94 protein-coding genes, 2 tRNA genes and 4 rRNA genes (2 of these 100 cut by a window edge) are annotated in these 115,343 nt (G+C 59.4%); 51 read left to right on the top strand and 49 right to left on the bottom strand.

All coding sequences use genetic code 11. The features are described from left to right. The 4 genes from JIO00_RS00260 to JIO00_RS00275 form a co-directional block, all read right to left on the bottom strand. Positions 1-40, bottom strand: partial view of an endonuclease/exonuclease/phosphatase family protein gene (locus tag JIO00_RS00260; RefSeq protein WP_010465613.1) — the start only. It extends 836 nt beyond the left edge of the window; the window shows 40 of its 876 coding nt (coding positions 1-40); it begins with the start codon at positions 38-40; its stop codon lies beyond the left edge, outside the window. A 14-nt stretch (positions 41-54) separates the two neighbouring features. Beyond that, on the bottom strand, positions 55-696 hold the full coding sequence (locus tag JIO00_RS00265) for a thiol:disulfide interchange protein DsbA/DsbL (RefSeq protein WP_200667370.1): 642 nt from the start codon (positions 694-696) through the stop codon (positions 55-57). A 200-nt stretch (positions 697-896) separates the two neighbouring features. Continuing rightward, positions 897-1,508, bottom strand: coding sequence for a c-type cytochrome (locus JIO00_RS00270; RefSeq protein WP_010465618.1), 612 nt, complete (start codon positions 1,506-1,508; stop codon positions 897-899). A gap of 46 nt (positions 1,509-1,554) precedes the next feature. After that, entirely contained in the window at positions 1,555-1,845 is a 291-nt protein-coding gene (locus JIO00_RS00275) for a c-type cytochrome (protein WP_010465620.1), read from the bottom strand. 191 nt (positions 1,846-2,036) lie between these two features. Here JIO00_RS00275 and yihA point away from each other — a divergent pair, with 191 nt between their 5' ends. After that, positions 2,037-2,681, top strand: coding sequence for a ribosome biogenesis GTP-binding protein YihA/YsxC (yihA, locus tag JIO00_RS00280; protein WP_010465622.1), 645 nt, complete (start codon positions 2,037-2,039; stop codon positions 2,679-2,681). Between the two features lie 284 nt (positions 2,682-2,965). On the opposite strand, the gene polA is transcribed toward yihA, so the two are convergent. Beyond that, positions 2,966-5,737, bottom strand: coding sequence for a DNA polymerase I (gene polA, locus JIO00_RS00285; protein WP_200667371.1), 2,772 nt, complete (start codon positions 5,735-5,737; stop codon positions 2,966-2,968). Positions 5,738-5,811: 74 nt separating this feature from the next. Here polA and JIO00_RS00290 point away from each other — a divergent pair, with 74 nt between their 5' ends. Together JIO00_RS00290 and JIO00_RS00295 are read left to right on the top strand one after the other, a co-directional pair. Beyond that, positions 5,812-6,102 carry a DUF2782 domain-containing protein gene (locus JIO00_RS00290; protein ID WP_010465626.1) on the top strand — a complete coding sequence of 97 codons (291 nt, stop codon included), beginning with the start codon at positions 5,812-5,814 and terminating at the stop codon, positions 6,100-6,102. 58 nt (positions 6,103-6,160) lie between these two features. After that, on the top strand, positions 6,161-7,111 hold the full coding sequence (locus tag JIO00_RS00295; RefSeq protein WP_200667372.1) for a homoserine kinase: 951 nt from the start codon (positions 6,161-6,163) through the stop codon (positions 7,109-7,111). Between the two features lie 115 nt (positions 7,112-7,226). Here JIO00_RS00295 and JIO00_RS00300 read toward each other — a convergent pair whose 3' ends face one another. Further along, on the bottom strand, positions 7,227-8,147 hold the full coding sequence (locus JIO00_RS00300) for a zinc ABC transporter substrate-binding protein ZnuA (RefSeq protein ID WP_010465630.1): 921 nt from the start codon (positions 8,145-8,147) through the stop codon (positions 7,227-7,229). Positions 8,148-8,213: 66 nt separating this feature from the next. Between JIO00_RS00300 and zur the strand changes: the two genes are divergently transcribed. From zur to JIO00_RS00320, 4 genes are read left to right on the top strand one after another with little or no spacing between them, the layout of a single operon-like run. Next, on the top strand, positions 8,214-8,696 hold the full coding sequence (gene zur, locus JIO00_RS00305) for a zinc uptake transcriptional repressor Zur (protein WP_010465632.1): 483 nt from the start codon (positions 8,214-8,216) through the stop codon (positions 8,694-8,696). Next, positions 8,696-9,481: a zinc ABC transporter ATP-binding protein ZnuC gene (gene znuC, locus JIO00_RS00310; protein WP_172791981.1), complete on the top strand. Its 786-nt coding sequence runs from the start codon at positions 8,696-8,698 to the stop codon at positions 9,479-9,481. The genes zur and znuC overlap by 1 nt, the downstream gene beginning before the upstream one ends. Next, positions 9,474-10,262 carry a zinc ABC transporter permease subunit ZnuB gene (znuB, locus tag JIO00_RS00315; RefSeq protein WP_010465635.1) on the top strand — a complete coding sequence of 263 codons (789 nt, stop codon included), beginning with the start codon at positions 9,474-9,476 and terminating at the stop codon, positions 10,260-10,262. Before znuC ends, znuB begins: the two co-directional genes overlap by 8 nt. Positions 10,263-10,299: 37 nt before the next feature. Beyond that, the gene (locus tag JIO00_RS00320) at positions 10,300-11,016 is read left to right on the top strand and encodes a PA5502 family lipoprotein (protein WP_169858120.1); all 717 of its coding nucleotides are present in this window, start codon (positions 10,300-10,302) and stop codon (positions 11,014-11,016) included. A gap of 122 nt (positions 11,017-11,138) precedes the next feature. Here the strand turns inward: JIO00_RS00320 and katE are convergent, their stop codons facing one another. Then, positions 11,139-13,277, bottom strand: coding sequence for a catalase HPII (gene katE, locus JIO00_RS00325; RefSeq protein WP_200667373.1), 2,139 nt, complete (start codon positions 13,275-13,277; stop codon positions 11,139-11,141). A gap of 260 nt (positions 13,278-13,537) precedes the next feature. Here katE and JIO00_RS00330 point away from each other — a divergent pair, with 260 nt between their 5' ends. From JIO00_RS00330 to JIO00_RS00340, 3 genes are all read left to right on the top strand, one after another. After that, the gene (locus JIO00_RS00330) at positions 13,538-14,545 is read left to right on the top strand and encodes a methionine ABC transporter ATP-binding protein (protein WP_200667374.1); all 1,008 of its coding nucleotides are present in this window, start codon (positions 13,538-13,540) and stop codon (positions 14,543-14,545) included. Then, on the top strand, positions 14,545-15,219 hold the full coding sequence (locus tag JIO00_RS00335; RefSeq protein WP_010465643.1) for a methionine ABC transporter permease: 675 nt from the start codon (positions 14,545-14,547) through the stop codon (positions 15,217-15,219). Before JIO00_RS00330 ends, JIO00_RS00335 begins: the two co-directional genes overlap by 1 nt. Before the next feature lie 91 nt (positions 15,220-15,310). Beyond that, positions 15,311-16,081 (top strand): MetQ/NlpA family ABC transporter substrate-binding protein, encoded by a 771-nt coding sequence (locus JIO00_RS00340; protein WP_154502443.1) that lies wholly within the window; start codon positions 15,311-15,313, stop codon positions 16,079-16,081. Positions 16,082-16,233: 152 nt separating this feature from the next. Here JIO00_RS00340 and JIO00_RS00345 read toward each other — a convergent pair whose 3' ends face one another. From JIO00_RS00345 to JIO00_RS00365, 5 genes are read right to left on the bottom strand one after another with little or no spacing between them, the layout of a single operon-like run. Next, positions 16,234-16,869 carry an SCO family protein gene (locus JIO00_RS00345; protein WP_154913660.1) on the bottom strand — a complete coding sequence of 212 codons (636 nt, stop codon included), beginning with the start codon at positions 16,867-16,869 and terminating at the stop codon, positions 16,234-16,236. Next, positions 16,866-17,765 carry a heme o synthase gene (gene cyoE, locus JIO00_RS00350; RefSeq protein ID WP_083375341.1) on the bottom strand — a complete coding sequence of 300 codons (900 nt, stop codon included), beginning with the start codon at positions 17,763-17,765 and terminating at the stop codon, positions 16,866-16,868. The genes JIO00_RS00345 and cyoE overlap by 4 nt, the downstream gene beginning before the upstream one ends. Then, positions 17,753-18,832, bottom strand: coding sequence for a COX15/CtaA family protein (locus JIO00_RS00355; RefSeq protein ID WP_200667375.1), 1,080 nt, complete (start codon positions 18,830-18,832; stop codon positions 17,753-17,755). Before JIO00_RS00355 ends, cyoE begins: the two co-directional genes overlap by 13 nt. A gap of 10 nt (positions 18,833-18,842) precedes the next feature. Then, positions 18,843-19,436, bottom strand: coding sequence for a hypothetical protein (locus JIO00_RS00360; RefSeq protein WP_042932974.1), 594 nt, complete (start codon positions 19,434-19,436; stop codon positions 18,843-18,845). After that, positions 19,402-20,142, bottom strand: coding sequence for an SURF1 family protein (locus tag JIO00_RS00365; RefSeq protein ID WP_083375340.1), 741 nt, complete (start codon positions 20,140-20,142; stop codon positions 19,402-19,404). Before JIO00_RS00365 ends, JIO00_RS00360 begins: the two co-directional genes overlap by 35 nt. A 70-nt stretch (positions 20,143-20,212) precedes the next feature. Between JIO00_RS00365 and JIO00_RS00370 the strand changes: the two genes are divergently transcribed. Further along, entirely contained in the window at positions 20,213-20,416 is a 204-nt protein-coding gene (locus tag JIO00_RS00370; protein ID WP_010465658.1) for a twin transmembrane helix small protein, read from the top strand. Positions 20,417-20,420: 4 nt separating this feature from the next. Here JIO00_RS00370 and JIO00_RS00375 read toward each other — a convergent pair whose 3' ends face one another. From JIO00_RS00375 to coxB, 4 genes are all read right to left on the bottom strand, one after another. Continuing rightward, on the bottom strand, positions 20,421-21,308 hold the full coding sequence (locus JIO00_RS00375; protein WP_010465659.1) for a cytochrome c oxidase subunit 3: 888 nt from the start codon (positions 21,306-21,308) through the stop codon (positions 20,421-20,423). A 25-nt stretch (positions 21,309-21,333) separates the two neighbouring features. Further along, the gene (locus tag JIO00_RS00380) at positions 21,334-21,885 is read right to left on the bottom strand and encodes a cytochrome c oxidase assembly protein (RefSeq protein WP_010465661.1); all 552 of its coding nucleotides are present in this window, start codon (positions 21,883-21,885) and stop codon (positions 21,334-21,336) included. A gap of 126 nt (positions 21,886-22,011) precedes the next feature. Continuing rightward, positions 22,012-23,598: a cytochrome c oxidase subunit I gene (ctaD, locus tag JIO00_RS00385; protein ID WP_010465663.1), complete on the bottom strand. Its 1,587-nt coding sequence runs from the start codon at positions 23,596-23,598 to the stop codon at positions 22,012-22,014. Positions 23,599-23,680: 82 nt separating this feature from the next. Next, entirely contained in the window at positions 23,681-24,808 is a 1,128-nt protein-coding gene (coxB, locus tag JIO00_RS00390; RefSeq protein ID WP_010465665.1) for a cytochrome c oxidase subunit II, read from the bottom strand. A gap of 372 nt (positions 24,809-25,180) precedes the next feature. Between coxB and JIO00_RS00395 the strand changes: the two genes are divergently transcribed. After that, positions 25,181-25,831 carry a hypothetical protein gene (locus JIO00_RS00395; protein WP_010465667.1) on the top strand — a complete coding sequence of 217 codons (651 nt, stop codon included), beginning with the start codon at positions 25,181-25,183 and terminating at the stop codon, positions 25,829-25,831. 124 nt (positions 25,832-25,955) lie between these two features. Here JIO00_RS00395 and JIO00_RS00400 read toward each other — a convergent pair whose 3' ends face one another. From JIO00_RS00400 to JIO00_RS00410, 3 genes are all read right to left on the bottom strand, one after another. After that, on the bottom strand, positions 25,956-27,482 hold the full coding sequence (locus JIO00_RS00400) for a SulP family inorganic anion transporter (protein WP_010465670.1): 1,527 nt from the start codon (positions 27,480-27,482) through the stop codon (positions 25,956-25,958). Between the two features lie 84 nt (positions 27,483-27,566). Continuing rightward, complete coding sequence (locus JIO00_RS00405) at positions 27,567-28,298, bottom strand: carbonic anhydrase (protein WP_010465672.1); 732 nt, start codon at positions 28,296-28,298, stop codon at positions 27,567-27,569. 243 nt (positions 28,299-28,541) lie between these two features. Further along, positions 28,542-29,600: a PA0069 family radical SAM protein gene (locus JIO00_RS00410; RefSeq protein WP_010465674.1), complete on the bottom strand. Its 1,059-nt coding sequence runs from the start codon at positions 29,598-29,600 to the stop codon at positions 28,542-28,544. Between the two features lie 208 nt (positions 29,601-29,808). Between JIO00_RS00410 and JIO00_RS00415 the strand changes: the two genes are divergently transcribed. The 4 genes from JIO00_RS00415 to JIO00_RS00430 all read left to right on the top strand — a co-directional run bounded on the left by JIO00_RS00415 (position 29,809) and on the right by JIO00_RS00430 (position 31,882). Next, entirely contained in the window at positions 29,809-30,111 is a 303-nt protein-coding gene (locus JIO00_RS00415) for a hypothetical protein (protein ID WP_010465676.1), read from the top strand. 137 nt (positions 30,112-30,248) lie between these two features. Further along, complete coding sequence (locus JIO00_RS00420) at positions 30,249-30,500, top strand: hypothetical protein (RefSeq protein ID WP_077748821.1); 252 nt, start codon at positions 30,249-30,251, stop codon at positions 30,498-30,500. Positions 30,501-30,689: 189 nt separating this feature from the next. Continuing rightward, the gene (locus JIO00_RS00425; RefSeq protein ID WP_010465681.1) at positions 30,690-30,995 is read left to right on the top strand and encodes a hypothetical protein; all 306 of its coding nucleotides are present in this window, start codon (positions 30,690-30,692) and stop codon (positions 30,993-30,995) included. Between the two features lie 239 nt (positions 30,996-31,234). After that, the gene (locus tag JIO00_RS00430) at positions 31,235-31,882 is read left to right on the top strand and encodes a phosphatase domain-containing protein (RefSeq protein WP_154913650.1); all 648 of its coding nucleotides are present in this window, start codon (positions 31,235-31,237) and stop codon (positions 31,880-31,882) included. Between the two features lie 3 nt (positions 31,883-31,885). Here JIO00_RS00430 and JIO00_RS00435 read toward each other — a convergent pair whose 3' ends face one another. From JIO00_RS00435 to prlC, 3 genes are all read right to left on the bottom strand, one after another. Further along, positions 31,886-33,934, bottom strand: a complete 2,049-nt coding sequence (locus JIO00_RS00435; RefSeq protein ID WP_010465683.1) for a M3 family metallopeptidase — start codon at positions 33,932-33,934, stop codon at positions 31,886-31,888. A gap of 112 nt (positions 33,935-34,046) precedes the next feature. Next, positions 34,047-34,334: a YheV family putative zinc ribbon protein gene (locus JIO00_RS00440; protein WP_010465685.1), complete on the bottom strand. Its 288-nt coding sequence runs from the start codon at positions 34,332-34,334 to the stop codon at positions 34,047-34,049. After that, on the bottom strand, positions 34,331-36,409 hold the full coding sequence (prlC, locus tag JIO00_RS00445; protein WP_172962171.1) for an oligopeptidase A: 2,079 nt from the start codon (positions 36,407-36,409) through the stop codon (positions 34,331-34,333). The genes JIO00_RS00440 and prlC overlap by 4 nt, the downstream gene beginning before the upstream one ends. A 62-nt stretch (positions 36,410-36,471) precedes the next feature. On the opposite strand from prlC, the gene JIO00_RS00450 reads away from it, so the two are divergent. Together JIO00_RS00450 and JIO00_RS00455 are read left to right on the top strand one after the other, a co-directional pair. Beyond that, on the top strand, positions 36,472-37,017 hold the full coding sequence (locus JIO00_RS00450; RefSeq protein ID WP_010465689.1) for a gamma carbonic anhydrase family protein: 546 nt from the start codon (positions 36,472-36,474) through the stop codon (positions 37,015-37,017). Between the two features lie 26 nt (positions 37,018-37,043). After that, a complete protein-coding gene (locus JIO00_RS00455) occupies positions 37,044-37,694 on the top strand; it encodes an HAD family hydrolase (protein WP_077748820.1) in 651 nt (216 codons plus the stop codon). 99 nt (positions 37,695-37,793) lie between these two features. Here the strand turns inward: JIO00_RS00455 and JIO00_RS00460 are convergent, their stop codons facing one another. Then, positions 37,794-38,870 (bottom strand): aminopeptidase, encoded by a 1,077-nt coding sequence (locus JIO00_RS00460; protein WP_200667376.1) that lies wholly within the window; start codon positions 38,868-38,870, stop codon positions 37,794-37,796. A 60-nt stretch (positions 38,871-38,930) separates the two neighbouring features. Here JIO00_RS00460 and JIO00_RS00465 point away from each other — a divergent pair, with 60 nt between their 5' ends. Both JIO00_RS00465 and JIO00_RS00470 read left to right on the top strand, forming a co-directional pair. Next, a complete protein-coding gene (locus JIO00_RS00465) occupies positions 38,931-39,353 on the top strand; it encodes a PA0061/PA0062 family lipoprotein (protein WP_077748817.1) in 423 nt (140 codons plus the stop codon). A 40-nt stretch (positions 39,354-39,393) separates the two neighbouring features. Continuing rightward, positions 39,394-39,816, top strand: coding sequence for a PA0061/PA0062 family lipoprotein (locus tag JIO00_RS00470; RefSeq protein ID WP_200667378.1), 423 nt, complete (start codon positions 39,394-39,396; stop codon positions 39,814-39,816). A gap of 6 nt (positions 39,817-39,822) precedes the next feature. Here JIO00_RS00470 and JIO00_RS00475 read toward each other — a convergent pair whose 3' ends face one another. Then, positions 39,823-40,056: a DUF1161 domain-containing protein gene (locus JIO00_RS00475; RefSeq protein WP_010465702.1), complete on the bottom strand. Its 234-nt coding sequence runs from the start codon at positions 40,054-40,056 to the stop codon at positions 39,823-39,825. A gap of 193 nt (positions 40,057-40,249) precedes the next feature. Then, a complete protein-coding gene (locus JIO00_RS00480) occupies positions 40,250-40,681 on the bottom strand; it encodes an OsmC family protein (protein ID WP_008152515.1) in 432 nt (143 codons plus the stop codon). A gap of 242 nt (positions 40,682-40,923) precedes the next feature. On the opposite strand from JIO00_RS00480, the gene JIO00_RS00485 reads away from it, so the two are divergent. Then, positions 40,924-41,925 carry an LLM class flavin-dependent oxidoreductase gene (locus JIO00_RS00485; protein ID WP_010465706.1) on the top strand — a complete coding sequence of 334 codons (1,002 nt, stop codon included), beginning with the start codon at positions 40,924-40,926 and terminating at the stop codon, positions 41,923-41,925. A gap of 64 nt (positions 41,926-41,989) precedes the next feature. Here the strand turns inward: JIO00_RS00485 and JIO00_RS00490 are convergent, their stop codons facing one another. Beyond that, entirely contained in the window at positions 41,990-42,214 is a 225-nt protein-coding gene (locus JIO00_RS00490) for a DUF1161 domain-containing protein (RefSeq protein ID WP_010465708.1), read from the bottom strand. Between the two features lie 123 nt (positions 42,215-42,337). Next, positions 42,338-42,553 (bottom strand): dodecin, encoded by a 216-nt coding sequence (locus JIO00_RS00495; protein ID WP_010465710.1) that lies wholly within the window; start codon positions 42,551-42,553, stop codon positions 42,338-42,340. Between the two features lie 156 nt (positions 42,554-42,709). On the opposite strand from JIO00_RS00495, the gene JIO00_RS00500 reads away from it, so the two are divergent. Beyond that, the gene (locus JIO00_RS00500; RefSeq protein WP_010465712.1) at positions 42,710-43,036 is read left to right on the top strand and encodes a DUF883 family protein; all 327 of its coding nucleotides are present in this window, start codon (positions 42,710-42,712) and stop codon (positions 43,034-43,036) included. On the opposite strand, the gene JIO00_RS00505 is transcribed toward JIO00_RS00500, so the two are convergent. Continuing rightward, positions 43,009-43,926, bottom strand: a complete 918-nt coding sequence (locus tag JIO00_RS00505; RefSeq protein WP_010465714.1) for a LysR family transcriptional regulator — start codon at positions 43,924-43,926, stop codon at positions 43,009-43,011. The two genes, JIO00_RS00500 and JIO00_RS00505, sit on opposite strands and share 28 nt — an antisense overlap. A gap of 112 nt (positions 43,927-44,038) precedes the next feature. Between JIO00_RS00505 and trpB the strand changes: the two genes are divergently transcribed. The 3 genes from trpB to JIO00_RS00520 all read left to right on the top strand — a co-directional run bounded on the left by trpB (position 44,039) and on the right by JIO00_RS00520 (position 46,648). Then, entirely contained in the window at positions 44,039-45,259 is a 1,221-nt protein-coding gene (gene trpB / locus JIO00_RS00510; protein ID WP_010465716.1) for a tryptophan synthase subunit beta, read from the top strand. Further along, positions 45,259-46,071: a tryptophan synthase subunit alpha gene (gene trpA, locus JIO00_RS00515; protein ID WP_010465718.1), complete on the top strand. Its 813-nt coding sequence runs from the start codon at positions 45,259-45,261 to the stop codon at positions 46,069-46,071. The genes trpB and trpA overlap by 1 nt, the downstream gene beginning before the upstream one ends. A 121-nt stretch (positions 46,072-46,192) precedes the next feature. Then, positions 46,193-46,648, top strand: a complete 456-nt coding sequence (locus JIO00_RS00520; RefSeq protein WP_083375334.1) for an anti-virulence regulator CigR family protein — start codon at positions 46,193-46,195, stop codon at positions 46,646-46,648. A 52-nt stretch (positions 46,649-46,700) separates the two neighbouring features. On the opposite strand, the gene JIO00_RS00525 is transcribed toward JIO00_RS00520, so the two are convergent. The 11 genes from JIO00_RS00525 to JIO00_RS00575 form a co-directional block, all read right to left on the bottom strand. Beyond that, the gene (locus tag JIO00_RS00525) at positions 46,701-48,662 is read right to left on the bottom strand and encodes a DUF7844 domain-containing protein (protein ID WP_145306374.1); all 1,962 of its coding nucleotides are present in this window, start codon (positions 48,660-48,662) and stop codon (positions 46,701-46,703) included. Further along, complete coding sequence (locus JIO00_RS00530) at positions 48,659-48,979, bottom strand: DUF2388 domain-containing protein (protein WP_010465724.1); 321 nt, start codon at positions 48,977-48,979, stop codon at positions 48,659-48,661. The genes JIO00_RS00525 and JIO00_RS00530 overlap by 4 nt, the downstream gene beginning before the upstream one ends. 28 nt (positions 48,980-49,007) lie before the next feature. Continuing rightward, positions 49,008-49,325 carry a DUF2388 domain-containing protein gene (locus tag JIO00_RS00535; RefSeq protein WP_010465727.1) on the bottom strand — a complete coding sequence of 106 codons (318 nt, stop codon included), beginning with the start codon at positions 49,323-49,325 and terminating at the stop codon, positions 49,008-49,010. Positions 49,326-49,431: 106 nt separating this feature from the next. After that, positions 49,432-49,749, bottom strand: coding sequence for a DUF2388 domain-containing protein (locus JIO00_RS00540; protein WP_010465729.1), 318 nt, complete (start codon positions 49,747-49,749; stop codon positions 49,432-49,434). A gap of 144 nt (positions 49,750-49,893) precedes the next feature. After that, on the bottom strand, positions 49,894-50,103 hold the full coding sequence (locus JIO00_RS00545) for a DUF1127 domain-containing protein (protein ID WP_010465731.1): 210 nt from the start codon (positions 50,101-50,103) through the stop codon (positions 49,894-49,896). A gap of 260 nt (positions 50,104-50,363) precedes the next feature. Then, on the bottom strand, positions 50,364-50,516 hold the full coding sequence (locus tag JIO00_RS00550; RefSeq protein ID WP_370694728.1) for a DUF1127 domain-containing protein: 153 nt from the start codon (positions 50,514-50,516) through the stop codon (positions 50,364-50,366). Positions 50,517-50,898: 382 nt separating this feature from the next. Then, positions 50,899-52,392, bottom strand: coding sequence for an acetyl-CoA hydrolase/transferase family protein (locus tag JIO00_RS00555; protein ID WP_010465734.1), 1,494 nt, complete (start codon positions 52,390-52,392; stop codon positions 50,899-50,901). Between the two features lie 180 nt (positions 52,393-52,572). Next, a complete protein-coding gene (locus JIO00_RS00560; RefSeq protein WP_200667380.1) occupies positions 52,573-54,009 on the bottom strand; it encodes an NAD(P)(+) transhydrogenase (Re/Si-specific) subunit beta in 1,437 nt (478 codons plus the stop codon). Continuing rightward, positions 54,009-54,329, bottom strand: a complete 321-nt coding sequence (locus tag JIO00_RS00565) for an NAD(P) transhydrogenase subunit alpha (RefSeq protein ID WP_003187417.1) — start codon at positions 54,327-54,329, stop codon at positions 54,009-54,011. Before JIO00_RS00565 ends, JIO00_RS00560 begins: the two co-directional genes overlap by 1 nt. A gap of 15 nt (positions 54,330-54,344) precedes the next feature. Further along, positions 54,345-55,466 (bottom strand): Re/Si-specific NAD(P)(+) transhydrogenase subunit alpha, encoded by a 1,122-nt coding sequence (locus JIO00_RS00570; protein ID WP_010465739.1) that lies wholly within the window; start codon positions 55,464-55,466, stop codon positions 54,345-54,347. Positions 55,467-55,901: 435 nt separating this feature from the next. Beyond that, positions 55,902-56,801: a LysR family transcriptional regulator gene (locus JIO00_RS00575; RefSeq protein WP_200667382.1), complete on the bottom strand. Its 900-nt coding sequence runs from the start codon at positions 56,799-56,801 to the stop codon at positions 55,902-55,904. Between the two features lie 157 nt (positions 56,802-56,958). Here JIO00_RS00575 and JIO00_RS00580 point away from each other — a divergent pair, with 157 nt between their 5' ends. From JIO00_RS00580 to JIO00_RS00625, 10 genes are all read left to right on the top strand, one after another. Next, positions 56,959-58,140 carry an acyl-CoA dehydrogenase gene (locus JIO00_RS00580; RefSeq protein ID WP_077748813.1) on the top strand — a complete coding sequence of 394 codons (1,182 nt, stop codon included), beginning with the start codon at positions 56,959-56,961 and terminating at the stop codon, positions 58,138-58,140. Between the two features lie 13 nt (positions 58,141-58,153). After that, positions 58,154-59,374 carry a CaiB/BaiF CoA transferase family protein gene (locus JIO00_RS00585; protein WP_010465742.1) on the top strand — a complete coding sequence of 407 codons (1,221 nt, stop codon included), beginning with the start codon at positions 58,154-58,156 and terminating at the stop codon, positions 59,372-59,374. Positions 59,375-59,401: 27 nt separating this feature from the next. Continuing rightward, positions 59,402-59,722 carry a hypothetical protein gene (locus JIO00_RS00590; RefSeq protein WP_200667384.1) on the top strand — a complete coding sequence of 107 codons (321 nt, stop codon included), beginning with the start codon at positions 59,402-59,404 and terminating at the stop codon, positions 59,720-59,722. 292 nt (positions 59,723-60,014) lie between these two features. After that, positions 60,015-61,553: ribosomal RNA gene (locus tag JIO00_RS00595) — 16S ribosomal RNA — on the top strand. A 123-nt stretch (positions 61,554-61,676) separates the two neighbouring features. Then, positions 61,677-61,753 (top strand) — tRNA-Ile (locus JIO00_RS00600). A 10-nt stretch (positions 61,754-61,763) separates the two neighbouring features. Further along, positions 61,764-61,839: transfer RNA gene (locus JIO00_RS00605), tRNA-Ala, on the top strand. Between the two features lie 240 nt (positions 61,840-62,079). Then, positions 62,080-64,971 (top strand): 23S ribosomal RNA (locus JIO00_RS00610). Positions 64,972-65,129: 158 nt separating this feature from the next. Further along, positions 65,130-65,245, top strand: a 5S ribosomal RNA gene (rrf, locus tag JIO00_RS00615). Positions 65,246-65,352: 107 nt separating this feature from the next. Continuing rightward, positions 65,353-65,468: ribosomal RNA gene (gene rrf, locus JIO00_RS00620) — 5S ribosomal RNA — on the top strand. The 16S, 23S and 5S rRNA genes sit together here with 2 tRNA genes alongside, the layout of an rRNA operon. A 344-nt stretch (positions 65,469-65,812) precedes the next feature. Further along, entirely contained in the window at positions 65,813-67,693 is a 1,881-nt protein-coding gene (locus tag JIO00_RS00625) for a methyl-accepting chemotaxis protein (protein WP_200667386.1), read from the top strand. 126 nt (positions 67,694-67,819) lie between these two features. Here JIO00_RS00625 and JIO00_RS00630 read toward each other — a convergent pair whose 3' ends face one another. From JIO00_RS00630 to JIO00_RS00650, 5 genes are all read right to left on the bottom strand, one after another. Next, entirely contained in the window at positions 67,820-68,287 is a 468-nt protein-coding gene (locus JIO00_RS00630) for an SRPBCC family protein (protein ID WP_102594826.1), read from the bottom strand. Between the two features lie 27 nt (positions 68,288-68,314). Continuing rightward, positions 68,315-71,725 carry a non-ribosomal peptide synthetase gene (locus tag JIO00_RS00635; RefSeq protein ID WP_200667388.1) on the bottom strand — a complete coding sequence of 1,137 codons (3,411 nt, stop codon included), beginning with the start codon at positions 71,723-71,725 and terminating at the stop codon, positions 68,315-68,317. Positions 71,726-71,738: 13 nt separating this feature from the next. After that, complete coding sequence (locus JIO00_RS00640; protein WP_169857443.1) at positions 71,739-72,668, bottom strand: diiron oxygenase; 930 nt, start codon at positions 72,666-72,668, stop codon at positions 71,739-71,741. Next, positions 72,665-73,441: a DUF3050 domain-containing protein gene (locus JIO00_RS00645; protein WP_077750431.1), complete on the bottom strand. Its 777-nt coding sequence runs from the start codon at positions 73,439-73,441 to the stop codon at positions 72,665-72,667. Before JIO00_RS00645 ends, JIO00_RS00640 begins: the two co-directional genes overlap by 4 nt. 698 nt (positions 73,442-74,139) lie before the next feature. Further along, complete coding sequence (locus tag JIO00_RS00650; protein WP_077750430.1) at positions 74,140-74,850, bottom strand: GntR family transcriptional regulator; 711 nt, start codon at positions 74,848-74,850, stop codon at positions 74,140-74,142. A gap of 220 nt (positions 74,851-75,070) precedes the next feature. On the opposite strand from JIO00_RS00650, the gene lapG reads away from it, so the two are divergent. Beyond that, on the top strand, positions 75,071-75,763 hold the full coding sequence (lapG, locus tag JIO00_RS00655; protein WP_010464935.1) for a cysteine protease LapG: 693 nt from the start codon (positions 75,071-75,073) through the stop codon (positions 75,761-75,763). 14 nt (positions 75,764-75,777) lie between these two features. Next, positions 75,778-77,724: a cyclic di-GMP receptor LapD gene (gene lapD / locus JIO00_RS00660; RefSeq protein ID WP_200667390.1), complete on the top strand. Its 1,947-nt coding sequence runs from the start codon at positions 75,778-75,780 to the stop codon at positions 77,722-77,724. 137 nt (positions 77,725-77,861) lie between these two features. Here the strand turns inward: lapD and JIO00_RS00665 are convergent, their stop codons facing one another. After that, positions 77,862-78,200 (bottom strand): tryptophan synthase subunit beta, encoded by a 339-nt coding sequence (locus tag JIO00_RS00665; protein ID WP_102594831.1) that lies wholly within the window; start codon positions 78,198-78,200, stop codon positions 77,862-77,864. A 148-nt stretch (positions 78,201-78,348) separates the two neighbouring features. Next, a complete protein-coding gene (locus tag JIO00_RS00670; protein WP_200667398.1) occupies positions 78,349-92,490 on the bottom strand; it encodes a retention module-containing protein in 14,142 nt (4,713 codons plus the stop codon). Positions 92,491-92,848: 358 nt separating this feature from the next. Here JIO00_RS00670 and JIO00_RS00675 point away from each other — a divergent pair, with 358 nt between their 5' ends. The 7 genes from JIO00_RS00675 (at position 92,849) to JIO00_RS00705 (ending at position 103,432) form a co-directional block, all read left to right on the top strand. After that, positions 92,849-94,201, top strand: coding sequence for a TolC family outer membrane protein (locus JIO00_RS00675; RefSeq protein ID WP_200667399.1), 1,353 nt, complete (start codon positions 92,849-92,851; stop codon positions 94,199-94,201). 36 nt (positions 94,202-94,237) lie between these two features. Beyond that, the gene (locus tag JIO00_RS00680; RefSeq protein ID WP_010464926.1) at positions 94,238-96,394 is read left to right on the top strand and encodes a type I secretion system permease/ATPase; all 2,157 of its coding nucleotides are present in this window, start codon (positions 94,238-94,240) and stop codon (positions 96,392-96,394) included. After that, positions 96,384-97,751, top strand: a complete 1,368-nt coding sequence (locus JIO00_RS00685; protein ID WP_145309058.1) for an HlyD family type I secretion periplasmic adaptor subunit — start codon at positions 96,384-96,386, stop codon at positions 97,749-97,751. The genes JIO00_RS00680 and JIO00_RS00685 overlap by 11 nt, the downstream gene beginning before the upstream one ends. A 438-nt stretch (positions 97,752-98,189) precedes the next feature. Then, entirely contained in the window at positions 98,190-99,110 is a 921-nt protein-coding gene (locus JIO00_RS00690; RefSeq protein WP_010464924.1) for a LysR family transcriptional regulator, read from the top strand. Between the two features lie 220 nt (positions 99,111-99,330). After that, a complete protein-coding gene (locus tag JIO00_RS00695; protein ID WP_010464923.1) occupies positions 99,331-100,866 on the top strand; it encodes an MFS transporter in 1,536 nt (511 codons plus the stop codon). A gap of 26 nt (positions 100,867-100,892) precedes the next feature. Next, on the top strand, positions 100,893-101,960 hold the full coding sequence (locus JIO00_RS00700) for an HlyD family secretion protein (RefSeq protein WP_010464922.1): 1,068 nt from the start codon (positions 100,893-100,895) through the stop codon (positions 101,958-101,960). Next, entirely contained in the window at positions 101,957-103,432 is a 1,476-nt protein-coding gene (locus tag JIO00_RS00705) for an efflux transporter outer membrane subunit (protein ID WP_200667400.1), read from the top strand. Before JIO00_RS00700 ends, JIO00_RS00705 begins: the two co-directional genes overlap by 4 nt. Here the strand turns inward: JIO00_RS00705 and JIO00_RS00710 are convergent. Next, entirely contained in the window at positions 103,413-104,102 is a 690-nt protein-coding gene (locus tag JIO00_RS00710; protein WP_010464920.1) for an NYN domain-containing protein, read from the bottom strand. The two genes, JIO00_RS00705 and JIO00_RS00710, sit on opposite strands and share 20 nt — an antisense overlap. A 497-nt stretch (positions 104,103-104,599) precedes the next feature. Here JIO00_RS00710 and JIO00_RS00715 point away from each other — a divergent pair, with 497 nt between their 5' ends. Genes JIO00_RS00715 through JIO00_RS00730 form a run of 4 tightly spaced genes read left to right on the top strand, consistent with a single transcriptional unit; the run spans position 104,600 to position 109,305 of the window. Then, on the top strand, positions 104,600-105,382 hold the full coding sequence (locus JIO00_RS00715; RefSeq protein ID WP_010464919.1) for an efflux RND transporter periplasmic adaptor subunit: 783 nt from the start codon (positions 104,600-104,602) through the stop codon (positions 105,380-105,382). Further along, on the top strand, positions 105,379-106,698 hold the full coding sequence (locus JIO00_RS00720) for an efflux RND transporter periplasmic adaptor subunit (RefSeq protein WP_102594837.1): 1,320 nt from the start codon (positions 105,379-105,381) through the stop codon (positions 106,696-106,698). Before JIO00_RS00715 ends, JIO00_RS00720 begins: the two co-directional genes overlap by 4 nt. Then, complete coding sequence (locus JIO00_RS00725) at positions 106,699-108,795, top strand: HlyD family efflux transporter periplasmic adaptor subunit (RefSeq protein WP_083375319.1); 2,097 nt, start codon at positions 106,699-106,701, stop codon at positions 108,793-108,795. Between the two features lie 12 nt (positions 108,796-108,807). After that, on the top strand, positions 108,808-109,305 hold the full coding sequence (locus JIO00_RS00730; protein ID WP_200667401.1) for a GNAT family N-acetyltransferase: 498 nt from the start codon (positions 108,808-108,810) through the stop codon (positions 109,303-109,305). Positions 109,306-109,427: 122 nt separating this feature from the next. Here the strand turns inward: JIO00_RS00730 and JIO00_RS00735 are convergent, their stop codons facing one another. Together JIO00_RS00735 and JIO00_RS00740 are read right to left on the bottom strand one after the other, a co-directional pair. Then, positions 109,428-109,739 carry a DUF6916 family protein gene (locus tag JIO00_RS00735; protein WP_010464915.1) on the bottom strand — a complete coding sequence of 104 codons (312 nt, stop codon included), beginning with the start codon at positions 109,737-109,739 and terminating at the stop codon, positions 109,428-109,430. A 50-nt stretch (positions 109,740-109,789) separates the two neighbouring features. Next, entirely contained in the window at positions 109,790-110,377 is a 588-nt protein-coding gene (locus JIO00_RS00740; protein WP_200667402.1) for a phage tail protein, read from the bottom strand. A 241-nt stretch (positions 110,378-110,618) separates the two neighbouring features. On the opposite strand from JIO00_RS00740, the gene JIO00_RS00745 reads away from it, so the two are divergent. The 3 genes from JIO00_RS00745 to JIO00_RS00755 form a co-directional block, all read left to right on the top strand. Continuing rightward, positions 110,619-112,190: a glycosyltransferase family 39 protein gene (locus JIO00_RS00745; protein WP_154913449.1), complete on the top strand. Its 1,572-nt coding sequence runs from the start codon at positions 110,619-110,621 to the stop codon at positions 112,188-112,190. A gap of 126 nt (positions 112,191-112,316) precedes the next feature. Then, positions 112,317-113,153, top strand: coding sequence for a sulfotransferase family protein (locus tag JIO00_RS00750; protein WP_010464912.1), 837 nt, complete (start codon positions 112,317-112,319; stop codon positions 113,151-113,153). 51 nt (positions 113,154-113,204) lie between these two features. Next, positions 113,205-115,343, top strand: partial view of an Ig-like domain-containing protein gene (locus JIO00_RS00755; protein ID WP_234452920.1) — the beginning only. Its footprint extends 4,380 nt past the window's final position; 2,139 of the gene's 6,519 nt are visible here — the first part of the coding sequence; it begins with the start codon at positions 113,205-113,207; its stop codon lies beyond the right edge, outside the window.

Consider the following 115,343-nt stretch of genomic DNA (forward strand, 5'->3'; position numbering starts at 1 on the left):
CATGCAGGCCAACGACACGTTCAGTTCCCCAGCGGCGCATGGCGGGCCCCGCGCTTAGTTGGCGACGGCCTTGGTTGCCGCTCGCTCTTTGGCTACCAGTTGGTCGGCCAGTTTCAGCGCTTGTTCGGCGCCGCCGGCAGAACCGATGTCAAAGCGATACTTGCCGTTGACGATCATGGTAGGCACGCCGGTGATTTCATATTTCTTGGCCAGTTCTTTGGCTTTGTTGATCTGGCCCTTGATGGCGAAGGAGTCGAAGGTGGCCAGGAACTTGTCCTTGTCTACGCCTTGAGTGGCCAGGAAGTCGGCCATGTCGTCTTTGTCGGTCAGTTTCTTGTGTTCTTTCTGGATTGCGTTGAATACCGCAGCGTGAACCTTGTTCTCTACGCCCATCGCTTCAAGGGTCAGGAACATCTGGCCGTGTGCGTCCCATGGGCCGCCGAACATGGCAGGGATACGGACGAAGTTCACGTCGGAAGGCAGTTTCTCGACCCAAGGGTTGATCACCGGTTCAAAAGCGTAGCAATGCGGGCAGCCGTACCAGAACAGCTCCACGACTTCGATCTTGCCAGGCACGGCGACCGGAACCGTATTGGTCAGTTCGACATAAGGGGCGGCGGGTGCTTCGGCGGCTTGGGCAGTCATGCCGAACAGGCTGGCAGCGACGAGTGCGGCGCTGATGATCAGATTACGCATGCTTTACTCCTGGACAATTTGGGTCGCCTCGCGCGACCTGTTTTCAGACAGGTCCTGGCGGGCTTGAGTTCTGTAGTGTAACGGCAGCGGCCACAAAAAAGGGCGGCCTGAGCCACCCTTTTTATACTTGCTGCGACGGATTAATAGAGCGTTAACGTTGCAGGAGATGTACTTCCCGCGGCACGCCCGGTTCGCCGGTCTTAGTGCAGGCCTTGAATGTAGCTGGACACCGCAGCGATATCTTCGTCGCTGAGCTTTTTGGCAATGCTTTGCATTGGTTTGGTATCGCCATCGTTGGCACGACCGCCTTCTTCCTTGCGGAAGTCGGTCAATTGCTTGGCAACGTATTGAGCGTGCTGACCACCCAGATGCGGGAAGCCGGCAGCCGCGTTGCCCTTGCCATCCGGAGAGTGGCAGCCGGTGCAGGCTGGCAGGCCCTTGGCCAGGTCGCCACCGCGGAACAAGGCCTCACCGCGAGCCACGACTTTCGGGTCGGCGGCGCCAACGCTGCCTTTCTGGCTGGCGAAGTAAGCGGCGATATCAGCCAGGTCCTGATCGCTCAGGTTGGTCAGCAGGCCGGTCATTTCCAGAACGGTGCGTTTGCCGGACTTGATGTCGTGCAGCTGCTTGTTCAGATAACGCTCGCCCTGGCCTGCCAGTTTCGGAAAGTTAGGCGCCATGCTGTTGCCATCCGGGCCATGACAGGCGCCACATACTGCGGCTTTCGCCTGACCAGCAGTTGCATCACCTGCAGCATGGGCTACGCCGGAGATCCCCACGGTCAACAGCAGACTCACGATCAATTTGTTCATCAGCTAATCCAACTACGGCTAAGGGTTAAAGAGTTATGGACCGGGATCACTCGCTCATCCACTGGATGATTGCCTGGTAATCCTCGGCACTGCAGTCCATGCACAAACCACGCGGCGGCATCGCCTTGAAACCCTGGGTCACGTGTTGCACCAGCGTCCCCATACCTTTCGCCAACCTCGGCGTCCAAGCTTCCTGGTCGCCCTTTTTGGGCGCCATGGGTAGTTGGCCGGAATGACAGGCACCACAAACACGGTTGTACACAGCTTCCGGATCCTGTGTAGCCTGAGCGCTGTAAAGCGGCATCAAGACACCGGCAGCTAGCAGCCATTTCGTCATAAAACGACCTTTTCAGGGTTGAGAGCGTTCTGCGTTCTAATGCGCAATCAAGGTCAATCGCTCTCGTGAACTTCATCCTACGCTGGGACAAAGCGCACACAAAATCTGCGGCATTATATACTGGCGTCACTGAAACGGAAACGACACCGCTTGCCGCGTCCATTCCCGGCGCCGCCCACATCGGAAATCCCATGCAACTCAAGAACCCCATCCTCGGCCTGTGCCAACAGTCCACCTTCATGCTCAGCGCTGCCAAAGTCGATCAATGTCCCGACGACGAAGGCTTTGAAGTGGCCTTCGCCGGGCGTTCCAACGCCGGCAAATCCAGCGCGCTGAACACCCTGACGCACGCCAGCCTGGCGCGAACCTCGAAAACTCCGGGTCGCACGCAGCTCTTGAACTTCTTCAAGCTAGACGATGATCGTCGTCTGGTCGACCTTCCGGGTTACGGTTACGCGAAAGTGCCTATCCCGTTGAAGCTGCACTGGCAGCGTCACCTGGAAGCTTATCTGGGTGGTCGCGAAAGTCTGAAAGGCCTGATTCTGATGATGGACATCCGTCATCCAATGACCGATTTCGACCTGTTGATGCTCGACTGGGCCGTCGCCAGTGGCATGCCGATGCACATTTTGCTGACTAAAGCTGACAAGCTGACCTATGGCGCGGCGAAAAACGTGCTGCTCAAGGTTCAGGCAGACATCCGCAAAGGATGGGGCGATGCGATTAGCATCCAGCTGTTCTCGGCGCCAAAGCGCATGGGTCTGGAAGACGCCTACACTGTATTGGCAGGCTGGATGGAGCTGGCGGACAAAGGCTCCGAGGTTGCGGAGCAATAAATCGCAGGCAAAAAAAACCCCGGACTTCTTATGGGGAGGGGGAAGTTCCGGGGTTCAAGTTCCGGACCGCTAGGGCGGGGTCCAGATATCTGCCAACACTTAACACAACATAGGAGCATCGAAGGGCTTCACCAGCCATTCAGTAACTCTGAGTGGCAGTTCACAGGTTTAGTTCCGGAGCTTCAGAAACCATTTGTAATAAGTGTGATTTCTTTCCGAAATAAGGGCTCTTGACCCATCTGCCGCGGCACTATGCCGCAGCAGAAAACGCTCTTTCAGACGGCTCAGTGAGCCTCATCCCAGTTATTGCCTACGCCAACCTCGACCAGAAGCGGTACATCCAGCTTCACGGCGTCGCTCATGTGCACGCGAATTTCATCGCGGACCTGGTCGACCAGATCTTCACGCACCTCAAGCACCAATTCATCGTGCACCTGCAGGATGACTTTGGCGTCGAGGCCCGAGGAGGTCAGCCAGTTATCCACCGCCACCATGGCTTTTTTGATGATGTCCGCCGCCGTACCCTGCATCGGGGCGTTGATCGCCGTGCGTTCTGCGCCTTTGCGCAGGGCCGGGTTTTTCGCGTTGATTTCCGGCAGGTACAGGCGTCGGCCGAAGATCGTTTCGACAAAACCTTGCTCGGCCGCCTGGGTGCGGGTGCGTTCCATGTACGCCAGAACACCCGGATAGCGGGCGAAATAACGGTCGATGTATGCCTGGGATTGCTTGCGATCAACGCCGATCTGCTTGGCCAGGCCAAACGCGCTCATGCCGTAGATCAAACCGAAGTTGATCGCCTTGGCGCTGCGACGTTGATCGGTGGTGACGTCGGCCAGTTCCACGCCGAACACTTCGGCGGCGGTGGCCTTGTGCACGTCCAGGTCATTGCGGAAGGCGTGCAGCAAACCTTCGTCCTTGGCCAGGTGCGCCATGATCCGCAGCTCGATTTGCGAATAGTCCGCCGCCAGCAGCTTGTAGCCCTTTGGCGCGACGAACGCCTGACGAATCCGCCGCCCTTCGGCCGTGCGGATTGGAATGTTCTGCAAGTTCGGATCGCTGGACGACAAGCGCCCGGTCGCCGCGACAGCTTGATGATAGGACGTGTGAATCCGCCCGGTGCGCGGGTTGATCTGTTCCGGCAGGCGATCGGTGTAAGTGCTTTTCAGCTTGCTCATCGAGCGGTACTGCATCAGCACTTTGGGCAACGGGTAATCCTGCTCGGCCAGTTCCGCCAGGACGGCTTCGGCGGTGGACGCCTGGCCCTTGGCGGTTTTGCTGAGGATCGGCAACCCGAGTTTTTCGTACAGGATCACGCCCAATTGCTTCGGCGAGCCCAAGTTGAATTCTTCACCGGCGATGGCGAATGCCTCACGCTCCAGCGCGACCATTTTGTCGCCGAGCTCGACGCTTTGGATGCCCAGCAGGTTGGCATCGACCAACGCGCCCTGGCGTTCGATTCGCGCCAGTACCGGCACCAACGGCATTTCGATTTCGCTCAGGACTTTGCTCAGGCTCGGAATGGCATTGAGCTTTTCCTGCAAGGTCTGGTGCAGGCGCAGCGTCACGTCGGCGTCTTCGGCGGCGTAAGGTCCGGCCAGTTCCAGCGAGATCTGGTCAAACGTCAACTGCTTGGCACCCTTGCCGGCGATGTCCTGAAAACTCGTAGTGGTGTGGTTCAGGTACTTGAGCGCCAGGCTGTCCATGTCGTGGCGGGTCGCGGTGGAATCCAGCACGTAAGATTCGAGCATGGTGTCGAACGCGATGCCTTGCACGGTGATACCGCAATTCTGGTCGCCACCGATGGCGCAGTTGGCGAGGATGTTCATGTCGAACTTGGCGTGCTGGCCGACCTTGAGTTTGTTCGGATCTTCCAGAATCGGTTTCAGCGCGCGCAGCACGGTGTCGCGATCAAGCTGATCCGGCACACCCATGTAGGAATGGGTCAGCGGGATGTAGGCTGCTTCGTTGGCCTGTACAGCAAACGACAGGCCGACAAGCTGCGCCTGCTGCGCATCGATGCCGGTGGTTTCGGTATCAAAGGCGATCAATTTGGCGTCGTTGAGCTTCTTCAGCCACAGGTCGAAATCGGCCTGGGTGAGGATCGTGGTGTACTTGAGCTCGGTCTCGACTGCGGCTTCTTCGGCCAGCGGAGCGGTGACTTCCTGCCCCGAACGCTTGGCATCACGCTGGTTTTCTTCAAACCAGCTCTTGAATTCCAGCAGGGTGTAGAGCTCGGCGAGTTTGTCGTGATCCGGCCGGCCCATTTGCAGGTCGTCGAGCCCGATGTCCAGCGGCACGTCGATCTTGATGGTTGCCAATTGATAGGAGAGGAATGCCATCTCCTTATGCTCTTCGAGCTTGGCCGGCAGGGTCTTGGCGCCGCGAATCGGCAGGGTCGGGACGATGTCGAGCTGTGCGTACAGCTCGGTCAGACCGCCGTTCACACCCACCAACAGGCCGGAAGCGGTTTTAGGACCAATGCCTGGAACGCCCGGAATGTTGTCGGAAGAATCGCCCATCAGTGCCAGATAATCGATGATCTGCTCGGGAGCGACGCCGAATTTCTCCTTCACGCCCTCCACGTCCAGCGCGCTACCGGTCATGGTGTTGACCAAGGTAATGTGGCCGTCGACCAGTTGCGCCATGTCCTTGTCGCCGGTGGAGATCACCACTGGTCGGTCAGCTGCTGCGCTGCTGCGGGCCAAAGTGCCGATCACGTCATCGGCCTCGACGCCTTCGACGCACAATAACGGGAAGCCCAGCGCGATCACGCTCTGATGCAGTGGCTCAATCTGTACGCGCATGTCGTCGGGCATGCTCGGACGGTTAGCTTTGTACTCGGCGAACATTTCGTCACGGAATGTCCCGCCCTTGGCGTCGAACACCACGGCGAACGGACTGTCCGGGTACTGCTTGCGCAGACTCTTGAGCATGTTCAACACGCCTTTGACCGCTCCGGTCGGCAAACCCTTGGAAGTGGTCAGCGGCGGCAGGGCGTGAAAGGCGCGATACAGGTAAGAAGAACCGTCCACCAGGACGAGGGGGGCTTGGCTCATGAGCAGGATCAACCTTTTCGGCGGGTCCGGCGCTAGAATAGCGGGACCGTTGACGACAAAGGGACAAGGTTATCATGCGCACACTAAATCGCCTGTTGCTGGCTGGCTTGTTTGCAACCGTTCCCCTGGCCGTCATGGCGGCGGATGATGCGCCGACACCGGAGCCGGAAGTCACGATCCGCACGGAAGGGGACAAAACGATTCAGGAGTACCGCCAAAACGGTTTCCTGTACGCGATCAAGGTCACGCCGAAGGTCGGACCGCCGTATTTCCTGGTGCGTGCGGATGGGACAGATGCAAACTTCATCCGCTCGGATCAGCCGGATATGCTGATTCCGTCGTGGAAGATTTTTGAATGGAAGTAGTTTCTTAATTTCAATCGGCGCTGGCTCATGCAGCGGCGCCCGTACTGGCAGTTTAAACATGTCTGTGTTCACCCCGCTGGCTCGGCCCGAGCTGGAAACCTTTCTCGCCCCATACGGGCTCGGCCGCCTGCTTGATTTCCAGGGAATTGCCGCCGGTAGTGAAAACACCAATTTCTTCATCAGCCTGGAGCAGGGCGAGTTTGTCCTGACCCTGGTCGAGCGCGGTCCGGTTCAGGAGATGCCGTTCTTCATCGAACTGCTCGATGTGCTGCACGAGGCCGACTTGCCGGTGCCTTACGCACTGCGCACCACCGACGGCGTGGCCTTGCGCGAACTGGCCGGTAAGCCTGCGCTGTTGCAACCACGCCTGGCCGGCAAGCACATCAAGGAAGCCAACGCGCAGCATTGCGCCCAAGTCGGCGAGTTGCTGGGCCATCTGCATCTGGCGACCCAAGCCAACATGGTCAAGCGCAAAACCGATCGTGGCCTGGACTGGATGCTGGAGGAGGGCACGCAGTTGCTCTCCCACCTGAATGCCGAGCAGAGTGATTTGTTGCAGCGGGCGCTGGACGAAATCACTCTGCAGAAGACGAAAATTCTGGCGTTGCCACGGGCCAACATCCACGCGGATCTGTTCCGCGACAACGCGATGTTCGAAGGCACGCACCTGACCGGGTTGATCGACTTCTACAACGCGTGCTCGGGGCCGATGCTCTACGACGTTGCAATTGCCTTGAATGACTGGTGTTCGGATGACGACGGGCTGATCGACGGGCCGCGGGCGCGGGCGTTGCTCGGGGCCTATGCCGCGTTGCGTCCGTTCACTGCCGCAGAGGCTGAACTGTGGCCGACCATGTTGCGCGTGGCGTGTGTGCGGTTCTGGTTGTCACGGTTGATTGCCGCGGAGTCGTTTGCCGGGCAGGACGTGTTGATTCACGATCCGATGGAGTTTCAGCAGCGGTTGGCGCAGCGCCAGAAGGTCAGTACGCCGCTACCGTTCGCCCTTTAACAGCTTCGCGGCAAGCCTCGCTCCTACAGGTTTGTGTCGTGCACATTATCTGTGAACGGCACAAATTCCGTAGGAGCGAGGCTTGCCCGCGGATGGGGCGTCGCAGATCCCGCTGTTACAACGACTCCAGACACCCCGCCAAATCATTCCCCAACTTCTCCAGCACCTGCTCATACCCCTGCGCAGTCGCCGGCGTGTACCCGCCCAACGCATCCAGCTCCGCCAATTTCACCGGCAGGCCTGCCACCAGGGTTTCCGCCAGGCGCGGACGCAACGGCGGTTCACTGAACACACAGGTCTTGCCGACTTCCTGCAACCGCGTGCGCATCGCTGCGACGTGCTGGGCGCCCGGCTGGACTTCGGCGGCGACGCTGAATACGCCTGCGTGCTTGAGGCCGTAGGCGTCTTCAAAGTAGTCGAAGGCCTCGTGGAATACGAAGTACGGTTTGCCTGCGATGCCGGCCAGACGCGCTTTCAAGCGAAGATCCATTGCATCCAGACGCTCATCGAACGCCTTGAGGTTGCTCTGATAACGCGTGGCGTTGGCCGGATCGGTTGCACTCAAGTCAGCAGCCATTTTTGTGGCGATCACGCGAGCGTTTACCGGAGACAACCACAAATGCGCGTCCAGGCTGCCGGGGCGATGATCGTGGTCATGCTCATCGGCTTCTTCCGCGTGCGAATGGTTGTCTTCGCCGAAGTGGCGAAGTTTCAGTCCCGGCAGATCCTGCACAGCGACGCTCGGCAGCGTTCGACCGTTCAGCACGCGAGGAAGGAACCCTTCCATGTCCGGACCGATCCAGTAAACCAGATCCACCGATTGCACCTTCCGTACGTCGGAAGGACGCAAGGCATAGTTATGCGGTGAAGCGCCCGGTGGTAGCAGCACTTCCGGGATTGCCACGCCGTCCTGCACCGCAGCGGCAATCAGCTGTAGCGGCTTGATGCTGGTGAGGACTTTGACGTCGGCTTGAGCTGAGCCAATGAACAGAAAACTTGCGGCAAATGTGACAAAGATAGAAAAAAGTCGGGACACGATGACCACTCGAAGAGGCGAGAACGGGTAACATAATAACGTCTCTCACAAAACTCGTCGCCGCTCATGCCTAAAACACCGATTGCCAGCCGTCCCCACGACCACTCTCATTGCGTACATAGCGCACTGACTGAGGCCGATGCCTTGTGCGCACGTCAAGGCCTGCGCCTGACCGCCTTGCGTCGGCGGGTGCTGGAGCTGGTGTGGCAAAGTCACAAGCCGTTGGGTGCCTACGACATTCTTGCGGTACTCAGTGAGCAGGATGGCCGCCGCGCTGCGCCGCCTACCGTGTACCGTGCGCTGGATTTCCTGTTGGAAAACGGCCTTGTCCACCGCATCTCCTCGCTCAACGCCTTCGTCGGCTGCAATCACCCGGAGCATGCCCACCAGGGTCAATTCCTGATCTGCCGCGAATGTCACGCCGCCATTGAGCTCGAACAGAAATCCATCAGCGACGCGATCATCAGCAGCGCCAAGGATGTCGGTTTCGTCGTCGAAGGCCAGACCGTTGAAGTGGTCGGTCTCTGCTCGGGTTGCCAGGGGGCTTGATGAGCAATGCGCTGATTCGCCTCGAGCAGGTTGTCGTCACCTTTGCCGGGCAAAACGTGCTGGATAACATCGAGCTGAGCGTCGAGCCGGGGCAGATCGTCACCCTGATCGGCCCGAATGGCGCGGGCAAGACCACGCTGGTGCGCGCGGTGCTCGGTCTGTTGAAGCCGGACAGCGGCAGCGTCTGGCGCAAGTCGAAACTGCGGGTCGGTTACATGCCGCAAAAACTTCACGTCGATCCGACGCTGCCGTTGTCGGTACTGCGCTTTTTGCGTCTGGTGCCTGGCGTGGACCGTGCCAGGGCCTTGGCGGCACTCAAGGAAGTCGGCGCCGAGCAGGTGATCGACAGCCCGGTGCAAAGTGTTTCCGGTGGCGAAATGCAGCGCGTGCTGCTGGCTCGAGCCCTGCTGCGTGAGCCGGAACTGCTGGTGCTCGACGAACCGGTGCAAGGCGTCGATGTGGCCGGCCAAGCCGAGCTCTACAGCCTGATCACGCGGCTGCGCGACCGTCACGGCTGCGGGGTATTGATGGTCTCCCACGATTTGCACCTGGTCATGAGCACCACCGACCAGGTGGTCTGTCTGAATCGTCATGTCTGCTGCTCCGGGCACCCGGAACAAGTCAGCGGCGATCCGGCTTTCGTCGAGCTGTTCGGCAAAAACGCACAAAGCCTGGCGATTTATCACCACCACCACGACCACGCCCATGACCTGCATGGTTCGGTGGTCAACGCGGCCCCGACGGCCCAACCCCATGTCCATGGAGATAGCTGCAAGCATGGCTGATTTTCTGCTCTACGCCCTGCTTGCAGGTCTGGCTTTGGCGCTGGTCGCAGGACCGCTGGGTTCGTTCGTGGTCTGGCGGCGCATGGCCTATTTCGGCGACACCTTGTCCCACGCGGCCTTGCTCGGCGTGGCATTGGGCTTTCTGCTGGATGTCAGTCCTACCGTTGCCGTCACCGTCGGTTGCTTGCTGTTGGCGGTGCTGCTGGTGACGTTGCAACAGCGTCAGCCGCTGGCGTCCGACACGCTTTTGGGAATTCTCGCACCAAGCACGCTCTCTCTGGGCCTGGTCGTACTAAGCTTCATGCACGAAGTGCGGATCGACCTGATGGCGTATCTGTTCGGTGACTTGCTGGCGATCAGCCCGACCGACTTGGCCTGGATACTCGGTGGCAGCGCCGGTGTTCTCGCGTTGCTGGTGACGTTGTGGCGGCCATTGTTGGCGATCACGGTGCATGAAGAACTGGCCCGGGTGGAAGGTTTGCCCGTGCCGGCGCTGCGCCTGGCCTTGATGTTGCTGATCGCGGTGGTGATCGCTGTGGCGATGAAAATCGTCGGTGTGTTGCTGATTACTTCGCTGTTGATCATCCCGGCGGCTGCGGCACAACGTCACGCTCGCTCGCCAGAACAGATGGCGCTGGGCGCGAGCCTGCTGGGCATGCTCGCAGTCTGTGGCGGGCTGGCGTTGTCGTGGTTCAAAGACACCCCGGCGGGCCCGTCGATTGTTGTGACGGCCGCCGCACTGTTTCTGCTGAGTTTTGTCCTGCCCCGTCGAGGGGTGTAGACTTGCTCGTTTTTTGCGCAAATAGAGAGTCGCAGGAATGAAGCTGTCAGCCTCCCGTTATCTGCTCCTTGTCGCATTTTCGCTGCTACTGGGCGCTTGCCAAAGCACGCCATCGGCCACCACTGCGGCGACCGATGCCCGGGCCACGGCCATCGCGCAGCTGGAACAAAACCTGGCCAGCAGCGAGCTGGCCACCGCCGAAGACCAGTTGGCGACCTTGCAGGCCCAGTCGCCAGACGATCCGTCCCTTGTGCAATATCAGCGGCAATTGGCCGAAGCCTATCTGCGTCGCAGCCAAATCGTGCTGCAAAAGGGCGATGTGAATGCGGCCGCTACGGCGCTGGCCCGGGCCCGGGCATTAATGCCAAAGGCTCCGGCGCTGACGGGTGGGGTCAACAACGCCATCGTCAATGCCCGTAAAGCTGAACTGGACAGGGCTGAAGCGGCGCTCATGGCTGCCGAGGCCAAGCCACAGGCCAGAGTCATTGATCCTACGGCTGAGAGCACCACAATTGCCTTGAACCTCACGGATATGAGCAAACTTCGCCGTCAATTGGATGCGATTGCCGCCGATGTGGTGAATTACCAGTGCGATGTCAGCATTCAGGCGCCGCGTACCCAGGATTACCCATGGTTGGCGACGTTGCTGACTAAACGGGTGAAGAAGCTGGATTCGGAGTTCGATCTGAATCTGCAGAAGCAGATCCTGCGCAACGTTCCGGCGCAGATCGTCTTGAGTCCGCGTAAACCCTGAAAGCGTCGCGAGCAAGCTCGCTCTCACAGTGAATCGGGGTTGATTACATTTTCTATGATCAAACCCAAACCCTGTGGGAGCTAGCCTGCTCGCGAAGGCGCCCTCCCTAACGATACAAAACCTTAAGCCGGAATCGCCTTGGCCTTCGGCTCCCGATCCCAAACCCGATGCTGCCCGATGGCGGCAAAGAACGGTTTGATCAACTGGGCATCCGCACCCACGACCAGCCCCGCATCCACCTCAAGTTTCAACACGTCCAGCAACTGCTTCGCCTCGCCATGCAGCGCAATCGCTTTCAAGTGTTTGTAAGCTTCCAACAGGTAATGCAGCGCTACGCCATCGCCACTCAACGCCTTGATCGACGCCGCGCCACCGGGTACGAACACCGCATCGAATGCCACCGAAGGCAAGCCTTCCATTGAAGCGTCCACTGGCAGTGTCTTGCCATCGGCAGTGGTCACTGGCGCGGAAGTCGGGCCGAGCAGCTTGGCGTGCGCACCTTCTGCCTTCAGCGCCTTCTTCATCGCATCAATCGCAGCACCATCGACACCGTTGGCCGCCAGAATCGCCACTTTCCGCGTTTTGATATCCCCCGGCAGCAGGTTGGCCTGGCTCAAGGCCGGTGAGCGATCGGGTGAAGTTTTACGCACGTCGACGGTGCCAGCCTTCGGCGCCGGCAAACCAAGGTTCTGCGCCACCCGTTTGGCCAGTTCCAGATCGATATTGGCCAGGATCTCGTTCACCTGACGTGCACGGATGAATTCACGCTCAACCTTGCCCAGCTCAAAGCTGTACGCCGAGATGATGTGTTCCTGCTCGTGCTTGCTCATGCTGTGGAAAAACAGGCGCGCCTGGGAGAAGTGATCGCCGAACGACTCGCTGCGCTGGCGAATCTTATTGGCGTCGATGCGCTCCGGATAGGTCTCGAATCCACCGTCCTGCGCGGCAGGCGGCGTTTCTTTCGGCCAACCGCCATCGATGGAATTCGGCTCGTAGGAGGCGCGCCCCTTGTCGATGGTGGTGCGATGCAGCGCATCCCGCTGGCCGTTATGGAAGGGTGCTACGGGACGGTTGATCGGGATCTCGTGAAAATTCGGCCCACCGAGTCGGCTGATCTGCGTATCGGTGTAGGAAAACAGCCGCCCTTGCAGCAGCGGATCATTAGAGAAGTCGATGCCCGGCACGATATGGCCCGGGCAGAACGCAACCTGCTCGGTTTCGGCGAAGAAATTATCCGGGTTGCGGTTGAGCACCATCTTGCCCAGCGGGGTAATGGGCACGAGTTCTTCCGGGATCAGTTTGGTCGGGTCGAGGATGTCGAAGTCGAAGTTATGTTCGTTTTCTTCTTCGATGACCTGCACGCCCAACTCCCATTCCGGGTAGTCGCCCATCTCGATCGACTCCCACAGATCGCGGCGGTGGTAATCGGTGTCTTTACCGGCGAGCTTCTGCGCTTCATCCCACACCAGTGAGCAAGTACCGGCGGTAGGGCGCCAGTGGAATTTGACGAAGCGTGATTTTCCTTCGGCATTGATCAAGCGGAACGTGTGTACGCCAAAGCCCTGCATGCTGCGCAGGCTTTTCGGGATCGCCCGGTCGGACATGGCCCAGATCACCATATGCGCCGACTCTGGCACCAGCGAGACGAAATCCCAGAAGGTGTCGTGAGCCGAGCCGCCGGTAGGGATCTCGTTGTGTGGCTCCGGTTTCACCGCGTGCACGAAGTCAGGGAACTTGATTGCATCCTGAATGAAAAACACCGGCATGTTATTGCCCACCAAGTCGAAGTTGCCTTCGTCGGTGAAGAACTTCACGGCGAAACCTCGCACGTCCCGCACGGTATCGCCTGACCCACGCGGGCCCTGCACCGTGGAAAAGCGCACGAAGACCGGGGTTTTCTTGCCGGGATCTTGTAGGAAACCGGCTTTGGTCAGTACGGAATGGTTTTCATAGGTCTGGAAAAAACCATGAGCGCCAGTGCCCCGTGCATGGACGATGCGCTCTGGAATGCGCTCATGGTCAAAATGCGTGATTTTTTCACGCATGATGAAGTCTTCCAGCAACGACGGCCCGCGCGCGCCGACCTTCAACGTGTTCTGGTTGTCCGAAACCTTCACGCCCTGATTGGTGCGCAGGGCTTGTTCGGTGGCGTCGGAGCGAAACTTTTCCAGGCTATCGAGCTTGGCATTGGTGTTGCCGCGGTCCAGGGTATCGGTCCCGGCCAGTGCGCTTTTAGGTGCGGCAGGCTTTTTAGTACTCATCAGTCGTAAACTCCTCGTTGCGATCCCGTAGCCAGGACTTATATGCATTCCCCAGGCACGGCACCGGGGGCGTTTTCGAGTTGCCTTATTAGTGACTGGCAAGCTTTTTAGCCGTTCCTTTTTTCTAACCTTCGATCGCGTTATTGCCAAATGGAAGGTTGAATGCGGAATAAATGCTAATAACCTCTATACGGACAGGCTAAAATGCGCGCCCGGCTAACCGCTGACCCTTTTCCAACGCGCCCCACAAGGTTCGCTACGTGATCGAGTTTCAAAACGTCCACAAAACCTACCGCGTCGCCGGTAAGGATATTCCCGCCCTGCACCCGACCAGTCTGACGATTGAGAACGGTCAGGTCTTCGGCCTGATCGGTCACTCCGGCGCGGGAAAAAGTACCCTGCTGCGTCTGATCAATCGCCTGGAAGAGTCCAGCGGCGGCAAGATCTTCGTCGACGGTGAAGAAGTCACCGCGCTCGACGCCAACAACCTGCGCCGCTTCCGCCAGCAGGTCGGGATGATTTTCCAGCACTTCAACCTGCTGGCGTCCAAGACCGTGGCCGACAACGTCGCGCTGCCGCTGACCCTGGCCGGTGAACTGTCGCGCAGCGAGATTGACCAGCGTGTCGCCGAGTTGCTGGCGCGGGTCGGTCTGTCTGACCACGCCAAAAAGTACCCGGCGCAGCTGTCCGGCGGCCAGAAGCAGCGCGTCGGCATTGCCCGCGCCCTGGCGACCAAGCCGAAAATCCTGCTGTGCGATGAAGCCACCAGCGCCCTGGACCCACAGACCACGGCGTCGGTCCTGCAATTGCTGGCTGAGATCAATCGCGAGCTGAAACTGACCATCGTCCTGATTACCCACGAGATGGACGTGATCCGCCGGGTCTGCGACCAGGTCGCCGTAATGGACGCGGGTGTGATCGTCGAGCAAGGTTCGGTGGCCCAGGTGTTCCTGCATCCGAAACACCCGACCACCAAACGTTTCGTGCAAGAAGACGAGCAGATCGATGAAAGCGAACAGCGTGACGACTTCTCCCATGTGCCGGGCCGCATCGTGCGTCTGACCTTCCAGGGCGAAGCGACCTACGCACCACTGTTGGGGACCGTCGCTCGGGAAACGGGCGTGGACTACAGCATCCTGGCCGGTCGTATCGACCGCATCAAAGACGTCCCTTACGGGCAATTGACCCTGGCTGTTACCGGTGGCGACATGGAGGCGGCGTTCGCCCACTTCACCGCGGCTGACGTCCACATGGAGGTCCTGCGCTAATGGAAGTCCTGACAAGTTTCTTCGTCAACATCGACTGGTTCGAAATCTGGCTGGCTACCGGCGATACCCTGCTGATGCTCTTCGGTTCGTTGTTGTTCACCGTGTTGCTCGGCCTCCCGCTGGGCGTGTTGTTGTTCCTGTGCAGTCCGCGTCAGTTGCTGGAATCCAGAACGCTATACGCCGTGCTGTCGCTGGTGGTGAACATCCTGCGTTCGCTGCCGTTCATCATTTTGCTGATCGTGATGATCCCGTTCACCGTGCTGATCACCGGCACCTCGCTCGGCGTCGCCGGTGCGATCCCGCCGCTGGTAGTGGGTGCCACGCCGTTCTTCGGGCGACTGGTGGAAACCGCCCTGCGTGAAGTGGATCGCGGCATCATCGAAGCCACCCAGGCCATGGGTGCGACGACCCGGCAGATCATCATCAACGCCCTACTGCCAGAAGCCCGCCCGGGCATTTACGCGGCGATTACGGTGACGGCTATTACACTGGTGTCCTACACGGCGATGGCCGGTGTGGTCGGTGCCGGTGGGTTGGGCGACCTGGCGATCCGTTTTGGTTATCAGCGTTTCCAGACCGATGTGATGATCGTCACCGTGGTGCTGTTGCTGGTGCTGGTGCAGGTTCTGCAAATGGTTGGTGACAAACTGGTCGTCCATTTCTCCAGAAAATAAACAGTTCTCGTAAACATGACATGAGCCGGCCATTCGCTGGCAGGCGCCAAATCCAGGCGCCGCAAGCGGGTACCCACAAGGAGTTAGCTGAATGAAAAAACTACTCGTCGCGTTCGCAGCCGTTGCAGCGTTTTCCGCTCACGCTGACACTCTGACCGTTGCAGCCACCCCGGTGCCGCACGCGGAAATCCTCGAATTCGTCAAACCGGCCCTGGCCAAAGACGGCGTGGACCTGAAGGTCAAAGTCTTCACCGACTACATCCAGCCGAACGTGCAGGTTGCCGAAAAACGCCTGGACGCCAACTTCTTCCAGCACCAGCCGTACCTCGATGAGTTCAACAAGGCCAAGGGCACCGACCTGGTCGCCGTTGCTGGCGTACACCTGGAACCGCTGGGCGCTTACTCCAGCAAGTACAAGGCCCTGACCGAACTGCCAGGCGGCGCCAACGTGGTGATCCCGAACGACGCCACCAACGGCGGTCGCGCGCTGTTGCTGCTGGCCAAGGCCGGCCTGATCAAGTTGAAGGATTCGAACAACATCCTGTCGACGGTCAAGGACATCACCGAGAACACCAAGGACCTGAAATTCCGTGAGCTGGAAGCCGCGACCATCCCGCGCGTGCTGACCCAGGTCGACCTGGCGCTGATCAACACCAACTACGCGCTGGAAGCCAAGCTCGATCCGTCCAAGGATGCGCTGGTCATCGAAGGCAACGACTCGCCTTACGTGAACATCCTTGTAGCCCGCCCGGACAACAAGGACAGCGAAGACATGAAGAAACTGGTTGCTGCGCTGCACAGCCCGGAAGTGAAGGCCTTTATCCTCGAGAAGTACAAAGGCGCGGTATTGCCGGCGTTCTGATCTGAGTCGTTAACAAAAAAATGGGGCGCATCGAATGCGCGCCATTTTTTTATGCCTGAAACACCGTCCCCTGTAGGAGCCAGGCTTGCCGGCGACGGCGATCTCACGGGCGCTTTCGCCGGCAAGCCTGGCTCCTACAGGGGGCGTGGTGTTTATTTGCGGTTGAGCATCACCGGCAACTGCACCACCAACTTGGCGTTATTCAGCGGTGCACGAATGAACCCACGCTGTGTCCCGTCCGGCCCGATCACCGCAAGGTTGCCGCTGTGATCAACCGTGTAATTCGGCTTGCTGGTGTCTGCCGGAATGAACGGAATGCTCACCGCATTGGCCAGTTTCTGAATGTCTTCAATCGACGAAGGCGTCAGGCCTGTGAACTGCGGATCGAAGTAGCCCAGGTACTGCTTGAGCTGCTTGGGCGTGTCGCGGTTCGGGTCGACGCTGACCAGGATGATCTGCAACTTCGCCACAGCCTCTGGCGGCAGTTCACTTTTGATCTGGCGCAGCTGGGCGAGGGTGGTCGGGCAGATGTCCGGGCAGAAGGTGTAGCCGAAGAACAGCAGTGACCATTTGTCTTTCAGCTCGTTGACCATCACCGGCTTGCCGTCCTGATCGGTCATCGTCACGTTTGGCAGGTTGCGGCTTTGCGGTAGCAAAATGATCCCGGCATCGATCAATGCCGTCGGATCGCCCTGGCCTTTTCCGGACAGCACTTTGTTGATGGTCAGGCCCAGAACCAGCGCGATCAGGGCGACGAGGATAAAGACGGTTTTCTGAGTTCGAGTCATAGGTTCAACAGTAAGTAGTGGTCTACGAGCAGCGCGATAAACAGCAGGAACAAGTAGTAGATAGAGTACTTGAAGGTGTTGATCGCCGCGTGCGGCCGAGTGCCACGGTACAGCACCACGGCCCATTGCAGAAACCTTGCGCCCAGTCCCAGGGCGCAAATCAGGTAAAGCATGCCGCTCATGTGGATCACGTAGGGCATCAGGCTGACCGCCAGCAGCGCGAAGGTATAAAGCAGGATGTGGACCTTGGTGTAATGCTCGCCATGGGTCACCGGCAACATCGGGATGTTGGCCTTGGCATATTCCTCTTTGCGGTGAATGGCCAGGGCCCAGAAGTGAGGCGGGGTCCAGGCGAAAATGATCAACACCAGCAACAAGGGTTCGGCGCTGACATGACCGGTGGCAGCGGTCCAGCCGAGCAACGGCGGGGCAGCGCCGGCCAGGCCACCGATAACGATGTTCTGCGGCGTCGCGCGCTTCAGGAAACCGGTATAGATCACCGCATAACCGAGCAGGGACGCGAGGGTCAGCCATGCCGTCAGCGCATTGGTGAAGGCCAGCAGCACGGCTTGCCCAAGCACCGCCAATACCAGGGCAAATGTCAGCGCCGCCGCAGGTGAAACGCGCCCTTCAGCCAAGGGACGTTTGTGGGTACGCGCCATCACTGCATCGATACGCCGGTCCACCACATGATTCACCGCCGCCGCACCCCCGGCACACAACGCGATCCCCAGGTTGCCGAACACCAGCACCGTCCACGGCACCCCGGCGCGGGTCGCGAGGAACATGCCGACCAGCGAGGTGATGAGCATCAGCACCACCACTTTCGGCTTGGTCAGCTCCAGGTAGTCACGCCAGATCGCCTGACTGTGACGTTCGCCGATCAGAGTCGCCATGGCATCTCTCCTTTTATTGTTATGGGCCCGGCTGAGTGTTTACGCGGGCTGAACCGCCAGCGTGCAAGGTTTTGCTGTTTGACCCGAACCAGGCTGGTTCGCGCGTGATAATTGACCAGCACCATCGTGAGCAACAGCGCTGCACCCCCCGCGTTATGCGCGACCGCGACCGGCAGCGGCAGGTGGAACAAGACGTTGCTGATGCCGAGGGTGATTTGGGCCGCAAGGGCGATCAGCACCATTCCGGCCAAGCGCGTCATGCCAACCACTTTCAGTTGCCAGGCCAGCCCCAGCAGCACGAGCGTCACCAGCAACGCGCCGATGCGGTGAGTCAGATGGATCGCTGTGCGGGCATCACTGTCCAGTTGCCCGCCCAGGTAATTGGGGCCGATGTGTTGGGTCAGGTGAAAACCGTTGGCGAAATCGGCTGGTGGCAGCCATTGCCCATGGCAGGTCGGGAAGTCGATGCAAGCCACGGCTGCATAGTTGGAACTGACCCAGCCCCCGAGGGCGATTTGCAGGATTACCAGCAGCAACCCGGCCGTCGCCCAGTGCTGCAAACGCCGTGGCACGGTCAGCGCCGGCAGTACGCCGGACAGGCGCAAGGTCAGCAAAAAAAGCAGGCTCAAGGTCGCAAAACCGCCGAGCAAATGCCCGGTCACCACCTGCGGCCAGAGCTTGAGCGTCACCGTCCACATGCCGAATGCCGCTTGGGCGATGACAACCACCAGCAGAAACAGCGGCAGCTTCACCGGTTGCCCCGGATGACGACGATGCACCCAGGCGCGACCGGCCAGCACTGAAATCAACAACCCGAGGGTGCCGGCGAAATAGCGGTGGACCATCTCGTTCCAGCCTTTGTGGGCTTCGACGGGTGCATCGGGAAAATGCAATTCGGCATGGGCCAGTTGGGCTTCGCTTTTCGGCACGCTGATAAAGCCGTAGCAACCCGGCCAGTCCGGGCAGCCGAGGCCGGCGTGGGTCAGGCGGGTGTAGGCGCCGAGCAACACCACAATCAGTGCCAGCAAGGTGGCAAACAGCGCGAGGCGAAATCCAGGTTTGGCCATGACGATGCCCTTATCCGATGTTCGACAGTTTCAGCAAATGACGCAGGTCGTTGAGCAGGTCCTTACCCTTCACCGTCGGGTCGTAGCGCAGCACCAGATTGCCGTGCGGGTCGATGATCCACAGTTGCGGTGCGGTTTTGCCTCCCGCTGTTTTGGTGAAAGTGGTCAGGTCCATTGGGTAGCGTTGCAGTTGCGGGTATTCGCGGGTCAGCTTGGCGTCGTAATCGGCCGCCAACGGTTGGGCCGCGGCCAGGGCGTGACTGGCACGCCCGGCATCGCGACCGAGGCCGATCTGGATCTGCCGCGCCAGATAAACCAGCTGCTGGCAGTCCACCGAACACTCCTTGGGCGCCGTGACCAGTAATTGCCAACGGTCCTCCTGCGCTTGCACGCCAAGGTCGGCGCGGGTCTGGCCGTTGCCGATCAGCTCGCCGTGATAACTGCGGCCTTCCGGCACCCAGAACTGCAACTTGTACATGCCCGTGGCGAGGATCATCGGACCGATCACCCCCAGCAGGATCAGCAATAACTGCAACCGGCCCTTGCGCCGACTCGCCGGCGTTTTCGCCTCAGACATGCTGGGTGGATTCATGGCCGCTCCCATGGTGTTTCTCCTTTGCGTTGTGCCAACCGAGATAGAGATAAAGGCCGAACAGGGCGATCGACATGGCGAACCACTGCACGGCATAAGCGATATGTTTTTCCGGCCCCATGGCCACTACCGGCCAATCGGCCTGGTAGGACGCGGGGCCGGCTTCTGCGCGTAATTCATAGGCAAAACCGTCACGGTCGAGCGCCGTCCACAGCTTGGCGGGTTCGACGGCAGTGATCAGTTGTGGCCAGGTGGCGGTGCTCGGGTCGGCGTGCAATTGGAAGGTGGCGCCGGGGGAGACGTAGACCCAGGCATCCAGGCTCAGGGCCTGAGTCGGTGTCGTGAACTGCGGCGGGGTACGCCGATCCGGCCACGGCAGCCAGCCGCGATTGACCAGCAACCAGAGCCCGGTCGCCTGGTCCTGAAACGGTTGCAGCAGTTCGACGCCGACCTTGCCGTCGCGCTGGCGGTTATCCAGCAGCAGGCTGTGTGCGGCATCGAACTGGCCGTGAATTTGAACCCGGCGAAAGGCTGGATCGTCGGTGTGTAGCAGCTCGGTGCTGGCCATCGGTTCAGCCGTGCGGCGCTCGGCGTAGCTGTGCAGCAGCGCGCTTTTCTCCGCGCCCCGGCTCAATTGCCAGAACCCCAGTGACACCAGCATGGGCAATAGAAGTGCGACCACCAGGGTCGGCACGATGCCCGGCCGGAAGCGCTTCATGGCGTCGCCAGAAAGTCGCTGGTTGCGATAGCTATACTCAAGTGCATCGCCTTTCCCCCGGAGTCCCACCATGCTCAAAGCAGCCATCGTCCTGATGCTGATTGCCACGGTTGTCAGCCTGTTCAGCGGCCTGTTTTTTCTGGTCAAGGACGACAGCAGCTCGAACCGCCTCGTCATTGCCTTGAGTGTTCGTGTTGCCCTGGCCGCTATCACCGTCGGCTTGATTGCCTGGGGTTTTTTCAGCGGCCAGTTGGTTTCTAGTGCGCCTTGGTAAAGCCTCAGAGCACGTAGACGAAAACGAACAGCCCGATCCACACCACGTCCACGAAGTGCCAATACCAACTCGCCGCTTCAAACGCGAACTGGTGCTCGTTATCGAAGTGTCCGCGCATGATCCGCATCAGCATCACAAACAGAATGATGGTGCCGATGGTCACGTGGGCGCCGTGGAACCCGGTGAGCATGAAGAACGTCGCGCCGTAGATGCCGGAACCCAGGGTCAGGCCCAGTTCGCGATAGGCGTGGATATATTCTTCGGCCTGAAAACCGAGGAACGCACAGCCGAGCAAGACAGTGATCGCCAGCCAGATTTTCAGCGCACCGCGATGGCCCTTTTTCAAAGCGTGGTGGGCGATGGTCACGGTGACGCTGGAACTCACGAGCAATACGGTATTGAGCAGCGGCAGGCCCCAGGGGCTGATAACGTCCTTGGGTGCCGGGAAGAGTTTCGGATCCGGGTTATTCAACAGCGGCCAGACGAACTCGAAGTTCGGCCACAGCATGTGCGCCAGGCCTTTCGCGCCTTCACCGCCGAGCGCCGGACCGGACACATGCCGCACATAAAACAGTGCACCGAAGAAGGCGATGAAGAACATCACCTCCGAAAAGATGAACCAGCTCATGCCCCAGCGGAACGAGCGGTCCATCTGGGCGCTGTACAACCCGCTGCGACTTTCCTTGATTACCGTGCCGAACCAGCCGAACAGCATGTAAGCCAACAGCAGGCCGCCGACGAAAAAGATCAGCGGGCCGTGGGATTCCGGCCGCGCAGCTTTCAGGTCGTTGAACCAGGTGGCCAGGCCGAACACGGTGACGAACATGCCGACGGTGGCGATGATCGGCCATTTGCTCTGGGCCGGTACGTAATAGTGTTCATGAGTTGCCATTTATTGTTCTCCTTATCGGGCACGCTCAGCCGCCAGTGTTTACAGCTACCGGTGGATGTCGGGCGGTGATATCGAACAGCGTGTAGGACAGCGTCAGGTGCTTCACTTCCTTGGGCATGTCGCGGTCAACGATGAAACGTACCGGCATCTCGATCCGTTGACCGGGCTGCAGCACTTGCTGGGTAAAGCAGAAACATTCGGTCTTGTGGAAGTACGCTGCCGCGTTGCTGGGTGCGATGCTCGGCACTGCCTGGGCGCTCATCGGTTTGTCGGTCGGGTTGTGCGCGATAAAAATCATCTCGTTCACTGCCCCCGGGTTGGCCGTCAGTTCGTCACTTTTGGGATAGAAATCCCAGGACATGTCGGCGGAATTGGTCGACAGGAACTGCACACGCACCTGCCGCGAAGTGTCGACCGTCTGCTCGCCCTCGTACTGCCCGGCGGTCTTGCCATTGATGCCGAATGCCTTGCACATCACGTCATAGATCGGCACCAGGGCAAACCCGAAGATAAACATCGCCACCACCACTAGCAGCAGGCGGGTGACCAGCTTCTTCATCGAAATCGAGTCAGCCATGGTTTCCAACCTCTTCGCCGAACCCTGTGGGAGCGAGCCTGCTCGCGAAGCAAACACCGCGGTTTAACAGGCAGACCGCGTCATCGTTCTTCGCGAGCAGGCTCGCTCCCACATAGGTTTGTGTGTTCATTTCACTTCCGGCGGCGTAGTGAAGGTGTGATACGGCGCTGGTGACGGAATGCTCCACTCCAGGCCTTCCGCGCCATCCCACGGTTTGGCGGGTGCTGGCGGGCCGCCGCGGATGGTCTTGATTACGATGAACAGGAAGAAGATCTGCGTGGCGCCGAACATGAACGCACCAATCGACGACACCATGTTGAAGTCGGCGAATTGCAGGTTGTAGTCCGGAATCCGCCGCGGCATGCCCGCCAGGCCCACGAAGTGCATCGGGAAGAACGCCATGTTCATGCCGATGAACGAGAGCCAGAAATGCAGCTTGCCGAGGGTTTCGTCGTACATGTGGCCGGTCCATTTCGGCAACCAATAGTAGGCCGACGCGAAGATCCCGAAGATCGCCCCCGGCACCAATACATAGTGGAAATGCGCGACCACGAAGTAGGTGTCCTGGTACTGGAAGTCCGCCGGGGCAATGGCAAGCATCAGCCCGGAGAAGCCGCCGATGGAGAACAGGATCACGAACGCCACCGCGAACAGCATCGGTGTCTCGAAGGTCAGCGAGCCTTGCCACATGGTGCTGGCCCAGTTGAACACTTTCACCCCGGTTGGCACCGCGATCAGCAGTGTGGCGTACATGAAGAACAACTCGCCCACCAGCGGAATGCCGACCACGAACATGTGGTGCGCCCAGACGATGAACGACAGGAACGCGATGCTCGCCGTGGCGTAGACCATCGAGGTGTAGCCAAACAGCGGCTTGCGCGAGAAGGTCGGGATGATCGAGCTGACGGCACCGAAGGCCGGCAGGATCATGATGTACACCTCGGGGTGACCGAAGAACCAGAACACATGCTGGAACAACACCGGGTCCCCGCCACCGGCGGCACTGAAGAAGCTGGTGCCGAAGTGGATGTCCATCAGCATCATCGTCACGCACCCGGCCAGCACCGGCATCACCGCGATCAGCAGGAAAGCGGTGATCAGCCACGTCCAGACGAACAGCGGCATCTTCATCAACGTCATGCCGGGGGCGCGCAGGTTGAGGATGGTGGCAATCACGTTGATCGCACCCATGATCGAACTGATCCCCATCAAGTGGATGGCGAAGATGAAGAACGTCACGCTTTCCGGTGCATAGGTCGTCGACAGCGGGGCGTAGAACGTCCAGCCGAAGTTCGGTCCGCCACCGGGGGTGAACAGGGTCGACACCAGCAGGATGAAAGCCGCCGGCAACAGCCAGAAGCTGAAGTTGTTCATCCGTGGCAGGGCCATGTCGGGCGCGCCGATCATCAACGGGATCATCCAGTTGGCGAGGCCGACGAACGCCGGCATCACCGCGCCGAACACCATGACCAGACCATGCATGGTCGTCATCTGGTTGAAGAATTCCGGCTGGACGATTTGCAGTCCCGGCTGGAACAGCTCGGCGCGAATCACCATCGCGAACGAGCCACCCAACAGGAACATGGAAAACGCAAACCACAGGTACAGCGTGCCGATGTCCTTGTGGTTGGTGGTCAGCACCCAACGCATCAGGCCTTTGGCGGGACCGTGGGCGTGATCGGCATGACCATGGTCATCGATGACGGCGCTCATGGCGTGTCTCCTGCAAACAGATGGGCTGGGCAGGCCGGGGCGCGCTGCCCCGACCGGTTCCTTGGTTGCGCAATAGAGCGGGTCATTTGCTTTCCGCCTGTTTCAGCTCCAGCACTTCTTTAGGAGTGACCATGTCGCCTTTGTTGTTGCCCCAGGCGTTACGTTCGTAGGTCACCACCGCCGCGATATCGACTTCCGAGAGCTGCTTGCCGAACGCCGCCATCGCGGTACCCGGCTTGCCGTGGTAGACAATGCTCAGGTGACCTTCCTTCGGTCCGGTGGCGATTTTCGAGCCTTTGAGCGCCGGGAACATCGGCGGCAAGCCCTGACCTTCGGCCTGGTGACAGGCGACGCAGGCGGTGTGATAGACCTTGTCGCCGCGCTCCTTGAGCTCGTCGAGGGTCCATTCCTTGCTGGTCAGTTCTTTAAGCTGCAGGGATTCGGCCTTGCGTTCGGCCAGCCATTTTTCGTAATCGGCCTTTTCCTTGACCTCGACCACGATCGGCATGAAGCCATGGTCCTTGCCGCACAGTTCGGCGCACTGGCCACGGTAGATGCCGGGTTTGTCGACGCGGGTCCAGGCTTCGTTGACGAACCCGGGAATCGCATCGCGCTTGACCGCAAAGGCCGGCACCCACCAGGAGTGGATAACGTCGGCGGACGTCACGAGGAAACGCACCTTGGCGCCAATCGGCAGCACTAAAGGCTTGTCGACCTCAAGCAAGTAATGCTCGCCCTTGGTTTCCTTGTTGTGGATCTGGTCGGCAGGGGTCGTCAGGTTGCTGAAGAATTCGACGTCCTGGCCCAGGTATTTGTAGTGCCACTTCCACTGATAGCCGGTGACCTGGATATCGATATCCGGCTCACTGGCGTCGTACATCTTGATCAGGGTTGCCGTCGCAGGAACCGCCATGGCCACCAGAATCAGGAAGGGCACGATGGTCCAGAGGATTTCGACGGTGGTGCTTTCATGAAATTTTGCGGCCACCTGCCCGGTAGAGCGGCGGTGGACCATCATCGACCAGAACATGGCGCCGAAGACGATGATGCCGATCACTACACAGATCCAGAAAATGGTCATGTGCAGGTCAAATACTGCGTGACTGATTTCAGTCGCTCCCGGCGCCATATTCACAGTCCAGGCGGCTTGCGCCTGGCTGAAAATCGACCACAACAGGAGGCCCATCCAGACGTGTGGATGTCGCATCATTGCGGGTTCCCCTTATCGTTCTTGTTATCCCGCCGGCTTTCACCTGCGGCAAGGGAGCGGCTTTTTCAGACTACGAAACTTGAATCGCCGAGCCTTGCTGCGTGTGCAGTCGGGCGTCATCAGCTAACTCCATTCCCACCCGAGTATAGACAGCGACTGCTACCTCGCAACGTGATGGCGTAAATGATCTGAAACAGCTGGGACTTGCGTTCAAGGTCACGAATGGAGAAGGATGCAGACGAGTGGTGGCAAATCGATATAACGGAGGCGTCTCAAGGATGAAACAATTATGACAAATGCGTCTTAGCATTTTTCATAAGCCAGCTAAGTTATGTCTTCCCTATTTCATTGCCTTTGTTTCCTGGAGTTTTCATGAACACCGCCGCATTGCGCGAGCAGATCCAAAAAGCCCAACAACACGAGGCCGAGACCGGCCTGCTGACTCGTCAGCTTGAAACTCAATTGCCACACCTTCACTCCGCCATCCAATTGCCGGATGCCGACGCCAACGGCGTGATGACGCGTTTTGTGGCCGCGTACATAGAGCAAGTGCCGGACCTGCTGGACGCAGCCAATGAAGTCGCCAGGGAAGCGGGTATCGAATCACAGATCAAGCCGGTGCTGACGATCGCCGAGCAGTTCTTCCTCCAGCCACCGGCAATCATGGCCGGTCATGTTGGCCTGGACAGCCTGCTGGATGAAGCCTATCTGGCGCATCGGTTGGTGGAAGAGGTCAATGACCTGTACATCAAGCATTTTGGCCAGCCACTGATCCCCTTGGACATGACGGTCGCCAACCTGATTGCCCACCAACTGATCGGCGAGGATTTTGCCAACCAACTGGATGAGGCGGTGCATCACGCTGTGGATGAGATGCTCAATGAAGACAGTTTCGCGCTGGAGTCCGTGGAGGCCTACCGCGAAAAACTCAACAGCCCGGACACCGGCGCCGCCTGGAAGCGCTGGCCGTGCCTGTCGCGCCAGCTGGGCGTAGGGCTGGAGCTGGATCAGCCGGCGGCTTGATTCTTTAGAATCAGCACCGTCCCCTGTGGGAGCGAGCCTGCTCGCGATTGCGATATGTCATTCAACATTTATGTCGATTGATACACCGCCTTCGCGAGCAGGCTCGCTCCCACATTGGTTACTTCTACGCCGTAGAGCCCACTCCGGAGGTGGTTCGTAAACGCCCCTCCAACCGACGCTTCAACCCCCGCGCTTCAATAATCAGCTTCGACCCCTTGGCCGCATTGGCCCGACCCCATTCCTCAAGCAACTCCAGACACGAGTGATCGATGTAGCTCAGGTTATTGAGCGGCACATGCACCGTCGCGCCTGGGGGAATGGTCCCCAGCACCTGGGTCAGCGCCGGCACCTTGAGAAAGGTTGCGGCCCCCGTCAGTCGTAACTCCATCTCACCGTCGGCCGGCAGGTCGATCAGGCTGATTTTCAACCGCGAGGCCTTCCAGGCCAGTTTGGCCAGGGTCAACCCGAAGCCGATCAGCACGCCGGTCAACAGGTCGGTGAAGATGATTGCCAGCGCTGTCGCGGCGTAGGTGAACATCGGCATCCGGCCATAACGGCCCAGGCCGCGAAAGGCCTTGAGGTCGACCAGTTTGAAACCGGTGTACACCAGCACACCCGCCAGGCTTGCCACCGGAATGCTTTGCAGCACGCTGGACAGCAACAACACGAAAGCCAGCAACCACAGACCGTGGAAGATCGCCGACATTCGCGTGGTGGCGCCAGCCTGGACGTTGGCCGAGCTACGCACGATCACGCCGGTCATGGGCAGCGCGCCAAGCAGGCCGCAGAGCATGTTGCCGACGCCCTGTGCCGACAACTCCCGATCGAAATCGGAGCGCTGGCCGCTGTGCATGCGATCCACCGCCGCGGCGGAGAGCAGGGTCTCGGCGCTGGCGATAAACGCCACGGCAAATGCCGCGATCAATAACGTCGGGTCGGCCAGATTGAGCAAGTCGGCGGGCTTCAGCCAGTCGATGGCTTCTGCCAGGTTGGCCGGGACTTCCACGCGTTTGACCTGCAAGGCGAGCATCAGACTCGCGACTGTCGCCAGGCCTACGCCAAGCAGTGCGCCGGGAATGAAGCGAAGAGAGTGCGGACGGAATTTTTCCCACAGCCACATCACCGCAATCGTCGACAGCCCAAGCAACCCAGCCTGCCAGCCAAGGGAAGGCAAGGCCTGGATCACGGCCGCCGGAAAGGCTGCGAGGTTATCCAGCCCCGAAGGCTTGGGCACGGCGTCCAGCATCACATGCACTTGCGACAACACGATCAGCACGCCAATCCCGGCGAGCATGCCGTACACCACCGCTGGCGCCGTGACCCGAAACCAGCAGCCCAGCTTGAAGCGCCCGGCCATCAGTTGCAGAAAACCCGCCAACAGCAGGATGGGACCGAGCATGGCAACACCATGCTGGCGCACCAGTTCAAAGACCAGCACCGCCAGACCCGCCGCCGGGCCGCTGACTTGCAGAGGCGAACCTGCAAGCCAACCGACGACCAGTCCACCGATGATCCCGGTGATCAAACCCTTGGCCGGCGGCAGGCCCGAGGCGATGGCGATGCCCATGCACAAGGGCAGGGCGACCAGAAACACAACCACGGACGCCAGCAGCTCCCGTGGCAGAACAGCTTTGAGTTGAGCAGCACGCATGGTGACTCTCCCGAAGTTTTCTTCAGGCGTGGCAAAGCCAGGCTGCTTGATCAGCAACCTCGGCTAAACCACACCTGGGAGGATTTAGAAGCGCGCTTTGGGCGTCGCCACGGGGATCGGATGGCTGCCATCAAGCGGCAGGAAACACCCTTTGTCCGCGTCGTAAGCTCTGATTTCGCTGGTTTCGATGTTGTAGATCCAGCCATGGATAAACAGCTGACCGTTAGCCATGCGCGAGGCGACCGAAGGGTGCGTGCGCAAATGCTGAAGCTGGGCGATCACGTTTTCTTCGGTGAGGACATGCATGCTTTCGCTTTCGTCAGCGCAATGGCAGTTTTCCTGGACCATCGATTTCGCCACTTCGGCATGACGCAGCCAGGCTTTGACCGTGGGCATTTTTTCCAGGCTTTGCGGGTTGAGCACGGCGCGCATCGCGCCACAGTCGGAGTGCCCGCAAATGATGATGTGCTGTACGCCGAGGGCCAGGACCGCGTATTCGATGGCCGTGGAAACACCGCCGTTCATCTGCCCATAAGGCGGCACAACGTTGCCGACGTTACGGGTCACGAACAGGTCGCCGGGGGCGCTTTGGGTGATCAGTTCAGGAACGATGCGCGAATCGGCGCAGGCGATAAACATCGCTCGAGGGCTCTGAGCCGTGGCGAGTTTTTTGAAGAGTTCTTCCTGCTGGGGAAAAACTTCGTGATGAAAATGCAAAAAGCCGTCAACGATATGCTTCAGCGCTGCATCGGCGGTTTCCGCCTCGGGTTGGGCTGAAGCCGACGCAGCCAACGGCTGTTTATCCTTGTCACTCATGATTCATCCTCTTTGGCGGAGTCAGGGAATTTTCCCGTTTTGTCCGGTGTGAAGCCAGTGGCTGTTTAAAAAACATCCAGGCCGAAGATCTCGACCCGTCAGTCACTCGATGAACAAGGTATCTGTCGAAACTTAACTCAAACTGAATCAAGCGCTCTAGGACGTGTGTTCCAGGTCACAAAAAACGTGACCAGCCTAATGGCCAAGTGCTTTTCCTCCTACTCAACCATAGGCCAATTGTCCTCAAATCAACGACATCTGGCGACCTGGCGGACAGAAGGCGTCGCAGTCCAGGTTAAAACCTTCGCGATGATTGAGCCCCAACCGTTTGATCGATTTGGCAAAGCGTTGCGCCAACAGATCGGCAAACGGCCCCTCTCCGCGCATTCGGGCTCCGAACCGACTGTCGTAGAGCTCCCCGCCACGGCTTTGGCGGATCAGGCTCAACACATGAGCGGCACGCTGCGGATAGTGGGCGGCCAGCCATTCTTCGAACAGCGGCGCCACTTCCAGCGGCAGCCGCAACATCATATAGGCGGCGCTCTGGGCACCGGCAGCATGGGCTTCGTTGAGCAGGCTTTCGAGTTCGCTGTCGTTGATCATCGGAATCATCGGCGAACACAGCACGCCCACCGGTATCCCGGCTTCGCGCATGACCCGGATGGCACGTAGCCGGGCCTTGGGCGCAGCCGCGCGCGGTTCGAGGATGCGTTTGAGTTCATCGTCGAGGGTGGTGAGGCTGATCATCACCGCCACCAGCCGTTGCTCGGCGAGTTCGGCCAGCAGATCCAGGTCCCGAAGAATCAGCGAGCCCTTTGTAATGATGGTCACCGGATGCCGATAACGCAGTAGCACTTCAAGGGTCTTGCGGGTGATTTTGTGTTCGCGCTCGATCGGCTGGTAGGGATCGGTGTTGGAGCCCAGATTGATCGGCGCGCATTGATAGCCGCGCTTGGACAGCTGTTCTTCCAGCACATCGGCGGCGTTGGTCTTGGCGATCAGTTTGGTTTCGAAATCGAGCCCGGGTGACATGTCCCAATAGGCATGGCTGGGGCGCGCGTAGCAGTAGATGCAACCGTGCTCGCAGCCGCGGTAAGGGTTGATCGAGCGGTCGAAGGGCAAGTCCGGGGAATTGTTGCGGGTGATGATGGTTTTCGCCGTTTCGATGCGCACTTGTGTGCCCTGCGTGACGGGCGCTTCCTGATACCAGCCGTCATCCTCGGCCACCGAGCGATTCGGCGCGAAGCGGTTGTGCGGGTTGGTGGCGGTGCCGCGGCCGCGAGGGGGAATAGGAATGGCCATTTGAGCTCCTGCTAGCTGTATAAATACACAGTATTAGAAGCAACAAGATTTGCCTAGCTCCGTTCGGCGTGTTCTCCAAGGTAGAGGGGACTGGTTGTGTATATACCTGTCATGTTTGACAGTAGACGGGGCAAGAAATACATCCTATGAATAACAAGGCACCGATATCTGGCCGCTGTTTCACGTTTACGTCATAGGAGATTTGGTTATGGAGACGAGTAAAGGGATATTGTTGACGGTACTCGACGTTAATAAAGACGGAGTTCAAGAGGTCAAAATAGAATTTGTTACTCGGGAAACTGACTTCGATCTGGGCTCCGGGAATTTTAGCGACACTATCGTTAATTCATATGCGGTTTTGGTTTCTAAGAAAAATGGCTCGACAACATTCAATAAGGCTTCCGTGCATGGCGATATTGACCAAGATGGAGATATTGATATGGAGGATGAGCAACTGCTTTTTGATCTTGCAAACACAGTCATTAAATTCAAGGCGAGTAGCGGAAATTGAAGGCGCTGAACAGTACTGGATATACAGCCACCTGTCATGTATGACAGTAGACAGCTTGTGAGTGGGCGGCCTACTTTGGGTTGGAGGATTCCAATTCAATGGAACCTCCCTCTCAATTGACTGACTCACGAGGTGTCATGATGGCCGTTAAAGAGATTCGCATTTCCATTGAAGATTTGAACAACGATAAAGTCCCAGAAGTCTTGCTCGAGTTCTATGATAAAAAGAAGGAGCTCGAGTTTTCAACTTCCGTTTCGGCGTCAAAAAAGAAAGGTGTTTACGATAAGGTTGACGTTAAAGGTGACGCCGATGGTGATGGGGATTTCGATCCCGCCGATGATAAAAAATTCATCCGCCTTGCGGCTGCCGCCGCTGAAATGTTGAAGTAAGTATTGGTGAGGCCGTACGGAATGCTCCCTACGGCCTATTTAGTTTTGGATTTGTTGGAGTATTGATGGGTTCTATCAAATATTTGCAATCATGAGAAACACATCGCAAGTGGCGCAATTGTAAACTTCATTAGTAGTATTCGTTTCACGCGAAATTGTCGTGTTTAAAACATTAAAAGGATTTAATGAATGTCGAATTACAATCAGCGCGGTATCTTTCTTCAGCTGTTGCCCGCCTCTATCGTTAGTCCAAAAGAAGTTCGGGTTTCCATGCAGTTTGCGTTAAAGGAGGAGGGTTATGACCCGGAAAACCGCACGAGCACTTACTCCCTGCTGGACTCCAGCACCCGCGAGGCTGTATCGAATGACGGCGGCGTGACCTTCACCATGGGCGCCGCTCGTTCTGATGTGGACGGTGATGGTGACATCGACGCGCAAGACAAGGCCGTTCTGCTGGCCCTGGCGAAAGCTTATTCGAAAATCACTAATCCTTGAGTGCTACTGAACGCAGGCTTGTATAAAAACTGCATGAGTATGGCTTTGAACTAAGCACTTATAAGCGGTGCGAAAATTTCCGTGCCGCTTCTGTGTTATTGAATTGTGTAGGTCGCGCGATGAAAGCAGGATGAACTGTTCGATTCACAATTCTTTGACGGTTGACTCACGGGCCTTTGACCGTTCAGGGCCGAAGCTGTGAGTCATCTATCCACTTCTTCACACACGGTCGTCCGAGCATGTCCTTAACGCGCCTCTTTCCTGTGACGCTCCTGTTGTCGCTGGCCGCACTTTTCAACCTGACGGTGGCCTTCGCTGACGACAGCGCATCGCCCCGCCCGGCGGAATGGGCTCAATCGGTAGAGGCGCAATACAACCTCTACCAAATGACCCCGACGCTTTACCGCAGCGCTTTGCCCGACAGCGGCGCCGTATCGCTGCTGAAGAAACTCAACGTCGCGACCGTCATCAATTTTCTGCCCGAGTCGGATTCAAGCTGGTTGTCCACGCCGGACATTACTCAGGTGCAGCTGCCCTATCGCACCAATCACGTGGATGACGCCCAGGTGCTCAAGGCCCTTCGTGCCATCCAGACCGCCGAATCCCACGGCCCGGTGCTCATGCATTGCAAACATGGTTCGGACCGCACCGGCCTGATGGCGGCGATTTATCGGGTGGTGGTGCAAGGCTGGAGCAAGGAAGACGCCCTGAACGAGATGACCCAAGGCGGCTTTGGTGACAGCACCCATTTCAAGGACGGTGTGCGTTACATGATGCAGGCCGATGCCGACAAGCTTCGGACCGCGCTCGCCAACGGCGATTGCAGCACCAGTCCGTTTGCGGCCTGTTCCATGAAGAGTTGGTTCCAGTCCGCCCACGTCGAATAAGCATCAGTTCAGTGGGCAGCGGCTGCTGGACGGCGTTGCGAAAAAGCTGTCGGCGATCGGTTGTCCGAGGAATTCTTCCAGGGCGACCAATAGCGATCGCGAATCCCCCGGCGAAAAAAAGGCTTCGCGAAAGGCCTTGCCGGTTTGCGGGTTGAATACCCACTCGCGTTGAAACCGTTTGAACACCTCGGTCGCCAGTACACCCGACCATTTGTAGGCGTAAACCGACGCTGCGTACCCGGTCACCAGGTAATCGAAGCTGTTGGCGAACCGACAGTAAGGCGGCAGTTGCAGGTGAGGGATCTCGCGCTGTACGTCGTCGAAGATCTGTTCAACGCTTCGGCCATCGCCTTGGCTGCGGTGCAATTCGAAGTCAAACAACGCGGACATTAACAGCTCTGCGGTTTGCCGGCTGGTCTGGGTCTGGATGGCTGCCAATGCGGTGTCGACTCGCGCTTCGGCCAGGCGCTCGCCGGTCTGGTGGTGAGCGGCCAGCCACAGCAGAAACTCCCCTGACAGGCACCAAAGCTCGAACAATTGCCCGGTGAACTCTGCCGAATCGCGTCCCAGCTGGGTGATACCGGACAGGCGATGGTGAGGCGAGCGGGTCAGAACGTGCTGCAGGCAATGGCCGAACTCATGGAACAAAACCCGCAGGTCCTTATGAGCGAGAAGGCAAGGATGCTCGGCAATTCCGGGCGTGAAGTTGCCATGAAGCACGGCGATCGGCAGCGTCAATCGACCTTCGGCGTTCACCCGTCGATTACGTGGCGTGGCGGTCCAGGCAAAGTCCGGCGCTTCGTCCCGATGAAAAGGGTCGAGGTAAATGTACCCGACGACCTGGCCATGCTCGCTGATTTCAAACAGACGCACGTTGTCATGCCAGCGACTGCACTCTTTCTGTTCGACGATCCGGATGCCAAACATGCGCTCGCTGAACAGGCAGAGCCGCTGCAAAGTCCCGTCCAGTGGAAAGTACGTTCGCAGGTTTTTCAGCGCCCCGCCGAGACGTTGCTGGCGCAATTGTTCGGCGAGAAACTCGTGGTCCCAAGGGGCAACTTCAGTCATGCCGCGCTCAAGCGCAATCGTCTTGAGTTCTTGTGCGTCCTTCTCGAGTTCCGGTGTTGCCTGCACGATTTGCCGCCGCAGGAAACCAGTGACTTGCTCGGTGGACTCGGCCATTTCCGTTACGAGGCTGAGTTGCGCAAAGTTCTCATACCCCAGCAACCTGGCTTTCTGATGACGCATGGACAACAGCAGCTCCAGCACCGGACCATTATCGAATTGCCGGTCGTGGGGGCCTTGATCGGAAGCCCGGGTGGAGTAAGCGACAAAGTATTCTTCGCGCAGGGATCGGTCTTCGGCATAGGCCATGACACGAGTGTAGGTGTCCTGGTCCAGACGCATCAGCCAGCCGTCGTGCCCTGCCTGTTGCGCGTTGACTGCCAGACGCTCCAGTGTCGCCGCAGACAAACCGCGCAACTGCGAGACGTCATCGATGCGCTTGCTCCAGGCTGCGCTGGCGCCTTCCAGGTTGGTCAGGAACAGGCTTTGCAGCACCCCGATGTCGCGATTCAGCCGGGCCAGCGTCTGCTGTTGTTCGATGGGCAAGTCGATGCCGGACAAGCGAAACCGGCGCAGAATTTTGTTCAAAACCGCTTTGCGCGGTTCATCGTAATTCGCCGCAGCGGGACTTTGCGCCAGCCGCTGATAAGCCCGGAACAGTGCGTGATTACCCATCTTTTCAGATTTGTACTGCGCAGCGGCATCGCGGCAAGTCCCGCTGGCTGCGTCCCAGGCCTTACCCTCATGTTTCACCATTGAAAGGGTTTCGATGACGCCCATGGCCTCATCCAGACGCGCATCGGTTTCATCAACGGCCAATACCAGATCATCCCAGTTCGGGGTCGTGGATTGGCTCGCGATAATCCCGGCAATGGCCTTGCGGTTGTCGGCAACAAGGGTGTCGATGGCATGCACCAGGTGCTCGGCGCGAATGTCCGGCCAGGGCGGCAGGTCCCAGTGTTGTAGCAGCGGATTGTTATCAGGCATGGCGTCTTCCTTGAGTAGGGCTGAAGGATTCAGCCTAAGGAAGAAGCGCGGGGGAAGGGTGGTAAATAGATACCACCTTCCACCCGGTCTAAGGGTGGAAGGTGATGTTGACTCAATGGTGCTCGTCAGGCTTCTTCTTCAGCTTCGGGTTCGGGAAGAACTGCACCGCCTGAACCTTGGCGTCCGGCACCTTGAGCGCCGAAGTGTTGACCCGCGTGCCCAATTCCTTGGGCACCGACAGACCTTGTTCATTGAGCGTATCCGAATAACCGCAGGCCACGCATTCGCGATGCGGGACCTCGTCTTCGTTCCACATCATCAATTTGTCCGGCTCGCTACAGGCCGGGCAGACCGCCCCGGCGATAAAGCGTTTCTTCGTGATCACAGGCCCCTCGCTCATGCTGCCGCGTCCTCACTCAGGCCGCTATGGCGCAAGAGTGCGTCAATCGATGGCGCACGGCCACGGAAGTCGACGAACAGCACCATGGGTTCCTGCGAACCGCCACGCGCCAGAATCGCTTCGCGGAACGCACGACCTGTTTCGGCATTGAGCACGCCGTCTTCTTCGAACTTCGAGAAGGCGTCGGCCGACAGCACTTCAGCCCACTTGTAGCTGTAGTAACCCGCTGCGTAACCGCCGGCGAAGATGTGGGCGAAGCTGTTCGGGAAGCGGTTGTAGGCCGGTGGACGCATGACCGAGACCTCGTCACGCACACCTTCGAGTACTTGCAGCACGCTGCGACCGTCGCCGTGGGTGGCGTGCAGTTCGAAGTCGAACAGCGAGAACTCGAGTTGGCGCACCATCATCAGGCCGGACTGGAAGTTCTTCGCCGCGAGCATTTTCTCCAGAAGATCCTGAGGCAGCGGCTCGCCGGTTTCGTAGTGACCGGAGATCAGCGCCAGGCCTTCCGGCTCCCAGCACCAGTTTTCCATGAACTGACTTGGCAGCTCCACCGCATCCCAGGCCACGCCGTTGATGCCGGACACGCCGGCGTGTTCTACGCGGGTCAGCAGGTGATGCAGGCCGTGACCGAATTCGTGGAACAGGGTGGTCACTTCATCGTGGGTCAGCAGGGCCGGTTTGCCGCTGTCGGCTGGGGTGAAGTTGCACACCAGATTGGCCACCGGGCTTTGCAGCACGCCGCTGATGGTGCGGCGACGGTCACGGGCGCCGTCCATCCAGGCACCGCCGCGTTTGTTGGCGCGGGCATAGAGGTCGAAGAAGAAGCGGCCGACGTGCTGGCCGTTTTCCTTGATTTCGAACAGGCGAACATCCGGGTGCCAGGCGTCGAAGCCTTTCAGTTCGGCGATCTCGATGCCGTACAGGCGCTGGACGATAGCGAACAGGCCGCCCAGCACTTTGTCGATCGGGAAGTAGGCGCGCAGTGCTTCCTGGGCAACGCTGTAACGTTGTTCGCGAAGCTTTTCGCCGTAGAAACCGCTGTCCCAGCTTTGCAGGTCCGGGCAGCCTTGTTCGGCGGCGTAGGCCTTGAGCTGTTCCAGGTCCTGGGCGGCGAACGGTTTGCTGCGTTTGGCCAGATCGCGCAGGAAGCTGAGGACCTGATCGCTGGATTCAGCCATTTTGGTGGCCAGGCTCAGTTCCGAGAAGCTGGCGAAGCCGAGCAGCTTGGCCAGTTCCTGACGCAGGTCGAGGATTTCTTCCATGACCGGGCCGTTATCGTTCTGACCGGCGTTCGGGCCTTGGTCCGACGCACGGGTGCAATAGGCGGCGTAGACTTCTTCGCGCAAGGCACGGTCCTGGGCGTAGGTCATCACCGCGTAATAGCTCGGGAATTCCAGGGTGATGAGGAAGCCATCCAGATCTTTGGCCTGGGCTGCGGCGGCCATTTGCGCCTTGGCCGAATCGGTGAGGCCGGCGAGGGCGGCTTCATCGGTCACGTGCTTGGTCCAGGCTTGAGTCGCGTCGAGCAGCTGGTTGGAGAAGCGGCTGCCCAGCTCCGACAATTTGCTTTGCACTTCGGCGTAGCGCTTCTGCTCGGCGTCCGGCAGATCGATACCCGACAGACGGAAGTCTCGCAGGGCGTGTTCCAGGATGGTTTTCTGCGCCACGTCGAAACCGGCGGCTTCCGGGCTGTTGGCCAAGGCTTCGAAGGCCTCGAACAGTTCACGGTTCTGGCCCAGCTCGGTGGAGTAGGCGCTCAAGGCCGGCAGGCAGGACTCGTAGGCTTCGCGCAATTCGGCGCTGTTGCACACGGCATTGAGGTGGCTGACCGGGCTCCAGGCGGCGCCCAGACGATCATTGAGTTCGTCCATCGCCAGCACCAGGCCGGCCCAGGTCGGTTGTTTGCCCTGGCTGTTGAGGATCTCGATAATGGCGGCACGGTTGTCAGCCAGGATCTGTTCAATGGCCGGTTGTACGTGTTCGGCCCGGATCGCCGAGAAGGGCGGCAGGTCGTAGGACTGCAAAAGAGGGTTGTTCACGCTCACGGTTGGCACCTTGGCTGGAAGAAACATGGGGCCATCTTAATTACAATCGACGCTCACCGCAGCTATCAGCAAAAGAGAGAGAGCCTATCGTGACCCTTCGCAAGTATCAGAACCACACGCCGCTACTGGGTAAAGGCGCTTTTGTCGACGGCTCGGCGGTGGTGATCGGCGACGTTGAAATCGGCGAAGACAGCTCTGTCTGGCCGCTGACGGTGATCCGTGGCGACATGCACCGCATCCGTATCGGTGCGCGCACCAGCGTTCAGGATGGCTGCGTGCTGCACATCACGCATGCCGGGCCGTTCAATCCCGATGGCTTTCCCTGCTTGATCGGAGACGACGTGACCATTGCCCATAAGGTCATGCTGCATGGCTGCAGTGTCGGCAACCGGATTCTGATCGGCATGGGCAGCATCGTCATGGATGGTGCGGTGATCGAGGACGATGTGATTGTCGGCGCCGGCAGTCTGGTGCCGCCGGGCAAGCGTCTGGAAAGCGGCTTCCTGTATGTGGGCAGCCCGGTGAAACAAATCCGCCCGCTGACGGACAAGGAAAATGCCTTTTTCACCTATAGCGCGGCGAACTACGTGAAGCTCAAGAATTTGCATCTGGCTGAAGGCTACGACCAGCTCTGACCCTGCGCCCTTATTCAGGATTCAAAATGCATTACCAAACCGTTTTGTTTGATCTCGATGGGACCCTGACCGATCCGCGCGAGGGCATCACCCGTTCGATCCAGTTCGCCCTGAGCAAACTGGGGATCGATGAACCCGACCTGACCAAGCTCGAACACTTCATCGGCCCGCCGTTGTTGCAGGCGTTCATGCAGTTCTACGACTTCGACGAGCCCAAGGCCTGGGAAGCGGTGAATTTCTACCGCGAACGCTTCAAGGTCACAGGCCTGTACGAGAACCGTGTGTACGACGGCGTCACACCGCTGCTGGAAACCCTCGGCGGGCAGGGGCGACAGTTGTTCATCGCAACCTCAAAGCCGTGGGTGTTCGCCCGGGAAATCGCCCGGCACTTTGACTTCGCCAGGCACTTCAAGGTGATTTACGGTAGCGAACTGGACGGGACACGCACCAACAAAGTCGAGTTGATTGCCCACCTGATGGCCGAAGAAGGCCTGGACCCGGCCAACACCCTGATGATCGGCGACCGCAAACACGACCTGATCGGCGCGCGCAGCAATGGGCTGGATGCGGTGGCGGTCGGTTATGGGTTTGGCAGCCGGGAAGAATTGAGCGCAGAAGCACCGGCCTATCACTTTGAGACGCTGGAGGAGATGCATCAGGCGTTTTTGCGGCGTTGATCAGTACGCCTTCGCGGGCAAGCCTCGCTCCTACAAAAGCAACATAGACCCCGTAGGAGCGAGGCTTGCCCGCGAAGAGGCCCGCCCAGCCACCAGATTTTATGACCCCGTCAAAGCCTTCAGCGCTACCTTGCGCTCAACCACTGGCAACGCACCAAGCTGCTCGACGGCGGCATAAAACTTCAGCCAGTCCCCACCCTCCTGCCTGAACAACGCCGCAAACGCCGGCACCCATTGGTCATACAACCCAAACGGCAACAACCGGGCGTTGTTCATTGGCGCTTTGATCCACGCGTCATAGCGTTTATCCCCGGCCCATTGGCTATCGCGCAGCTGTCGATAGTCATGGCGCAGACGTTCGAATTCCGCCGCTTTGCGTTGGCGCATCTGGTCGGCGGGCAGTGGCAGGGCGTAGAGATTTTCAAGCCGCGTGCGCGCATCCAGAACCAATTGAATAAATTGGTCTCGATGCTGCGCCTGCGCGCCATTGTCCGCTGCCAGACCGCGTGATGCCCGCCATTGCCGGGTGCCTTCCTGCTCGACGAAGGTGGCGAAGGACTCGTTGAACTCGGTGTCGTCCTTCACATAAAAGCGCTGGTGCGCGAGCTCGTGAAAGATCAGCGTTGCCAGCCGCTCGTCGCCCCAACCCATCATTGAGCTGAGAATCGGATCGTTGAACCAGCCGAGCGTCGAATAGGCCTCGACGCCGCCAATGGACACGTCCATACCTTTCAGGCGTTGCAAGGCCGCTTCGCCGCGGGCAGCACTCTGGCTGTAGTAACCGCGATAGGCGACGCAACCGGCGATAGGGAAGCAATGGTTTTGTGCTGTCAGGGAAAATTCCGGCGTGGCAAAGACGTTCCAGACCACGAACGGCCGGCCAATGTCGGCGTACAGACGGTAGCTCTGGTTATCCGGCAGATGCAGCTGTTGGCTGGCGAATGTCCGGGCCTTTTGCGACTGGGTCAGGTGCGCACGCAGCATCGGATCGCGAGACGGATCGGCAAGCACCTGGGCCACCGGCTCCCTGGCCCGCAGCAATTGCAGCTGACCGCTGGCCAACTGGCTGTAATAGCTGACGCTGGCGCAGCCGCTGAGGAATAAAAGCAACATACCCGGAAACAAAATCCGCAAAACGCGATCAAGTAACCCAAGGCTTGGAAGCGGCCTGATCAAAATAAAATCATCCCTGGAGAGTCTGCCCGCAAGACTATCCCGCCTGACTGGAGCTCCGCTATGCGCAAATTGATGCTGACGGGAGGCTTGTTGATGCTGACCGGCTGTGCCGGTTTCGGTTTACCTCACCATGATCCGTCGCAAGCATGGATCGAACTGGACTCACAGCAAGAAGACACCGCCCTGCAAGCGCTGGAAGTCGATGACAAGGCCTCTACCGACAAGCGGTATTTCGAGGTGCATCCGGGCCGTCATGAGCTGACGGTGCGCTACCAGTTTGCGGTCCAGCCCACCAACATCGGCCCCGACGCCGAGCCGCTGTGGCGTGACTGCCAGTTAAACGTGAAATTCAACGACTTCAATGCCGGTGAGCGATATCAGCTGCAAGCGGGGAATATCGGCTTCCGGCCATGGGCAAAGCTCTATGATCAACAGCGAAAAGTGATTGGCCAAGGCACGCCGGCTGGCTGCCAAAGCAGCTGATCGGCGCTATGCTGAATGACCATCCTTTGGGACATTCATCATGCGCAGATTGATGCTGTTGCTCGCGGCAGGCGTGGTTGCCGGCTGCCAGAGTCCGTTACCGGCGGTAAATCCGCAGATGGCCTGGATCGACTTCTCGACGCCATTCCCCAACGACAGGTTGCTGATGGCAGAGCGACTGGACAAACAGCGATTGCGTGACGGGCGTTTTTTCCAGGTGACGCCCGGCAGCCATGAGCTGGTCGTCAGGTTCGACTTTGAGGTGCCCGGTGGTGGGGGCATGAACATGATGAACACCCCTACGGAACGGCTGTGCTACCTGACCGTCAACTACGATCATTTCGAAGCCGGCCAGCGTTATGTGCTGGAAGGCCGTTCGATCGCCTTCACCCCAAGCGCCCGACTGTTCAACGCAAAGCGGGAGATCGTCGCTGAAGATCGGCAGACCAATTGCGTCCCGTGAGGTGAATCAGCGGTCGTTTTTCTGGTAGATGATTTTCTTTGTGCCGTTTTCACAGCTGCCGACGACCATGTTCTGATCGTGGACTTCGTCATTGGTGACGATTTCCAGGGTGTAGGACGAGACGTTATTGGCCTGGATCTTGGCCTCGATCTCGGCCTTGAGTTCTTCACAGGATTTCGGTGCCGCCAGGGCCGAAGTGGCCAGCGTGCAACCGATAATCGCCAAGGCAAAACGTTTCATGGTTGAAGCTCCCTTGAGGCCGCGCGCAGTTTTTGCGCTTGAGCGGCTGTCATTTATTCGACCACAGTTTTGCAAAGCGAGTTCTGACACCGCTCACAAAGCGCAGCTTTATCGTTGGAATCGTGTTGTTTACAAGTTCGCCTTCGCGAGCGGGTCGGGTCGCGAAGGCGTCAGTACATTCAGCGCCTGATCATCAGCTGACCAACGTCGCATCCAGGCTGATTTTCGCATTCAGCACTTTGGACACCGGGCAGCCTTCTTTGGCCTTGTTGCTCAGCTCCTCGAACTGCGCCTGAGTCGCCCCGGGGATTTTCGCCTTGAGGATCAATTTCACCGCAGTGATCGCAAAACCACCGTCGACTTGATCCAGGGTCACTTCAGCATTGGTATCGATGCTGTCAGCCTTGAGCCCGGCATCACCCAGGATCATCGAAAACGCCATCGAGAAACATCCCGCATGCGCCGCGCCGATCAGCTCTTCCGGATTGGTGCCTTTGCCGCCTTCGAAACGAGCCTTGAAGCCGTAGGGCGCTTCTCTGAGTACACCGGTTTCAGTAGAGATCGAGCCGATGCCGGTTTTCAGATCGCCTTCCCAATGAGCCGATGCTTTCTTCGTAATAGCCATGTCTGCCTCCTCAAGATCCGGTGCGAGCGTCGCACCTTCGTGGTTTTCGGTTGCTAGGGTTCTGAGGGTAGACGGTTGTGCAAAGTTCACCTCATCTCATAAAGTCCTACTGCTTTCGTAGGATTTTTTGGCCTGGCTATTGAATCTCGGGTATATGCCCTCATTGCATGAAGCACGCTTATAGATTCGGCAGGTTTTCGTTCGCAAGAAAAACCTGCGCCCACCATTGGAGAAGCAGGCTTATGAAACGACTGTCCGATATCAAGTTTTCGACCCTTGATCTGGTGCCCGTACGCGAGAACGGCAGCGCGGCCCAGTCGCTGCGTAATTCCCTGGACCTGGCGCAGCATGTCGAAAAATTAGGCTATACCCGCTTCTGGGTCGCCGAACACCACAACATGGACGGCATCGCCAGTTCGGCCACCTCGGTATTGCTCGGCTACCTGGCCGGTGGCACGTCGACCATTCGTGTCGGCTCCGGCGGCGTGATGCTGCCCAACCACGCGCCGCTGGTGATCGCGGAGCAATTCGGCACACTCGAAAGCCTGTATCCAGGCCGGATAGATCTGGGTTTGGGGCGCGCCCCCGGTTCCGATCAAATGACTGCACGCGCCCTGCGTCGCGAACGTTCCGGCAGCGCCGACGAGTTTCCGGAAGATGTTACGGAGCTGATGCGATATCTCGGCCCACGCACGCCTGACCAGCGAATCATCGCCATGCCGGGCACCGGCACCAATGTCCCTGTCTGGTTGCTGGGCTCCAGCCTGTTCAGTGCACAATTGGCCGGTGAGCGCGGTTTGCCCTACGCCTTCGCCTCGCATTTCGCACCGCGCTTCATGCACGAGGCGATTCGCGTCTACCGTAATCACTTCAAGCCTTCGGCGGTGCTGGATAAGCCGTATGTGATGCTCGGTGTGCCGCTGGTCGCCGCTGACACGGACGAGCAGGCGGATTACCTGGCGACATCGGTCTATCAGCGCATCCTGGCGTTGATGCGTGGCCAAAGCCTGGTGCAGCGTCCGCCGGTGAAAACCATGGATGGCCTGTGGCTGCCCCATGAGAAAGAAGCCGTCGGCGATTTCCTCGGTCTGGCGATGGTGGGCAGCCCGCAGAAGATCCGCGCCAAGCTTGAAGTGCTGATCGAGCAGACTCAGGCGGACGAGCTGATTTTCACCTGCGACCTTTACGAACATGCGGATCGGGTGCATTCCTATGAGCTGCTGGCGCAGGTCATGAAGGGCTGAGGCGCCGACGCCGCCACACAAAAAAGCCGACGCATTGCGTCGGCTTTTTGATTTGTAAGGGACATCAGTCTTTCTTGTAGACGATTGCCTTGGTGCCCTTTTCACAGGTACCGACGACTGTTCCGCCGGCCTCAGCGCCTTTATCGACGATTTCCAGTGAATAGCCGGCAACGCCCTTGACATCCAGTTTTGCTGCGATTTCGGCTTTCAGCTCTTCGCACGATTTGCCGTCAGCAAAGGCTGTTCCTGCAAGGCTCAACAAACCTACCGCTAAAATAAAATACTTCATCTGTCGCATTCCCTGGTCGGATCAAAGGGAGCATCCAGCCATCAGCCGGAGGCACTCATGTAGCGCTTTGCCATTTCCCTATGGCATTCGGCCAGCGCGCAAGTTCAGGAGACTAGCTCAAACTCAGCTGCTGGCAATCCGGAACCCGACTTTGAGCGTCACCTGAAAGTGCGCGGCCTTGCCATCCTTGATGTGCCCGCGGGTTTCGGTCACTTCAAACCATTCCAGGTGCTTGATGCTCTTATTGGCTTCGGCCAGCGCGTTATTGATGGCGTCCTCAATGCTGCTGGTGGACGAGCCAACCAATTCGACTTTCTTGTAGGTGTGATGGTCAGTCATGGCGTTCTCCTTGGGTGTGAAATACAGCCTAGCAGTGATTTTTCGTATTACTTCTGTCGGCTAATGCCATGCAGAAGTTCAGATTTACTGCACTTTCTCGAACCGTTGAAGTCCCAACCAACACACGCTACTCATCATCAATGAAGGAGAGCCACCATGGCCAACACCTCTTTACGTAAAGCCTCATTGCAAAGCATGGAAGCCGAGATCGAGAGTCTGCTGAAATCTTTGGAAAATCTGAAAGACGACGCCTCGGACGAGTCGCGTAAAACCCTCAAAGCGCTGAAAGGCAACGCCGAGAACGCGCTGAAACATTCGCGCCATCTGCTCAGCGATGCGTATGAGGAAGTCAAAGTCAAAACCCGCGAAACCGGGATTGCCACTCGGGACTACGCCCAGGAACACCCTTGGACTACTGCGGGCGTCGCTGTCGGCGCACTGGGTCTGCTTGCGGCTTATCTGCTGTTCAAGCGCGGCGACTGATCGGTTTGGTGCAGCTCGGCCTTGAGCCACTGCGCCAACTGTCGAGCGCGCCCGTCCGCGGCGCGCTTGGGTAGCCACAAGGCCAGTTGCGCCGGGGTTTCACTGAATCCCCAGGGCGCAACCAGGCGACCGGCCTTCAAGTCCTCAGCCACCAGCGGCTCAGGCGCAATCGCCACCCCCAGCCCCGCTACGGCTGCTTCCAGCAAATAATACAAATGCTCGAAACTTTGACCGTACTTCAACGCCTTGGCGTCGAGGCCACTTTGCTGTGCCCAGCTCGGCCAAGCCTGTGGGCGCGAGGTGGTGTGCAGCAAGGGTTCGTTCAATAACGCTGTGGCCTGCGCAGCTTGCAGCCTTTCATAACCCGCGAAACGCGGGCTCATCACCGGGCCGATTCGTTCGCTGGCCAACTCATAGACTTGCATGTCCGCCGGCCATGGCGGCTCGGCAAACACCAGCAGGGCATCGAGCCCCGGCCGTCGCGGATCGAGATCGCCTTCCCCGGCCGACAGGTGCAGGCGCAGGTCGGGCAAGTCCGCGTTCAGTCGTCCCAGGCGTGGAATAAACCAGCGCGCCAACAAACTGCCCGAGCAACCCAAAACAAATGGAGCGTCAGCGGTGCTTTGGGTCAGCTCTGCGCAAACGGTGCGTAGACGTTCAAAGGCCTCACCGCTGGCATCGCGCAAACGCACGCCGGCATCTGTGAGTTTCAGGCCGCGTCCATCCTTGATGAACAGGCTCACACCGAGGTGTTCTTCGAGCACCTTGAGTTGTCGGCTGACCGCGCCATGAGTGACGTGCAGCTGTTCGGCAGCCTGACTGACGCTGTTCAGCCGTGCCGTGGCTTCAAAGGCGCGAAGGGCGTTGAGCGGGGGAAGGTCGTGGCTCATGGGATCTGTGAGTTTTCCTGACAGGTTGTGGCGATCTTATCGGTTTTCAGGCTGGGACGTCAGGGGTAGAGTGACCGTCATTGTCATCTCACGAATCCCACTGGAGCGACCCATGACCCAGACTAATCTGCGCAACGGCCCCGACGCCAACGGCCTGTTTGGCTCGTTCGGCGGCCGTTACGTCGCTGAAACCTTGATGCCGTTGGTGCTCGACCTGGCCCGTGAATACGAATTGGCCAAGGAAGATCCAGCATTCAAAGAAGAATTGGCCTACTTCCAACGGGACTACGTCGGACGTCCAAGCCCGCTGTACTACGCCGAACGCCTGACCGAATTCTGCGGCGGCGCAAAGATTTATCTGAAACGCGAAGAGCTGAACCACACCGGCGCGCACAAGATCAACAACTGCATCGGCCAGATCCTGCTGGCGCGGCGCATGGGCAAGAAACGCATCATTGCCGAGACCGGCGCCGGCATGCACGGCGTGGCGACGGCGACCGTGGCTGCACGTTTCGGCCTGGATTGCGTGATCTACATGGGCACCACCGACATCGAACGTCAGCAGGCCAACGTGTTCCGCATGAAACTGCTGGGCGCCGAAGTGATCCCGGTGGTCGCCGGGACTGGCACCCTGAAAGACGCGATGAACGAAGCGTTGCGTGACTGGGTGACCAATGTCGACAGCACCTTCTACCTCATCGGCACCGTGGCCGGTCCGCACCCTTATCCAGCGATGGTTCGCGACTTCCAGTCTGTTATCGGCAAAGAAACCCGTACTCAACTGCAAGCCCAGGAAGGTCGTCTGCCGGACAGCCTGGTGGCGTGCATCGGTGGCGGTTCCAACGCCATGGGCCTGTTTCACCCGTTCCTCGATGACAAAAGCGTCGAAATCATTGGCGTGGAAGCCGCCGGTTACGGCATTGAAACCGGTAAGCATGCCGCCAGCCTGAACGGCGGTGTTCCGGGTGTGCTGCACGGCAACCGTACTTTCCTGTTGCAGGACGACGATGGCCAGATCATCGACGCCCACTCGATCTCGGCCGGCCTCGACTATCCAGGCATCGGCCCGGAACACGCTTGGTTGCATGACATCGGCCGCGTTCAGTACACCTCGGTGACCGACGACGAAGCCCTCGATGCGTTCCACAAATGCTGCCGCCTGGAAGGGATTATTCCGGCACTGGAAAGCGCCCACGCCTTGGCCGAAGTGTTCAAGCGCGCACCGACCCTGCCCAAAGATCACCTGATGGTGGTCAACCTGTCCGGTCGTGGCGACAAAGACATGCAAACCGTGATGCACCACATGGAACAATCGAAGCAGGAGAAACACTGATGAGCCGCCTGCAAACGCGCTTTGCCGAACTCAAGGAACAGAATCGCGCCGCCCTGGTGACCTTCGTCACCGCTGGCGACCCGAGCTATGACACGTCCCTGGCGATCCTCAAAGGCTTGCCCGGTGCGGGTGCCGATGTGATCGAGTTGGGCATGCCCTTCACCGATCCAATGGCCGATGGCCCGGCCATCCAGTTGGCCAACATCCGCGCCCTTGGCGCCAAGCAGAACCTGGCGAAAACCCTGCAAATGGTTCGCGAGTTCCGTGAAGGCAATACCGAGACGCCGCTGGTGCTGATGGGGTATTTCAACCCGATCCACATGTACGGCGTGCCGCGCTTCATCGCCGACGCCAAGGAGGCCGGTGTTGATGGTTTGATCGTGGTCGACCTGCCGCCGGAGCATAACGGTGAGCTGTGCGAGCCGGCGCAGGCCGCCGGACTGGATTTCATCCGCCTGACCACGCCGACAACCGACGATGTGCGCCTGCCGACTGTTCTGAACGGCAGCTCTGGCTTCGTCTACTACGTGTCGGTTGCCGGTGTGACCGGGGCGGGCGCGGCGACGCTGGAACACGTTGAAGAAGCGGTTGCTCGTCTGCGTCGCCACACCGACCTGCCGATCAGTATCGGTTTCGGCATTCGTACACCGGAGCAAGCGGCGTCCATCGCGCGTCTGGCCGATGGTGTGGTGGTGGGTTCGGCATTGATCGACCACATCGCCAATGCCTCAACGCCGGCGCAGGCGGTTGATGGCGTGCTGAGCCTTTGCTCGGCGTTGGCTGAAGGCGTGCGTAAGGCCCGCGTCAGCTGAAGGTAAAGTTCCTGATACAGAGGAATTAGAGCCTCGCGGCACAGACTAAACAGCAAGACCGAGGGCTTCAGGACTACGTTCTGAAGCCCTTTTTGCTGTGTGTGCAGTGAGGAAAGACCTGATGAAAATGCCGAAACGTCTGATTGCCAGCCTGGGCGTGCTGATGCTCAGTGCCACGCCGCTGCTGCATGCGAGCGCCGATCAGCGCGACGATCACGACCGCGGCGGCCCGCCGCAGGGCCATTACGATAACCGTGGTGACAACCATGGCGATGACCACCGTGGCCCGCAGGACAATCATCGCGGCGGCCCTCCGCCACGGGACTTCGGCCCGGTGCGCCAGACTATTCACGATAACCACGGCTATTTTGTACGCGGGGCACCCCCTCCTCCAGGTGTTCATCTGGTGCGTGGTCGACCATTGCCTCACGGCTATTACGGTGAGCGTCTGGATAATCGTGCCTTGGGGCGGCTGCCGCATTACCCGGGCTACGAATGGCGCCGTGCAGGGGGCGACATTGTGCTGATCGCCGTGGGCACCGGGATCGTCTATGAAATTCTGGAAGGGGTGCTTTGATTTAACGTGCAGGCAAAGAAGGCGTCATGGATCATCCACGACGCCTTCTTGCTTATGGCAACTCCAGCCCGCCTGCTGCTTTATGCAATTTGCGCAAATGTTCGCCAACCAGTTTCAGGTTGGCTTCATTGGCGGCCATCTCCGCTGCCCGGCCTGGTTCGAGCAGCGCTCTGACTTCCTTGTCCAGATCGCCGGTCAGCAGCTGAAGCTGCTTCTGCCGCAGGTTGCTTTCCGATTCCAGGCGCTGCCATTCATTCGGTTGAGGCAATCCGTAACCGCCGGTGCCGAGCAGCTCTGCGGGACGACTGAGGAAGCCGCTATTAGCGAGAATTTGCTGCAAGGTCGCGTTTGCCTTGTCCATACCGCCGTTCTTCAATTCCCGTGCGCCCAGATAACGCTGTTTAACTTCATCCTGGGCCAGCACCAGTTGTTGACGGAAGCTTGCCTGCTCCAGCAACAGCAACGCCGCGCTGGTGCGCAAGTCAGCCTGCTCAAACCATTGCCGGCGCTCGTCAGCTTTTAATGCCAGCCAGTCTTCGACTTTTTCCTGCTTGATCGGCAAGTGCTTTTTCAGCACTTCGAACATCGCTTGGTAACGATCACGGAAGGAGTCGAAGCGGTAACCCAGGCGCAACGCTTCGCGTGGGTCATCCAGCACGCTGGTATTCGCCAGTCCGCGGCCCTTCATCACTTCCAGCAAGCCGTTGGGCATGATGCTGTCGAGCCCGACCAGTTTCGCGTTGTTGCTGCCGCTGCGCAGCAACTTCAAGCCTTCCACCGCGCAGTTGTTGGAGAGGAAATAATAGTTGCCGTCGTAACTCCAATGCATCTCGGCGGCGTGTTCCACCACGTCTTCAATTTCGTTGCGCGACAAGTTCAGCGGTACCGAGGCCAGGCTGCGCAGTTCAGTCTTGGTGTATTCGTCGATCACTTGGGCCAACGGCAGTACAAACAGGCGCGAGGGGTATTTACCCACCAGCCCATCCCAGCTCGAGAGCTGCACGTCGCCGACGAAGGCGCGGTAGGACAAGACCAGGTGCTGGTCGAGATCCAGTCGGCAATCTGGCCCGCGAGGCCGACCCGGCGCGCAGATCACCAGGCGCAACATGCTGTGCCCCCAGCGACTGACCCAGTTCTGGTTGGCTTCGGCCAGCAGATAGTCGACGGCGTACACCCGTTCCGGATCGACTTGGCCCAGCGGTTGTTTAGCAAAGTCGTTGCCGGCATTGAGGAAGGCAAAGGATTTGCTGCACGCGTCCTTGGCGGCGGGAGCCCAGCCGAAATGTTCTTTGTAGTAGCGATACAGCGCGGGGCGACGGCAGGCATAGCTCGGGTCGAGGAGGAAATACTCCATGTTGACCGCGACAAACTCTTTGGGACTGCTCGTTTCGTAGATGTCCGGGCTGCGGGCGATCTGCCGGTTGTGCTGCTCGCGCTCGCCACGGCGACCGACGTATTGCGGCCAACCGGCCAGGTCGAGCAAGCGCGGATCATCGCTCAGGGTAAAGCGGCGGTCGGATTGACCACGGCATTCATCCGGGATGCCGATCAGGCCGGAACTGTTGTTGCGCCGGGTACAGCGCTGGATCAGCGTGCGTTCCGCGTCCGGCCACAGACGCGAACGGTCGTAAATATGGGTGAGCTCATGCAACACCGTTGCGAGCATTTCGCGGCGGACGGTGCCGTGGGGGCGATAGGTTTTCTTGGTGGCAGCGCTGCCGTCCGTGAGGCTGGCGAGCAGGTTGCGGTTCAGGTCGAGTTCGGACACCAGCGAAGCCTGGCCATAGGCATTGCTCGGCATGTCGTCGGTCCAGCCAACATCAATGCGCCGGTCCAGTTTTTCGATAAAACGTGGCGGCAAGGCCTGCATGGCTTCATCGAGCAACGCCTGACTGGCTTGCTGTTGTTCGGCGCTCAGACCCTCGGTCTTGAGTCGTAATTGCAAGCCAGCCTGGGCCGTGTTGCACAGCAGCAACATCAGCCCGGCCAGCAGCCAGGCGTTTGGCGACCTCACAGTGCGAGGATGGCTTCGGCGAGCACCTGATCACTGGCGTCCCGGGCTTCCGGCACACGGGTGCGCAATGTACTGAAGGCGGCCTCCAGATGCGCACCACGAATATCCCCATCGCTGGCGACGAAACTCGCGGCATCATCGTGGGCTTCGCGAATAATTTTCGAGTCGCGGATGGATGTCGTGGTATCGGAAGTGAAATCAAGTGTGCGTTGGGTGGCATTGATGAGGATGTTGCTGGTGGCAACCAAGGTGTGCGCCTGGGTCACATCGGCCAATAAAAGCAGGCCAAGGGCAACAGCAATCAGAGGGCTACGCATGGAACGACTCCGCAAGGACAAAGGATAACTATTGGACGAGAATTGCCTGCGCCAGTTCAAGGTCGCTTGCATGAAGTTTTGGCTGGCTGCGGCGCAAGTAAATCAACGCGGATTCCAGTTGCGCTCCGCGTAGTTGGCCGTCACTGGCAATGAACGCCGCAGCGTCATCGTGTGCGGCGATCAGCAGCTTACGGTCGAAGGGGGCGGCGGTCACCATGCTGGTGGCGTAACCCGTGACGACGATGCCTTGGGTCGACAAGTTGAACGCGTCGAAGGCATAGGTCGGGGCCGACCAGCAGGCCGCGAGAAATACTGAAATGAAAAGCTGCTTTGAAAGAAGACGCATGAGACTCGTTTGTCGAAAGCGAGTCCAAAGGCTAGCGCAATCCCCGGGCTAGAGCCAGTGCCGAAACATTGGGACACGACAGGCGTGTCCCATGTGACAGCGTTGCTTAGATCGTCAGGATGGCCTGTGCCAGCTGTGCATCAGTGGCGTTTAGCTGAGGAGCCTGGTGGCGGATGTGGTCAAGTGCGCTTTCCAGTTTCACGCCACGAATGGCGCCTTCGCTGGCGACGAAGCTGGCGGCGTCGTCACGGGCAGCGCGCACGATCTTGTCATCGCGAAAGGAGGAAGTGACATCGGAGGTTGCATCGGAACTGGACTTAAGTGCGCCTACGACGGCATCCGTGGTCACGATAAAGCTGGTCGCGTGGGAATTGGCAGCCACGGCAAGCAGGGCTGCAGCGCTGAGCAGACGAAGACGGGACATGGTGTAACTCCTTTGGATAACCGATTGAGAGGTGTTGAGGTAGCTGTTGAGTCAGACGCCTGTCGAACAGCGCTCGCCACGTTCTGGCTTGATATTAGGCCTGCTTTTATCGGTTCGAACAGTCCCTTCTGTTAAAGCAGCGGCCTAGCGCCAGAACGGTTTATCCAATTCATTAATCCGATCCGCGTGGCTGATGCCTAGGTCCGAGAGTTGCTGATCATTGAGCTGGCCCAGCAAACGCCGGGTTCTGGCTCTCTCAAGGGCGGCGGCGAGCGACTGCAGCAATCGTTTAAGTCTGTGGAGTCGAGGCTTCTTTAGAAGGGCGGGGGCAGAAACATTCAGTAAGTTATCCATGGCGCGAAGGCCTTTTGCCGGAGAGTCAGGACTTCATGTTGAGCGCAGCGACACTGGGCCTACAGATACACTGTCGTAAAATTGTACTGGTGCAATATTATAAATATTAAAACTGTACTCATTGTCGGCTAACCCTTTTGTACGGCCGCCGACCAAGGCCGAAAACGACAAAGCCCGTCGTGGTTTCCCACGACGGGCTTTGTTTTTTCAATTTGGAGTGCTGGCGGTGGACCCGGTGGGTCAGAGCCAGCGACGCTAACTTAGCGCCAGAACGGCTTGCTCAGCTCTTCGTAGCGTTGTGCTTCGCTAATCCCGGCATCAGCCAGCAGACGCGAATCCAGACGAGCCAGTTGATGGCGGCTGGAGATGCGGCGCTGCCACAGCATCAGGTTGGCAATAACGCGAAGAGGCATGGAAGCCTGGGTTTTTGCAGCGGTATCTTCGAAGAACAGTTCGGAACTGAGTGTACGTTCCATGGTTGACATCCTTCCGCTTGTGGCGGGATTAGGTAGTGGTTTAACTGATGCCAATGATCCTCTCGTTTGGCTAGTCTCTGTAGATACAGTTCACCTGTATTGTGAGGGACCAGTTAACTGTTAATAGGGGGTGTACTGGTCGAAATTGAGGCAACTGTACCTGTCGGCACTATATTGGTGCGATTTTGATGTTTTCGCTTGAATGGGTAGGCAAATACGGTAGGAAATGACCAGTACAGCAGTACAGTTTTAAACAGAATCTAGTGTGGCCAAAGCCAGCTGACGCAACTGTGTTTGCGTCAGCTGTTTTTTTGCTGAATCAGACCGCCAGCATTCGCCCGGTTTCTTCCAGGTTGATGTGCCAGCGCAGGGCATCGCGCAGGATATGCGGGGTGTGCCCGCCCAATGCGCAGGCCGACGTAAAGTAGTCATCCAGCGCCTGGCGATAGTCCGGGTGCACACAGTTGTCGATGATCACCCGTGCTCGCTCCCGTGGTGCCAGGCCACGCAGGTCGGCCAGGCCAATCTCCGTCACCAGGATGTCGACGTCATGCTCGGTATGGTCGACGTGGCTGACCATCGGCACCACGCTGGAGATCGCGCCACCCTTGGCGATGGATTTGGTCACGAAGATTGCCAGGTGCGCGTTGCGCGCAAAGTCCCCGGAGCCGCCGATGCCATTCATCATGCGTGTGCCGCAGACATGGGTAGAGTTGACGTTGCCGTACAGGTCGAACTCCAGAGCGGTGTTGATGCCGATGATGCCCAGGCGCCGCACGACTTCCGGGTGGTTCGAGATTTCCTGTGGCCGTAGGACCAGTTTGTCCTTATAGCGCTCGAGGTTGCCAAAGACGTCGGCGTTGCGCCGGCTCGACAGGGTGATCGAACTGCCTGACGCAAAACTCAGCTTGCCGGCGTCGATCAGGTCGAAGGTCGAGTCCTGCAGCACCTCGGAATACATGGTCAGGTCTTCGAATGGCGAGTCGATCAGGCCGCACATTACCGAGTTGGCGATGGTGCCGATACCGGCCTGCAATGGGCCAAGCTTGTTGGTCATGCGCCCGGCAGCCACTTCTTGCTTGAAGAAGTCGATCAGGTGATCGGCAATGGCTTGGGTGTCGACGTCCGGCGGCAGGACAGTGGAGGGCGAGTCGGACTGGTTGGTGATCACGATCGCGACAATCTTTTCCGGCGGGATGGGGATGGCGGTGCTGCCAATGCGATCGTCGACCTTTACCAGCGGAATCGGCGTGCGAGTCGGGCGATAGGTCGGGATATAGATGTCGTGTAGACCTTCGAGATTCGGGTTGTGCGCGAGGTTGATCTCGACGATCACCTGTTTGGCGAAAATCGCGAAGCTGGCCGAGTTACCAACCGAGGTGGTCGGCACGATATGGCCCTGCTCCGTGATCGCCACGGCCTCAATCACGGCGATGTCCGGCAGCGTGAGTTGCTGGTTGCGCAATTGCTCCACAGTTTCCGAGAGATGCTGGTCAATGAACATCACTTCGCCGGCGTTAATCGCCTTGCGCAAAGTGCTATCAACCTGGAATGGCATGCGTCGCGACAGTACGCCGGCTTCGGTGAGCTGTTTATCGAGGTCATTGCCCAGACTGGCGCCGGTCATCAACGTGATTTTCAGCGGGGTGATTTTGGCGCGCTCGGCCAATGCGTGGGGGACGGCTTTGGCTTCGCCAGCGCGAGTGAAACCACTCATGCCGACGGTCATGCCGTCCTGAATCAGAGCGGCAGCGTCAGCGGCGCTCATCACCTTTTCCAACAACGAAGGCAAGCGAATACGATCACGGTACATGGATGGTTATCTCGGGCAACGGAAGCAAGGTGTGCAGTCTAGTGATTTGAAAAAAATCCGTCCCGCTACCATGGTCGAATGCAGAGGCCTGATTTAGAGCCTTTGGTCGGGTTTCACGGGGAATAAAAAAACCCCAGCCTACTAAAGGCTGAGGTTTTGGGTATTGCGTTGGAGCAGGTTTTACTCGACAGCTTTGACCATGTCTTCGATGACTTTCTTGGCGTCGCCGAAGACCATCATGGTTTTGTCGAGGTAGAACAGTTCGTTGTCCAGGCCGGCATAACCGCTGGCCATCGAACGCTTGTTGACGATGATGGTCTTGGCCTTGAACGCCTCGAGAATCGGCATACCGGCAATCGGCGATTTCGGGTCGTTCTTCGCGGCCGGGTTGACCACGTCGTTGGCGCCGAGCACCAGCACTACGTCGGCCTGACCGAACTCGGAGTTGATGTCTTCCATCTCGAACACCTGGTCGTAAGGCACTTCGGCCTCGGCCAGCAGCACGTTCATGTGGCCAGGCATGCGACCGGCAACCGGGTGGATCGCGTACTTCACGGTCACACCGCGATGGGTCAGCTTCTCGGTCAACTCTTTAAGCGCATGTTGCGCCCGAGCGACCGCCAGGCCGTAACCCGGAACGATGATCACGGTGTCGGCGTTGGTCAGCAGGAAGGTCGCGTCGTCAGCCGAACCGGATTTAACCGGGCGGGCTTCTTTCGAACCGGCCGGGCCAGCCGCGTCTGCCGTATTGCCGAAACCACCGAGCAGTACATTAAAGAAGGAGCGGTTCATCGCCTTGCACATGATGTACGAGAGGATCGCACCGGACGAACCCACCAGCGAACCGGCGATGATCAGCATCGAGTTGTTCAGCGAGAAGCCGATACCCGCCGCTGCCCAGCCGGAGTAGCTGTTGAGCATCGACACCACTACCGGCATGTCGGCCCCGCCGATCGGGATGATGATCAGCACACCCAGGACGAAGGCCAGGGCCAGCATCAACGCGAAGGCACTGAGGTTGCCGGTCAGCATGAAGGTGATGCCCAGCGCCAGAGTGGCCAGGCCCAGCAACAGGTTCAGCTTGTGCTGGCCACCGAACTGTACCGGTGCGCCCTGGAACAGGCGGAACTTGTACTTGCCCGACAGCTTGCCGAAAGCGATCACAGAGCCGGAGAAGGTGATTGCACCGATGGCCGCACCCAGGAACAGTTCCAGACGGTTGCCCGCCGGAATCGCATCACCGAGCTGTTTGACGATGCCCAACGATTGCGGCTCAACGACCGCCGCGATCGCAATAAACACCGCAGCCATACCGATCATGCTGTGCATGAAAGCGACCAGTTCCGGCATCTTGGTCATTTCAACGCGCTTGGCCATGATCGACCCGGCAGTGCCGCCGACCAGCAGGCCGACGATGACGTAACCGATACCGGCGGTGGCCAGCTCAGCGCCCAGCTTATAGATGAGGCCTATGGTAGTGAGAATCGCCAGGCCCATGCCGAGCATGCCGAACAGGTTGCCACGGCGCGACGTGGTCGGGTGCGACAGGCCTTTGAGCGCCTGGATGAAGCAGATGGACGCAATCAAGTACAGCGTCGTTACGAGGTTCATGCTCATTACTTGGGCGCCTCTTCTTTTACTTTCGGGGCTTTTTTCTTGAACATCTCAAGCATTCTGCGGGTGACCAGGAAACCACCGAACACGTTTACCGCGGCCAGCGCCACGGCGAGGGTGCCCATGGTTTTGCCCAGTGGCGTCACGGTCAACGCGGCGGCCAGCATGGCGCCGACGATGACAATCGCCGAGATCGCGTTGGTCACCGCCATCAATGGCGTGTGCAGTGCAGGTGTAACGTTCCAGACCACGTGATAACCGACATAAATCGCCAGCACGAAGATGATCAGGTTGTAGATACCGGGGGAGATAAGCTCTTCCATCGTCTGAATCCCTGCTTAGGCGTTTTTGCGGATGACTTGGCCGTCGCGGCACATCAGGCACGCGGCGACGATGTCGTCTTCGAGGTTGATCTCGAACTGGCCTTCTTTGTTGAAGACCAGCTTCAGGAAGTCCAGCAGGTTGCGTGCGTACAGGGCCGAAGCGTCTGCCGCGACCGCGCCCGCCAGATTGGTCGGGCCGCAAATGGTCACGCCATTCTCGACCACGACCTGGTCGGCCACGGTGAGCGGGCAGTTGCCGCCCTGGGCTGCGGCGAGGTCGATGACCACCGAGCCTGGCTTCATCTGCGCCACGGTTTCCGCGCTCAACAGCGTCGGCGCCTTGCGGCCCGGGATCAGCGCGGTGGTAATGACGATGTCAGCCTGCTTGGCGCGTTCGTGCACGGCCAGGGCCTGACGCTGCATCCAGCTGGCGGGCATTGGCCGGGCGTAACCGCCGACACCGACAGCGCATTCGCGCTCTTCATCGGTTTCATACGGTACGTCGACGAACTTGGCGCCGAGGGATTCGATCTGCTCTTTAACTGCAGGGCGCACGTCGGACGCTTCGATCACTGCCCCCAGGCGTTTCGCCGTGGCGATCGCCTGCAAACCTGCAACGCCGGCGCCCAGAATCAGCACGCGCGCCGCTTTCACGGTGCCCGCAGCCGTCATCAGCATCGGCATGAAGCGCGGGTAGTGGTGAGCGGCCAGCAACACGGCTTTATAGCCGGCGATGTTCGCTTGGGAGGACAGCACATCCAGGCTTTGAGCGCGGGAGGTGCGCGGAGCCGCTTCCAGCGCGAACGCGGTAATGCCGCACTCGGCCAGCTTGGCAATGGTTTCATTGCTGAACGGGTTGAGCATGCCGACCACAACGGTGCCGCTTTTAATCAGCGTCAGCTCGCTGTCGCTGGGGGCGACCACCTTGAGAATCAGCTCGGCACCAAACGCGTCGTTGGCGCTGCCAATCGTTGCGCCTGCCGCTTCATAAGCACTGTCGACAACGCTGGCGTTAATGCCGGCGCCGCTTTGCACAGTGACCTTATGACCCTGGCCGATCAGCTTCTTGATGGTTTCCGGGGTTGCAGCAACCCGCGTTTCACCCGTCTGGGTTTCGAGAGGAACACCAATGTGCACGTCAAATCTCCTGCGTGATCTTATTGAGTAAACCCAGGCACTTCGGATGGTGCGGCTGGGGCGGCCGATCAGCACGATCCCGCCAAATCTGGGCGGGGCGCGGCATTTTGCAGGCGAACTTTGTGCCCTTCAAGGGATTATGACGGGTGACGGAAAATTAACTACAAGTCACCCCGTGACCGAATGTCGCAACCGACCGCCTCAATCCCTTGCAGGCCGTGCCTTGTAAGGATTTTGGCCGAATTTCAAGAATTTACACATCGGCACGGTGAATGAGGCGTCATTGCTGGTGAATGGAGGCTCAAAGCCACGTCGGTAGGCACTTGTGGGACGTTTGTACTGCTTGTCGGTACAGTCTGCGAATATGCGACAAAAACGTATATCTGTAGGGCTTTGGTTTTGCTGACTACGGGGTCAGCTAACACCGGTAAGCCTTTACCCTTCTAGGCTGTAGCTCTGTGCTTGGGTGACCAGCCAATCGCGAAATGCCCGTAGAGACGCCGATTCGACCTTTCGCTCCGGAATCATCAGATAATAGGCCTTGATGCTCGACAGCGCCTGAGTGTTGGCTATCACCAGGCGCTTCTCCGTCAGTTCGCGTTGAATCAGGAATGGCGGAATCAGCGCGATCCCCATGTCGTGCATCGCCGCTTGGGCAAGCATGGAGAATAGCTCGTAGCGCGGTCCTGTCATGTCCCGTGGCACATTCAGGTGCTGAGAGTTGAACCACTGGCGCCAGGCATAAGGGCGCGTGGTCTGTTGCAGCAGGGGCATTTCGGCGATTTCATCGGGTGCCAGATTGGCTTTTTTGCCCAGTAGCGTCGGGCTGCACACCGGCATCGGATTTTCGCCCATTAGCCTGTGGGATTCGGTACCCGACCAATCCGCATCACCAAAGTAAATCGCGGCATCGAAGTCGGTATCGGCGAACAGGAAGGGGCGTGTGCGGTTGGTGAGGTTGACCGTCACTTCCGGGTGTTTGTGCTGGAAGTCTTTGAGCCGTGGCAGCAGCCATTGGGTGCCAAAGGTCGGTACGACGGCCAGCTCGATCACATTGGCGCCCTGTTGCCCCATCACGGACAAGGTGTCCCGCTCGACCGCGTCAAGCTGGGTTGCTACGCGGCGGCTGTAGGAAAGTCCGGCTTCCGTCAGCTTCACTCCGCGCCGCGAGCGTCGGAAAAGTTCTACGCTGAGGAACTCCTCGAGGCTGGCGATCTGTCGGCAAATGGCGCCTTGAGTGAGCGAAAGCTCCTGCGCCGCTTTGGTAAAGCTCTCGTGGCGCGCTGCCGCTTCAAAGCTGATCAGGGCGGTGGTGCTAGGGATTTTCCGGCGCATGTACTCCAACCTCACTAATACATCGCATAAAGGCTATTTCGCGACGTTACGGAGTGAGAAATTAGCACAACAGTATGCAAAATCCTCGTTTGCCGTAATGCCGGACCAGGCCTAGGATCAGTCCACGTTATTTGACCCGATTCGAGAGGACACACTCATGGGCGGTAAAGCTAGCTTCAACTGGATCGATCCCCTGCTGCTGGATCAACAGCTCACCGAAGAAGAGCGCATGATCCGCGACACTGCCGAGCAATTCGCTCAGCAGAAGCTCGCACCGCGCGTGCTTGAAGCTTTCCGTCATGAAAAGACCGATCCGGCGATCTTCCGCGAGATGGGCGAAGTGGGCCTGTTGGGTGCGACCATTCCCGAGCAGTACGGCGGCAGCGGTCTGAACTACGTCAGCTACGGGCTGATTGCTCGTGAAGTTGAGCGTGTCGACTCCGGCTACCGCTCGATGATGAGTGTGCAGTCCTCGCTGGTCATGGTGCCGATCAATGAATTCGGCACTGAAGCCCAAAAGCAGAAGTACCTGCCGAAACTGGCCTCGGGCGAGTGGATTGGCTGCTTCGGTCTGACAGAGCCTAACCATGGTTCCGACCCGGGCGCGATGATTACTCGTGCACGCAAAGTGGAAGGCGGCTACAACCTGACCGGCAGCAAGATGTGGATCACCAACAGTCCGATTGCCGATGTGTTCGTGGTTTGGGGTAAGGATGATGCGGGCGACATCCGTGGCTTTGTTCTGGAAAAAGGCTGGAAAGGCCTGAGTGCTCCGGCGATCCATGGCAAGGTTGGCCTGCGTGCATCAATCACCGGCGAGATCGTCATGGACAACGTGTTTGTTCCTGAAGAGAACATTTTTCCTGACGTCCGCGGTTTGAAAGGCCCTTTTACTTGCCTCAACTCCGCGCGCTACGGCATTTCCTGGGGCGCTTTGGGCGCTGCCGAGTTCTGCTGGCACACCGCTCGCCAGTACACCCTGGATCGTCAGCAGTTCGGTCGCCCGTTGGCCGCCACTCAGCTGATCCAGAAGAAGCTTGCCGACATGCAGACCGAGATCACCCTGGCACTGCAAGGCTGCCTGCGTCTGGGTCGTATGAAGGATGAAGGCACGGCGGCAGTCGAGATCACCTCGATGATGAAGCGCAACTCCTGCGGCAAGTCCCTGGACATCGCGCGTATGGCGCGTGACATGTTGGGCGGTAATGGCATTTCCGATGAATTCGGTGTTGCTCGCCACCTGGTCAACCTGGAAGTGGTGAATACCTATGAAGGTACGCACGACGTCCACGCACTGATCCTCGGTCGCGCGCAAACCGGCATCCAGGCGTTCTATTAATAGGAGAACGTCCATGGGCGCGCTTTCGCATCTACGGGTACTGGATTTATCGCGGGTGCTGGCCGGGCCTTGGGCCGGGCAGATCCTTGCCGACCTTGGCGCCGAAGTGATTAAGGTTGAGCGTCCGGGCAATGGCGACGATACGCGTGCCTGGGGACCGCCCTTCCTGAAAGACGCCTATGGCGAGAACACCAGCGAGGCCGCCTATTACTTGTCGGCCAATCGCAACAAGCAATCGGTGACCATCGATTTCACGCGTCCAGAAGGGCAAAAGCTGGTGCGTGAGCTGGCAGCCAAGTCGGACATCCTGATCGAGAACTTCAAGGTCGGTGGCCTGGCGGCTTATGGGTTGGACTATGAGTCGCTTAAAGCCATCAATCCGAATCTGATTTATTGCTCGATTACCGGGTTTGGTCAAACCGGGCCTTACGCCAAGCGCGCGGGTTATGACTTCATGATCCAGGGTCTGGGCGGGCTGATGAGCCTGACCGGTCGACCTGAGGGAGATGAGGGCGCAGGGCCGGTGAAAGTCGGTGTGGCGCTGACAGACATCCTGACGGGGCTCTATTCGACGGTAGCGATCCTTGCCGCGTTGGCCCATAGGGAACATGACGGTGGTGGTCAGCATATCGATATGGCGTTGCTGGATGTTCAGGTTGCGTGCCTGGCCAACCAGGCGATGAACTATCTGACTACGGGTAATGCGCCCAAGCGCCTGGGTAATGCACATCCGAACATCGTGCCCTATCAGGATTTTCCTACGGCGGATGGAGACTTCATTCTCACTGTGGGTAATGACGGGCAGTTCCGCAAGTTTGCGGAGGTGGCTGGGCAGCCTCAGTGGGCGGATGACCCACGCTTCGCGACCAACAAGCTGCGGGTGGCGAATCGCGCGGTGTTGATCCCGCTGATCCGTCAGGCGACTGTCTTCAAGACCACCGCTGAGTGGGTGTTACAGCTGGAGCAGGCGGGTGTGCCATGCGGACCTATTAATGACTTGGCTCAGATGTTTGCTGATCCTCAGGTCAAGGCGCGTGGTTTGGCGATCGAGCTACCCCATGTGCTAGCAGGCATGGTGCCGCAGGTAGCGAGCCCCATTCGCCTGTCGGAAACGCCGGTGGAGTATCGTAATGCGCCTCCGTTATTGGGCGAGCACACGCTGGAGGTTCTGCAGCGGGTGTTGGGCCTGGATGCAGAAACGGTCGCCGCTTTCAAAGTGGCGGGGGTCCTCTGAAGATTCCTTCTATATAGAGGGGTGGTTTTGCTCTCCTATATAGAAGAAAGCGGTCTGTTTTCCAGCTTTCTGCAAGTTATTGATAGAAAAGCCAAATCAGGGGTTGACGGCAGATTCTGGAAGTCTATAATTCGCCCCACTTCCGGCGCAGTCGAAACGGAAAACTCCTTGGTAAACAAAGAGTTACGCAGTTTTCGACAGCGAGTTGCTTCAGGTTATCGAAGCACAGAAGGAGTTGATCAAGCAGGGTTGTTTGGCTTGATTGACGGTTCGATCTTCTCGGTCGAAAGCGGAGAAAAAGAGGTGTTGACAGCAGCGAGTAACGCTGTAGAATTCGCCTCCCGCTAACGAGAGATCGGAAGCGCAAGTGGTTGAAGTTGCAAAGGAAACTTTGAAAACTTCTGAAAATAACCGCTTGACAGCAACAGAGGCTGCTGTAGAATGCGCGCCTCGGTTGAGACGAAAGATCTTAACCAACCGCTCTTTAACAACTGAATCAAGCAATTCGTGTGGGTGCTTGTGGAGTCAGACTGATAGTCAACAAGATTATCAGCATCACAAGTTACTCCGCGAGAAATCAAAGATGTAACCAACGATTGCTGAGCCAAGTTTAGGGTTTCTTAAAAACCCAAAGATGTTTGAACTGAAGAGTTTGATCATGGCTCAGATTGAACGCTGGCGGCAGGCCTAACACATGCAAGTCGAGCGGCAGCACGGGTACTTGTACCTGGTGGCGAGCGGCGGACGGGTGAGTAATGCCTAGGAATCTGCCTGGTAGTGGGGGATAACGCTCGGAAACGGACGCTAATACCGCATACGTCCTACGGGAGAAAGCAGGGGACCTTCGGGCCTTGCGCTATCAGATGAGCCTAGGTCGGATTAGCTAGTTGGTGAGGTAATGGCTCACCAAGGCGACGATCCGTAACTGGTCTGAGAGGATGATCAGTCACACTGGAACTGAGACACGGTCCAGACTCCTACGGGAGGCAGCAGTGGGGAATATTGGACAATGGGCGAAAGCCTGATCCAGCCATGCCGCGTGTGTGAAGAAGGTCTTCGGATTGTAAAGCACTTTAAGTTGGGAGGAAGGGCAGTTACCTAATACGTATCTGTTTTGACGTTACCGACAGAATAAGCACCGGCTAACTCTGTGCCAGCAGCCGCGGTAATACAGAGGGTGCAAGCGTTAATCGGAATTACTGGGCGTAAAGCGCGCGTAGGTGGTTTGTTAAGTTGGATGTGAAATCCCCGGGCTCAACCTGGGAACTGCATTCAAAACTGACAAGCTAGAGTATGGTAGAGGGTGGTGGAATTTCCTGTGTAGCGGTGAAATGCGTAGATATAGGAAGGAACACCAGTGGCGAAGGCGACCACCTGGACTGATACTGACACTGAGGTGCGAAAGCGTGGGGAGCAAACAGGATTAGATACCCTGGTAGTCCACGCCGTAAACGATGTCAACTAGCCGTTGGGAGCCTTGAGCTCTTAGTGGCGCAGCTAACGCATTAAGTTGACCGCCTGGGGAGTACGGCCGCAAGGTTAAAACTCAAATGAATTGACGGGGGCCCGCACAAGCGGTGGAGCATGTGGTTTAATTCGAAGCAACGCGAAGAACCTTACCAGGCCTTGACATCCAATGAACTTTCCAGAGATGGATTGGTGCCTTCGGGAACATTGAGACAGGTGCTGCATGGCTGTCGTCAGCTCGTGTCGTGAGATGTTGGGTTAAGTCCCGTAACGAGCGCAACCCTTGTCCTTAGTTACCAGCACGTAATGGTGGGCACTCTAAGGAGACTGCCGGTGACAAACCGGAGGAAGGTGGGGATGACGTCAAGTCATCATGGCCCTTACGGCCTGGGCTACACACGTGCTACAATGGTCGGTACAGAGGGTTGCCAAGCCGCGAGGTGGAGCTAATCCCAGAAAACCGATCGTAGTCCGGATCGCAGTCTGCAACTCGACTGCGTGAAGTCGGAATCGCTAGTAATCGCGAATCAGAATGTCGCGGTGAATACGTTCCCGGGCCTTGTACACACCGCCCGTCACACCATGGGAGTGGGTTGCACCAGAAGTAGCTAGTCTAACCTTCGGGAGGACGGTTACCACGGTGTGATTCATGACTGGGGTGAAGTCGTAACAAGGTAGCCGTAGGGGAACCTGCGGCTGGATCACCTCCTTAATCGACGACATCAGCTGCTCCATAAGTTCCCACACGAATTGCTTGATTCATTGAAGAAGACGATAGAAGCAGCTTTAAGCTCCAAGCTGATAGCTCCAAGCTAACAGTTGCGCGCTCGAAATTGGGTCTGTAGCTCAGTTGGTTAGAGCGCACCCCTGATAAGGGTGAGGTCGGCAGTTCGAATCTGCCCAGACCCACCAATTTTGTTATGGGGCCATAGCTCAGCTGGGAGAGCGCCTGCCTTGCACGCAGGAGGTCAACGGTTCGATCCCGTTTGGCTCCACCATATAACTGCTTCTGCTGTTAGAGTTTAGAAATGAATATTCCGGTGTGAATATTGATTTCTAGTCTTTGATTAGATCGTTCTTTAAAAATTTGGGTATGTGATAGAAAGATAGACTGAACGTTACTTTCACTGGTAACGGATCAGGCTAAGGTAAAATTTGTGAGTTGCTCTTAATTGAGTATTATCGAATTTTCGGCGAATGTCGTCTTCACAGTATAACCAGATTGCTTGGGGTTATATGGTCAAGTGAAGAAGCGCATACGGTGGATGCCTTGGCAGTCAGAGGCGATGAAAGACGTGGTAGCCTGCGAAAAGCTTCGGGGAGTCGGCAAACAGACTTTGATCCGGAGATGTCTGAATGGGGGAACCCAGCCATCATAAGATGGTTATCTTAAGCTGAATACATAGGCTTAAGAGGCGAACCAGGGGAACTGAAACATCTAAGTACCCTGAGGAAAAGAAATCAACCGAGATTCCCTTAGTAGTGGCGAGCGAACGGGGACTAGCCCTTAAGTGGCTTTGAGATTAGCGGAACGCTCTGGAAAGTGCGGCCATAGTGGGTGATAGCCCTGTACGCGAAAATCTCTTAGTCATGAAATCGAGTAGGACGGAGCACGAGAAACTTTGTCTGAATATGGGGGGACCATCCTCCAAGGCTAAATACTACTGACTGACCGATAGTGAACTAGTACCGTGAGGGAAAGGCGAAAAGAACCCCGGAGAGGGGAGTGAAATAGATCCTGAAACCGTATGCGTACAAGCAGTGGGAGCCCACTTTGTTGGGTGACTGCGTACCTTTTGTATAATGGGTCAGCGACTTATTTTCAGTGGCGAGCTTAACCGAATAGGGGAGGCGTAGCGAAAGCGAGTCTTAATAGGGCGTCTAGTCGCTGGGAATAGACCCGAAACCGGGCGATCTATCCATGGGCAGGTTGAAGGTTGGGTAACACTAACTGGAGGACCGAACCGACTACCGTTGAAAAGTTAGCGGATGACCTGTGGATCGGAGTGAAAGGCTAATCAAGCTCGGAGATAGCTGGTTCTCCTCGAAAGCTATTTAGGTAGCGCCTCATGTATCACTGTAGGGGGTAGAGCACTGTTTCGGCTAGGGGGTCATCCCGACTTACCAAACCGATGCAAACTCCGAATACCTACAAGTGCCGAGCATGGGAGACACACGGCGGGTGCTAACGTCCGTCGTGAAAAGGGAAACAACCCAGACCGTCAGCTAAGGTCCCAAAGTTATGGTTAAGTGGGAAACGATGTGGGAAGGCTTAGACAGCTAGGAGGTTGGCTTAGAAGCAGCCACCCTTTAAAGAAAGCGTAATAGCTCACTAGTCGAGTCGGCCTGCGCGGAAGATGTAACGGGGCTCAAACCATACACCGAAGCTACGGGTATCACTTAGGTGATGCGGTAGAGGAGCGTTCTGTAAGCCTGTGAAGGTGAGTTGAGAAGCTTGCTGGAGGTATCAGAAGTGCGAATGCTGACATGAGTAACGACAATGGGTGTGAAAAACACCCACGCCGAAAGACCAAGGTTTCCTGCGCAACGTTAATCGACGCAGGGTTAGTCGGTCCCTAAGGCGAGGCTGAAAAGCGTAGTCGATGGAAAACAGGTTAATATTCCTGTACTTCTGGTTATTGCGATGGAGGGACGGAGAAGGCTAGGCCAGCTTGGCGTTGGTTGTCCAAGTTTAAGGTGGTAGGCTGGAATCTTAGGTAAATCCGGGATTCTAAGGCCGAGAGCTGATGACGAGTGTTCTTTTAGAACACGAAGTGGTTGATGCCATGCTTCCAAGAAAAGCTTCTAAGCTTCAGGTAACCAGGAACCGTACCCCAAACCGACACAGGTGGTTGGGTAGAGAATACCAAGGCGCTTGAGAGAACTCGGGTGAAGGAACTAGGCAAAATGGCACCGTAACTTCGGGAGAAGGTGCGCCGGTGAGGGTGAAGCATTTACTGCGTAAGCCCATGCCGGTCGAAGATACCAGGCCGCTGCGACTGTTTATTAAAAACACAGCACTCTGCAAACACGAAAGTGGACGTATAGGGTGTGACGCCTGCCCGGTGCCGGAAGGTTAATTGATGGGGTTAGCTAACGCGAAGCTCTTGATCGAAGCCCCGGTAAACGGCGGCCGTAACTATAACGGTCCTAAGGTAGCGAAATTCCTTGTCGGGTAAGTTCCGACCTGCACGAATGGCGTAACGATGGCGGCGCTGTCTCCACCCGAGACTCAGTGAAATTGAAATCGCTGTGAAGATGCAGTGTATCCGCGGCTAGACGGAAAGACCCCGTGAACCTTTACTATAGCTTTGCACTGGACTTTGAATTTGCTTGTGTAGGATAGGTGGGAGGCTTTGAAGCGTGGACGCCAGTTCGCGTGGAGCCAACCTTGAAATACCACCCTGGCAACTTTGAGGTTCTAACTCAGGTCCGTTATCCGGATCGAGGACAGTGTATGGTGGGTAGTTTGACTGGGGCGGTCTCCTCCTAAAGAGTAACGGAGGAGTACGAAGGTGCGCTCAGACCGGTCGGAAATCGGTCGTAGAGTATAAAGGCAAAAGCGCGCTTGACTGCGAGACAGACACGTCGAGCAGGTACGAAAGTAGGTCTTAGTGATCCGGTGGTTCTGTATGGAAGGGCCATCGCTCAACGGATAAAAGGTACTCCGGGGATAACAGGCTGATACCGCCCAAGAGTTCATATCGACGGCGGTGTTTGGCACCTCGATGTCGGCTCATCACATCCTGGGGCTGAAGCCGGTCCCAAGGGTATGGCTGTTCGCCATTTAAAGTGGTACGCGAGCTGGGTTTAGAACGTCGTGAGACAGTTCGGTCCCTATCTGCCGTGGACGTTTGAGATTTGAGAGGGGCTGCTCCTAGTACGAGAGGACCGGAGTGGACGAACCTCTGGTGTTCCGGTTGTCACGCCAGTGGCATTGCCGGGTAGCTATGTTCGGAATAGATAACCGCTGAAAGCATCTAAGCGGGAAACTAGCCTCAAGATGAGATCTCACTGGGACCTTGAGTCCCCTGAAGGGCCGTCGAAGACTACGACGTTGATAGGTTGGGTGTGTAAGCGCTGTGAGGCGTTGAGCTAACCAATACTAATTGCCCGTGAGGCTTGACCATATAACACCCAAGCAATTTGCTGACCTGAAAGGGCACCAGATTGCGGTGTGTGAAGACGAAATGAACCGAAAGTTCGATTGTTCACAAACACCGAGATCTATCACATACCCATTCGCTGGAGCGTGCGCCGTAAGGCAAACGACCTGGCTACCGAATTTCTTGACGACCATAGAGCATTGGAACCACCTGATCCCATCCCGAACTCAGCAGTGAAACGATGCATCGCCGATGGTAGTGTGGGGTTTCCCCATGTGAGAGTAGGTCATCGTCAAGATTAAATTCCGAAACCCCTATCTGCTTATGCAGGTAGGGGTTTTGTTTTAGTAGAAGTCACCAATTTTGCTGGCACGTTACGACTGTAACGGGCTGGTCACAGAATTTCTTGACGACCATAGAGCATTGGAACCACCTGATCCCATCCCGAACTCAGCAGTGAAACGATGCATCGCCGATGGTAGTGTGGGGTTTCCCCATGTGAGAGTAGGTCATCGTCAAGATTGAATTCCGAAACCCCTGTCTGCTAACGCAGACAGGGGTTTTGTCGTTTTGGCTCCTAAAAACGTCAGGTCATTATCCCCCGCGAGTCATGTCACTTCTGCGCCACACCCTTGCCCAGTGTTGATGTCCAATAAGCGCATCGAGCTCCAACGGCTCTAGAACGCCGTTCGGCGGGAATGTCGGTCATTTCATACAAACCCCTAAGATTTCTCCGACTAGTGCCGAAAGACTAGTGAGACATGCGTGCACCAAAGTAGCGCGACCGAAGAATGCCGCCTGCGCTGTTACATGGAATGTTGCACCTGGAACGCATCCCCACTTTTTGCATAAGAAGTCCCATGAAATGAATCTCAAGTTCAGCCATAAAATCCTTCTGGCCGCCTCTGGCGTCGTGGTGCTGGCTTTTGCGTTGTTCACTTTGTACAACGACTATCTGCAGCGAAACACCATCCGGCAAAACCTCGAGTCCTCCGTCCAGCAAGCTGGCGATCTGACCGCCAGCAGCGTGCAGAACTGGATGAGCGGCCGTGTGCTGGTGCTGGAAAACCTTGCCCAGAACGTCGCTCATCAAGGCGCCAATGCGGACCTTCCCGGACTGGTTGATCAACCGGCCCTCACCTCGAACTTCCAGTTCACTTACGTCGGCCAGGCCAACGGCGTGTTCACCCAACGCCCTGACGCGAAGATGCCGGACGGTTACGATCCGCGTCAGCGTCCCTGGTACAAACAAGCCGTGGCTGCCGATAAGACCATGCTGACGCCGCCGTACATGGCCGCCGTCGGTGGGTTGGTGGTGACCATCGCCATGCCGGTGAAAAAGAACGGTGAATTGCTCGGCGTGGTCGGCGGTGATCTGAGCCTGGAGACCCTGGTAAAGATCATCAACTCGGTGGACTTCGGTGGCATCGGCCACGCGTTCCTGGTCAGTGCCGACGGTCAGGTGATCGTCAGCCCGGACAAAGACCAGGTGATGAAAAACCTGAAGGACATTTATCCAAACGCTGGCGTGCGCATCGACAAGGGCAATCAGGACGTCACCCTGAACAAGCAGGACCGCATCCTCTCGTTCACCCCGGTGAGCGGTTTGCCGAATGCCGAGTGGTACATCGGTCTGTCGATCGACAAGGACAAGGCCTACGCACCACTGAGTCAATTCCGCACTTCGGCGTTGATTGCAATGTTCATCGCCGTCAGTGTGATTGCCGTGCTGTTGAGCCTGCTGATCAACGTGCTGATGCGTCCGCTGACCACCATGGGCCGCGCGATGCAGGACATCGCCCAGGGCGAGGGCGACCTGACCCGTCGTCTGGCCGTGGAAAGCAAAGATGAGTTCGGCGAGTTGGGTGGTTCGTTCAACCAGTTCGTGGAGCGGATTCACGCATCGATTTCCGAAGTGTCCTCGGCGACCCGCCAGGTCCACGATTTGTCGCAGCGCGTAATGGCATCGTCCAACGCCTCGATCATCGGCTCCGACGAACAAAGCGCGCGCACCAACAGCGTGGCTGCCGCCATCAACCAATTGGGTGCCGCCACCCAGGAAATCGCCCGCAATGCTGCCGATGCTTCCCAGCATGCAAGCGGTGCAAGCGAGCAGGCGGATGATGGTCGTCAGGTAGTAGAGAAAACCATCCTGGCCATGACTGAGTTGTCGCAGAAAATCAGCCTGTCCTGCACCCAGATCGAAACCCTGAACGCCAGCACTGACAACATCGGGCACATTCTGGATGTGATCAAAGGCATCTCCCAGCAGACCAACTTGCTGGCGCTCAACGCCGCCATCGAAGCGGCGCGTGCCGGTGAAGCCGGTCGTGGTTTTGCGGTCGTGGCGGACGAAGTGCGCAACCTGGCGCATCGCACACAGGAGTCGGCGGAAGAGATCCACAAGATGATCACCTCGCTGCAGATCGGTTCTCGCGAAGCAGTGACGACCATGAATGCCAGTCAGGTCTCCAGTGAAGAGAGTGTCGAAGTGGCGAATCAGGCGGGCCTGCGATTGGTCAGCGTGACGCAGCGCATCGGCGAAATCGACGGCATGAACCAGTCGGTGGCCGCGGCGACCGAAGAGCAGACGGCGGTGGTGGAAACCCTCAACGTCGACGTCAACCAGATCAATTTGTTGAACCAGCAGAGCGTGGCGAACCTCAATGAAACGTTGAAGGATTGTGATGCGTTGTCGTTGCAGGCGAACCGGTTGAAGCAACTGGTCGATAGCTTCAAGATCTGATTCGGGTCAGTTCTACTGCGTTATCGTTCTTCGCGGGCAAGCCTCGCTCCTACAGGGCATGGAAAACCCTGTAGAAGCGAGGCTTGCCCGCGATAGCGGTAGAAAAGTCACCGCTGAACCAAAGCTCTACACAAACAGCTTCAACACATTATTCATCGCGTCATCCGCAAACCCCTGCACGAAATCCTTGAACCCCGGCAACGCCTCGGCACCTCCCTGCGCCGGTTCGGCAATGATCGTCCAGGTCGCCCGTGACGTGTCCGCACCCAGCGGTTCAACACTCATCGCCGCCCACAAATTGGCCACGCCCAGCGTGTTGTAAATGGTCGTCCACGTGATGTTCAACGCCTGGTCATCCCGGGAGTTGAGTTGCTCGACCACCAGGTTGCCGTCCTTGAAAAATTTCTTGCGCAGCGACGACACGCCTTCGCCCGTCATCTCGATGTGCGACAGCGCCGGAATGAACTGATCGAAGCCGGCAAAGTTGCCGACCACCGCCCAGACCTGCGCGGCATCCGCCGGCACCTCCACCGAGGACACGACGTGGCAGCCTTGCGGGTTTTTGATCAGGGTATCGGGTTGCAGATTGTTCATGGTCTTGCTCCATTGGGTTTGAATGAATCAGATGAAATTGATTTCTTTGAGGTAGTCGCAACCGCGACGCAGCAGTGCGGGTGATTTTTCCGGGTAGTGCGCGCCCATCTGCCGAACGCCGGCCTGGGCGTTGTCGTGGCCGATCATCGAGATGTCGCCGATGTCTTCCTCGAAGCCGTTGAGGTAGAAACCGAGTACGCCGAACAGCGCGTTGTCGCTGTCGACCCGACCCAGTTGCTGTTGCCAGTCGGCGACGCTGACCATGGAGAACTCCCGGCCCGCCTCACGGAATGACGCGACGTAATCGTCCCAACTCAGGGGCTCGGGGTTGTGCAGGTTGAACACCGCTTTTTCAGATGAATAACGGCTGGCATGGAAGCCAATGAAGCGAGCGAGAAAGTCCACCGGCATCAGGTCGAAATTCAGCGAAAACTCCGGCACCTGGCCGAGCTGGATCGAGCCCTTGAGCATCAGCATCAAGCGGTTTTTGTGCGGCTGACAGACGCCGGAGAGGCTGTTGAAGCTGATGTTGCCGGGGCGATAAAGATTGACCCGCACCCCACGTTCACGCGCTCGTTCGAGGATCCGTTCGCCGACCCACTTGGACAGGTTGTAGCCGTTCTTGATGTAGATCGGCGGTGTCTGCGCTGCGGGTAATTCCAGCACTCGGCCATCGTCGGCAATCGTGCTGGACGCCGACAGCGTGGAGACAAAATTGAAGATCTTCTTGCTGCGCCCCTCGCACAGCCGCAGGCATTCGAAAATCGGCTCGACGTTGTCCCGCGCCAGCGACTCGTAATCGAGCACGTGATTGACGTTGGCGGCGTTGTGCACCAGCGCGCCGAACTCTCGATCGAGGCGCTCGTAAACGTGCGCATCAAGCCCCAACGCCGGGCGAGTGATGTCTGCCGCGTAAACCTGCACCCGACTCAGGTCCAGGTGCTCCAGTCGGTTTTCCCGCAACGCATGAGCGAAGCGCTCAGCCGCCGATTGCCCACCGCCATCGCGCACCAGGCAGGCCACTTCAGTGACGCCCCACGCCAGCAACGCTTCGACGATGTGCACACCGACAAAACTGTTTGCGCCGGTGACGATCACCTTGTGCACATCGCCCATGCGGCTGATGGGCAGTGGCTGAATATCCAGCTCGCGGAAGGCATCCGCCAGTGCTTGCGCGCTCAGGACTTCCTCGGTGCCGGAGCCGCGCACCAATGTCGCCAGCTTCGCAATAGTCGGCAATTCAATGAAGCGATTGATCGAGATGCTGCGGCCGAATTCTTCACGTAATCGCAGCAACATCCGTGACAACAGAATCGAGTGGCCGCCCAGATTGAAGAAACTTTCGTCGGTCGAAATATCGCTGGCCGGCAACTCCAGCAGCTCAGCCCAGATCTCCAGCAACAGCGCTTCATCGGCGCTGGCGGGCAAGCGCCGTGTCGTGTTTTCGGCAACATTCACCGGCATTGCCAGCAGCGCTTTACGGTCGACTTTGCCGTTACTGGCGAACGGCATGCTCGGCAATTCAGTCCAGGCGATGGGTTGCATGTAGTCCGGCAAAAACTGCATCGCATGAGCCTTCAAGGCTTCGCGCGCGGCGCCCGTTTGGTTCTCCTGAGGTTGTGCGAGGAACGCCAGAATCCGCCGTTGGCTGTCGATAACCACCGCCACCTGGCGGTACAACTGACTGTCGCGCAGGCAGCGTTCGATCTCTTCCGGCTCGACGCGAAAGCCGCGGATTTTCACCTGATTGTCCCGCCGTCCACACAGCTCGATACCGTCGCCGGTCCATTTCGCCATATCGCCGGTACGGTAGGCGCGCAGGCGCTGGCCGTCTGGCAAGTTCATGTCCAGGTAACGTTCGGCAGTCTGCTGCGGGTTGTTCAGATAACCCAGGCACACCCCCGGCCCGACAATGTACAACTCACCGACGACCTGCTCGGCCACCGGCTGAAAAGCCTCATCGAGAATCAGCACCTGGCTGTTGGCAATCGGCGACCCGAGGGTGCGGTTGCTGTCGCCAGCGCGCAGTTGGCGCGCGGTAATAAGCACCGTGGCTTCGGTCGGGCCATAGAGGTTGTAGAGATTGCCCTGACGGGTGAGCTGCTCGATAACGTAGGGTTCGCAGACATCGCCGCCGGTCATTACATGATCCAGGACCTGCAGCTGATCCAGCGGCAGAATGCTCAACAGTGCTGGCGGTAAAAATGCATGGCTGAGGCGTTGATGGCGAATCAGCTCGACCAGTTGCAACGGATCGCGACGCTGGTCGTCGTTCGGCACGATCAGTTCGGCGCCCTGAAGCAGGGTCGGGAAAATATCGATCAGCGACGAGTCGAAACTCAACGACGAAAACTGCAAGGCCCGACTGTGTTCGGTCAGCTGCACATAGTCGGCATACCACGCGGTGAAGTGCGCGAGGTTAGCCTGGCTGAGCAGCACGCCTTTGGGATGCCCGGTGGTGCCCGAGGTATAGAGCGCCATGCAGGGCGCGTCGAGAGCGGGGCGCTGGCGCATCAAGGGTTGACCGAGGGCGACGTCAGCGAAGTCGATGCGACTGATGTCCAGCCCCGGCATTTCATCGGCGAGGGGATGCTGGCCGTCATGCAGCAACAACACCGCTCCTGCATTCGTAAGGATGTACTGCTGACGTTGCAGCGGATGGCTCGGCTCCAGCGGCAAATACACCGCGCCGCTGCCCAGAATCGCCAGGATCCCTGCATACAACGCACTGCATTTCGGCAGGCAGATCCCGACCACCAACGGGCCTTGATGCTGTGCGAGCAACGGCAGCAAGCGTTGCTGGATCGCACGGCTCTGGGCGTGTAATTGCCGATAACTCAGCGATGTGCCGTCGATGTTCAGCGCAGGTCGTTCGGCGGACTCGATGAAGCGTTGTTGCAGACGCTCGATCATCGGGATCCGGGCGAGTTCTTGCAGCCACGGTTGAGCGGTGTTGTTGAGTTGATGAACGAACGCCAGGCGTTCTAAAAACAGCAGATTGTCCACCTGTTCAAAATGGGCTGCCGCAGCCGGTTCAGCGCAGAGAAAATACTCGGCGTCCCGGGAGAATCGGCTGACCAGCAGTGAGACGTGATCCACCAGTTCCGCCACCGCTCGCAGGCGCAAGGCCTGGCCGTTTCCGCTAGGTTCACCGGCAATCGGCACGCGCGTGAACAGCGTTGATCCTTGCATGCACAGCAGGTCAATCGGCGGTAGACCGGTGACGTTTGGCACGCCAATTCCCAGTTGCAGTGTCAGATGCGGCGCATCACTCGGGACTGAAAACGCCTGGCTGGCGTCGTCAATCAGCAGATCAAACAACGGCGCCTCCTCGAACACCTCGAGCCGCACCAGCGAATGACCCTGTTGTTCAAGTTCCAGCGCCAGGTCGGTCAAGGCCTGGCTTTGCCCAATGAGCAGAATGTCGAGACGTCTCATGATGTTCTCCTCGTTAAACCAGGTAGTCGCTGAGGGTGTCTTGCACGCACGGCGAATCCAGCAGCGAACTGCTGCGGAAAAACCGCACGATGTTGGCGACCAGCGGGTGATGACGATTGATCGGGAAGGCCATCCCCGAGATCTCGTTCTTGAGTGCCTGGCGTGCCGCGTCGCTGATCTGCAAGGCTTCGATCAAGCGGAAATCGAAGGACTTCTGGATGTCGTTGGTCAGGTAATGGCCGATGAACACTGGCAGGATTTGCGCGATGAGCTGGCGGTCGTCTTCGCTCGCGGTGTGCCAGTAAATGCGCACCATCCGCGACCAGAACCCGGAATGGCGGCCCTCGTCGAGCAAGTGATCGGCCATCAGGCCCTTGATCGACTGCTTGACCGTGTCGTCCTTGGCGAACGCCGCGACATCGCCAGTTACGGTGTTCTCGGCGATGGCCACGCAGATCAGTTCTACCGCGCTGCGCAGATGCTCTGGTGCGAGGGCCACGGCCGCCGGGATCGCCCGACTCAGCTCGATTTCATCCGGCAGCTGGATTGGCGTAATGCCGGTCATGGCGACGGTCTGCTGCATGAAGTCCATGGCCACCAGCGCGTGGTAATCCTCGTCCACCACCACAGTCATGGCGTCATAGCGACAGGCAAACGGGAACGCCACGGCGAAGCGATTTTTGGCGATGCTGCGGGCGGTCTTGTCGACGATCTCGGTTTCGAAAATCACCACGTCGTTGATGAATTTGTAGAGCGTCTGCACCAGCGCGAAGTCCCGTTGTTCCGGGCATTCGCGCAGGAAGGTCTCGCTCAGCACCAACGGTTGGCGGCTCAACGGATAGATCAGCTTGCCGTCATTCTCCAGCACGCGCCGCGGGCGGGTGCGGATGGTCGCGCGACTTTCCCAGGCGTCGGCGAAGGATTGGTAGTCGGCGGCGTTCATGCGTTCACCTCCGCAACCGGTTCGCTCATGCTCAGGCGCAGGCCGTCCCACAAGGCAATGCGACTTTCCACGGCGGCAATGGCGCTGGCGTAGACGTCCGCTTCGCGTTGCGGATCGCCGTCGACCAGCCGGGCGAGGAGTTTTTCAGCGGCGGGACCGTGATCCTCGGAGTCGACTTCGATGTGCCGCTCCAGGTAGTAACGGAAGGTGGGCGCCTGCTCGATGCCGATGCCCCAGTCGTCGAGAATCCGTTGGAACATCTGCGGAATAACGCTCTCACGACCGTGCAAAAACGCTGCGGCAACGCTATGTCCCGGCGCATGCAGCGCGGTGTGCAAGGTGTGCCGTACAAACTGCGCAGCCGCCGGATCGACATCAACGCTTTGCAGCGCCACGTCGTAACTCACGCCTTCTTGTTGCAACGCCACGAAGCGTTCCACGGCCGCCGTGCTGGCACCGACTTCGCGCATCGCATCCAGGTACAACTCGAAATGACTGTAATGACCTTGGGCCGGGCGATCATCGGACTCTTCACCCAGCACAATCTCATTGATAAGACGCGCGGCCTGCGGATCTCGCGGCGGCAACCAGGGCAGTTGGACGCAGGTCAGCTCCTGTTGCAGGCGTTTGGTCAGCGACATGAAATCCCACACCGCAAAGACATGGGTTTCCATGAACCGTTGAAGTACCGACAGCGAATGTATTTCAGAAAAGATCGGGTGTGCACTAAGTTCTGCTTTCTTCTGGTTGAGTCGGTCTTTATTCGTTTTCATGAGCGAGCCTATAAGTGATCTGAAATGCCGTTAAGGGTGTTGTGATCAATAAGTGACGGTCGTCTAACGTTTTTGTTGGCGAGCGAATGCCTCAACTAAATTGATCTCATTAAGTGCGATACAGTCGTATGGGTGCCGTGTTTGCTGGTGGCGGAGAAAAACTAATACACGAATAAAGTATCGAGCAAGTTATTTTTATATTATTTGAAAGTTTAACTTTCTTGAGTGCGACAAGTTCTAATAAAACTATAAGTATCAGTTTTATTTGGGCGTAGTTGCTCCTTTCGGCGAAGTATCGTCAAAATTCAAATGAAGAGTGAATGCCTCACTCAAAGCAACTTTCAAAGTTGTTCCGTTGAATGCTTCAAGGGGGTGGAAGTTGGCTGGGATTGACGCCGGTGCTTCCTTTCCCGTGACAAGACTCCTTCCGTAGGTTCTTGGTGCGAGGACTGTGCCGCCATGGCGGCGCGTCGCCCGTTCATTATTCGTTGGCAGCCCAAGAGTGAGCGTAAATCACGGCCGCCGCTATCGCCCGGCCGTCATCTTTGCTGGCGTATTGATGGAACCTGAGGGAGGCGAATCGAAGGCAGGCTTGGGGGAGGGGGCGTGCGGTGGCTGAAGCGGGGATGTGTAAGTAGATTATTCACAGCAAGCGCGGCGCGCAGTTCGAACTGCGCGCCCAGGCTTGGCGCCGGGAGTTACCTGGGGGTTTTCTTGTTAAGCGCTTCGGGGCTGTTGAGGTAGCGCGTGATGACCTCGACACCGCGATTGAGGTGATGCTCGAGCAGCTTGACCGCACGCTCGACGTTGCGGTCTTCGACGGCCAGCAACAGCGCTCGGTGGTCTTCCTGGGACAACTTGCCCAAGCCCATGGCTTCCAGATTAAAGCGCAGAAAGCGCTCTTCTTCGTTCAACCCGTCCTCGACCAGCCGCAATAGCCGCTGGTTAGGGGCCTTGCAATAAAGCGCCATGTGGAAGAGCCGATTGAGGCGGCCGATTTCGCTGTAATCGTGCTCCATTTCCAGGTCGTCGATATGCTTGGCTGCCCGCTCGACGTCTTCCTTTTCCAACAAGGGAATCGACAAACGCAGTGCCTCGGATTCCAACAGAATCCGTAATGCATACGTTTCGACGGCATCGCCCTGGACCAGCGGTGCAACCACCGCGCCTTTATGGGCGATAACGTTCAGCAGCGCCTGGGCTTCAAGTTGGCGCAAGGCTTCACGCACCGGCATGCGGCTGACGCCGAACAGATCGGCCAAATCTTGCTGGCGCAACGCGGTGCCGCAGGGAATGCGCCCGTCTAGAATGGCCGATCGCAGGGTTTCTTCGATCACCGAGCGTGCCAAGTGAGCGGGAATCGGCCCGTTGACCTTGATACTGCTGAGGGGGTTGGGCTTCTGTGTCACAACTACGCACCCTGATTGGCTGAAATATTTGGATCCAAATGGACACTAGTGACTGCCATGCAGCTTGTCAAACGGACAAAAGACCGCAGCCCGCGACGTTTCATGTCACTTACCATTCAAAGTCTAGCGCGTTGCCAGTGATTGCACCGTGCCATTGTCTTTTAACGGGCTAACCTGCACCATCAACCGAATTTCACCTGCCTGACCTGGATGCCTCGCATTGGCGGTACGTTTCGCGATCCCTCGGACTTTGCGCTGGCTGTGCTGCGCGTTGCTGCTGGCTGGCGCCATGCTGGGCGGGCTGCATGCCGATTGGGATTTTTCGCTGATCAGCCGCAAGGCGCAGGCCTTGTATGGGCCATTGGGTGACGGGAAGCCGCGCATCGATGCCTGGCAGCATCTGCTGGCCACGCAGAAGCAGGCCAGCGAGCTGGAACAGCTCAATGTGGTCAACCAGTTTTTCAACAAGCAGGTGCGTTACGTTGAGGACATCGACCTTTGGCATGAGGTCGATTATTGGGAAACACCCATCGAAGCCCTGTGGAAGGGCGCCGGCGACTGCGAAGACTATGCGATCGCCAAGTACTTCAGCCTGCGCCATCTCGGCGTTTCCAGTGACAAGCTGCGCATTACCTACGTCAAGGCGTTGCGCCTGAACCGGGCGCACATGGTGCTGACTTACTATTCGAGCCCCGAGGCCATGCCGCTGGTGCTCGACAGCCTGATCGATGCAATAAAACCGGCCAGCCAACGAACCGACTTGCTGCCGGTCTACTCTTTCAATGCCGAAGGGTTGTGGTTGCCGGGCGCCAAGGGCAACAAAAAGGTCGGAGATACCAAACGCCTGTCTCGCTGGCAGGACGTGTTGAAGAAAATGCAGGCCGAAGGTTTTCCGGTCGAGACGACTAACTAGGAGCACGCGCTCAGATGTCTTTGTTCAAACAGCTGTTGATCGCTATCTGTCTGTTTCTGGTGGTCGCCTTCACCGGCAGCTTCATGGTCAGCCTGGAAAGCTCGCGGACCCAGTACGTCAACCAGTTGCGCTCCCACGCCCAGGACGCCGCGACGGCATTGGCGCTGTCCCTGACGCCGAACATCGACGACCCGGCGATGGTTGAGCTGCTGGTCAGTTCGATCTTCGACAGCGGCTATTACGCGAGCATCCGCGTGGTCGACCTCAAGACTGACCAGACCATCGTCGAGCGCAGCGGCATTCCAGCGGTGAACAACGTGCCGGACTGGTTCGTCAAAATGATCGGCCTGGAACCGGCCGGCGGCGATGCGCTGGTCAGCCGTGGCTGGGAACAGGCGGCGCGGGTCGAGGTGGTCAGCCATCCGATGTTCGCCTTGGCCAAGCTTTGGCAGAGCGCGTTGGGCAGCCTCGGCTGGTTGCTGATCTGCGGCGCGGTGAGCGCGGTATTGGGCGCGCTGTTGCTGCGTCGACAACTGAAGCCGCTGGATTACATGGTCAAGCAATCCCACGCCATTGCTCGCCGCGAATTCCTCAGCCTGCCGGAACTGCCGCGCACACCGGAACTGCGCCGAGTGGTGCAGGCCATGAATCAGATGGTCGAGAAGCTCAAGGCGCTGTTTCAGGAACAGGCCGAGCGCAGTGAAAAACTGCGGGTCGAGTCCTACCAGGACAACCTCACGGGCCTGGCCAACCGTCGTTATTTCGAGATGCAGTTGAACGCCCGGGTGAGCAATCCGGAGCAGGCGAGTTCGGGTTATCTGCTGCTGTTGCGGGTCAAGGACCTGGCCGGTTTGAACCAGCGTCTGGGCGGTCAGCGCACCGACCAATTATTGCAGGCCGTGGGCGAGCAACTGTCCCGCGAGTGCGCCAAGTACCCGGAAACACAGAACCTCGTCACCCGGATCCGTGGCGGTGAGTTTGCCGTGCTGGCGCCGGGGCTGGTGCGCGAAGAAGCGCTGCAACTGGCGCAGAATCTGGACAGCGCCTTGGCCAGCCTGCATGCGACCGGTGCCACGGATGTGGCCTCGGTCGCGTCGATCGGTCTGGCGCCGTTTGTTCATGGCGACTCGCCCCAAGCGGTGTTGGGTTTGGGCGACCAGGCGCTGGCTCAGGCTGAAGGCCAGGGCGAACAGAGCTGGGCATGCCTCGATCACAGCGCCTCGGCCAGCGTCGGGGATGACCATCACGCCTGGCATACATTGCTGGACCAGGCGCTGAATCAGCAGCGGTTTCAGTTGTATTTCCAACCGGTGGTGGCCAGCCAGGACACGCAAGTGGTGCTGCATTACAAGGTGCTGTCGCGGTTGATCGACGACGAGGGCCAGACCATTCCCGCTGGACGCTTCCTGCCGTGGCTGGAGCGCTTTGGCTGGACCGCGCGCCTGGATCGGCTGATGTTGGAGTTGGTGCTTGAGCAGATGGCCGAGCATGAAGAATCGCTGGCGCTGAACCTGTCTTCGGCGACGTTGGCCGATCCGCAGGCGCTGAATAAAGTCTTCGAGATTTTGCGTGCCCACTCCGATCTCGGACCGCGGCTGACCCTGGAAATCGGCGAGGAACAACTGCCCGAGCAAGCGATGCTGGAAGAACTGACACGGCGCCTGCGTGAGCTTGGGTTCTCGTTGAGCCTGCAACGGTTTGGCGGACGCTTCAGCATGATCGGCAACCTGGCGCGGCTGGGGTTGGCGTACCTGAAAATCGATGGTAGTTACATCCGCGCGATTGATCAGGAAAGCGACAAGCGCCTGTTTATCGAAGCGATCCAGCGAGCGGCACATAGCATTGATTTGCCGTTGATCGCCGAGCGGGTGGAGACCGAAGGGGAGTTGTCGGTGATTCGGGAGATGGGGTTGTATGGGGTTCAGGGGCAGTTGTTTGGTGAGCCGAAGCCTTGGCAGTGAGGCTTTAGGATTTGGTCGTCTGGGAGTCCGTCTTCGCGGGCAAGCCTCGCTCCTACAAGGTCGTGCGTTGGCGTAAACCTGTAGGAGCGAGGCTTGCCCGCGAAGGCGTCAGCACAGCCAACGTCGAAGGCTGAGGTTTAAATCAACCCTGTCTCATCATCATCAATCAAGTGACTCAACCCACCCAACGCCTCACGCGCCTGGGTCCGGTCCATCAGCTTGGCCTGGGCGGCGGCCGGCAGGTCGGTGACGCGGATAACGCCTTTGCTGGTCAGTACCTGGATCAAGTCGTCGAGTACCCGGATCATTTCCTGGTCGCTCGTCTTTAGCTGCTTGAGGCTTTTTTCCACAGCTTCGTTGGCGTACCAAGCCTGGATTTCATGGTTGTCGGCCGGCAGCGTTTCCGTGGCTTCGGCGTAGGCCGCAGCTTCCACGCGCACTAACTGACCTTGCGCATCGCGTTGCACGTAGAACATTGAGCATCCCTCAGAAATGAACCAGCGTCATGCTGTCAGCAGCATAGGCCAACTGGGCACGAGTATGCGGTGCGGCGACGAAATCGTCACCGGGGGGATGGGCACAAACGTGACGGCCGCCCCATAAGGGCGGCCGTTTTTCGTGGGATCAGCTGTTGTTGTGATCGACTTTGATGGTCGGGTCACTGCCGGCAATCAACGAGTTCAGGTTGGCGCTGGACCAGTTATTGCCTTCCAGTTTGATCGTCACATCCGGCGTTGCGGCCGCGGCATCGCCTGAGTTGAACTTGCCGCCGGAGCTGACTTGCAGCGACGACACGCCATCCACGGTGCTGATTTTCAGGAAGTTGTCGATGGTGCTGCCGGTTTCGCCTTGCAGCAGATCGCGCAAGTCGATCCGATCACCTTCGCTGGCCTTGAAATCCTTGATCACGTCGTTGCCGGTGTCGCCAGCCTTCCAGACGAAGGTGTCGGCACCCGAACCGCCAATCAGGATGTCGTTACCCTGACCGCCCATCAGCGAATCGTTACCCGAGCCGCCGAGCAGAATGTCATTGCCCTTGCCGCCGTCGAGCAGGTCGTTGCCGCCCTGGCCGAAGATAATGTCATTGCCCGAACCGCCCAACAGCGTGTCGTTGCCGTCATGGGCGCCGGACACGTCGAATGCGCTGTAGTGCTCGGTGATGAACTGGTGCACGTTGCTGGTGGTGACTTTGCTGACGTCCACGCCGGTTTCTTTGGCGACGAACGCCTGCATCGCCTGGTAACCCTCGCCGGCGATGCCGTTGAAGCTCACCAGATCGCCGAACAGGATGTCGTTACCATTGCCGCCATTGACCGTGTCGGCACCCGGCATGGTCGCTTCGGTGTGACCGATGATCGAGTTGGCCAGGTCTTTCGGATCAATGTTGGTTTGCGGCGTCTTGTCCGAGTCGTATGGCTTGAGGTCGCTAAGGGTGACGTCTTTGTTCAGGCCGATGGCTTCAACCGTCGACACCTTGTCCAGCAGCGCGAAACCGTTGGTCGAGTTGTCGATGGCGCTGGAGCCAGTGCTGCTGCCGTTGCCGTCGCGATAGGACAGCTCGTAAGTGCCGTTGCCCTCAGCGCGAATGGTGCCCAGTTCGGAACTGCTCCAGTAACCGCCCCACGAGTTCTTGTACGTCTGCAGTGTGACGGTGCCGGAGTTGTCGATGCTCAGGTAGTGAGTGCTGTCCAGATAACCGGAGTAGGTCTGCCCCAACTTGTAATTGGTGGTGGTGATCACATCATCGAGCTTCACGTTGCCGAACAGGGTCGGGTTGGTCTGCTCACCGCTCTGGTAATAGGTCGGCTTGCCATCGGTGATGAAATACGTGAGGTTTTTGGCCCCGGTGTTGGCCATGGCGTCGGCACTCTGGAACCAGTTCGCCGTGGTTTTGAATACGTCTTCGTAGTTGGTGCCGCCGCCCGACGACATGGAATCCAGCACCGCTTTGAGCAGGATCAGTGCATTCGGATCGTTCAGGTTCACCGAGACAGACTTATTGACCTGGTTATCGAAGTCCGCAAGGAAGATGTTCACCGTCCCGGAATTACCACCCATGCTCTGCTTGAGGGTGTTGAATACCGACGTCAGCGAGTCCTTGGCGGCGCTGATCGACGAGGCGCTCATGCTGCCCGAACTGTCGACCATGAAGGCGATGTTGTAGTTGGTGCCCGGCACCACGGTCAGCCCGCCGATGTCGGCGACCATGATGTCGTTGCCGTCGGTGCCGGTGATGGTGTCATCGGCCGCCGTGGCAGTAACGGCGTTGTAGACCGCCGGGTAAACCGTGACCGGGATTGTCGCGGTGCTGGCCGCAGAGCCGCCGAGAACTTCGGTGGAGGTCGAGGTCACGGTCAGGTTGAACTGGCCGTTGTAGTACGGCGGCGGGGTCACGGTCAGGGAGCCGAGGTTCCAGCCGGTGACGTTGGCCTCACCCGACGAGGTGCTGGCGGTGAAGGTGTGGCCGGCGCCATCGGTGAGCACGGAGCCCGCCGGGATGCCGCTGATCTTCACGACCAGGCTTTCGGAGCCGTCGGTATCCGTGAGCGCAGTTTTGATCGCAGACAGGTGAACGCTGGTGCCTTCGGCCGCTTCGTTGAGCTTGTAGCCGTCGTAATAGCCTTCGCCGTTGGTGCCGTGCAGGTCGGAAACCGTCACGCCGGAAGCGGCCAGATCTGCCACGCCGGTGTACAGCGGCACACCAGCGCTGCTCAGGTCGACCGCCGCGCCGCCGTTGACCGACAGGTTGACGTCGTAGCTGCCCGGGCCGCTCTGGTTGTGGTGGTAGATATCCAGGGTGTAGTAGCCGCTGGCGGTCGGGGTGAACGAACCGCTCAGGTTGCCGCCCGCGCCCCAGAGCGCGCTGGCTACGTTTTTGCCGCCAATGGTCACGAGCAGGCTGTCATCGCCAGTGCCACTGAAGCTGTAAGTCTTGCCGGCTTCAAGGTAGATCAGGCCGGACGTTTTTGATGCGGTGCCAGCGGTCACGCTGCCGTCGGACTGCACGTTGGTCACGGTAGTGCTGCTGTTCGGTTTGCCGGCCGCATCGATTACCGACTTCAGCGTGTTCGACGCCGCGCCGCTGCCATCAGTGCCGAGGCCCGACAGGCCGGTCCAGACTTCCTTGATCAGCCCGGTGGATTTGACACTGTTGTCCGCCACGCTCAAGGACGGCGCGTCAGCCACCGGCGTGATGTCGATCTTGATCGTGCCGATGCTGCCCAACGTTGTGCCGTCAGTAGGCTGGAACTTGATCTGTGCGTAGTCCGCCAGATTGTTGCCGACGCCGGTGCCGCCGTAGCCATTGGCGCCGGACTCGTTGGCATCCGGCAGGAAGCGCACTTTACCCGCGTCGATGTCAGCCTTGGACAGGGTCTGGTTGGTCGTCACGTCGGTCCAGGTCGAACCGTTCAGGTACTGCAATTTGCCTTCGCCCGGCAGGCCGGTGATTTTTACGCCGAGGCTGGCGGCCGGACTGTCGACGTCGCTGACGCCGAAGGTCGACCAGCCGAGGATCAGCGGGGTGTCCTCAGTGCCGGTGAGGTTAACCGGCGCGGCGGTTGGCGCATCGTTCACTGCCACGACGTTGACGGTGGTGGTCGCAGTGTTGGAGTAGTTGCTGCCATCGGTCACCGTCACGGTGATGATCCGCGGCACGGTGCTCGGGTCTTCACTGCTGTTGGTGAAACTGATGTTCTTGATCTGCTGCATGTAATCGGCCAGCGTCGCATTGCCGGACAACGTCAGCGTGACGGTGCCGTCCTTGCTGTTGGCATTGATGGAGATGCCGTTGACGCTGTTGCCCAGGTTCAGCGCGTCGCCCGGTTGACGGTTGGTCAGCACGATGGTCGCGCCGGTCAGCAGGGTGCTGTCCGGGTCGGTGATTTTCAGGTCGGTGTCGCCGATCGATACGCCTTGGCCCGTGGTGCCTTCGGTGAAGGTCACGTTGTAGTTGGCACCGGTGGCGCCGCTGGAGTTGTTGGCGTCCAGGTCGAGCACGGGCGGCGCATCGTTGTCGATGATCGAAGTGCTGATGCTGCCGTTGGACGCGCTGATCGCCAGGTTCTCGAAGTTGCCGCCGGTGGCCGAGTCGATCTTGACCACGAAGTTTTCGGTGCCCTCGGTGATCCTGTTGTCCAAGGTCGCAACATTGAAATTCGCCGTGCTGGCACCCGCCGGAATTTTTACGGTGTACACGCCGGTGAAGTCCGAACCGTCGGCGGCGGTGCCGCTGTAGGTGATCTTCAGGGTGACTTCGGTCTGCGCCGGGCTCGTCAGGCTGACGGTGTAACTGGCGGTCTGGCCCTCAGTCACCGAGGTGCTGCCGGTGATGCTGACTTCGGTCCGGTCGAGGGTGTCGGTAACGTTGGTGACGGCCGCCGCCGGGCTTTTGACCAGGTTCTCGAAATTACCACCGGCGGCGTTGCTGATGGTCGCCTGGACCGTGCCCGCGTCTTTGTAGACGTCATCGGCCGGTGCCTTGACGGTCACGGAGCCGCTGGTGGCGTTGGCGGCGATGGTGATCACTGCGCCGTTGCTCAATGTCACGGTGACCGGAGTGCCGGCGGCATGGGTCAGGTTCGCTGTGTAGACGATCGAACCGCCTTCAGCGACCGAGTCGGTTGCTGTCAGGCTCAGAGTGGTGGTGTCCGCCGAGTCGGTGACCGAGGTGTCGGCCGACTTGCCATCGACATCCAGCTTCTCGTAGTTACCGCCTTTGGCGTCGTCGATCTTGACGCTCAGGGAGCTGCCGCCGGCCAAGGCATCGTTCGGTGCGATGAAGTTCACACTGGCGCTGCTCGCGCCGACCGGAATGGTGATGGTCTGGTTGTTGGAGAGGGTCACCACTACTGGCCAACCGGTCACTGGTGCAGAGACGGATGCGGTGTAAACCACGGTGCCGCCTTCGGCCACGGAAGGCGTAGCGGTCAGGCTGACGGTCGAGGTGTCGATCGTGTCGGTGACGTTGGTGACGGCCGCCGCCGGGCTTTTGACCAGGTTCTCGAAATTACCACCGGTGGCGTTGCTGATGGTCGCCTGGACCGTACCCGCGTCTTTGTAGACGTCATCGGCCGGAGCCTTGACGGTCACGGCGCCGCTGGTGGCGCCGGCGGCGATGGTGATCACGGCGCCGTTCGACAGGTTTACGGTGACTGGTGTGCCAGCCGCGTTGGTCAGGTTGGCGGTGTAGACGATCGAACCGCCCTCAGCGACCGAGTCGGTTGCTGTCAGGCTAAGCGTGGTGGTGTCGGCCGAGTCAGTCACCGAGGTATCCGCCGACTTGCCATCGACGTCCAGCTTCTCGTAGTTACCGCCCTTGGCGTCGTCGATTTTGACGCTCAGGGAGCCGCCGCCGGCCAGGGCATCGTTTGGCGCAACGTAGTTCACGCTGGCGCTGCTCGAGCCAACCGGAATGGTGATGGTCTGGTTGTTGGAGAGGGTCACCACTACTGGCGAACCGGTCACTGGCGCGGTGACGGACGCGGTGTAAACCACGATGCCGCCTTCGGCCACGGAAGGCGTGGCGGTCAGGCTGACGGTCGAGGTGTCGATCGTGTCGGTGACGCTGGTCACAGCGGCAGCCGGGTCTTTCACCAGGTTCTCAAAGTTGCCGCCAGTGGCATCCTTGATGGTCGCTTCGACTTTACCAGCGTCTTTGTAGACGTCATCGGCCGGTGCCTTGACGGTCACGGAGCCGCTGGTGGCGCCGGCGGCAATGGTGATCACCGCGCCGTTCGACAGGTTTACGGTGACTGGTGTGCCAGCCGCGCTGGTCAGGTTGGCGGTGTAGACGATGGAACCGCCTTCGGCGACCGAGTCGGTTGCTGTCAGGCTAAGCGTGGTGGTGTCCGCCGAGTCGGTGACCGAGGTGTCAGCCGACTTGCCGTCGACGTCCAGCTTCTCGTAATTGCCGCCCTTGGCATCATCAATCTTGACGCTCAGCGAGCCGCCGCCCGCCAGGGCATCGTTTGGCGCAACGTAGTTCACGCTGGCGCTGCTCGAGCCGACCGGGATGGTGATGGTCTGGTTGTTGGAGAGGGTCACCACTACTGGTGAACCGGTCACTGGCGCGGTGACGGACGCGGTGTAAACCACGATGCCGCCTTCGGCCACGGAAGGCGTGGCGGTCAGGCTGACGGTCGAGGTGTCGATCGTGTCGGTGACGCTGGTCACAGCGGCAGCCGGGTCTTTCACCAGGTTCTCAAAGTTGCCGCCAGTGGCATCCTTGATGGTCGCTTCGACTTTACCAGCGTCTTTGTAGACGTCATCGGCCGGTGCCTTGACGGTCACGGAGCCGCTGGTGGCGCCGGCGGCAATGGTGATCACCGCGCCGTTCGACAGGTTTACGGTGACTGGTGTGCCTGCCGCGTTGGTCAGGTTCGCGGTGTAGACGATCGAACCGCCCTCAGCGACCGAGTCGGTTGCTGTCAGGCTAAGCGTGGTGGTGTCGGCCGAGTCGGTGACCGAGGTGTCGGCCGACTTGCCGTCGACGTCCAGCTTCTCGTAATTGCCGCCCTTGGCATCATCAATCTTGACGCTCAGCGAGCTGCCACCGGCCAAGGCATCGTTCGGCGCAACGTAGTTCACGCTGGCGCTGCTCGAGCCGACCGGAATGGTGATGGTCTGGCCGTTGGACAAGCTCACGACGACCGGCGAACCGGTCACTGGCGCAGTCACGGACGCGGTGTACACCACGGTGCCGCCTTCGGCCACGGACGAAGTCGCGGTCAGGCTGACGGTCGAGGTATCGACGGTGTCGGTCACATCGGTGACCGCATCCGCTGGGTCTTTAACCAAGTTCTCAAAGTTGCCGCCAGTGGCGTCCTTGATGGTCGCTTCGACTTTACCAGCGTCTTTGTAGACGTCATCGGCCGGCGCCTTGACGGTCACGGAGCCGCTGGTGGCTCCGGCGGCGATGGTGATCACGGCGCCGTTGCTCAGGTTCACGGTGACCGGCGTGCCAGCCGCGTTGGTCAGGTTGGCGGTGTAGACGATCGAACCGCCTTCAGCGACCGAATCAGTAGCGCTCAAGCTCAACGTCGTGGCGTCCGCGCTGTCGGTCACTTTGGTGACGACGGCGAAGCGGTCGGTGTCGAGTTTTTCGAAGTTGCCGCCCGTGCTCTCTGCAATCGCTGCCCGAACAGGCGAGGCGCCGGTGTAGACGTCATTTGGCACGGTGTACGGCGCCGAACCGCTGGACTCGCCGGCCTTGATGTTGATCACCAGACCGTTATTCAGGGTCACGGTCATGGCCGTGTCGGCAGGATGGCTCAACGTGGCGGTGTAGTTGATCTGACCACCTTCGCCGACGGTGCTCACATCGGCACTGAGCTTGAGTGTGGTGGTATCCACGGTGTCGTTGACGGTGGTGGTGTGCGTGGTTTTGCTGACGTCGAGTTTTTCGAAATTGCCGCCGTCGGTGCTGGCGATGCCAACGGTGATTTTGCTGCCGTCCTTGTAGACGTCATCGCTCGGCGCCGGAACGGTGATGAGGCCCGACTTGTCGCCGGCCTTGATCACGACGCTCTCGCCGTTGCTCAGTTTGACCGTCATGTCCGTGCCGGCGGCATTGCTGAGGTTGACGGTGTACGTGATGGTGCCGCCCTCGACCACGTAGTCGCTGGCGGTCATGGTCACTTTGGTGGTGTCCAGGGTGTCACTGATGGCGGTCGAGGTCGGGGTCTTGTCGGCGACCAGGCTCTCGTAATTGCCCCCCGTCACATCCTTGATGGCGTTGGTCAGCGGCTCGTGGCCGACCAAGGCATCGTTCGGCGCTTTGACGGTGATCGAGGCGTTACTTTCGCCGACCGCAATGGTGATTTTTTCGCCATTGGACAAGGTCACGACGACCGGCGAACCGGTGACCGGCGCGGTGACGGAAGCGGTGTAGACCACGTTGCCGCCTTCGGCGACAGAGGAAGTTGCGGTCAGGCTGACGGTCGACGTATTGATCGTGTCAGTGACTTCAGTAACCGCCGCTCCCGGGCTGGTGACCAGGTTTTCGAAGTTGCCGCCAGTCGCGTCTTTGATAGTCGCTTCGACTTTCCCGGCATCTTTGTAGACGTCATCGGCTGGTGCCTTGACGGTCACGGAGCCGACCGTCGCGCCGGCCGCGATGGTGATCACGGCACCGTTGCTCAGGTTCACGGTGACCGGGGTGCCGGCAGCATTGGTCAACGTCGCGGTATAGACAATCGAACCGCCTTCCGCGACCGAGTCGGTAGCGCTCAGGCTGACGGTGGTGGTGTCTGCGGAATCAGTAATCGAGGTGTCTGCCGACTTGCCGTCGATGTCCAGCTTCTCGTAGTTGCCACCCTTCGCGTCGTCGATTTTCACGCTCAGAGAACCACCGCCCGCCAATGCGTCGTTTGGCGTTATGAAGTCCACACTGGCGCTGCTCGAGCCGACCGGAATGGTGATGGTCTGGCCGTTGGACAAGGTCACGACAACCGGCGAGCCGGTCACCGGAGCGGTAACGGACGCGGTGTAAACCACGGTCCCGCCTTCCGCCACGCTGCTGTTGGCCGTCAAGCTGACGGTCGAGGTATCGAGGGTGTCGGTAACGTCAGTCACTGCCGGAACAGTGCTTGGCACCAGGTTCTCGAAGTTGCCACCAGTCGCGTCTTTGATGGTCGCTTCGACTTTCCCGGCGTCTTTGTAGACGTCATCGGCTGGTGCCTTGACCGTCACGGAGCCGACCGTCGCGCCGGCCGCGATGGTGATCACCGCACCGTTGCTCAGGTTCACGGTGACCGGGGTACCGGCAGCATGGGTCAACGTCGCGGTGTAGACGATCGAACCGCCCTCAGCCACCGAATCCGAAGCGCTCAGGCTCAGGGTGGTGGTGTCTTTGACGTCGGTCACCGAAGTCACCGCCGGGGTTTGATTCGCCACCAGGTTTTCGTAGTTGCCGCCGGTGGTGCCATCGATTTTCACGCTCAGAGAACCGCCGCCAGCCAAGGCGTCGTTCGGTGCAACAAAATTCACGCTACCCGAACTCGCGCCGACCGGAATGGTGATGAACTGGCCGTTGGACAACGCCACCACCACCGGCGAACCGGTCACTGGCGCATTGACCGACGCGGTGTAAACCACGGTGCCGCCTTCGACCGTGCTGGCCGTGGCGGTCAGGGAGACGGTGCTGTTGTTGATGGTGTCGGTTACGTCGGTGACTGCTGGCGTCTTGTCGGCCACCAGGTTTTCGAAGTTGCCACCGGTGGTCTTGGTGATGCTGGCGTCGACTTTTCCAGCGTCTTTGTAGACGTCATCCTTGGGGGCGGCGAAGTTCACCGAACCGCTGGTGGCGCCCTTGGCGATGTTGATGACTGCGCCGTTGCTCAACGTCACGGTCATTGCAGTGCCAGCGGCATTGGTCAGGGTCGCGGTGTAGACGATCGAACCACCCTCGGCGACCGTACCGGTGGCGCTCAGGCTCAGGCCGGTGGTGTCGGTCGAATCGGTGACGGTGGTGACCGCTGGCGAAGAGCTGGTGACGACTTTTTCGAAGTTGCCGCCGTTGTGGCTGGCAATCGTTGCCTGGACTTTGCCGCCGTCGATGTACGGCGTATTGGCCGGTGCGGCGAAGTTCACCGACCCGGTGGTGGCGCCGGCGGCGATGTTGATCACTGCGCCGTTGCTCAACTTCACGGTCATCGCCGTGTCCGTCGGGTTGCTCAGGGAGGCGGTGTAGGTGATCTGGCCACCTTCGCTCACGGTGTGGCTGGCCGACAGGGACAGGGACGTCGTGTCCACCGTGTCTTTGACGGTGGTGCTCACTGACGTCTTGCTGACGTCGAGTTTTTCGAAGTTGCCACCGCTGGCGTCCGTCATCTTGACGGTGAGCTTGCCGGCATCCTTGTAGACGTCGTCGCTTGGCGCCGCGATGGTGACCGAACCGCTGGTCTTGCCGGCTGCGATGGTGATGGTCTCGCCGTTGCTCAGCTTGACGGTCACCGGGGTTTGCGCGGCGTTGGTCAGGGTCGCGGTGTAGGTGATGTGCGAACCTTCGAGCACAGACTTGTCAGCGCTGAGGGTCAGTTGTGTGGTGTTAGTGGTGTCGGCGACGTTGGTCACGGCCGGATTCGGGCTGGTGACCAGGTTCTCAAAGTTGCCGCCAGCGGCGTCCTTGATGGTGACTTCGAGTTTGCCAGCGTCTTTGTAGACGTCGTCTTTCGGCGCGTCGACGGTCACGGTGCCAGTGGTTTTACCAGCCGCAATGGTGATCACGGCACCGTTGCTCAGGGTCACGGTGACCGGAGTGCCGGCCGGATTAGTCAGGCTCGCGGTGTAAACGATCGACCCCCCCTCGTTGACGTTGCCGGTGGCAGTCAGCGACAGGGTGGTGGTGTCGACGGTGTCGGTCACGCTGGTGCTGACCGGGGTTTTATCGGCGACCAGGTTTTCGTAGTTGCCGCCACTGACGTTGGTGATCGAATTACTCACCGGCGCGTGGCCGCTCAGCACATCATTCGAGACCACGGCGTTGACGGTGCCGCTGCTGGCGCCGACCGCTATGGTGATGGTCTGACCGTTGGCCAGCGTCACGATCACAGGCGAGCCGGTGACAGGTGCGCCGACCGAGGCGGTGTACACCACGGTGCCGCCTTCAGCCACTGTGCTCGTGGCGGTCAGCGTGACGGTCGACGTGTCGAGGGTGTCGGTGACGCTGGTCACCGCTGCGGCCGGGTCCTTGACCAGGTTTTCGAAGTTGCCGCCAGTGGCGTCCTTGATGGTTGCTTCGACTTTGCCGGCATCTTTGTAGACGTCATCGGCTGGCGCCTTGACGGTCACGGAGCCGCTGGTAGCGCCGGCTGCAATGGTGATCACGGCGCCGTTGCTCAGGGTGACGGTGACCGGCGTGCCGGCCGCGTTGGTCAGGTTGGCGGTGTAGACGATTGAACCGCCTTCAGCGACCGAGTCGGTTGCTGTCAGGCTAAGCGTGGTGGTGTCGGCCGAGTCGGTGACCGAGGTGTCCGCCGACTTGCCATCGACGTCGAGCTTCTCGTAGTTACCGCCCTTGGCGTCGTCGATTTTGACGCTCAGGGAGCCGCCACCGGCCAAGGCATCGTTCGGTGCGATGAAGTTCACGCTGGCGCTGCTCGAGCCGACCGGAATGGTGATGGTCTGGCCGTTGGACAAGCTCACGACAACCGGCGAGCCGGTCACTGGCGCAGTCACGGACGCGGTGTACACCACGGTGCCGCCTTCAGCCACAGTGGACGTCGCGGTCAGGCTGACGGTCGAGGTGTCGACGGTGTCGGTCACATCAGTTACCGCTGCCGCTGGGTCTTTCACCAGGTTCTCAAAGTTGCCGCCAGTGGCGTCCTTGATGGTCGCTTCGACTTTGCCGGCGTCTTTGTAGACGTCATCGGCCGGAGCCTTGACTGTCACGGAGCCGCTGGTGGCGCCGGCGGCGATGGTGATCACGGCGCCGTTCGACAGGTTTACGGTGACTGGTGTGCCGGCCGCATGGGTCAGGTTAGCGGTGTAGACGATCGAACCGCCCTCAGCGACCGAGTCGGTTGCTGTCAGGCTAAGCGTGGTGGTGTCGGCCGAGTCGGTGACCGAGGTGTCGGCCGACTTGCCGTCGACGTCCAGCTTCTCGTAATTGCCGCCCTTCGCATCATCAATCTTGACGCTCAGCGAGCCGCCGCCCGCCAGGGCATCGTTTGGCGCAACGTAGTTCACGCTGGCGCTGCTCGAACCGACCGGGATGGTGATGGTCTGGTTGTTGGAGAGGGTCACCACTACTGGCGAACCGGTCACTGGTGCAGAGACGGATGCGGTGTAAACCACGGTGCCGCCTTCGGCCACGGACGAAGTCGCAGTCAGACTGACGGTGGACGTGTCGACGGTGTCGGTCACATCGGTGACCGCTGCCGCTGGGTCTTTAACCAGGTTCTCAAAGTTGCCGCCAGTGGCGTCCTTGATGGTCGCTTCGACTTTGCCCGCGTCTTTGTAAACGTCATCGGCCGGAGCCTTGACGGTCACGGCGCCGCTGGTGGCGCCGGCGGCGATGGTGATCACCGCTCCGTTCGAAAGGGTGACGGTGACCGGCGTGCCGGCCGCGCTGGTCAGGTTGGCGGTGTAGACGATCGAACCGCCTTCAGCGACCGAGTCGGTTGCTGTCAGGCTGAGTGTGGTGGTGTCCGCCGAGTCGGTGACCGAGGTATCCGCCGACTTGCCGTCGACGTCCAGCTTCTCGTAATTGCCGCCCTTGGCATCATCAATCTTGACGCTCAGGGAGCCGCCGCCCGCGAGGGCATCGTTTGGTGCAACAAAATTCACGCTACCCGAACTTGCGCCAACCGGGATGGTGATGGTCTGGCCGTTGGACAAGCTCACGACAACTGGCGAGCCGGTCACTGGCGCAGTCACGGACGCGGTGTAAACCACGGTGCCGCCTTCAGCCACAGTGGACGTCGCGGTCAGGCTGACGGTCGAGGTATCAAGGGTATCGGTAATGTCAGTGACTGCCGGAACAGTGCTCGGCACCAGGTTTTCGAAGTTGCCGCCAGTGGCGTCCTTGATGGTCGCTTCGACTTTACCGGCGTCTTTGTAAACGTCATCGGCCGGCGCCGGGACGCTCACGCTGCCAGTGGTGGCACCCGCCGCGATGGTGATTACCGCGCCGTTCGAAAGGGTGACGGTGACTGGCGTGCCAGCCGCATTGGTCAGGGTCGCGGTGTACAGAATCTGACCGCCCTCAGCCACTTCGGTGGACGCCGACAGGCTCAGGCCGGTGTCGTCCTTCGAGTCGGTAATGGCGGTCAGCGCCGGCTCGGTGCTCGGAGTCAGTTGCTCGAAATTGCCGCCGGTGGTCCCGGTGATGGTGGTGCTGACGGTGCTGCCGTTGTTGTAAACGTCATTGTCCGCGGTATCGACGGTCACGCTGCCGGTGGTCTTGCCCGCTTCGATGTTGATGACCGAGCCATTGCTCAAGGTCACGGTCATCGGCGTGCCGGCCGGGTTGGTCAGGGTCGCGGTGTAGGTGATCTGGCCGCCTTCGACCACGGTGCCAGTGGCGGTGAGGCTCAGGCCGGTGTTGTCGACCGAGTCAGTAATGGTGGTGACCGCTGGCGTGGTGCTCGGGGTCAGTTGTTCGAAATTGCCGCCGGTGGTCCCGGTGATGGTGGTGCTGACGGTGCTGCCGTTGTTGTAAACGTCATTGTCCGCGGTATCGACGGTCACGCTGCCGGTGGTCTTGCCCGCTTCGATGGAGATGACCGAGCCATTGCTCAAGGTCACAGTCATCGGCGTGCCGGCCGGGTTGGTCAGGGTTGCGGTGTAAGTGATCTGGCCGCCTTCGACCACGGTGCCGGTGGCGGTGAGGCTCAGGCCGGTGTTGTCGACCGAGTCGGTAACGGTGGTGACCGCAGGTGTAGTACTCGGCACCAGGTTTTCGAAGTTGCCGCCGGTAGCGCCAGTGATCGTGGCGCTGACGGTGCTGCCGTTCTGATAAACGTCATTGGCCGCAGTGTCGACGTTCACGGTGCCGGTGGTTTTGCCGGCTTCGATGATGATGGTCGAGCCGTTGGACAGGGTGACAGTCACCGGCGTTTGAGCCGGGTTGTTCAGTGTGGCGGTGTAGGTGATCTGGCCGCCTTCGGTGACCGTCGAACCCGCCGTCAGTGTGAGGGTGGTGGTGTCCGGCGAGTCGGTAATGGTGGTCACGGCCGGAGCCGGGTTTGGCACCAGGTTCTCAAAATTGCCGCCGGTGGCGCCGGTAATCGTGGTGGTGACCGTGCTGCCGTTGTTGTAGACGTCGTTGGCTGGAGTCGACACGTCGACGGTGCCAGTGGTTTTACCCGCATCGATGGTGATCGTCGACCCGTTGGACAGGGTGATGGTGACCGGTGTCTGCGCCGGGTTGGTCAATGTCGCGGTGTAAGTGATCTGGCCGCCTTCGGTGACGCTGGCGCCAGCGGTCAAGGTGACCGTTGTGGTGTCGACGGTGTCGGTGACCTGGGTCACGGCCGGTGTCGTCGGCGGGGTGACGGTGATGCCGTTGCCACCCGTGGTGCCGGTGACGGTCACGTTGATCTGGGTCGAGTCGTTATAAACAGTGTCGTTCGGCGCGAGCGGGACGTTGACGGTACCGGTCAACTGGCCGGCCTGAATCACGATCACCGAGCCATTGGACAGGGTGATGGTCAGGTCGGTCAGCGGCGCCTGGGTCAGGGTCGCGGTGTAAACCAGTACGCCACCGGCCTCGGTGATGCTCGGCGTGGCGCTCAGGCTCAAGGTCGATTCGCGCTGTACGTTGGCGCTAGTGTCAGCCGTCTGGCCACCGGTGGTGAGTTGTGCCGCCTGCGTCGCAGTGCTGAGGCCCGCGGTCGGGAAACCAATGGTCGGGTCTACCCGGCCAGCGGTTGCATCCAGCATCACGAAGCTGTGACCGCCACCCGCCGCACCGCCCGTGCCCGCAGCGGTAGGGCCGGCTGCGGTGGCTTCGAGTTCAGTGGTCGGGTCGGCACCGGCAACGATGGCTTGTTGCAGTTCTTCAACCGATGGCGCGGCTTGTGCAGTGGCTTCTGACAGGTCAGTGCTGGAATCCGGGTCGCTGGCGCTCCACTGAGTGTCGCGGCCCAGGTCCAGGGTGCGGCCGTCAGCCAGTTCCAGCGTAACGGCGCCCGCCGCGCCCGTGTCTACCTGATCGCCGACAAACAATCGGTCGCCTTCAACGAGTACTCGGCGAATGCCCTCTGGGGACACCGCGAAAACCTGACCGACAATGCTTTTGACGATGGCCACAACACTGCTCATTGAAGACTCTCCGGGTGTCACGTTCAGTTGACTTCCATGGACCTGATGGCGCTTTCGCCAACTCAGTCTGGACGTACTTTCAAGGTATTCGAGGCACAACTTTGACGCGGGTAATCGTCAATAAATTGGCTATACTTTTTCGCTATAAACTATATGCCAAACTATTGACCTTAGTGCTGTCATCCTAAACACTCGTCCCAGTAATGTCACATTGATATTTAGGTAACTACCCGCCCCGCAGAGTGCGATTCAGTTCCAAATTCAAACTTTCCGATACACGGTCATTCCGATGGTCATCATCCGATGCAGCGGTATGTTCTGCAGTGATTCAAGACAAGTAATTCCGGGAAATTCCAACATGCGTTTGCACCTGCTCAAGGCTCTACCCTTCGCTCTAGCCGCCAGTTTTGTTCAGGCGCAGTCACTTCCGGAGGCCATGCAACAGGCATTGGATGTCCATCCGGAAATCCAGGCAGGTGTTAATAGTCGATTGGCCGCGGATTATCAGTTAAAGGCGGCAAAAGGTGGATACCTTCCCCGGGTCGATCTGCTGGGCGGTTATGGTCGCGAAGGCACTGACAGCGTCACAACCCGCGCGGCCGGTAGTGACAATCACTGGGAAACCCTGAACCGTAGCGAGTCAAGTTTGCGTCTGTCTCAAATGGTTTTTGACGGTTTTGCGACGTCCAGTGAAGTGGGGCGTCAACAAGCCACCGTTAATTCCCGTGCTTATTCCTTGTTGGGCACGTCCGAACGTACCGCGCTGACCGTGGCTCAGGTTTATCTGGATGTACTGACCCGCCGCGAGTTCGTGCGCCTGGCCACCGATAACCTGAAAAGCCATGAACGCATTTTTGACCAGATCAAGTTGCGCACCCAGCGCGGCGTCGGCAGCGGTGCCGACCTCGACCAGGCCGAAGCGCGTATGGCCCAGGCCCGCAACAACCTGATCACCGAACAGACCAACCTGGCGGACGCCGAGACCAACTTCCTCAGTGCCGTGGGCCAGATGCCCGATCAATTGGAGCGGCCTGCCGATTTCCTCGCGCTGTTGCCGGCCAACCTGAATGAAGCCCGGGCGCAGATGCTGGAAAACAGCCCGATCCTGCGTTCGGCCGAGTCCGACATCGCTGCGGCCGAAAAACAGTACGACGCCGCCAAATCGTCCTTCTACCCGCGCTTCGATGCCGAACTGGGTCGCTCCGCCGACAACGATCTCGACGGTCAGAACGGCCACAGCAACGAATGGCAGGCGATGTTGCGCATGCGCTTTAATCTGTATGCCGGCGGCAGCAACAAGGCGGATCTGGAATCCAAGTCCTACCTGTCCAACCAGGCCCTGGATATCCGCAATAACGCCCTGCGCGTATTGAACGAAGAGTTGGGCCTGGCCTGGAACGCGTTGAACAACGCCAACGCCCAGGTGCCGATCGCCCAGCAATATGTCGATCACAGCACCAGCGTGCGCACCGCGTACCAGAAGCAGTTCAGCCTGGGCGAGCGCACCCTGCTCGACCTGCTCGACAGTGAAAACGAACTGTTCACCGCTTCCCGTCGCCTGGCCGAGATCAAGAACATTCAGTTATTTACTCAATACCGAATCAAGGCGACCATGGGCGAGTTGCTCAAGAGCCAGGGAGTGGTCGCACCGTTGGCATCCGTTGTGCAGAACGACGTGAAGCCCAGGGTCCAGCTACCCGGGATGAATTGAGTCTTCCCTTTTTACTGTTAGCCAAGAGTGCCGAGCGTGGAATCAGAAGTCAGTCGAGTTCAACTCATTCATGATCCACGCGCGCTGCACGACGATCCGTTACTGGACGGTCTGCTAGCCCTTTGCACCCTGCATCAGAAACCGGCCAGCGCCGCGATGCTGACCACCGGCCTGCCGTTGCCCAAGCAACGTCTGAGCGTTGAGTTGTTGCCCCGCGCCGCCGCTCGCGCCGGTCTGCAAGGGCGGGTGCTGGTGCGCAAGCTGGAGCAGATTCCGGCGATTGCGATGCCGGCGCTGCTGCTGCTCAAGGATGGCCGCAGCGCCGTCCTGCTCGGCTGGCACGGTGAAGACCAGGCCCGCCTGCTGATCAGCGAAAGCGATGGCGGCGAAAGCCTCGTCAGCCGCGAACTGCTGGCCGACGACTACATCGGTAAAGTGTTCTTCGCCCAACCCCAGCACAAATTCGACGTCAATCACGGCACGCTGATCCCGCGCGCGCGCTCGTGGTTCCGCGACACCCTCAAGCGTTCGCGCTGGCTGTACGCCGACGCCATCGCCGCCAGTTTCCTGATCAACATCATCGCCATGGCCGCGCCGCTGTTTGTGATGAATGTCTACGACCGCGTGGTGCCGAACCAGGCGGAATCGACGCTGTGGGTGCTGGCCATCGGCATCACCGGGGCGTATCTGTTCGACCTGATCCTCAAGAGCCTGCGCAGCCTGTGCCTGGACCTGGCCGGGAAGAAAACTGACCTGATCATTTCGGCGACGTTGTTCGAACGCATTGTCGGCATGGCCATGAAGTACCGCCCGGCCCGGGTCGGTAGCTTCGCGCAGAACATCCATGAGTTTCAGAGCCTGCGCGACTTCCTCGCCTCGCTGACCCTGACCAGCCTCATCGATCTACCGTTTACGCTGCTGATCTTCATGGTCATCGCCATTCTCGGCGGGCACCTGGTGTGGATTCCGGTGCTGGCATTCCCGATTGCCCTGCTGATCGGCTATGCGCTGCAAAAGCCGCTGGTGGCGACCATGGAACGAACCATGGCCTTGGGCGCCGAGCGTCAGTCGAGCCTGATCGAAACCCTCGCCGGCCTCGATGCGGTGAAGGTCAACAACGCCGAAAGCGAACGCCAGTATCAGTGGGAACAGACCATCGGCACGCTCAGCCGCCTCGAACTTCGGGTGAAAATGCTCTCCGGCCTGGCGATGAACATCACCTTGCTGATCCAGCAATTGGCCGGGGTGATCATGATCGTCTTCGGCGTGTACCAGATCATTGCCGGCAATTTGAGCATGGGCGGTCTGATTGCCTGCTACATGCTCAGTGGCCGCGCGCTCAGCCCGCTGGCTTCGTTGTCCGGCCTGCTGACACGCTACCAGCAAGCGCGGGTGACCATGGTCTCGGTGGACCAGATGATGGAGTTGCCGCAAGAACGCAACTTCGAAGAGCGCCCGCTGAGCCGCAAGGTACTGCAAGGCGCCATCGAATGCCGGCAGATGAACTTCACCTACCCGAATCAACAGAACGCGGCGCTGAAAAACATCAACCTGATCATCAAGCCGGGCGAGAAGATCGGCATCATCGGTCGTAGCGGCTCGGGCAAAAGCTCCTTGGCCAAACTGCTGGTGGGGCTCTATCAGCCGGACGACGGCGCGCTGTTGGTGGACGGTGTCGACATTCGTCAGATCGACGTCAGCGAATTGCGCCACAACATCGGCTACGTCGCGCAGGACATCCAGCTGCTGGCCGGCACCCTGCGCGACAACCTGGTCTCGGGCGCGCGCTATGTAGAAGACGAAATGGTCCTGCAAGCCGCCGAGCTGGCCGGCGTGCATGAGTTTGCCCGCCTGCACCCGCAAGGCTATGAGCTGCAAGTCGGCGAACGCGGGCAGAACCTGTCCGGCGGTCAGCGCCAGAACGTGGCCCTGGCCCGTGCGCTGCTGCTCAACCCGCCGATCCTGCTGCTCGACGAACCGACCAGCGCCATGGACAACACTGGCGAAGAACGCCTCAAGCAACGCCTCGCGGCGGTGGTTGAAAACAAGACCGTGGTGCTGGTGACGCACCGGGCATCGCTGTTGTCGCTGGTGGATCGCCTGATCGTCATCGACCGTGGACAAATACTCGCCGATGGCCCGAAAGCCGCCGTGATGGAAGCGTTGAAGAAGGGGCAGATCAGTGTTGCTTAAGTCGGGTTTCAAGGATTCGATCCGCCGTTACTTCAAAGGCTCCGAGTCGCTGCATGGCCAGCCACTTCCCGAGGTCAATAAAGCCCTTATCGAAGACGCCCCGCGTGTGGTGCGGCTGACGATCTGGGCGATCATCGGCTTTTTCATATTCCTGATGCTCTGGGCCAATTACGCGGTGATCGACGAAGTCACCAAGGGCGACGGCAAGGCGATTCCGTCGTCGAAGATCCAGAAAATCCAGAACCTTGAGGGCGGTATCGTCTCCGAGTTGTTCGTCACCGAAGGGCAGATTGTCGATGCCGGGGCGCCGCTGATTCGCCTGGACGACACGCGGTTTGCCTCCAACGTGGGCGAGACCGAAGCCGATCGGCTGTCGATGCTGCTGCGCGTGGAGCGTTTGAGCGCCGAGGTCGATGACCGTCCGCTGAACTTCCCCGCTGATGTGCTCAAGGCTGTTCCCGGTCAGGCCGCCAGCGAAGAGTCGCTGTACATCAGTCGTCGTCAGCAACTGCACGATGAGATCGGTGGTTTGCAGGAGCAGTTGATCCAGCGCCAGCAAGAGCTGCGCGAATTCACCTCCAAGCAGTCGCAATACCGCAATGGATTGTCATTGCAGCGCCAGGAAATCAACATGTCCGAGCCGCTGGTGGCTCAGGGCGCGGTGTCGCCGGTCGAGGTTTTACGGCTCAAGCGGGCTGAGGTCGAAACCCGTGGGCAACTGGACGCCACAACGCTTGCAATCCCGCGCGCCGAATCGGCAATCAAGGAAGTGCAGCGCAAGATCGACGAGACGCGCGGCAAGTTCCGCAGCGAAGCCCTGACCCAACTCAACGAGGCCCGCACCGACCTGAACAAGGCCCAGGCCACCGGCAAGGCACTGGAAGACCGGGTCAGCCGGACGCTGGTCACTTCGCCGGTGCGCGGCATCGTCAACAAGTTGCTGGTAAACACCATTGGCGGCGTGATCCAGCCGGGCAGCGATCTGGTGGAAATCGTACCGCTGGACGACACCTTGCTGGTGGAAGCGAAGATTCGCCCGCAGGACATTGCGTTCCTGCACCCGGGCCAGGAAGCGACGGTGAAGTTCACGGCGTATGACTACACCATTTACGGTGGGCTGAAGGCCAGGCTTGAGCAGATCGGTGCCGACACCATCACCGATGAAGACAAGAAGACGACGTACTACATCATCAAACTGCGCACGGATCGCAGTCACCTGGGGACAGATGAAAAGCCGTTGCTGATCATCCCGGGGATGGTGGCTTCGGTGGATATCATTACTGGCAAGAAGACAGTTCTCAGCTATTTGCTCAAGCCGATTATCCGGGCCCGCGCCGAAGCGCTGCACGAGCGGTAGTTCTCGGTTGGGGCTGATGGCCTCTTCGCGGGCAAGCCTCGCTCCTACAGGGATTTGTGAACTCGCTATCCCATGTAGGAGCGAGGCTTGCCCGCGAAGGCGGCCTCAAAAACGCCGCAAGTCAAAAGCCATATCGTTATTCATTAACGGTATTCAAATTTCAATTCTTGGTGAAGAGCCTGGTGTTTGACACGCTGGAGCGCGTGACTGTTAAGCGCTGGGGGATGCAGCGCTGAGTTTTGCAGTGTCTGACCTGGCCTCTTCGCGGGCAAGCCTCGCTCCTACAGGGTTTTGTGTTGAATACAAAATCTGCGTCCACTGAAGATCCCTTGCAGGAGTGAGCCTGCTCGCGATGAGGCCACTCCAGCCAACACAATAATTGGGGATGTTTGCTAGCATTGCGTCTGAATCAATCCAGCCCAGACACGAGTGCTCAGCATGCAACTCCCGGACATGAACCTTCTGGTCGCCCTAGACGCCTTGCTCGATGAAGGCAGTGTGGTGGGTGCCGCGCGGCGGATGAACCTCAGCCCGGCGGCCATGAGCCGAACACTCACGCGAATCCGCGAGGCCTTCGGCGATCCGATCCTGGTGCGCGCCGGCCGTGGTCTGGTGCCGACGCCCAAGGCGTTGGAGCTCCGCGAGCAAGTGCGCAACGTCGTCGAGCAGGCCGCATTGCTATTTCGCTCGGCTGATGCGGTGGACTTGGGTTCGTTGCGTCGTCGCTTCAACATCCGGGCCAATGACTTCTTCGTCGGTGTCTACGGCGGCAAGCTGTTTGACACCCTCGACCGCCAGGCGCCGCATTGCGAGCTGCGCTACGTCCCCGAGGGCGATGGCGATGATGAAGCGCTGCGCGAAGGGCGCATCGACCTGAGCATCAGTAACACCCGGCCGCTGACCCCGGAAGTGAAGGTGCAGAATCTGTTTTCCACTCATTTCGTCGGCCTGGTTCGCGAGGACCATCCACTGTTCGACGAAGAGATCACGGCCGAGCGCTTCGCCGGTTTCTCTCACATCAGCATGTCCCGTCGCGGCATTGCTCGCGGGCCGATCGATACAGCACTCAATGCCCTTGGGCTTGAACGGCGGGTGGCGGTGATTGCGCCGAGTTTCCATGCGGCGATGTTTGCGCTGCCGGATTCCAACCTGATTTTACCGGTGCCCAAGGAGGCGCTGTTGAGTGTGCGGCGCCTGGGCTTGAAGCTGCGCTCGTTTACCCTGCCGGTTCCCTTGCCCACGCTGATGCTGACCCAGGCCTGGCACCCGCGTTTCGACAAGGATCCGGCCCACCGCTGGTTGCGTGAAACACTCAAGGCATGCTGCGAGGAAACCTGGCTGGCCGCACAACCCACCTGAAATTGAACACTGTCCCCTGTGGGAGCGAGCCTGCTCGCGATAGGGCCATCACATTCAACATAGAGGTTGACTGAACCACCGCTATCGCGAGCAGGCTCGCTCCTGCAGGGGGTTTCACATTGCTGCGTCTGGCGCACTTATAACCTGCCCATAAGTCAATTTTCGTCAGGCCCCTCACTTCTTAAAATACTCCGTTATTCAAACCCGGAGCCTGCAGCAAATGACGTCCCCCTCGGTCACGGCATCTCTCGCCACGGCCAGTCCAGCCGCCGTTACGCCCCCTGTTTTCGGCCCGCGGATCATCATCGGTCTGGTGGGCGTATTGCTGGCGGTATTGGTGTCGGGTCTCAATGAGATGGTGACCAAGGTCGCGCTGGCTGACATTCGCGGCGCAATGGCGATCGGCTACGACGAGGGCACCTGGCTGGTTGCCAGTTACACGGCGACCTCGGTTGCCGCCATGGCCTTCGCGCCCTGGTGCGCGGTGACGTTCTCGCTGCGGCGCTTCACCCTCTGCGCCATCAGCGCCTTCACCCTGCTGGGCGTGTTGTGCCCGTTCGCTCCGACCTACGAAAGCCTGCTGCTGATGCGTACGTTGCAAGGTCTGGCCGGCGGCGCGCTTCCGCCTATGCTGATGACCGTTGCGCTGCGTTTTTTACCGGCCAATGTGAAAGTTTATGGCTTGGCGGGTTATGCCTTGACGGCCACCTTCGGTCCAGGGCTCGGCACGCCTTTGGCCGGTTTGTGGACCGAGTACGTCGGCTGGCAATGGACCTTCTGGCAAATCATCGCGCCGTGCCTGATCGCCATGGCGGCGGTGGCCTATGGTTTGCCGCAGGATCCGCTGCGTCTGGAGCGCTTCAAGCAGTTCAACTGGCGCGGCTTGCTGCTGGGTTTTCCGGCGATCTGCATGTTGGTGATCGGCATCCTTCAAGGCAATCGGCTGGACTGGTTCGAGTCGAGCCTGATCTGTGGATTGCTCGGCGGTGGGTTGCTGCTGTTGGTACTGTTTTTGATCAATGAATGGTCGCAGCCGATTCCGTTTTTCAATATGCAGATGCTCGGCATCCGCAACCTGTCCTTCGCCTTGCTGGCCCTGGCCGGTGTGTTGGTCGTGCTGCTGGCAGTGATCATCATCCCGTCCAGCTACCTGGCGCAGGTCCAGGGTTATCGCCCGGTTCAGACCGCACCGATCATGTTGCTGGCGGCCCTGCCGCAGTTGATCGCGCTGCCGTTGGTGGCGGCCCTGTGCAACCTGCGTTGGGTCGATTGCCGCTGGGTGCTGGGGCTCGGCTTGAGCATGTTGGCGCTGTCATGCATCGGCGGTTCGCAGCTGACCTCGGTGTGGATACGCGACGATTTCTACGCATTGCAATGGCTGCAAATTTTCGGTCAACCCATGGCGGTGCTGCCTTTGCTGATGCTCTCGACCGGCAGCATCACGCCGATGGAAGGCCCGTATGCCTCGGCCTGGTTCAACACCGTGAAAGGCTTGGCGGCGGTGATCGCCACCGGGGTGATCGAGGCGTTGACCACGTCGCGGCTGCATTTCCATTCGACCATGCTGGTGGACAACCTCGGCAACTCCCCTCTGACCAACAGCGACGGCGCCGGCCTTGCCCATCGGCTGCATGAGCAGGCTGTGGTGCTGACGGCATCGGATCTTTATCTGTGCATGGCCGGCGTCGCGCTGACGTTGATCTTGCTGATTTTCTGGCTGCCGACGCGGATTTATCCACCGCGCGCACCGACATGAATGCTTCACTGAAACAGAAGGTTTTTATGACGACTCAAACAAAGCAAAAAGTGGCTGTCGGCGTCGCCGCAGTGGTGGCGGTCGGCGTGCTGATTTACCTGCTGGCGCCAGGCGTTTTCGGTAAGCGCACCCAGCAGAACACCAATGATGCCTTTGTCTCGGCGGACTTCACCTTGGTGGTGCCTCGCGTGGCGGGTTTCATCAAGGAAGTGCTGGTGGAAGACAACCAGCAGGTCAAGGCCGGGCAGTTGCTGGCGTTGATCGATGACCGCGACCTGCGTGCCGCCGCCCAAGCCGCCGATGCCGAAACGCTGGTGGCCAGGGCGCAACTGCAAAATGCTAAGGCGACCCTTGAACGCCAGACGTCGGTGATCGCTCAGGCCCAGGCCACGGTGGTGTCGGCCAAGGCTGAAATGGCCTTCGCCGAGCATGAACTGAACCGCTACAACCACCTCGCCGGGGTCGGTGCCGGCACTGTGCAGAATGCTCAGCAAGCGCGCACGCGCATCGATCAGGCCTCCGCGCGGTTGGCCAATGTCACGGCGGTGCTGGCGGCGGAACGCAAGCAAGTGGAGATCCTCACCGCGCAGCGCGACGCGGCCGACGGTGGATTGAAGCGGGCGCAAGCGGCGCTGGAAATGGCCAGCTACGAGTTGTCTTACACGCGCATCGTTGCCCCTCAGGACGGCATGGTGGGCGAGCGGGCTGTGCGGGTCGGCGCTTACGTAACGCCGGGCAGCAAGATTCTGGCGGTGGTGCCGCTGGCACAGGCTTACGTGGTCGCCAATTTCCAGGAAACCCAACTGACCGACGTGAAGCCTGGGCAGGATGTGCAAGTGCGTGTCGACAGCCTCGGAGGCGAGGTCCTGACGGGGCGCGTCGAGAGCATCGCGCCGGCGACCGGTGTGACGTTTGCGTCGATCAAACCGGACAATGCCACCGGCAACTTCACCAAGGTGGTGCAGCGAATTCCGGTGAAGATCATTCTGGATCCGGGGCAGGCATTGGCCGAGAGGTTGCGGGTGGGGATGTCGGTGGAGGCGAGGATTGATACGGCCAGTGAGGCGACTGCGTCCGAGGTGGTTCAGCGATGAAGATCTGCGTTGGCCACTGGCCTCAACTCACCCTGTGCGCCTCGCTGGTCATGAGCCTTTCCGCCTGCACCGTCGGCCCCGACTTCCAGAAGCCTCAACCCCAAAAAATCACTGAATGGTCAAAACCATCAAAAGCCGCCGCCAGCGAAGCGGTATCCACCGACATGAACGAACGCTGGTGGGACGTCTTCAACGACCCAAAACTCTCGGCCCTGACCCAGCGCGCCTTGACCGATAACCTCGATCTGAAACTCGCCAGCAGCCGCTTGCAGCAAAGCCGTGCGGCGCGTCAGGTCATCACGGCCGACCGTTATCCGAATACCGCCGCCACCGGCAGCTACGGGCGCAAACGCAACAGCGGAGAAGGTCTGAACGACCCATCAGGCAACAACGGTGATTCGGCGTTCAACCTCTGGGACGCCGGCTTCTCCGCTTCCTGGGAACTGGATTTCTGGGGCCGTGTGCGCCGCGAAACCGAAGCCGCCGATGCGACCCTGGAAGTCGCGGAAAACGATCGCCGTGGGGTGCTGCTGTCGGTGCTCGCCGAAACCGCTCAGGACTATATTCAACTGCGCGGCGTACAGAGCACGCGGGCCGTTACCGAGCAAAACCTCGAGGTCGCCCGGCACAGCCTGAAACTCTCGCAACTGCGTCTGGCCGACGGCGTTGCCACCGACCTTGATGTCGCCGAAGCGGCTGCCCAAGTCGCCGCCATCGAGTCGCGTCTGCCCGCGCTGGAACAGCGCCAGTCACAACTGATCAACGCCCTGAGCTTGTTGATGGGCGAACCGCCTCAAGCGCTCCAGGCCGAGTTATCCACAGACGCCCCCGTGCCTTCGACACCGCGCCAGGTCGCCATTGGCCTGCCGTCGCAATTGGCTGAACGCCGCCCGGATATTCGTCAGGCCGAAGCCCGACTGCACGCCGCTACTGCGAGCATCGGCGTGGCCAAGGGGGACTTCTATCCGCGGATTACCCTGTCGGGCAACATCGGTTCGCAAGCCGTGCAACTGAGCGATTTCGGCTCCTGGGGCTCGCGCTCGTTCGGCATCGGCCCGCAATTCAGCCTGCCGCTGTTCGATGGCGGCCGCCTGCGCGGGGTCCTGAACTTACGCGAGGCCCAGCAACAGGAAGCCGCCATCGCCTACCAGCAAACCGTCCTGCGCGCCTGGCATGAAATCGACGATCAACTGAGCGCCTACAACGCCAGCCAACTACGCCGCGACAGCCTCGCCGAAGCTGTCCGCCAAAACCGGATCGCCCTGCGCACCGCGCAGCAGCAATATGTGGAAGGGGTGGTGGATTTCGTTAACGTACTGACAGTGCAAGGCGCCTTGTTGGCGACACAGGAGCAGTTTGTCGAGAGCTCGACCGGGGTGTCGCTGGCGATGGTGGGTTTGTATAAGGCGTTGGGTGGGGGATGGGAGTCGGTGTATCCGTTGGCTAGTGTCGTTACCAGTAATCCGGTTTGATGGCGGGAGCCTTATGGGTCGGTACCCGTGCCTGAAATTGGTGTACCTGCAACTCTTCAGAGGTGACGACACGCCGCATCCAGTGAGAGTGCTCCTTCAAAGAACCTGGTGATGGGCGGTTTAACTCGGCACGGTGAGGAAGAATGACCCCGACTTTCATGTCAGGAAAATCTTCTCGAATTGCTTTCAGGGCTGGAGTCATGTCTGTGTCACTGGATACCAGGACTAGCTGTTCGATTTGTTTATTAGCATGGAACTTGGACTGTCTTGCGGCTGTGCGATACATGCTGATCGCAATGTGGACATCTGTCTCTTTCTCTTCAAGCTTCCAGATGTCGACTTTGTCTTGGCGAGAGGCGCCAGTTTTTCTGTCAATGAAGCGAGGTGCTTTCGCGGGCTCAAGCTTATGGCGACCATAGTGAACGGCAACGTTGGTTGCTTTTAATGCACGCAAATAGGTGTCTTGAGCTTCTTTGGAGGCTCGGCCGCGAGTTGCAAGCTCTGGCTTGACGGATGAGGTGAAGTAATCAACCGAGATTAATGAGCTTTGGGGATTCTCGATGTAAGCGACATGGCCCAGCAAACTTTTCAGATTGAGCCATTTGTATGGCGTGCCCGCGAGTAATCCATAGAACACGTTGTAGCCATCGACAAAAAACGCGGTTCGCACAAACTCAATCCTCTGAAACGAAAAAACCGGCCGAAGCCGGTTTCTTCACCCCAACGGCCAGTGAATTTAATCTCTGCGTACGGGGTTCAGTTGGGGAATCCTAAGTCGGGTGTGTCATATACGTCAACCCACTGGCTGATCAACATTTGACTCGATTGAAGGATTTCCAGCGCCGGCGAGTCAGTTTTGATCGCCGACCTTGGTGATGGTCAAGGCGTTATCGGCCTGAGTTATTAGTAATTGCTACAGGAAGAGTGTTGAGGTGCTGCATTTCGATAAAGGTTTGAAGTGTCGATCGCTGCTCTCCGTATCGATTGAAAGTACGTTCCCAATCTGATGTGGGATTTATTACCGATAGCTACTGAAGGAAAGCCCACGTTTTCGTGCTGAGAAATCAGGCAATTTTGAAACAGCACATTTCTATCCAAGGACATCTATCCACTTGACGCCCACCCACCCTGTCATAGACTCCGCTCATCCGTCAGGGAGATACGGTTATGCGGCGTTTTTGTGTTTGGGTTATTGGATTGACCGTTGTGACCTGCGCAGTACACGCGCAAACGCCCGCGCCAGACGATCCGTTGTTGGAAAACAGCACCGCTGGCAGCAATGCGACAACCAGCAGCGAGGCCCGGGGCGTGTTGCGTGCCCGGGATCAGGCGGTGCTCGCCAGTGAGTTGTCCGGGCGCATTGTCGAGCTGCCGTTCAGTGAGGGCGAGTCGTTCAAGAAGGGCGATACGCTGGCGCGTTTCGATTGTTCCGCTTATCAGGCCCAGCTCAATGCGGCGCAGGCTGCCAACCGTGGTGCGGGTGAAGAGCTGTCCCACAACAAACAGCTGGCGGCGTTGAATTCGGTCGGGCGTTTTGAAGTGGCGCGGGCCCAAGCCAAAGTCAGCGAGACGCAGGCGCAGTCTCAGGTTTATCAGGTTCAGGTGAAACGCTGCAGCGTGCTGGCGCCGTTCGATGGCCAGGTCGTCGAGCGCAAGGTCAAACGCTATGAAAGCGTGGCGGCCGGTGCACCGTTGCTGGATGTGGTAGACAATCGAACGCTGGAGATCCATCTGCTGGTGCCGTCACGCTGGATGGCCCGGCTCAAGCCCGGTCAGACCTTCAGCTTTGTCCCCGATGAAACCGGTCAAGCGCTGGATGCCACAGTCAAACGCCTCGGCGCTCGAATTGATGAAGGCAGCCAGACCTTGTTGCTGGTTGCAACACTGCCCAATGCCAACGGTTTGCTGGCCGGCATGAGCGGCACGGCGCGTTTCGCGGAGCTTAAATGAACGCGCCCGCTGCGAGCGGTGCCGAACAGGTCTTCGCCAGGTTTCTTGATCTCGAACGCCTGACCCGCGCTGCGCGCACGCCTGCGCAACTGGCCTACAGCCTGGTCAATGACGGGCAGGCGCTGTTTGGTTTTCGTCATGCGGCGCTGTTGATTGCCGGCAAGGTGCAGGCGGTGACGGGTGTCAGTGCCGTCGACCCGAATGCGCCATTCGTGGCGTTCGTCGAGCAGGCCGTGGCGCAGTTGTTCAAGGCCGGTGTGCTGAAGCAGGCAAGGGTGATACCGGCGAATGTCCTCAGCGAATCGATTCAGGCCGATTGGCAAAGTCTTTCGGCGGCTCAGGTGTTTTGGCTGCCGCTGATCGATCACCAGGGCGAGGTATTCGGTGGGCTGTGGCTGGCGCGGGACCTGCCGTGGAACCCTTCCGAGCAAGTGCTGCTGTCGCAACTGGGCGACACTTACAGCCATGCCTGGTTGGCGCTGCAACCGCGCAAACCGTGGCGGCTGCGCTGGACCCGAAAACGTCGGGTGGCACTGGTCGCCGTGCTGTTGCTCGGGTTGCTGATCCCTGTGCGCCAATCGGTGCTGGCGCCGGCAGAAGTGGTTCCATTGGGTGGCCGGGTGGTGGCTGCGCCCTTGGACGGCGTGATTGCCGAATTCCTGGTCAAACCCAATCAGACGGTCAAAGCCGGCGACCTGTTGCTGCGCTTTGAAAGCACCACGCTCAAGGCCCAGGCCGATGTGGCCGAACGCGCCTTGGGGGTGGCCGAAGCTGAACTGAAAGCCAATTCCCAACGCTCGTTCGCCGATGCCGAGTCCAGCTCGAAGATCGATCTGCTGGCAGCGCGAGTCGAGCAAAAACGCGCCGAACGGGATTACGCCCGCGAATTGCTCAAACGCAGTGAAGTCCGCGCCGAGCGCGGCGGTATCGCGGTGTTCGCCGATGCGGAGCGCTGGACCGGCAAGCCGGTGCAGACCGGCGAGCGGCTGATGGAAATCGCTGACCCGACCCAGGCCGAGTTGCGCATCGAACTGGCGGTGGGCGACGCGATATCCCTTGAGCCCGGCGCGCAAGTCGCGCTGTTTCTCGACAGCGATCCGTTGCAGCGGCACTTGGCGAAACTCGAACGCTCGGCTTATGAGGCGCAACCCACCGCTGCCGGACAACTGGCTTATCGCCTGGATGCGAATTTCGAGGGCGCACCGCCGCGCATCGGCCTGCGCGGCACCGCTAAAATTTTCGGCGACCGTGCTCCGTTGGCGTTGTACCTGCTGCGTCGACCTCTGGCCGGGTTGCGCCAGAGTGTGGGGCTTTAGATGAGCCTGCCGAGCCTGCGGGCCGACTTGCAACTGTCCGTGGCGACTCCGGCCCTCGATGGCTCGCCGCGCTGGACCCTCGCCGACCCAGTGCGAGGGCGCTATTTCAAACTCGGTGCCGCCGCGATGCGGTTGCTGCGTCATTGGTCGCTGGGGGATCCCGAGCAGGTGTTACGCGCCGCCAACCGCGAGCCCGGGTTGCCACTCGATGGCGCGGAGCTTGAGCAGTTGCTGGGCTTTTTGCGTGGCCACGACCTGATCAGCGCACTCGATCCGCAACAGCGCGCCAGTTACAGCCTGAAGGCGGCCGCCCAGCGTCAGACGCTGTGGCAGATCCTGCTGCACCAATACCTGTTTTTTCGCATTCCCCTGTGGCGCCCCGACGCTTTTCTCAATCGTGCCTGGCCATGGATCGAGCGCTTCGGCCCGCGGGCGCTGCGCTACGGGTTGCCCGTGACGTTGGGGCTCGGGGTGTTTCTGGTGTCGCGGGACTGGCAGCGGTTTATCGCCACCTTCCCGCATCTGTTCAGTCTCGGCGGCGCTCTGGCGTTCGGTGTGGCGCTGTTTTTTGCCAAGCTCTGTCACGAGTTCGGCCACGCCTTCATGGCCAAGCGCGCGGGTTGTCGGGTGCAGAGCATGGGCGTGGCGTTCATGGTGTTGCTGCCGATGTTTTACACCGACGTCAGTGATGCCTGGCGGGTCAATGATCGTCGTGCGCGACTGTTGATCGGCGCCGGTGGTGTGCTGGCGGAATTGCTGCTGGCGAGCATTGCACTGCTGGTCTGGTCATTGCTGCCGGACGGTCCCGGGCGCACCGCTGCATTCATGCTCGCCAGTGCCACCTGGATCACCACGCTGGTGATCAACCTCAACCCGTTCATGCGCTTTGATGGTTACTTTTTGCTCAGCGACTTTTGGGAAGTGGACAACCTTCAAGGGCGAGCCTTTGCCTTGTGCCGTTGGCGGTTGCGCGAGTTTTTGTTCGGCTATGGGGCTGCGGCGCCGGAGCCCTGGTCGCCGAAGATGCAGCGGCGATTGCTGATCTGGGGCTATGGCGCGTGGCTGTGGCGAGCGGCGTTGTTTCTCGGGATCGCGCTGGCGGTCTATCACCTGTTCTTCAAGGTGTTGGGGATTTTCCTGATGCTGGTGGAGCTGGTTTGGTTCATCTTCCTGCCGATCTTGAGTGAGTGGCGGCAGTGGTGGAGCCGACGGGAGCAGGCCTATGTCCCCCGCGTGTTGCTCAGCGGTCTGGCCTTGCTCGGACTGGTGCTGGTGCTGGTTTTGCCGTGGCGCAGTGCGGTGGAGCTGCCGACGATGCTGGAAGCGGGACGCGCCAGTGCGTTGCACGCGCCCGTCGCGGCGCGGGTCAAAACGGTGAACGTGCATGACGGTCAGGTGGTTGCCCAGGGTGAGGTGCTGATCGAACTGGAATCGCCGGACCTGGACTCGCGCCAGGCCATCGTCCGGCGTGAAATCCAGATCCAGCAGTTGCAGATGCGCCGTCAGGCCAGTCGCAGCGAAACCGCCGCCGACGCCGGGATTATTGAGCAACGCCTGGCGGAGGCGGTGGCCGACTATCGCGGACTGGCCGCCCAGCGTGAACGTCTGCTGCTGCGCGCGCCCCACGCCGGCACCGTGCGCGATCTGTTGCCGCAACTGGTGGCAGGTCGCTGGTTGTCGACCAAAGATCCCCTGGCGCGGGTCGTTGAAGACGGTGCACGGTTGCGTGGCTATCTGGCCGAAGCCGAACTGTGGCGCGTGGCGCCGGGGGCCACCGGGCGGTTCATTGCTGATGATCCGATGCACCCGGCGATCGCCGTGCGATTGACTGAAATCGACACCAATGGCGCGGCCTATGTCGATCAGGAAGCGCTGACGTCCGATCACCACGGGCCGATTGCCGTGCGCCGGGATGCGCATCAACGGGCTGAGCCGGTGCAGGGACAATACGGGGCGCGGTTGAGCACCCTTGAAGCCGCGCCGACGCCGATGCAACCCTTGCGCGGCGTGGTGGTGTTGCAGGGCAGCGGCGAGTCGTTGTTGGGCGTGGCCTGGCGCCGCATGGCGGCGCTGGGTGTCAGGGAAAGCGGTTTCTAAGGAGAGCAGGTGATGGCGAATACCGAATCAGTGGCGGCCGATGGCTTGGTGGTTCGGCCCTCACGGACCAGCGATGGGCCTTTTTTGCACAGTCTTTACCAGGCTGCGCGGCCGGATCTGCAATGGATCGACGGTGAGCGAGAGGTGGTGGAGCAGGTGGTCGCCCAGCAATTTCAGGTGCAGGAACAGGGATTGGGGGAGCGATTCCCCAACGCGATGCATTACGTGATTGAAAAGCTCGACACAGCCATCGGCGCGCTGACCACCGATTTTGGCCCCAATGAAATTCGCGTGTTGTACCTGGCATTCATTCCACAGGCCCGCGGCCAGGGTTTTGGCCGCAAGGTGCTGCAAGGTGTGCAACAAGCCGCCCAACAGATCCGCTGCCCGGTGGCCACGGTGGTCTGGGCCAACAATCCCCATGCGCGCCAGCATTACCTGGCGCTGGGGTTTCAGGTTGAAGAGTGCAGCCCGGCGGCGGAGCGGTTGGTGTGGTATCCACAAGGCTGAATCCACCCCCGCCCCCTGTAGGAGCGAGCCTGCTCGCGATGGCGGAGTATCAGTCACCATAGATGTGAATGAACCACCGCCATCGCGAGCAGGCTCACTCCTACAATGGGATTTCGGTATGTTCAGTTGAAGGCGATATAGAAATACCCCATGTCCGGATCACGGCCCATGGCCGGCACACGAGAGACAAAAATTCCCTGCACCTGACCCAGCATCGGTAACTCCAGCGTGCATAACCCATCCACAAACGCTGTGGGTTCCAGACTGTTGAACTCGACACTGAACGGCACGCGCTCGCTGTTTGGCATCCGCGAATGGGGCGTTTCTTCAAGCGTGTCGATATGGATCGACAACTCACTGCCATCCGGCAGCCGCAGCGAGCCTGTCTTGCCCAGCAGGGTCTGAAAGTGTTGGCTTTGAACCTGTTGCAACATGGCGTCACTCCCGAAAAACGGCCGGGGGATGGGTATCCCCCGGCCAGACCTCAATTGCGAGAAGGGAACAACCCGTTCAAGGCGATGCTGAAGTTGAGCACCAGGAATGGGTTCATCGTTTCCATCGGCAAACCGTTACCGGCCGACGAGATTTCCCCCGTCACGGCAGTGGCCACGCCCTTCAGCGGTACCGCCGCAGCGCCTTGCGCATCAGAGAAGATGCTCGCCGAGCCCGGGCCGCCGCCCGAAGCACCGATGTACGAGTTGGTCGCGGTTGGAGCGGTGACCGGGTTGCTCGCCGGGCTGGCCAGTTGCAGGGTGGTGGTGGCCGTCAGCCCGGACAAGGCATGGGTGTGATTCGGCAGGTTGGTGATGGTCGCGGTGACGTTCTCGGTCCCGGAGAGTTCGCCAATGACCCGTGGTGTCAGGTTCAGCCCGTTGCCCATGCACACCGGCATTCGGCCTTGCAGGTTGGGTAGCATGAAGTTGGTGGAGCCATTGCCGCCGAAGTTGACGCCGAGCAGGGCAAATAGCGCGTTGTATTGCTGGACCGCCAGCGTCTGGCCGTTGCACAGGGCCCAGCCGTTGGGAGCAAAGTTAAAGGCGAAAGGCTGAATAGTGCCCATGAATACTTCCATAGTTCCTTATCCCTCAGGTTAGTGTCTGAAGCGTCACGTAAGGCCCGGTTATCCGGGCGGATCGCGCTGATCAGCCGACTCCATTCATCTCCGTGGCTGGGTCACGCCAAGCCAGAGCGTAGTAGATCCGGATGATTGCCGAATGTCGTTGGTCGTAAAGCCAGCATCGACGACGGCGCTGACGCTGACCTACAGTGATGACACGCTTCACGCTTTTTCACTGGCAGTCCCGAGGGGAGCAATGGAGGCGTACAGAGAATTGCCACTTGAGGGCACCCAAGGCCCGCAAGCGACACCCGGTGCCTGGGCGAGCGTCAAGCGCTTGCTTCGGTGGGTGCGCGAACATTGGCTGTTGCCGATTCTCGCGTTGGCCGCGCTGGTGCGTTTCTACGACCTGACGGCGGCGGCTATCTGGGGCGACGAAGGTTCCAGCCTGCTGATGAGCCAGTTTTCGCTCGGCGGGATCTGGCTGCACGCCGCGTACGATGTCCACCCGCCGCTGTATTTCATGCTGCTGCACGGCTGGGTTGAGCTGTTCGGCGACGGTATATTTTCGATCCGCAGTTTCAGCGCGCTGCCCGGGATCGCCACGGTGTGGCTCGGCGTCTGGCTGATGGACTTGCTCGCCACCCGGCGTGCCGCGCTGCTGGCCGGTTTGCTGCTGGCGCTGCTGCCTACGGCGGTGCGATACAGCCAGGAAGTGCGGATGTACTCACTGCTGGGCCTGTGGCTGATCGGTGCGACGATTGCGCTGGTCTACTGGATCCGATACCCCCGGCGCACGCGTTATCTGGTGGCGTATGTGCTGCTCATGACTGCGGCGTTCTACACCCATTACTTCACCGCCCTGTGCGTGCTTTGCCATTGGCTGTATCTGGGGGTGATCCGCCTGCAACCAGGTTACCGCTTGCGGCATATTCAACGCCCCGGCTGGTGGCTGGCGAACGTGGCGATTGTGTTGTTGTACTTGCCTTGGGTGCCGAGCCTGATCGATCTGGTCCAGCACATGGATCAGCTCAAGGCCAATGGCGATGTGGGATGGGAGGCACCGGTCACGTTCGGCTCGTTGCCGTCGATGATCTGGTCGTTTCTGATCCAGGACGATGGCGAGAACCTGCCGACCCTGATTTTCAGCACGTTACCTTTGGCGTTGCTGGCCTTGATGTGGGTGGCGCTGGCGCGGGATCGCAGCGTGATTCGGGGCAGTGCGCTGGTGGTGATCTACACCGTTGTGCCGTTGCTGGTAGTGTTTGGGGTGTCGTTTGTCTCGCCGGTGTTCATCGAGCGTTACCTCACTGCCTACGCCCTCGGCCTGCCAATGATTGCCGCACTGGCCATTGATCGCCTGTACTCAGGGGCCCGGGTGTTGGCCATGACGGTGCTGGTGTTGTTTGCCGGTGTCGAACTGGTGGGCCTGAATAACAACGCCACGGTCGATAGCAACGACCAGTTCAACGTCATGGTCAATTACGTCAACCAGCACTTCGTTGCCGGTGACCGAATCGTCACCAGCGACATGCTTTGGTACCTCAGCTACGTCTATTACAACCGCACCGACGCCAAGCCGTTGCTGTACACGCCACCGTTATCAGGCGGTGCCTCGAGCCGGCCGAGTGCTTATGGTTTCGGCACGTTGGTGACCCCGGACATTTACCTCGATAGCCTTGGCACCTTGCCTAAAGGCACGGGGCGCGTGTGGTTGATCGGCACTGTCGGTGTGCCGGACGAGTTCGCCCCGTTGCCCGCCGGCTGGCAGAGCGTTGGCCAAACGCAGGCAGGAGGCGCCAATGCGCGCTTGTTCGTGATGCGTTAAGTCAGTAACAAAAATCTTGTTTTTCAGACGATTTAGCTTCGATTTGATATCAAAACACTACTACTGCTTCGGCCATTCATAGTCTACGCTCCGTCATACATAAAGGACTGATGATCAGGTGAAGGGATGCAGCAGTACCACTTTATCTCCGGCTTGCCGCGTTCAGGCTCGACCCTGCTTTCTGCAATCCTGTTGCAGAACCCGCGTTTCCACGCCGGCATGACCAGCCCCGTTGGCGCCCTGTTTTCAGGTGTTCTGGAACAGTGCAGCGCCGGCAGTGAGTTTGGCGCGGTGATCGATACCGATCTGCGCCGACGCTTATTGCGCGGTCTGTTCGACTCCTTCTACGCCGACAAGGCCGACAAACCGGTGGTGTTCGACACCAACCGGCTATGGAGTTCGCGCTTGCCGGCCATCAGCGACCTGTTCCCGCAAGCCAAGGTCATTGCCTGTGTGCGCAATGTCGCCTGGGTCATGGACAGCATCGAGCGTTTGTACCGCGCCAACCCCTTTGAAAACACCAAACTGTTCGGCGACGCGATCGAGCGCAACACCGTCTACAGCCGTTGCGAAACCCTGGCCCAGCGCAATCGCCTGGTGGGATTTGCCTGGGCTGCGCTCAAGGAAGCCTATTACGGCGAACACGCCGAGTCGCTGCTGATCGTCGACTACGACCTGCTGACTCAGGCGCCGGATCGGGTGATGCGGCTGGTCTACGACTTCATCGGCGAACCCTGGTTCGAGCATGACTTTGATCACCTCGCTTACGACGCGCCAGCGTTCGACCAGGCCCTGGGGGTTTCGGGCCTGCACAAGGTCAAGCCGAGGGTCGAACTGCAATCGCGGCGAACGATTTTGCCGCCGGACTTGTTCAAGCAGTACGCAGAATTGTCCTTCTGGCTCGATGGCTCAGCCAGCGCCGCCAATGTCATTCGCATGAAAGCCGATGCCGCGATCAGTTGATCGCGGCATTTTCATTTTCGCGTCACGAAAGTTCGAGTCCGGGTGAGCAGCATGTGGTGGAGCAAAGGCAAGTCGCGGGTTACCGAAGGTGCACGGGCGCTGGCCTCGCCCATGATCATGTCCCTGGAGCCGCGAATGTTGTTCGACGGCGCGGTCGCGGCCACCGTGGCGGATGCCGCCCAGCCTGAAAGCCATCCCACGGCCGACGCGGCGAAAGCGCCGGCGAATGATCAGCCGGTCGCCAGCCAAGACACCCACGGCCAGGCCGATGCCACGCCGGCTTCAACACCCGTTGCCGTACCGGGGCAGAGCGTGGTGTTCGTCGATTCCCGGGTCAAGGACGCCGACAGCCTGCTCAAAGGCGTGGCGCCTGGCACTCAAGTGGTTCAGCTGGACGCGAGCCGGGACGGTCTGCAACAGATTGCCGATTATCTGGATACCCATCAGGGCATCAGTTCCGTGCAAATCATTGCTCACGGCAACGCGGGCGACCTGTGGCTGGGCGACAGCTATCTGTCGGCCGACAACGTCGCGGCCCGAAGTGCGGTGCTGGCGGAAATCGGCAAGGACATGAATGCCGGCGGCGACATCATGATCTACGGCTGCTACACCGCCGAAGGTGAGCGAGGCTTGAGTTTTGTCGATTCCCTCGCGCAGCTGACCGGCCGTGATGTAGCCGCTTCCAGCAACCGCACCGGGATCGGCGGCGACTGGGACCTGGAAATTGTCACCGGCAACATCGAAAGCGCCAACGTGCTGTCGACCACGGCCATGAGTGAGTATCAGTGGGGCCTGGCGACCTGGACTGCTACCAACAACGGCAACACCGGTATCGGCTCGTTGCGTGCCGCCATCGCCTCGGCGCAGAACGGCGATATCGTCACCTTCAACGCCAGCATGACGGTGCAGCTGACGTCCGAACTGCTGATCAACCAGAACATCACCGTCGATGGCGACTTGAACAACGACGGCGTGGCTGACGTAATTCTCGACGGTCAGTACCGGACCCGGGTGATTGAAATTGCCGCGGGCAGAACCGTGACCCTTGATGGCCTAGTGATTACCCGTGGCCTGGTGGCGGGAACGGGCGGCAACGGTGGCTACGGTGCCACAGGGGCAATGGCCGGGGGGATTTTCAACGCCGGCATCCTGACCCTGAACAACGTCAGCGTGACCTCCAATGCCGCTTCCGGCGGCGGTGGCGGCGGCGGTGTCACAGGTGCTTTTTACGGCGGTGGCGGTGGTGGTGGCGGCGGTTTGGGCGGTCAGAACGGTGGGCATGGTGGCTCGGCCGGGCCGGGCACCGGCACGTTGGGCGGCCAGGCTGGCAGCGCCAATGCCGGCGGCTACGGTGGCGGTTATGACGCGACCCACATGGGCGGTCGCGGTGGCACCAATACTGGCGGCGCGGGCGGGCTGGGCGTGTCCTATTACAGTAACGGCGGTAACGGCTCGACGGCCACCAATGGCACGATTTCCATTGGCGGCGGTGGCGGTGGCGCCGGTTGGGACAAAGTCGGTGGCGCTGGCGGCAACGCGGCGGGCGGGATCTACAACGCCAGCAGCGGCACCATTACCATCATCGGCACTTCGACCATCAGCAACAACATCGGCGCCGGTGGTGGCGGTGGTGGTGGCGGTGGCCAAGGCAGCAATGCCAGCAATGGCGGCATCGGCGGTCGGGGCGTCGGCGCGATCTGGAACAAAGGCACGCTGCTGATCACGGCCTCCAACTTCGCGGCCCTGGCTGGTAATGCCGCGGCCAGTGGAGCAGGCGGTACCGCGCAGGGTGGAGGTACAACCGGCACTTCGCCGACCTCCGTCGCGACTATCTTCAACGACGGAGGTGTACTCAACACCGCGTATGCGCCGCCGCCGACCGCAACCATTGTGGTCGCTGACACCACCCTGAGCATCGGCGAAACGTCCTTGGTGACGATCACCTTTTCCGAGGCCGTGACCGGTTTCACCAACGCCGACCTGACCATTGCAAATGGCACCCTGAGCGCCGTCAGCAGCGCCGATGGCGGCATCACCTGGACGGCCACCTTCACGCCGACCGCGAGCATTTCCGATACGACCAACCTCATCACCCTGGACAACACCGGGGTGAACAACGGCCTGGGCACGGCCGGCGTCGGTACCACGAACTCCAATAACTACGTGGTCGACACCTTGCGCCCAACCGTC

It is taken from the genome of Pseudomonas sp. SW-3 (genome assembly GCF_016615645.1).
In the GTDB taxonomy this organism is placed as follows: Bacteria; Pseudomonadota; Gammaproteobacteria; order Pseudomonadales; family Pseudomonadaceae; genus Aquipseudomonas; species Aquipseudomonas mandelii.

Bases quoted from the DNA above. Each gene is read 5' to 3' on its own strand.
- JIO00_RS00265 (WP_200667370.1), bottom strand. From the start codon at position 696: ATGCGTAATCTGATCATCAGCGCCGCACTCGTCGCTGCCAGCCTGTTC.
- JIO00_RS00270 (WP_010465618.1), bottom strand. From the start codon at position 1,508: ATGAACAAATTGATCGTGAGTCTGCTGTTGACCGTGGGGATCTCCGGC.
- JIO00_RS00275 (WP_010465620.1), bottom strand. From the start codon at position 1,845: ATGACGAAATGGCTGCTAGCTGCCGGTGTCTTGATGCCGCTTTACAGC.
- yihA (WP_010465622.1), top strand. From the start codon at position 2,037: ATGCAACTCAAGAACCCCATCCTCGGCCTGTGCCAACAGTCCACCTTC.
- polA (WP_200667371.1), bottom strand. From the start codon at position 5,737: ATGAGCCAAGCCCCCCTCGTCCTGGTGGACGGTTCTTCTTACCTGTAT.
- JIO00_RS00290 (WP_010465626.1), top strand. From the start codon at position 5,812: ATGCGCACACTAAATCGCCTGTTGCTGGCTGGCTTGTTTGCAACCGTT.
- JIO00_RS00295 (WP_200667372.1), top strand. From the start codon at position 6,161: ATGTCTGTGTTCACCCCGCTGGCTCGGCCCGAGCTGGAAACCTTTCTC.
- zur (WP_010465632.1), top strand. From the start codon at position 8,214: ATGCCTAAAACACCGATTGCCAGCCGTCCCCACGACCACTCTCATTGC.
- znuC (WP_172791981.1), top strand. From the start codon at position 8,696: ATGAGCAATGCGCTGATTCGCCTCGAGCAGGTTGTCGTCACCTTTGCC.
- znuB (WP_010465635.1), top strand. From the start codon at position 9,474: ATGGCTGATTTTCTGCTCTACGCCCTGCTTGCAGGTCTGGCTTTGGCG.
- JIO00_RS00320 (WP_169858120.1), top strand. From the start codon at position 10,300: ATGAAGCTGTCAGCCTCCCGTTATCTGCTCCTTGTCGCATTTTCGCTG.
- katE (WP_200667373.1), bottom strand. From the start codon at position 13,277: ATGAGTACTAAAAAGCCTGCCGCACCTAAAAGCGCACTGGCCGGGACC.
- JIO00_RS00335 (WP_010465643.1), top strand. From the start codon at position 14,545: ATGGAAGTCCTGACAAGTTTCTTCGTCAACATCGACTGGTTCGAAATC.
- JIO00_RS00340 (WP_154502443.1), top strand. From the start codon at position 15,311: ATGAAAAAACTACTCGTCGCGTTCGCAGCCGTTGCAGCGTTTTCCGCT.
- JIO00_RS00345 (WP_154913660.1), bottom strand. From the start codon at position 16,869: ATGACTCGAACTCAGAAAACCGTCTTTATCCTCGTCGCCCTGATCGCG.
- cyoE (WP_083375341.1), bottom strand. From the start codon at position 17,765: ATGGCGACTCTGATCGGCGAACGTCACAGTCAGGCGATCTGGCGTGAC.
- JIO00_RS00355 (WP_200667375.1), bottom strand. From the start codon at position 18,832: ATGGCCAAACCTGGATTTCGCCTCGCGCTGTTTGCCACCTTGCTGGCA.
- JIO00_RS00360 (WP_042932974.1), bottom strand. From the start codon at position 19,436: ATGGGAGCGGCCATGAATCCACCCAGCATGTCTGAGGCGAAAACGCCG.
- JIO00_RS00365 (WP_083375340.1), bottom strand. From the start codon at position 20,142: ATGAAGCGCTTCCGGCCGGGCATCGTGCCGACCCTGGTGGTCGCACTT.
- JIO00_RS00370 (WP_010465658.1), top strand. From the start codon at position 20,213: ATGCTCAAAGCAGCCATCGTCCTGATGCTGATTGCCACGGTTGTCAGC.
- JIO00_RS00375 (WP_010465659.1), bottom strand. From the start codon at position 21,308: ATGGCAACTCATGAACACTATTACGTACCGGCCCAGAGCAAATGGCCG.
- JIO00_RS00380 (WP_010465661.1), bottom strand. From the start codon at position 21,885: ATGGCTGACTCGATTTCGATGAAGAAGCTGGTCACCCGCCTGCTGCTA.
- ctaD (WP_010465663.1), bottom strand. From the start codon at position 23,598: ATGAGCGCCGTCATCGATGACCATGGTCATGCCGATCACGCCCACGGT.
- coxB (WP_010465665.1), bottom strand. From the start codon at position 24,808: ATGATGCGACATCCACACGTCTGGATGGGCCTCCTGTTGTGGTCGATT.
- JIO00_RS00395 (WP_010465667.1), top strand. From the start codon at position 25,181: ATGAACACCGCCGCATTGCGCGAGCAGATCCAAAAAGCCCAACAACAC.
- JIO00_RS00400 (WP_010465670.1), bottom strand. From the start codon at position 27,482: ATGCGTGCTGCTCAACTCAAAGCTGTTCTGCCACGGGAGCTGCTGGCG.
- JIO00_RS00405 (WP_010465672.1), bottom strand. From the start codon at position 28,298: ATGAGTGACAAGGATAAACAGCCGTTGGCTGCGTCGGCTTCAGCCCAA.
- JIO00_RS00410 (WP_010465674.1), bottom strand. From the start codon at position 29,600: ATGGCCATTCCTATTCCCCCTCGCGGCCGCGGCACCGCCACCAACCCG.
- JIO00_RS00415 (WP_010465676.1), top strand. From the start codon at position 29,809: ATGGAGACGAGTAAAGGGATATTGTTGACGGTACTCGACGTTAATAAA.
- JIO00_RS00420 (WP_077748821.1), top strand. From the start codon at position 30,249: ATGATGGCCGTTAAAGAGATTCGCATTTCCATTGAAGATTTGAACAAC.
- JIO00_RS00425 (WP_010465681.1), top strand. From the start codon at position 30,690: ATGTCGAATTACAATCAGCGCGGTATCTTTCTTCAGCTGTTGCCCGCC.
- JIO00_RS00430 (WP_154913650.1), top strand. From the start codon at position 31,235: ATGTCCTTAACGCGCCTCTTTCCTGTGACGCTCCTGTTGTCGCTGGCC.
- JIO00_RS00435 (WP_010465683.1), bottom strand. From the start codon at position 33,934: ATGCCTGATAACAATCCGCTGCTACAACACTGGGACCTGCCGCCCTGG.
- JIO00_RS00440 (WP_010465685.1), bottom strand. From the start codon at position 34,334: ATGAGCGAGGGGCCTGTGATCACGAAGAAACGCTTTATCGCCGGGGCG.
- prlC (WP_172962171.1), bottom strand. From the start codon at position 36,409: ATGTTTCTTCCAGCCAAGGTGCCAACCGTGAGCGTGAACAACCCTCTT.
- JIO00_RS00455 (WP_077748820.1), top strand. From the start codon at position 37,044: ATGCATTACCAAACCGTTTTGTTTGATCTCGATGGGACCCTGACCGAT.
- JIO00_RS00465 (WP_077748817.1), top strand. From the start codon at position 38,931: ATGCGCAAATTGATGCTGACGGGAGGCTTGTTGATGCTGACCGGCTGT.
- JIO00_RS00470 (WP_200667378.1), top strand. From the start codon at position 39,394: ATGCGCAGATTGATGCTGTTGCTCGCGGCAGGCGTGGTTGCCGGCTGC.
- JIO00_RS00475 (WP_010465702.1), bottom strand. From the start codon at position 40,056: ATGAAACGTTTTGCCTTGGCGATTATCGGTTGCACGCTGGCCACTTCG.
- JIO00_RS00480 (WP_008152515.1), bottom strand. From the start codon at position 40,681: ATGGCTATTACGAAGAAAGCATCGGCTCATTGGGAAGGCGATCTGAAA.
- JIO00_RS00485 (WP_010465706.1), top strand. From the start codon at position 40,924: ATGAAACGACTGTCCGATATCAAGTTTTCGACCCTTGATCTGGTGCCC.
- JIO00_RS00490 (WP_010465708.1), bottom strand. From the start codon at position 42,214: ATGAAGTATTTTATTTTAGCGGTAGGTTTGTTGAGCCTTGCAGGAACA.
- JIO00_RS00495 (WP_010465710.1), bottom strand. From the start codon at position 42,553: ATGACTGACCATCACACCTACAAGAAAGTCGAATTGGTTGGCTCGTCC.
- JIO00_RS00500 (WP_010465712.1), top strand. From the start codon at position 42,710: ATGGCCAACACCTCTTTACGTAAAGCCTCATTGCAAAGCATGGAAGCC.
- JIO00_RS00505 (WP_010465714.1), bottom strand. From the start codon at position 43,926: ATGAGCCACGACCTTCCCCCGCTCAACGCCCTTCGCGCCTTTGAAGCC.
- trpB (WP_010465716.1), top strand. From the start codon at position 44,039: ATGACCCAGACTAATCTGCGCAACGGCCCCGACGCCAACGGCCTGTTT.
- trpA (WP_010465718.1), top strand. From the start codon at position 45,259: ATGAGCCGCCTGCAAACGCGCTTTGCCGAACTCAAGGAACAGAATCGC.
- JIO00_RS00520 (WP_083375334.1), top strand. From the start codon at position 46,193: ATGAAAATGCCGAAACGTCTGATTGCCAGCCTGGGCGTGCTGATGCTC.
- JIO00_RS00530 (WP_010465724.1), bottom strand. From the start codon at position 48,979: ATGCGTAGCCCTCTGATTGCTGTTGCCCTTGGCCTGCTTTTATTGGCC.
- JIO00_RS00535 (WP_010465727.1), bottom strand. From the start codon at position 49,325: ATGCGTCTTCTTTCAAAGCAGCTTTTCATTTCAGTATTTCTCGCGGCC.
- JIO00_RS00540 (WP_010465729.1), bottom strand. From the start codon at position 49,749: ATGTCCCGTCTTCGTCTGCTCAGCGCTGCAGCCCTGCTTGCCGTGGCT.
- JIO00_RS00545 (WP_010465731.1), bottom strand. From the start codon at position 50,103: ATGGATAACTTACTGAATGTTTCTGCCCCCGCCCTTCTAAAGAAGCCT.
- JIO00_RS00550 (WP_370694728.1), bottom strand. From the start codon at position 50,516: ATGCCTCTTCGCGTTATTGCCAACCTGATGCTGTGGCAGCGCCGCATC.
- JIO00_RS00555 (WP_010465734.1), bottom strand. From the start codon at position 52,392: ATGTACCGTGATCGTATTCGCTTGCCTTCGTTGTTGGAAAAGGTGATG.
- JIO00_RS00560 (WP_200667380.1), bottom strand. From the start codon at position 54,009: ATGAGCATGAACCTCGTAACGACGCTGTACTTGATTGCGTCCATCTGC.
- JIO00_RS00565 (WP_003187417.1), bottom strand. From the start codon at position 54,329: ATGGAAGAGCTTATCTCCCCCGGTATCTACAACCTGATCATCTTCGTG.
- JIO00_RS00575 (WP_200667382.1), bottom strand. From the start codon at position 56,801: ATGCGCCGGAAAATCCCTAGCACCACCGCCCTGATCAGCTTTGAAGCG.
- JIO00_RS00580 (WP_077748813.1), top strand. From the start codon at position 56,959: ATGGGCGGTAAAGCTAGCTTCAACTGGATCGATCCCCTGCTGCTGGAT.
- JIO00_RS00585 (WP_010465742.1), top strand. From the start codon at position 58,154: ATGGGCGCGCTTTCGCATCTACGGGTACTGGATTTATCGCGGGTGCTG.
- JIO00_RS00625 (WP_200667386.1), top strand. From the start codon at position 65,813: ATGAATCTCAAGTTCAGCCATAAAATCCTTCTGGCCGCCTCTGGCGTC.
- JIO00_RS00630 (WP_102594826.1), bottom strand. From the start codon at position 68,287: ATGAACAATCTGCAACCCGATACCCTGATCAAAAACCCGCAAGGCTGC.
- JIO00_RS00635 (WP_200667388.1), bottom strand. From the start codon at position 71,725: ATGAGACGTCTCGACATTCTGCTCATTGGGCAAAGCCAGGCCTTGACC.
- JIO00_RS00640 (WP_169857443.1), bottom strand. From the start codon at position 72,668: ATGAACGCCGCCGACTACCAATCCTTCGCCGACGCCTGGGAAAGTCGC.
- JIO00_RS00645 (WP_077750431.1), bottom strand. From the start codon at position 73,441: ATGAAAACGAATAAAGACCGACTCAACCAGAAGAAAGCAGAACTTAGT.
- lapD (WP_200667390.1), top strand. From the start codon at position 75,778: ATGTCTTTGTTCAAACAGCTGTTGATCGCTATCTGTCTGTTTCTGGTG.
- JIO00_RS00665 (WP_102594831.1), bottom strand. From the start codon at position 78,200: ATGTTCTACGTGCAACGCGATGCGCAAGGTCAGTTAGTGCGCGTGGAA.
- JIO00_RS00670 (WP_200667398.1), bottom strand. From the start codon at position 92,490: ATGAGCAGTGTTGTGGCCATCGTCAAAAGCATTGTCGGTCAGGTTTTC.
- JIO00_RS00675 (WP_200667399.1), top strand. From the start codon at position 92,849: ATGCGTTTGCACCTGCTCAAGGCTCTACCCTTCGCTCTAGCCGCCAGT.
- JIO00_RS00690 (WP_010464924.1), top strand. From the start codon at position 98,190: ATGCAACTCCCGGACATGAACCTTCTGGTCGCCCTAGACGCCTTGCTC.
- JIO00_RS00695 (WP_010464923.1), top strand. From the start codon at position 99,331: ATGACGTCCCCCTCGGTCACGGCATCTCTCGCCACGGCCAGTCCAGCC.
- JIO00_RS00700 (WP_010464922.1), top strand. From the start codon at position 100,893: ATGACGACTCAAACAAAGCAAAAAGTGGCTGTCGGCGTCGCCGCAGTG.
- JIO00_RS00705 (WP_200667400.1), top strand. From the start codon at position 101,957: ATGAAGATCTGCGTTGGCCACTGGCCTCAACTCACCCTGTGCGCCTCG.
- JIO00_RS00715 (WP_010464919.1), top strand. From the start codon at position 104,600: ATGCGGCGTTTTTGTGTTTGGGTTATTGGATTGACCGTTGTGACCTGC.
- JIO00_RS00720 (WP_102594837.1), top strand. From the start codon at position 105,379: ATGAACGCGCCCGCTGCGAGCGGTGCCGAACAGGTCTTCGCCAGGTTT.
- JIO00_RS00725 (WP_083375319.1), top strand. From the start codon at position 106,699: ATGAGCCTGCCGAGCCTGCGGGCCGACTTGCAACTGTCCGTGGCGACT.
- JIO00_RS00730 (WP_200667401.1), top strand. From the start codon at position 108,808: ATGGCGAATACCGAATCAGTGGCGGCCGATGGCTTGGTGGTTCGGCCC.
- JIO00_RS00735 (WP_010464915.1), bottom strand. From the start codon at position 109,739: ATGTTGCAACAGGTTCAAAGCCAACACTTTCAGACCCTGCTGGGCAAG.
- JIO00_RS00740 (WP_200667402.1), bottom strand. From the start codon at position 110,377: ATGGAAGTATTCATGGGCACTATTCAGCCTTTCGCCTTTAACTTTGCT.
- JIO00_RS00745 (WP_154913449.1), top strand. From the start codon at position 110,619: ATGGAGGCGTACAGAGAATTGCCACTTGAGGGCACCCAAGGCCCGCAA.
- JIO00_RS00750 (WP_010464912.1), top strand. From the start codon at position 112,317: ATGCAGCAGTACCACTTTATCTCCGGCTTGCCGCGTTCAGGCTCGACC.